Raw genomic sequence first — 115343 nt, 5'->3', positions numbered from 1 at the left:
GATTTAGCGCTAAACAGCTATGATCATATATATCGTGTTAGGTGCTTTTTATTTCCTTAACAATCATTCGGTATTTTTTTGTATTCCACTCGCGGGAAAGACCCTGAAGGAATATTAACTGACCATACTCATCCATATTATTCATTCTATCAGATTTAGTAATCCATAGTTCATAGAACTTATTAAATTCTGCTTCATTCAATTCAGGTAATTTTGCCGTTGATATATTCCAACATCTTTGAAATTCAGAATCTGGAATTTCTAATTCACGATAATCCTTAATTTCCAATAAATCTAATAAGTTCCTAAGTTCATTGTCGTTCTTTAGTGATACTGTTTGAAAGTCAGGAAATGAATCAACGAATTTGTCGATTTCTTTAAAATAATTTAGGTCAAAATTATCGGAAGCTATAAAGTTGTATTGCTCCATTAGTTTGTGTTTTCAAGCCTCATTAGAAATATGTTTGAGGGATTAAAATCTCGAAAAATTATGTAAAGAAGATCCCCTGAATAATTTTTCTTTACTTCATCAATGCTCTTGAAGGTCATTTGTTTGTATTTCGTATTTAGAAATTTAGTTATAGGTTCGGTTGCAGGATATTCGAATTTAAATGGATCAAATCTTAAAAGTTCATCACCAGAGTTTCGCGTGAAGTAGATGTAATTTACACTGTCGTTTTCAGAACCTATCCAGATATTTTCATTTTGTAGGAGTCTAAATTCTGAGTCTTTTTCTTCACTTTTAACTATAACTTTTTCATCAAGCAGATCGCTTACACTATCTCCAAGTTTAACAGGGGTATTATTGTCTTTATCATCCCAAACAAAAAATCTTCTTTCGGTCATCATAGTAATTGCACCTAACGTTTAATATATGTGTCGTAGCAGAGCAAAATGTTACCCTGTTTTTCGATCTTTCTTCGCATTGGTTGCTAACTTTTACCTTCTGCAAGCATTGCGCCTTACCAAATATACAAGAACCATTCGATTGATCACCTAACTGCTATGATCACATATATCGTGTTATCACCTTTTTTTCTATTTCAGTTTTCAGTTCACTAAGGAATGGAGTGCTTTTAGAGTTAATTACAATTCCGTTTGCTTTGTTACTTAAAAGCTCCGAAAAATAACTCTCATTAATATTTATTTCTACTACAGTTCCACTCTTAGCTAAGACATTTTTAGCAATTATTTGTGGAAGAGTAGTTTCTCCAGATGTTCCTAAAACAAATAATATTCCCGTTTTTTTTGAAATTCTTAGTACACTATCCTTTTTAAAAAACTTCTCATTGTAATATTCATCAAACCACAATACGTGAGGTCTTAAATCTTCATTGCATTTAGGACATTTTAAAAATTCAATTTCAGATTCGGTTAGTTGATCTTTTTGTCTACCTTTTAATTTAATTCCTTCTGGGAAAGGATATAATTCATTGGAACATTCATCTCCGCATCTCATAAAATCGTGATCGCCGTGAATTAGATATGTTCTTTTATCAGAATTACCTGCTTTTTTATGCAAGCTGTCTACATTTTGGGAAATCAAAGCAAAATTATCATTCAATAAAGATTCAATCTCTTTGAGCATTAAATGACTTTGATTAGGCTTAGCAAATTCAGTTATAGATTTCCTATATAAATAGAATTTCAATACTTCGTGAGAAGCTATATTAAAAAACCTTTTTGTTCCAATTTCTTGAGCTTTATAGTTTTTAGAACCAGATACCCAGTAACCGTCTTCACCGCGAAAAGTTGGAATTCCACTTTCTGCAGAAATTCCAGCTCCTACTAGAAAAGAAATTTTCTTACCCTTCTTTAAGCAGTATTCTATTCGATCTGAGATTCTTTTTTCTATCATTCAACTAATTGGTGATAACGTTTATTGTATGATGCGTTTATTCTTTCATTTCCAATAACTCCTTCATTAATTCAGGATAGAGTGTTGAGTATTCGGTTCCAAATTTAATCAGGTTATCATATCCGTTTTTAACCGCTTCCCAAAATAATTCCAGATTTTCAGTCGTCATTTTTTTTAGTTCTAATACTCTTGAAGTAGTTCCATCAATTCGTTCATCAATAAAACCCCATCCCATTTCTAATTCTTCATTAAAATTTTCAGGAGGAATTATAGATTCAAGATGTTTTATTAATTCAGAAGTGTTTTTATCAGAGTTATTATTTAATTCTCGTATTAAGATCTTTATGACTTCGTCAAAACCAGTCCATCTTGGAGCAAAGCTTTTCTTATCAGTGATTTCAATAAATCCACTAGCCATATTATTGTTTCATTTTTTTGAATTCGTCAAGTTTTTCAAAAAACAAGTCAAATGCTTTTTCTTCATTTTCATCGCATTTCTCCAACAAGAGTTTATAAAACCTTGGAGCTGTTGATAAAGGAATATTTGGTTGTTCGCTTAACCACCATTTGAACTCATTAAAATCTGGATCTCCTTCGTTATAAATTTGATCACTGTAGTTTTTTGTTCCATAAACCCAATAACCCCATAAATAATTTTCCAAAGCAGTTATAGATTTGGATGTCAGAACATTTAGAGGTCTAATTCTGATATAATCTAATATTTCGTATAGCTTGTAGCTATTTATTATTTTAATTTCGTCACTCATAGGCAATGAATGCTAACGGCTAGGCTATGAAGCGTTGGCTTGTGTTGCGCCTGCGGCAAGCCTATGCTTTATGAGCCATTGTTGTGCTTCGTTTATACTTCTTCTATTTCTACAGTGAAATTACCAATCTTAGGAGAATTTTTTCCGTCTATTGTCAAGATACCAGAGTCATTATCGTATGAAAATTTGGTATTATTTGAAAACCGAGGATTAAAATCCATGTGATATTTGTCTATGGTAATAATTTCTCCTAACTCATAAATATCTAGTTTTATCATAGGTTCAAATCCTCCAACAATTAAATAGACTTCTAATATTTCGGTGTCGGACTTACCCCTTACTGTGTAAGTTACTTTGCATCTTGCTTTATATCCATCGTCACCAAAATCTTCAATATTAGTAAGCTTGTTTCTTAATTGGTTTAAAGCAATGTTACTTTTTGTTTCCTGGTCCATAATCTATCTCTGAGTTTTTATTCGTAATAACTTTTCTTGATAATAATTTTCTTTATTTCTTTCTTAGACATTTTGGATTTCGTCTTCTCGACCTTTTCCTTTTTAACAATTGTAGTGCCTTCTATAATATCCTTAATCCCATTATCTAACCATTCACAGTTCCAGATTTTCTGATTTTCATTTATCACAGAATTGCAAAGAGGCTCATCATAAGTTTCGTCCTTTTCGATTTTCATATATAGTCTTTGAGACCAAACCTTTATGAATGAAGAATTAGGTATTTGATTAAACTTCATTTTTATCTTCTTGACAAGAAGAACCTTTTCATCATTAATCTTTATTCGATTCAAGAAAATACTGAGAATGGCCATTGATATAGGGACAACTCTTGGGTTTCGTATAGCTATTTCCGTTACTAAACTTATTAATGTTTCTAATTGAGAATCTTTTTTCTTTGACCCTTCTAATACTTTTAAAAATTCTCGCATCTGTGTATCCACGGTTCCAGAATTAGGATATAAATCAGATAATAGATAAATCTGAATTAACCACTTTTGCTTACTTTCTGCTATTCTTCGATTACTAATCCAATATCTCTTGTCAGGTTTGATTGAGCTTTTTATAATATCTTCGGATGCCTCTGTTTTATCTGCATTTAACTTTAGACCTAATCCTGTTAAGATTTCTGAAAGTTCTTTTGTTATTTGTTCGGATTCAAATGGATTGTTGGTGAATATTCTATAATCATCTCTATATCTCAAAATCCGATAATTTGTAATATTCACTTCAGCCAATTTATTAGCCAGTAATAGGTCAACATATCCTAAGACTATTTCAGCAATAAAGTCCATTGTCGTGCTCCCTTGAGGTATACCATTAGTTTGACCAAAGCTCATGTCCTGTAGGTGATTATCAATTGCCACTCCAATCAATGAATTCTTTGTTCTGTTCGCCTTTTTCTTGGCTTCTACTTTTTTATGAATTGCCCAAGGAATGGAATGTGTGTAGATAGAACTATAGCAATCAGAAATGTCTGTGTGCATTACATATTTATAATCTAACGATAAAACCAATGACCTTTGCTCAATCATTTCCCACCAAGTGAGAATTTGTGCCGTCTTATCAGTTTTTTTATCTGATTCGGAAAGAACAGGTAAACTGTGACATTCTATTTTTTTTTCGTTTTGAAACTTTTTGAATCTTTCTTGAATTAGTTTCCAGTTCTCTTCTTCTGTTATTTTATGAACTAATGAAATATAAATTGCTGGATTAATTAGTTGAAATGGTCTCCATGCATATTTACCATCTTTATTAGATAACAACTTATAATTAACATCATCAAAGTCCCTTGGATTATCACTTCTAAAGTCCTTTAGGTTTTTTCCATCTAATTTTTTAGATAGCTTTTTTAATATAGGATTAAATGAAAAATAATAGGGAAGGTCAATATTACTATAGCATTCTTCTTTTATTAAGAACGCTCGAGCATCATCATTATTTAGGTCAATTAGTCTTTTCATCAGCGGTTTTCAAAATGAAGCACAACATGCGAGTATAGTTATTACACATAGTACCGTTTGTAATTAATTACACGCATTTGTAATTATTTGTTTTCCGCTTTTAAAATAAAGTAAAAATTCCCCCAATTCAAAATTCTAATTCAGATAGTTTGTATAGCTTTTTTGCTGAGCCAAATTAAGAGATGCTATTAACAGTTCTAGTTCTTACCATAAACTACCTTTCTAAAACCTGATAAATGTCATTTTTTAAGAAAACATGCACTCATACTTTTGGAGCCTAATAAGAATCTTATGGGTGTTATTTATGTTTTATTAACCATTAGTATTGTCGTTGCCATCGTGTTTTTTGTGGCTTTTATTCTTTCTGTAAAAAAAGGACAATACGATGATACCTATACACCCGCGATCAGAATGCTGTTTGATGATGAGGTGATTACAGAATCCAAAGAAAAATCTTCAGTAACAACTAATAACAATCACGTATAATATGAACATAGAACAATTCTATTACGATAATAAAATCGTAAAAAAATTCTTATACGCCACCATGCTTTGGGGTATTGTAGGGATGTCGGTCGGATTGCTGCTGGCATTTCTGTTTTTATTTCCTAACCTTACCGATGGAATCCCTTGGTTAAGCTTTGGGCGTTTACGACCACTACATACCAATGCGGTGATTTTTGCCTTTGTGGGTAATGCCATCTTTGCCGGAGTGTATTATTCTACCCAGCGATTACTAAAAACCAGAATGTTTAATGATACGCTTAGTAACATTAATTTTTGGTGTTGGCAATTGATCATCGTCGGCGCTGCAATTACATTGCCGCTAGGATATACAACTTCTAAGGAATATGCAGAGCTAGAGTGGCCTTTTGATATTGCGATTGCAGTAATTTGGGTAGTTTTTGGGTGGAATCTGATTGGTACCATTCTAAAACGGAGACAACGCCATCTGTATGTAGCCATCTGGTTTTATCTGGCAACCGTAGTTACTGTGGCTGTACTTCATATTTTTAATAGTTTAGAATTACCCGTAAGTGCGCTAAAAAGTTATTCGGTCTATGCAGGTGTACAAGACGCACTGGTGCAATGGTGGTACGGACATAATGCCGTCGCCTTTTTTCTTACTACTCCTTTTTTAGGATTGATGTATTATTTTGTGCCAAAAGCGGCGAATAGGCCGGTATATTCCTATCGATTATCGATTGTACACTTTTGGTCATTGATTTTTATTTATATCTGGGCAGGACCTCATCATTTGCTATATTCTTCGCTACCAGATTGGGCACAGAACTTAGGAGTGGCATTTTCTATTATGCTAATCGCACCATCTTGGGGTGGTATGATCAATGGATTATTAACCTTGCGTGGTGCCTGGGATAAAGTACGTACAGATCCAGTATTAAAATTTATGGTGGTCGCAATCACAGGATATGGGATGGCAACGTTCGAGGGACCTATGCTTTCTTTAAAAAATGTAAACGCAATAGCACATTTTAGTGATTGGGTGATTGCGCACGTGCACGTAGGAGCATTAGCATGGAATGGTTTCTTCACCTTTGGGATGGCATATTGGCTAATCCCTAAAATATTTAAGACCAAATTGTGGTCTACAGCATTGGCTAATGCACATTTCTGGATTGGTACCTTAGGGATTATTATGTATGCATTGCCGATGTATGTGGCTGGATTTGTTCAGGCTTCTATGTGGAAACAGTTTAACCCAGACGGTAGTTTGGTATACGGTAATTTTTTAGAAACCGTAAACGAAATTATACCGATGTATTGGATGCGAGCAATTGGCGGTAGTATGTTCATCTTAGGGATGTTTATTATGCTATATAATGTAATCAAAACTATCAAAGCGGGTAATACGGTTACCGATGAATTGGCAGAAGCTGCTCCATTAACAAAAGTAACTAACAAAAGAACTGCAAAAGAAGGATATCATACTTGGTTAGAAAGAAGACCGGTAAAGCTTACGATTTTTGCTACAATTGCGATACTTATTGGAGGAGCCGTACAGATTGTACCAACGCTAATGATCGATTCCAATATCCCTACAATTACTAGTGTAAAACCTTATACACCGCTAGAATTAGAAGGTAGAGATCTATATATCAGAGAGAGTTGTGTGTCTTGTCATTCGCAAATGATTCGTCCTTTTCGTAGTGAGGTAGAACGATACGGAGAGTATTCTAAAGCTGGTGAATATGTCTATGATCACCCATTTCTTTGGGGAAGTAAACGAACTGGGCCTGATCTGATGCGTATCGGAGGTAAATACTCGGATAACTGGCACCTTAATCATTTCTATGATCCGCAAAGTACATCGTCGGGTTCTATTATGCCTAGTTATAAATGGTTGCTAAAAAATGAACTCGATCGATCGGATACAGAAACCAAAATGGAAGCTATGGTTACTCTTGGGGTTCCTTACACTCCAGAAGAGATTGCTAAAGCACAAAAATGGATGGATGAACAAGCAACACAGATCGAGAAAAACCTATACGATGATCCAGATTTTGCCAAAACCTATGAAGCAGATAAAAAATATGCCAAGGATAATGGATTGGATTTTATAGAAATGCGCGATAGAGAAGTCATCGCCTTAATTGCCTACATACAGCGATTAGGAACCGATATCAAAGTTAAAAACGAAACTGCAAGTTCAAACTAAAGAAATAAACCATGTTTAAATTTATAAAAGGACATATGGAAAGTATCGAAGGTGTAGAGATATATCCTATCATATCACTACTGATATTTTTCATCTTTTTTACTGCCTTATTCTGGTGGGTAATTTCAGCAAAAAAGGAACATATAAAAGAAGTAAGCGAGATTCCATTGGAATCTGAAAATGAAAACGAATTAATACTATGAGAAGTACAGTATCCTATATCAGAGTCATTGCATTACTATTGATCACTTATTTTTTAATAGAATGGGCAGTGGATTCTGGAGAAGAATCAGCATTTATTGCAGTACCAGTTAGTTGGGTAGTGTTAGGCATCGTATTGTTATTTGCGATCGCTATAGAGATTTGTGTAGAGGCACTACGAAGTGTGTTGTTTAAATCCCTGAAACCCGAAGCTCAAGAACGCTATGTACTAAGCCAGAAGATTAAAAAAGACAAACAGTTTCGATGGATCAAAGCTACCTATCTAAAATTAGTGGATAGTACACCAGTAGAAGAGGAAGATGAAATCATTTTGGATCATAATTATGATGGAATTAAGGAACTGGATAATAACCTTCCGCCTTGGTGGGTATATGGTTTTTATGCGACTATTTTGTTTGGAGTTATCTATTTAGTGCGGTTCCATGTATTTAATGATTACAATCAGACAGAAGAGTATGAAACAGAAGTTGCAGAGGCTTTGATCGCTATAGAAGCGTATAAAAAAACCGCAAAAGATCTTGTGGATATAAATACGGTAACATTGTTAACCGATGCCGCGGATATTAATGCTGGGAAAGCCATTTTTACTTCCAATTGTGTAGCCTGTCATAAAGCAGATGGAGGAGGGGGTATTGGCCCCAATCTAACGGATCCGAATTGGATTTTGGGCGGAGGTATTAAAAATGTATTCAAAACTATTTCTGAAGGTGGTCGTGATGGAAAAGGGATGGTTGCTTGGAAGCAAACTCTAAAACCGGCAGAAATGGCACAAGTGGCTAGTTATGTAATCACATTAGGCGGTACAACGCCTGCAGAACCTAAAGAGGCGCAAGGCGAGATCTGGATCGATCCAGATGCTGTAAAAGAAGAGGTTCTAGAAAAAGAAATTCCAGAAACTGTTCCCGTAACTATTGCAGACTCTACTTCTGTAGTAAGTAATTAGGATCAAAAAGGTTAGTAGTATAACATAAATCGTATAATCAATATTCATTGACCATTGGAAACACCAGAAAACGAAACATTTAGAGATTCTATCGGTACGATTAACGAAGAAGGAAAACGTGCTTGGTTGTATCCTAAAAAACCAAGTGGCGTATTTTATGAATACCGCAAATGGGTAAGTTATGGGTTATTGATTTTTTTATTTGCCGCTCCTTTTATCAAAATCAATGGCAATCAGTTTTTATTGTTTAATGTGTTAGAGCGACGTTTCAACATTTTCGGAGCTCCTTTCTGGCCACAGGATTTTCATCTGTTCGTAATATCAATGATTATTGGGGTAGTCTTTGTAATATTATTTACAGTAGCTTTTGGACGATTATTCTGTGGTTGGATATGCCCACAAACCATATTTATGGAAATGGTTTTTCGACGAATAGAATATTGGATCGAAGGAGATAGAGGAAAACAAATACGATTGGATAAACAACCTTGGAACGCCGAAAAAATCAAAAAACGCGTTCTTAAATGGGTGGTATTTTTTATCATTTCTTTTTTAATAGCGAATGTGTTTTTGGCTTACTTGATTAGTAGTGATGTGCTCATTCAATATATATTTATTGATGGCCCTTTTCAGCATGTGGGGACTTTAATTTCCTTATTAATATTTACCGCTGTATTTTATTTTGTGTTTGCCTGGTTTAGAGAACAGGTTTGTGTAATTGCTTGTCCATATGGTCGATTACAAGGGGTATTGTTAGATGCCAAATCAATTGTAGTTGCATACGATTATAAAAGAGGAGAAAAAGAAGCAGGACGCGCTAAGTTTAAGAAGAACGAGGACAGACCTACTAGCGGAAAAGGAGATTGTATTGATTGTTTTCAATGTGTACATGTGTGTCCAACAGGAATCGATATCCGCAATGGAACACAATTAGAATGTGTGAATTGTACTGCTTGTATTGATGCCTGTGATCATATGATGGAAAGTGTAAACCTTCCGAAAGGATTGATCCGATATGCTAGTGAAGATGATATCGCTAAAAAAGAGAAATTTAAGTTTACACCAAGGTTAAAAGGATATACAGCAGTATTAGTGATATTAATTGGTGTCTTTTTGGGAATGTCTTTTTTGAGAAATGATGTCGAAGCGAATATTTTAAGGTTACCAGGTCAATTGTATGAGCGAAAAGAGCATAATATGATTAGTAATGTATATACATTTAAACTAGTAAATAAAACGATTAATGATATCGAAAATGTTCATTTCGAATTGCTATCACATACGGGAACTATAGAAGTGGTAACGCATAAAAACTTTGTGGTGCCTAAGCAAGGATTAGCAGAGGGAACATTGTTCATAGAAATTAATGCATCTGCCTTAAGTGGTGATAAGGATAAAGTAAAAATTGGAGTATACGCTAATGATAATGAATTGATTGAAACAACAACCACAGCATTTTTAGGCCCAAGAAGTTATAGGTAACGAAGATGAGTCTATGATTTTATGAGTATTGGAGAAAAGAAAATTCTAAAAGATGTGAAGTAGATCACAGCCTGCGCTGGGATGACAAACAGGAACTAAAAATATGTAAAGTACGTGTCATTCCAGCATAGGCTGGAATCCAAATTAAAAAAATGAGTTATGAAAATAAACTGGGGTACAGCGATTGTATTGGTATTTATAGGATTTATAAGTTTTATACTTTTCTTTGTGATACGGATGAATACCGATAAAAAATATGAACATGATTTAGTAACAGAAGATTACTACAAACAAGAATTAGCTTTTCAGGAAGAAATCAATGCCGAAAAAAATGCAAAGGCACTAAAAAGTAATATTACGATTAAAAAGGTATCCGAAGGATTACTGATTAAATTTCCGGAGGATATAAACTCCGAAAAACTAAGCGGAACTATTTCGCTATACCGCCCATCTAACAAAAAGTTAGATTTCGAAGTTCCGATCTCACTTACAACTTCAGAAGTTATAATTCCAAAAAATAAATTGATACAAGGCAAATGGAAGATTAAAGTGAATTGGGAAAATGAAAACACATCATATCTCTTTAGAGAATCCTTTACGTATTAAATGTTAGTTTCTGCTTTTATATTAGGTCTTTTAGGAAGTTTTCACTGTGTTGGGATGTGTGGACCTATTGCGTTTATGCTGCCTTTGGATCATAAGAATCAGCTTAAGAAACTTTTTCAAATCTCTTTATATCATTTGGGCCGTTTGCTGGCTTATAGTATTATTGGTTTATTTTTTGGGATTATAGGAAAAAGTCTAAACATTTTTGGAATGCAGCAAGGACTTTCTATTAGCATTGGGATTGTAATGATCTTAGTGGTTTTGATACCTTCATCAATACTTATGAAATATAGTTTTTCTAAACCGATATATCGGATAATTTCTAAGATCAAGAGTGCATTAGGAAAAGAACTTAAAAAGAAAACACCAGATACATTTTTAATTATTGGTTTTTTAAACGGATTTCTTCCTTGTGGATTGGTATATATGGCAGTTTTTGCTGCTGTAGCTTTAGGTAATGTTATGAATAGCACACTGTATGTGCTTTTATTTGGTTTAGGTACGATTCCTTTAATGACCATGGTAGTATATGCAGGTCACTTTTTTAAAGCAAAGTGGATACGAAAACATGTTCAAAAAGTGATCCCCGTATTTATCGTAATGATTGGTTTGTTGTTTATTTTACGAGGAATGGGATTAGGAATTCCATATATATCACCTAAACAATCTACAGAATTGGTTTCTTCTAATTTTGAATGTCATTAGTATTAATTATATCGGATTAAAGATCTAAAAAACGAATGTTCTAAACTGTCATAGAGAATAGCTGTGTTTCTGGTTTATTATGCTGTAGTCTTAGATCAAAAGCCATGCAGATGTTACGTACAAAGGCTTTCCCTTTTTCGGTAACTTCAATACTATGATCGGTCATAATTACCAATCCGTCTTGTTCCATTTCTTTTAAGCGTATAGTTATGTCTATTAGTTCATCTAAATAAAGTTGTTTGCTACTCCAATCGGTTTTAAAATGACACATAAGGTTTAATATATGTTGTCTAATTATTTTATCCTTTTTGGTCAATATATGACCTCTATAAACTGGTATTATTCCTTGGTTGACTAAATTTTGATAGGATTCTATGCCTTTTACGTTTTGAGAAAACCCATACCAACTATCACTAATAGAAGATACTCCTAAACCGATCATCATTTTGGTTTTTGATACCGTGTACCCCATAAAATTACGATGTAGGTTTTGATCTTCCATAGCTAGGAATAATGTATCGCTTTTAAGTGCAAAATGATCCATTCCTATTTCTACATAACCGACTTTGGATAATAATTTTTTACCAACTTCATATTGTCGTCTTTTTTCTTCTCCAGTAGGAAGGTCTTCTTCATTAAATCCTCGTTGTCCATTTCCTTTTTGCCAAGGAATATGAGCATAACTATAAAAAGCCAATCGATCAGGTAATAATTCTTTTGTTTTTTGAATAGTATGAATTACAGCTTCTTCGGTCTGAAAAGGCAATCCAAAAATGATATCATGACCAATCGAAGTGTATCCTATTTCTCGTGCTATTTCGGTAACATATTTTACTTTTTCAAATGGTTGTACGCGATGAATTGCTTTTTGGACTTTTTCATTATAGTCTTGAACGCCAAAACTCACTCTTCTAAAACCTACATCATATAATGCTTGTAAATGTTCACGAGTTGTATTATTAGGGTGTCCTTCAAAACTAAATTCGCAAGCTTCAGCTGATTTCGCAGAAGAGAACAATCCTTTGATTAAGTATTCTAAATTTTCTGGCGAAAAGAATGTAGGGGTTCCTCCACCCAAATGCAATTCTTTGATCTTTGGTTTTGTTTCTAAAAGGTTTAGATATAACTGCCACTCTTTTAAAATTGAATTGATATATGGGATTTCTACAGTGTGTCTTTTAGTGATGCGTTTATTACATCCACAAAAAGTACACATACTTTCGCAAAAAGGTAAGTGGATATATATACTTATTCCTTGTGCATCATTGCTTTCTGCAAAAGATGTTATCACTGATTTTTTCCATTCATTTAATGAGAATGTTTCATGATTCCAATATGGAACGGTTGGATAACTGGTATATCTGGGTCCTGGAACATTGTATTTGTCCACTAATTTTGTATGCATTATTTAGTTTTTATATAATTTTTACTCGTGTAATACTAGAAATGGAATATTGATATGATAACTTATTTTTTCTACGGTTGGATGAAATAAAATTCTTTGAAAAAAATTGAGATTCTTAGCAACCATAGTGATCATATTGATGTCTCTACTTTCTACAAAGCACTGTACTGCTTGTTCGATACTCGGATTGGACAAAAAATGAAAACTGTGATCTATATCTTCTTCTAAAAAAACGTTGAGAATATTTTTATTCCTTTTTTGTAGTTCGGTAAGCTGTTTTTCCTTTTTTGCAATATGTAGTACTCGTAACGCCGCTTTATTGATAGTAAGAACTTCAGTTATGGTTCGTAATATTCTGTTTTTATATAGGATATTATAGTCCGTCGGAAATGCGATTTCGTTAATTTTAGAGTATTTAGCTTTTTCGGGAATTACGAGAATAGGGCATTTTACTTTGGTTATGACATCTCCGGTATTACTGCCTACTGTTTTTTCTTTTAATCCAGAAGCTCCTTTAGTCCCCATAACGATGAAATCAATATTCTTCTCTTCGACCTGTTTTCTGATAGTATCTATAAAAAAGATATATTCATGGATAGTAAAAAAATAGTGTTTAGGATTAAGAGGTAATTTTTGAATCCTCTTTAACAATAATTGCATTTGTTCCTGATCACTAAGAGTAATGTTATCTACAACTTGATCAGTTGACTCAAAAAATGATTCATTCCCAATGACTTGTTTATATGGGGAAATATGTAGAAAATAGAAATTACATTGTACTTTCTCAAAAAAAGATAAAGCATAAGTAATAGCATTCCACGAGTTTTCCGAAAAATCTGTTGGAATAAGAATATTCTTCATTTTTAATACGTTCTAATACAACAAATGTATTAGGATGTGTCAATGAAAAATATGACAAAAGTCAGCTTAGCTATTTTTTTACTCTATAAGTTGAAGTTTTGGTAGATCTAAGATTTTAATATTACGACCTTCAATTTCGATAAGCCCATCTTTTTTAAAGCTGGATAATGTGCGTATTAAACTTTCTGTGGCAATACCAGCCACACTAGCTAGATCGTTTCGGGATATTTTAATACTTTCTTCAGGTTTTTTATTTAACACTTGAGTGAATTGTAAAATGGTTTGAGCAGTTTTTTTACGAACCGAACTATATGCCATCTGTAATAATTGTTCTTTTATTTCAGAAAGATTATCACTAAGCAATTCCATTAATTCTAAAGAAATGTTTTTACTTTTTTCTAGTATATCTTTTAGATCTGTTTTGGATACACCGGCCAATTCAGCGTCTTCTACTGCTGTTGCTGATTCTTGATATGGAGTGTGATCTGTAAATGATGTAAAACCTAAAAAATCATCTTCTTTAAATAATGCCGTAATCAATTCTTTACCACTTTCATCCATTTTATGAGTTTTGACAACACCTTTCAGAATCAAGTATATTTTGTTAGAATGGTCTCCTTCTTTAAAAATAGCGCCTCCTTTGGTGTGACTTGAAATATCTCCGTGATCATCAAAAAAGTTTTTGAGTTCGTGTAAACTTCTCAACCCATCTTCTGAATCTTCTTCTGGCTTTAGAGATTGTTCTTTTAATCTTTTAGAAATAATATGGGCTTTTGCCAAACGACTCTCTATAGCACTTAATAAATCGTCTTCATCAAAAGGTTTTGTAAGATAATCATCCGCTCCTAAATCCATTCCTTTACGGATCTCTTTATGTTCTGTTTTAGCGGATAAAAAGATAAAAGGTATTTGATCAGTAATAGTATCGTGAGACAATGCTTCCAAAACACCATAACCATCGATCTCTGGCATCATAATATCACAAACAATGATATCAGGTTTTTCTTCTTTCGCTTTAGTAATACCTATTTTACCATTTGGAGATGTGATCACATTATAATCGGATAATTCTAAAAGTTCCGCAGTGTTTTCTCTTAAAGCAGTATCGTCCTCTATTAATAGAATTGTTTTCATGGTTATGATAATTTTGATATAGGTATGTTTACTGTAAAAGTAGATCCTTGATTTTCTTTGCTTTTAAAAGTAATGCTTCCTCCAAGGTTTTCTAAATGACTTTTTACGATGTTCAATCCGATTCCTGTTCCTTGATCCAATAGCGCATTTTCTGCTCTAAAATATCGATTAAAAATAAATTTTTGTTCTTTTTCAGGAATACCAATTCCCTGGTCTATTATATGAAAAGTAAGTAGATTATTCTCGAAAATAGCCTGTAAGTCGATAGTGGTGTTCTCTCCAGAATACTTTATGGCATTCCGTATTAGATTGGTTAGCACTAACTCCAATATTTTTTCATCGAACTCTAATGTAAAATCATCAATATCTTGAGGGTATTTTATTCTTTGTCCATCCTTAAGTAACATATTGGCATCATAGACGACTTCATTTATAACTTTACTTAATGGGAAAGAGGTAAACTTATAATTTACTTTACCACTTTCTAGACGTTCTACAGATAGAAAGTCATTAAGGATATTGTCGAGATATTTTACTTTGTTTTTTATGGTAGCAAGATGCTTATCTCTTTTTTCCTGCTGCTCCTCTTTTGTGTATTTTCCGATCAAGGTCGTAGAAGTAAGAATTCCACTTAACGGCGTTTTGAACTCATGAGAAACCAGTGAAAGAAATTTTGTTTTCAATTCATTAAGATCTTTTTCTTTAGCAAGAGCTTCGCTAAGTTGTTGTGTTCTTTCTGTAACCGTTTTTTCTAATTTTTCGGTATAATTTTTTCTATCAGTAATATCTAGAATAATAGCAACAAAAACAGGTTGATTTCCTAAAGTAGATAACTGTAAATGTACTTCTACAGGATACGTTGTACCATCTTTGCGTTTATGTATAGTTTCGAATTGTAGCTTTTTTTTACTTTTTTGAAGCAAAGGTTCTATTAGTTCTAAAAATTTTGATGTGGTATAATCTGGTTTAATATCAATTGCAGTAAGACTTTTAAGCTCATCTAAAGTATAGCCTATATTATTTAGTGCTCCCTGATTTACATCAATAAATTTTAGAGACTCGATATCAAAAATGAAGATTTCATTAAGTGACTCATCAAAAATGGTAGCCCAATGTTTTAGTTCTTGCTCAGCTTTCTTTCGAACGGTAATATCCATTACTAAAGCCATTACAAAGGTCTTACCATAGATTTCAAAAGGACTTAATCCTGCTTCTACAGGAAAAGAACTTCCACATTTACGAACTCCATAAATGTCTCTACCTCTTCCCATTTGTCGTTTTTCACTCTTTTTTAAAAAACTCTTGAAATGCCCTCCATGATTCCCACGATACTCTTGTGGAATTAAAATATTAAGTGGTTGTTGTTTTAGCTCTCCTTTTTTATAATTAAACATTTCTTCTGCAGCAGAGTTAGTTGCTACAATTGTCTGATTTTCATCAACAATAATTACACCTTCCGAGATTGCTTCAGAAAGAATGTCAAATGTGTTTTCACCGGTTTGTAACATGGAGTTTTGTGATATTACTTAAGTATGATGTTCTAATTTTATTATAAAAACACAAGATGATCGACTAAAGATAACTGGTTAACAAATATAGATAAAAAACCAGAAATTATGATATTGGTCATTTCTTATTAATCCTTGTCTAGATACTTTAACCAAAAATTATAAATTATGAAAGGATCACTTTTTCTTGGTAGAGTATTTAATGTAGCAATTAAAGTACATTGGACATTTTTGTTAATCATTGCCTGGGTATCATTTTTAGAACTTAAACGGGGAGGGAATGTGCAAAATGTACTAATGAGTATTTTTTTCGTTTTATTAGTTTTTATTTGTGTTGTTCTTCATGAATTTGGACATATACTTACCGCTAGAAAATTTGGAGTTAGTACTAAAAAAATCACTTTATTGCCTATTGGGGGAATCGCTTCCATGGATACCATTCCAGAAAACCCTAAAGAAGAATTATTGATTTCATTGGCAGGGCCTGCAGTAAATATAGTAATAGCATTACTTTTAGTTCTTTTTATTCCTTTTGAATTGTTGGTTGGTCAGGATTCTAGTTATATGGATTCTAATTTAAGTCATGTTACTATAGAAAATCTTGTCTTTTATCTGTTTTCAACCAATGTTATATTAGCACTATTTAATTTTATTCCAGCATTTCCGATGGATGGAGGTCGAATTTTTAGAGCGTTACTAGCTTTGAGAATGGATAGAGTAAAAGCGACAAGTATAGCAACTGGCCTAGGAGAAATTATTGCTTTTGTTTTTTTGCTTATTGGTGCGCTCTATAATCCTTTTTTAATACTAATCGCATTGTTTATATATTTTGGAGCAACTTCAGAAAATAAAATGGTTCGGCAGTTGGCACTAATAAAAGGGCACAGCGTAAAGGAAGCTATGTTAACTAAGATTACTGTTTTAAAACCAGATAATACTATCGGAGATGTTATTGATATATTACTTAAGAGTACTGAGAAAAATTTTATCGTCGTAGAAGATTCTAAGATTATAGGGATTCTTCATCACCAAGATATCCTTTCTAAATCCAAAAATAAGGATCTTAGAATAAAAGATATTATGGATATTTCTTTTGCATCAATTGATGCCGCAGAAGAGCTAAAAGAAGTTTTTGTATTGATGAATACAAAGAAAAAAGATTTTTTTGCTGTTACCAGTAATAATGAACTTGTTGGAGCAATTGACCTTCCAAATATAAGTGAATTTATATTGATTCAGTCCAATTTAATTACTAGATAGTATAACTGATTTTTATCATAGAAAAGGTGAATTTCATATATTAATTTTATGTTTTAAACCAATAATTTTAGAAAAATGAATACAACAGAAAATATAGGAATTACATTTTATCAAAGCTTAGGTAAATTATTTTATGCTATTGCTGCTTCGGACAAAGTAGTTCGTAAATCAGAGTATACTTCGTTGAGAAATTTAGTTAAATCAGAATGGTTGGCAGTTGATGATCTAGAAGATGAATTTGGCGTTGACGCTGCATTTCAAATAGAAATTGTTTTTGATTGGTTAGATTATGAATCATTAATTGCAGAAGATAGCTTTCTTGAATTTAAAGATTTTTATCACGAGAATAAATCACTTTTTACAGATAACATAAAGAAATTGATATGGAATACATCTAATAGTATTGCAGGAGCTTTTTCTGGTAAAAATAAATCAGAATTGATGATGCTCGGAAAACTTCAGTTAATTTTTGAGAACTGATCTTTATCATATTTTAACTAGTAAGAGCCTTGTAATTTTACACTGAATTTAAAAATTAAACGATCATGACATTATACGCAAAAATTAACGCTGATTTTTCTGAGAATTATATTGGATATTCTGCTTTAGCAATTATTGCATCTACTTGTTTAGGCTCAATTGCAATTATGACCACTTTATTAGGAGGTAATGGTTTTATACAAATGCTTCTAGTATTTTTAACGGTATCCGTTTGTAGTGCCCATAATGCTGCGATATTAACAGTTCAGAAGCCTAAATTAGTATTAGATCTATTGATCGTAAGTCTACTAGTTAATAGTTTACTTATTATTGGGAATAGTTTATTTTGATATTTTACATATAACACTTAATGAGAAACGAGTTTCATATGATGAGACTCGTTTTTTTATGTCCATATAACTGATGGATATCATATTTTTTAAGAAGTAGCCCTATTACATTTATATAAAATAAAAAGTATCCTATGAGAACGCTAATTACCAGTTTTGTGATGTTAAGCTTAATCGCTTGTAATAATAAAACTCAGATCAAAGAAAAACCTGAAACCTACACTACACAGATAGAAAAAGACAATACTCTAAGTGAAGATAGTATACAGTATTTATTAGAAGAGCAACAAGAACTACATCAGGAAAAAACAAAATCAACAAAAGTAGAGCGTCTTATCTCTACAAAAGATGACGAACATAAATTACAGGAACTAGTTATAGATAAGCAATTCTATAAAGCAGAAGATGTGTATGTTTTGGATTATAAGTATCCTTATCTAAATGAGAATATGGATGAAAATAATTCTGTGTTTAATGAATTTCTGTCTGAAAATTACTTAAATATTGAAGCTACTGAAAATGAAATTTTGGAAGATAAAGTCCTATTCTGTGATTCTCTAGCAATTGGCAGGTGCATGGATAAACGAATTATTGATTATAAAATATACACGGTAAAACAACAACTTATCAGTGTGCTACTTTATAAAGAAAATTATTATTCGGGGATGAAACATTCCACCTATATGTTCGAGTGCCTTAATTACGATTTAGAGAATCATGGATTTCTATATTATAACGATTTTTTTGTTGATAATTCAGAAAGTGAGTTGCTAACCACTATCAATACTGTGATATCTGACGGAATAAATTCTGGAGACTTATATTATGAATGTTGGCAATTGTCTGAGGAAGATTTTAAGGTTTATAAAAACAATTTTGTTATTACGGAAGATGTTATTAAATTTTATTTTGACGACTGTATTATCTGTCCTTCATATACAGGGACATATGCTATAGAGGTTCCCATAAATGATGTTATTCATCTTATAAAAAAGTATAATAATAAACCATTAATAGGATGAAAGGTTATAGAAAAAAGCAGTATAAGAATTACCTTTTTTTATGTGGGTTATATATTACCCTAATAGTAATAGCATTTATATTGCCTTTTTTTTCTGATCCACAATATTCGATATCAAAACACACTTTATATGAACTAGGAGCACAAAAAACTCCTTATAATTGGATCATGAACTTTGTTCTTATTTTACTTGGTTTGATAAGCTTTGTTAATGGTTTCAGAATATTACAAAAGCAACGTGTTCAGTTATTAATATTACTTGTTTTTTGTTTCTCTCTCGTATTATCTGCAATATATTTATCTGCTCCTATAGATCGAAAGCTCGTTTTTGATTCTTTTCAAAATGAAATGCATTCTGTATTTTCGATCATTACTGGTATTTCATTTTGTGCATATTCTTTAGTCATTAGTTTCGCTGCAAGATGGAAGAGTCAAAAGTTGATGGCGTTGTTTGTTGGGATAATTACTTTAATAGGATCTTTTTTGATGTTTATTCATTCTGATTATAGAGGGATATATCAACGAGGGATATTTATTATCACTTTTGGGTGGATATTATATTCTTTTAAATATTATGAATATGTTTATGCAAAAAAAGAATATTTTAAATTAATAAAAGAAAATCAAAAATGAAAGATAGCTTTAGTAATATTATAGATTCTAATACACCTGTACTGGTAGATTTTTATGCAGATTGGTGTGGTCCTTGTAAAACATTAGCTCCTATTTTAAAAGAGGTGAAAGAAGAATTAGGAACATCAATAAAAATTGTGAAAATTGATGTAGATAAAAATCAACCATTAGCAGCTAGATATCAAGTTAGAGGAGTACCCACAATGTTACTTTTTAAAGAAGGGAAACAACTTTGGCGACAATCAGGAGTTTTACAAAAAACGGAGATAATTAGTATTATAAATGCTAATAAATAGCCCATGAAACTTAATCAATATATAGATCATACCCTTTTAAAACCGACAGCTACTGTAGAGGATATTAAGAAATTATGTACGGAAGCTAAACGATATGGTTTTTATTCAGTATGTGTTAATGGTGCTTATGTAGGTTTAGCTTGTAGCGAATTAATGAAATCAGATATTAAAATTGCAGCTGTAGTTGGATTTCCCTTAGGAGCCATGACTACTAAAGTTAAGGTATTTGAAGCTAAACAGTGTATTGATGATGGAGCAAATGAAATAGATATGGTGCTAAATATAGGATTACTTAAATCCGGTTATCATAAAATTGTTCAGGATGAAATTGCTTTGATAAAAAAAGCCATTGGAGATAATGTGCTAAAAGTAATTTTGGAGAATAGTTATCTTACTGAAGAGGAAAAGAAAATCGCTTGCCAATTATCTATTGATGCAGGTGCGGATTTTATAAAAACATCTACCGGTTTTGGAGATGGAGGAGCAACATTAGGAGATATAAGGTTAATGAAGGAGATTGCGATGGATGCAATCCAGATAAAAGCTTCAGGTGGAATTAGAGATGCCAAAACCGCAGTGCAATATATCAATATGGGAGTTTCTCGATTAGGTACTTCTTCTAGTGTAGCTTTGGTAACTTCAAAATAATCGCTTATGAGTACACATATCGCAGCAAAGAGAGGTGAGGTAGCAGAAACTGTTTTGTTACCAGGAGATCCTATGAGGGCAAAATGGATTGCAGAAACATTTTTAGATAACCCGGTATGTTATAATGAAGTGCGTGGTATGTTTGGATATACAGGAACTTATAAAGGCAAAAAAGTCTCCGTACAAGGAACTGGAATGGGCATTCCATCTTCATTAATCTATTGTCATGAATTAATAAATGATTTTGGAGTAAAGAACTTAATTAGGGTAGGTTCTTCGGGATCTTATCAGAAGGAAGTTAAACTAAGAGATATCGTGATTGCCATGGCAGCTTCTTCTACCTCTGGAATTAATAATTCTCGGTTTATCAATTCGGATTACTCTCCAACAGCAAATTTTGATTTGTTAATGAAAGCTGTCAAGTATGCTAATGAACATAGTATTCCCATAAAAGCAGGAAATGTATTATCTGCAGATGAGTTCTATGAAGATGATTTTAATTCCTATAAAAAATGGGCAGAATATGGGGTGCTTTGTGTCGAAATGGAAGCGGCAGGTTTGTATACAATTGCAGCAAAATTTAATGTAAAAGCATTAGCAATTTTAACGATTTCTGATTCCTTAGTTACCGGAGAAAGAACTTCTTCTGAAGAAAGAGAAACTACTTTTAGCAAAATGGTTGAAATAGCCTTAGGTATTTTATAAGAAAAAATCAAGTCTTCTGAAAATACTTTTTTCAGAAGACTTGATAGAGTACTATAAAAACTTATATAATCCTAAATCTTAAACGTAATAACGGGTTCATTAGCATGATTTGCAATATCCTCTCCAATACTTCCATTAAAAAAGTGTGATATTCCTTGTCTTCCGTGAGTTGGTATTCCAATAATATCAGCATTTACTTTTTTACAGTAGTTAAAAATTCCACTTTCGACAGAATAATCATTTTGGACATATACATTTTCAAAATTCTCTAAATTTCCAGAATCCGCCTTAAAAAGAAAGTCTTTAATGCGTTTTTCAATTTGATTAGAATTCCTAAATCGATCACCTGGTAAGTTTACATAAACTAAGTGTAATGTAGCATCTAATAATTCAAACAATCTTTTTGCTTTATTATAAGCTTTGATGTTTTCTATTTTAAAGTCACAAGCAAAGACAGCTTCCTTAATTATAAATTCATCAATTTTATGTTTAATTACTAGCACAGGGACATCGGAAGTACGAACCACTTTTTCGGTATTCGATCCAACGAATACTTCACTTAATCCGCTGCTTCCATGGGAGCCCATAACGATAAGATCTACATTGTTTTCCTTTGCGACTTCATTTAGTTCGCTAAATATCTTATAGTTTTGTACTGTTTCTGTTACTTTAATTCCATTTAGGAAATCTTTATTTAAAAATGTACTAAATCTTTTTTCGGCAAGTTTTAAATAATAAATGGCCTCAGCAGTTTCTTGTGCTTCGTCTTTAGTTAAGATTGCTTCGGATAAACCAAGCATGTGTAGCACAATAATTTCTGCTTGTTGTTGCTTTGCAATTGAAGCTGCAACACGTAATGCATATTCTGAATTCTCAGAAAAGTCTATTGGAACAAGAATTTTTTTCATATCTAATTGTTTTACAAAATCAAAAGTAGAAGATGTTTAGATTAATTAATATGATAATTCTCATACTTACAATTCGTGATAGTTTTATTATCATGCATATTTATAAGAATAGTTAAATGTTTTATAGTTGTTTCGAACTTTAGGTATATTGTATAATATTGAAGTTTTAATGACAAAGTAATATGGTCAAACATTATAATATAGTTGTAAAAGGAAAAGTACAAGGAGTTTGGTACAGAAAAAGTACCTTAGAAAAAGCGTGGGAATTAGATGTAAGAGGAATTGTAAAGAATATGTCTGATGGTAATGTTTATATAGAGGTTGAAGGGAATAAGACACAACTAAAAACATTCTTAGATTGGTGTGGTAAAGGACCAGAATTGGCTGAAGTTACTGATGTTTCTATAGAAGAAGGTGATGTTTTACCTTATACAATGTTTGAAATTCGTTATTAGTTTTTATAAAGATGGTTTTTCTGTATTTATATATTGTAACATAAGTTACTGAAAGAAGTATTCACTTTTTATATTTTTAAGCTGTGAAATTATTTCGTTGATTAGATGAGGTAGGAAAAGAAATGTTTTAATGTTTTAGACGACAGAATAGTATCCGTTATTCTATAAAATTTTATGCTATGGAGAAGTATATCAATGCCTTTATTGATGCTTTTATCAATAATATCCAGTGGACCTGGAATTCAATACTATTAGAAGTGCCTTGGTATACAAATTATTTTTGGGGTCTGATAGTAATTTCATTGCTGGTTTGGAGTTTGGAAGTACTATTTCCTTGGAGAAAAGAACAGTCTGTTTTTAGAAAAGATTTTTGGTTAGATGGGTTTTATATGTTCTTCAATTTTTTCGTTTTTGCGATTGTAATTAGTGGGTTCTATCAACTTATTGCAGTGTTTTTCGCAGATGTTGGAATATCAGCTAAAAGTTTGACACTTTTAGACATTTCTGATTTACCAATGTGGGGACAATTAATTGTCTTTTTTATCATCTTGGATTTTGTTCAGTGGTTTACCCATGTGCTACTTCACAAATATCCCTTTCTTTGGAGATTTCATAAGATTCATCATTCAGTCAAGGAAATGGGTTTTGCAGCTCATCTTAGATATCATTGGATGGAAAATATATTTTATAAACCTTTGAAAACTATTGGAGTAATGATTCTAGGAGGTTTTGAACCGGAGCAAGCCTATATTGTACATTTCGTAGCTATTACTATAGGGCATTTTAATCACGCAAATATTAAAATTACTTGGGGACCTATGAAGTATATTTTAAATAATCCAGTTATGCATTTATACCATCACTCTTATGCACTACCAAAAGATTCCTATGGTGTTAACTTTGGAATTAGTTTGAGTGTATGGGATTATATTTTTAAAACGAATTACATACCGGAGAATAGTGGTACTATCGAAATCGGTTTTCCCGGAGATGAAAAAGTGCCTAAAAACTTTTTTGGACAACTTTTATATGGTTTTTGGAAATCAAAACCGAAGTAATGAAAGTGAAAAATACCATCGGTTTTTGAGTTTGAATTTATAATTTCTTTATCGTATCAAGATATAGAGAAGGGTATTAAGGCTCTCCTTAATACCCTCTATGAATTTCTAATAAATATTTAGATATATGGTTTCATCTCTTGCTTTCTCTTTTTGAGTTGTTTTTCTAGATCGCTAATTGTTTCTTTAACAGCTAATTCAAAATTCTTCTCGTTAGATGTAGCGAATATTTTTGGACCTGATAAACTTAATTCAACATCACATATTTTTCCATTTCCTTTGGGATCGTTTTCTTTTTTGAAAAATACATCTGATTTAATGATCCAATCATATTTTTTATATAATTTTTCTAATTTTTCTTGTACATAACCTTCCATATATTCACTTGTTGGCATTTGTACGAACTGAATGTTTGTTTTCATAAGTAAGTAATTTTAGTTTTTAATTTTTTTAGCAATTTCTTTTCCAAAAGTATTTGCCATTTCTACAGCAATCTTAATGTTAGATCTTTTCGATTTTGATTCGTTATTAGGTTTCATTAGCCAAAATTCTCTGGATCCCATTAATTTTGCTCCTCTTTTTTTTATTAATTCTTCGAGTATTCGTTGTGATCTTTTTGTTGCACCACTCCCTAAAGTAATTGCAACCACTTTTTTTTCTTTTAGATGATTACTGTTATTAATGTATTCTTTTATAGCCTTATCAGGAGCCCAGTTGTAAGTGTTTGAGCAAAATACGTAAAGATCAAATTGTTCTTTTTCCTTTATTTCTGATGTAGAAGTTACAGTTGATAATGTTGATAACCATCCATTTTCAGCTAGGCCTTTAGCAAAGGACCGACTAATCTTTTCGTCTAGGTTGTAAATTGGATCAGGATCATAAATGATTAGTGCTTTATATTCATTGGTAGATGAGCCTATAAATGATATTCTTTTTGCTCCTTTTTTTCTTACAACAATGGAAAGAGTCATCCAAATTGCTAATATCAATCCTATTACCAATAATAAGTTATTCATTTTTTTTCTTTTCATTAATAAGATGCTTTAGTTGGCACTCAAAGTATAAGATTTTTAGTAGGCTATAGTTTTTCTTTATCTTTTGATTTCTTCAGCTTTTTATGTGCGTACTTGCGTTTTTATACTATTAATATGGTACTAATTGATAGGATATGTTGAGTAAGAAAATTCCAATTAAGAATAATAAAACATATAATATTTGCACTAGCTTTATGTTAATGAATTCTAGCCACTTTGTAGTTCCTTCAGGAAAAATAAATAGTGCTAATCCTATCCCTAATGAAATCCAACCTATAGCGGTGATTATAAATTTCCAATTTGGTTCCCATATGTTATGAAAAAGAATATTGAGTAATCCAATAATGATAGCTATAAAAGAGGTAGTTATCAAGAATTTTTGATCTTTCAGATTTTCAAAAACTTGTTTTATACGAGTGGTATTAAAACTTAGTATAAGAAAGAATATGAGAAGATACCATCCCCAGAATTTAGCTAAAAAAATTGATACGTCCATAACTATAGTGATCTTTAAATTTATTTCAAAAATAATGGCTCTCTTTGTTTTTAAATATGATAAATGTCATTCCAAAACATTGTGTTTTCTATGAAATTTGGATAGTTGTAATTCGGATAATAAGTTTAATATTTTAAATAATTAAATGAGGAACAGTGATTATCCTTATTGGAAGTTATACTTGATTTAAATTTTACAAATCAGACAGGTCGAATCATAAAATAGACTGTGATAGTATTTAAAAAATAGGAAAAATGGTTTTATGGATAATAGGTGGATTCTTGATAATATTAATATTAGTAGGTGTAATTGGTTTTTTGTTATTTAATAATAATGTAGAACAAGAAAAAGCAGTTCTCCTTGGTCTTAATAATAAGTCTAATGTAAAGATTTCATTAGAGGATATGAATGGACTTCCTGATTTGGTAAAAAATTATTTGATTAAAGTAGGAGTGTTGGGAAAACCAAAATATTGCAATGTCGTATTCAATCAAGCTGGTAAAATCAGAGCCGGTATAGATAAGAAATGGAGAAGCTTTACAGCTGTTCAATATATGTCTTCAGTTAATTATGGGTTTATCTGGAAAGCAAAAAGTTTTCCAATACTTATCAGAGATAAGAGCATAAATAATAAGGGAGAAGTGAAAGTTAGTTTTTTTGGTTTTAAAAATATAGCTCGGTTCTTTGGTCGAGAAGTAGATCAGAGTTCTTTAGCGAGGTACTTAGGAGAATTGATATGGTTTCCTGTTGGATTTTTGGATTCTGATATTTCATGGGAAACTATAAGCACTAGGAGTGTAAAGGCTATTATGGTAAAAGGAAATCTTACTATTGAAGGGTTTTTCTTTTTTGCTGAGAACGGTTTAATAGATCATTTCGAAACTAAAAGATATAGAGATACTATTCTAGAAAATTTTATAGGAGAAATAGGAGCGTATAAAAGTTATGATGGGTTCTTACTTCCTAATTCGATGACAGGAATTTGGAATATTAATGGACAGAAGTTAGAATATTTTAAAGCAAAGATTTCAAGATATGAGATCTTAACATAAGATTAATTGGTAAATTGTTTTAACCCGCTTTATTTCATAGCTTTTACTGAATTATTATATCACCCTCTTTTTATAAGATATCAATAACCAACCTTGCTTTTAACAGAAGGTACTTCCCAACGTATCATTTCTTTCAGAAATTCATCGACCTTTTCGATAATCAATTTTTCGGATATTGTTTCTGGGGTATAGGTACCTAATTCTACTACATTGTTTTCTTTGGGTAGGTTTTCAATTTCAGGAAATAACATGAAAATATAAATATCGCCGTTATATGATTGAGAAAAAATCAATGCTCCACCTGGTAAGAATTGATATGCAGGAATCAAATTAGTACAATCTATTAATTCATTAGGGAAGGAGTCAAAAGTAATGTTGATAGCTTCATTATTATGAATCCAACTTAATTCTTGTACTTTCCATCCAATATCGTATAGTTTTACTATAGTTTTTAGTGTTTTGATGAGTAGACCTTTTGTCTTTGTTTTCCAAAGTAACCTTTTGTCTACAACAGTTTTAATTGAGGTTCTATAGTCATTTACGTGTTCTTCGAGATGTTCAATTTTCATAATACAAGTTTTTGATTTAATTGTCTTTTTTCTTTTCTTCCTTTTCGAGTTTTTTAAAATACCCTCTAAAAAAGAAATTGTGTTTTAGCGCCTCCATATTTTGGTTAAAAAGATCTGTTCCTTCTTTTATATTATTAATCGTTGTATCTATATTTTTAACTAAAGATTCGTCTTCTGTTAAATAATGCAGAGCTCCTTTTCCGGAAACTACATTCGTTAAGGCAGAATCAAGATTTTTAGTAACCTTATTAATGTCAAAACTTGATTGCTCTAAATTAGAAACAATCGTTTTCATTTTTTTTCCAGATATACTATCGGATAATAAAACACCGGCTACACTTTCATTTTTGTTGATAGAAGAAATTATTTGATTAAGCTCGCTAATTGCATTTGAAGCTCCAGAACTGGTTTTTTTTAATTGAAAAATTGTTTGTTTAAGGTCTTGAGCCATTGTCGAATCATTTATTAATAAGCCTAGTGTACCTTTACCATCGATAATCTCGGTGGTTATTTTTAATAAATCTGCGGTTAATAGGGCAGCATTTTCATTGGTAACATTTAATGTTGTAAGCATATCATCTGAACCAATTCTGCTATATGATTGTATTGTGTCTCCAGAAGTAATTGATGATAATTTACTTTCTCTTGGAATAATATTTATGATCATATTACCAACTAAACCGTCGGAACCAATAGTAGCTACAGCGTCTTTTTTAATATGTTTCTTAATATTCTCTTGTATCATCATCTCAACTATAATCTGATAATCACTTATTATTTCAATTTTACTTACGGTACCGACATTTATACCAGAATACCTAACATTATTCCCTATCTCTAAACCGTTAACATTGGCAAATTGGGATAGGACCTTAATATTGCTACTAAAGAGATGTTGTTTATTTCCTATAAAATAAAGTGCAGTTACCAGTAATAATGTACCTAGTACTATAAAAACACCTAGTTTTAATTTTTGTGAAACTGATTTTTGCATAACGTTTGGTTTGATTTGTACTTAATGTTTAAAAAAAGCTTTTACCTGAGGATCATTTGATTGTATTAATTCTTGATATGTTCCTTCTGCATAATTGATTCCATCTACTAATAGAATTATCCTGTTAGAAATTACCCTAGCGCAGTCTACATCATGTGTTATTATCAGAGATGATGTTTTATATTTCTTCTGAATGTTTCTCATTAATTGAATAATTTCTTTTGCCGTAATAGGATCTAATCCAGTTGTAGGTTCATCGTATAAAATGATTTTTGGTTTTAAAATTAGAGCTCTTGCCAAAGCAATACGTCTTTGCATACCACCAGAAAGTTCAGAAGGCATAAGATCTATAGCCTCTACTAAACCTACGTTTTCTAATGCTTCGATAATTAGATCTTCTGTGGTTTCTTTCATCTTTAATTTTTCTTTATGTCTACGTAATGGAAATTCCAAATTTTCTCTTACAGTCATTGAGTCATATAAGGCGCTTCCTTGGAATAAAAAACCTATTTCTGTTCGTAGTAGATCTAGTTCATTTTGACCCAAGACGGTGATATCCTGATTTTTAATTTTAATACTTCCTTTATCTGCCTGCATTAAACCGACCAGGCATTTAATCATTACAGACTTACCTGAACCCGATTTACCCATAACTACCAAATTCTCTTCTTCGAATAGCTGTAAGCTGAATCCGTTTAAAACATTATTGCTGCCAAAACTTTTCTGTAACTCTTTAAGTTCTAAAATCGGGAATTTATTTACTTGTTTTTTCATCATATTAGATTTCAAAAAATATATCAGATACAAATACCGCTATAAAGTCAATAATAAATAACAGCATGGAAGTGTATACCACTGCTGAGTTAGATGCCTCTCCAACACCAGCAGTTCCTTTTTTACAATGATACCCTTTATAGCACCCTACAAGTCCTATGACAAAACCGAAAAAGAAAGATTTTATCGTAGCAGGGATGATATCACTGAATTTTATCGCATCAAAAACTTGATTAAAATACAATTGATAAGAAACAGCACCTTTTATGTTTTCTATTATAGCTGATCCAAATAACGCAATAGCATCTCCAAAAATAATCAGTAACGGAAGCATTAAGGTTGTTGCGGTTATACGTGTTACTACTAAATATTTAAAAGGGTTTGTTCCAGATACTTCCATTGCATCGATTTGTTCAGTAACTTTCATGGATCCTATTTCCGCACCCATTCCGGAACCTATGCGTCCTGCGCATATCAGAGCTGTAATTACAGGACCAATTTCTCTAACGATTGATATTCCAACCATAGAAGGCATCCAAGATTCTGCCCCAAACTCCATTAGCGTAGGTCTAGATTGTAATGTAAAAACTAATCCTAGAATGAACCCTGTTACACCAACCAATAATAAAGACCGATTGCCTATATGATAACATTGACGCAGTAATTCTTGAAATTCAAACGGCTTACTGAATACTTCTTTAAAAAATCGAAATGAAAAATATGATAAGTCACCAATTTCTATAAAAAAAGCTTTTACTCTTCCTACTATTCTAAGGGATTTTGTCATAGAGTTAGTACTAAATTTTTTATAAAGATAGATTTGCAGTTTTTGATTAAAAATGATATTAATCAGATTTATCTACGTTAAAGACTGATAATTATCATAGTAAAAAAACACCTGTGTCTTTATTTTTATGTTTTTAAAATTTGATTATGAAAACAACAGTAAAAATTCAAAATTTGAAGTGTAGTGGTTGTGAGAGTACAATTGCAAAAAAACTACATACTCTAGAAGGAATTAAAGAGATATCTGTTAATACTGATACTTGTACAGTGTCTTTTAATTATGATACTGATGATGGTATAGAAACTGTACAGAAAGAACTAACTAAACTTGGATATCCACTGGTTAATGATAGCAACAATTTAGGTAGAAAAGCTAAATCTTATGTGAGTTGTGCTATTGGGAGAATGCAAAAAAGTTAAAATTATAAAACACATTATAATGAAAGAAAGAGTACAAAAAAATGCCTCATCTAATACTGTTTATGGTTTAGGAATTATTGGTGCATTAATATATTATGTAAGTCAGGCAACAAGCTTTTGGGTAGGTATAATAGGTGTTCTTAAAGCATTTGTTTGGCCAGCTTTTCTTGTTTATGAATTACTTTCATATGTAAATGCCTCTTAAGAAAAATTAATTATACAATATTTGGATATGAATACGCAAATCACCAAGAAAAGAAATACGACTTACTTCCAGAAACTCGGATCTATAGAAATTGATGGTCAAGTTTGGTTTGTTATGAAGGATGTTAGCATTCTTATGGGCATTTTTGATCCAATAGATACTTGGAATTCTTTGGATCCCGAAGATCGTTTTGCTACGGAGGTTTATAAAGATGGACAAATGCAAATGGTAAATTTGATATCAGAAAGTGCTTTATATGAGTTAATTTTTAGTAATGACTCTAAAAGTGCTAAAAAGTTTAAAAAATGGGTCACTAATGAGGTATTGCCACTTATTAGAGTTAGAGGTTACTATCATACTAAACGATTAGAAATCCCTAATTTTGTAATTAGATTCAATGACAATTGGGATCGAGTAGCACCTGGTCATTTTTCTGTTTTGAGTGAGCTTTTTATAAGATTGTATGGACGTTTTGAAAAAGAAGGGTATATTTTACCAAATTATGCTTTAGATGGAAAAGAGATACGACCAGATATTAGTGTGGCGATTCATTTCGATAAATATTTAGAAGAAAAGTTTCCACAATATAATCGCGAATATAAAATGTATATGCATAGACTGCCTAGTGGTTTGGAAGTAGAGGTGAAACAGTATAAGAATCATTTGTTGCCAATATTTATTAATTTTATTGATAATTATTGGTTAAAAGAATATGCTGAAGAGTATTTTGAAAAACGTGATAGTAAAGCTTTAGAGTATCTTCCTAAACTTTTAAAATCATAAATTAACAATGATACTTACTATTCCTATTGCCAATATCAGGAATAACACAAATTTTCGAAATTGTTCTTGGGAAATTTTATTTAATATTTTTTTTCCAATCCAAGTACCTAATATGCTCACTACTATCAGAAAGGGAGTTAAATATAAAACTTCTCTATTCATATAACCATTAAAATAATAGACTATAGTTCTACTAAAGTCTACTCCTAAGTCAATCATTGCGGAAGTGGCAATAAATTTATCTTTGTTCATTTTAAATGCCGCCATGGTAATACCTCTGATCGCTCCTCCTGTGCCTAAAAGCCCAGCACTTAATCCTGATAATGTCCCTCCAATTATAGCATTTTTTGTGGTAGATTTTACTTTAAGCTGTGTAAAAATCAAGAATAGTAAACTCAAACTAATTAAGAAGAAACCAAGAAACCAAGTCAAGATTTTTGGATCAACATATTTACTTAATAATGCACCAATAGAAACAAAAAGAACTGCCGGAATACCTAGTGATATAACTAGCTTTTTATCCAATCCTTTTTTAAATAAAGCAATCTTGGTTACATTACTTGATAGGTGGAATAAAGCAGTTAATCCAAGTACAGATTGAAAGTCTAAGAAGAAATTTGCTACCGGAACAAAAAAAACAGAGGAACCGAATCCGCCTACAGTGCCCAAAATTTCCGAAATGATGGCGAGTATAATAAAAATAGGTAAGTATCGATTGAGCATATAGGAGATAATAAATTTTAAATAAAAGTATGATGAATTATATTAGGTTTTTATGATAAATGTCATTAAGACCAAAATAGCACTGCTTAGAAAAATTCCAATTTGCCTATATAAATAAAAGACTATTATGCGGTATTTTTAATTAATCATACCTTTGAAAAATTATTTGATATTTTATTACTAGGAAAAATGAGAATTGAACAAATGTATACTGGTTGCCTTGCGCAAGGAGCATATTATATTGAGAGTAATGGCGAAGCAGCTATTATAGATCCAATAAGAGAGATAAAACCTTATATAGAGAAATCCAAAGAGGACAATGCGAACATAAAGTATATTTTCGAAACTCATTTTCATGCAGATTTTGTGAGTGGCCATGTCACACTTTCCAAAGAATCTGGAGCACCTATTGTGTATGGTCCTAAAGCTAAAACCTCTTTTGATTCAATTATAGCAACTGATGGACAGGAATTTAAAGTAGGAGACGTGACCATTATAGTATTACATACTCCAGGTCATACGCTAGAAAGCACAACATATTTACTAAAAGATGAAAAGGGAAAGGATCATGCTATTTTTAGTGGAGATACTTTGTTTTTAGGAGATGTAGGAAGACCAGATCTTGCTCAAAAAGGAGCGAATATGACTCAGGAACAATTGGCAGAGATGTTATTTGATAGTTTGCGAACTAAGATTATGCCTTTATCTGATGATGTCATTGTATATCCAGCTCACGGAGCGGGATCGGCTTGTGGAAAAAACATGAGTAAAGAGACAGTAGGGACTCTTGGTGTTCAAAAACAAACGAATTACGCTTTGAGATCTGATATGACTAAAGAAGAGTTTGTAAAAGAGGTTACGGATGGTTTACTTCCTCCACCTTCGTATTTTCCTTTAAATGTAAAAATGAATAAAGAAGGATATGAAGATATCCAGGAAGTTTTAGAGCGCGGTACACGTGAATTGACTTCTGAAAATTTCGAATTGTTAGCAAATGAGACAGGTGCGGTTATTCTAGATGTTCGTCATCAACATGATTATGTAAATGGTCACGTACCAAGATCTATTTTTATAGGTTTGGATGGAGGTTTTGCGCCTTGGGTCGGAGCTTTGATTGGAGATGTAAAGCAACCAATATTATTGATAACACCTAAAGGAAGAGAAGAGGAGACAGTAACCAGACTTTCTAGAGTAGGATTTGATAATACTTTAGGGTATTTAAAAGGAAGTTTTGAAGCTTGGCAAGAAGAAGGGAGAGAAATAGATACTTTAGATTCTATTCCTGCAGATGCTTTTAAGAACCTACTAACAGATACTACTCCTGTTTTTGATGTTAGAAAACAGAATGAATTTTCTGCCGCTCATATAGAGGGAGCTAACAATACTCCGCTTGATTTGATAAATAATCACTTTAATGAATTTCCAAGGGATACAACTTTTTATGTTCATTGTGCAGGAGGATATCGTTCTGTGATAGCCGCTTCTATTTTAAAGAGTAGAGGAATACACAATTTGGTGGATGTCGCTGGTGGTTTTAAATCAATTAAGGAAGCAGGAATACAAACTATCATATAGGGTTTTTCTTTGAATATATAATGATTGTTTCTTAGTAGGTTGTAATACTATGTAGGCTAGATTAACGTTTTAGTAGTTGATTTAACAGAGTTTTTATTTCAAAACCACTATTTTGTAACCTAATAAACCTACTTATCCTTTTTTTGAACTTTTACTTATTATATATAATATCCCCTCAGGAGGTGCCTCAACCAGGGATTCCAAAATTTTTGGGAGTCCTATTGACAATTGGTATTGTCTCCATATGTATTTATTATATCTCTCGATATTTGGAAACAGTTTATGCTAAGAGGTATAAGAAGCCTTTTTTTGTGCATTTTTATTTGAATTATAAAAAATTACCTCCAAATCTAGTATCTTTTTTAATTACTAATACGTTTTATGACCAATTAGATAAACGAAGAAAAAAGTATTTTGAGCATCGTGTAATGAGGTTTTTGGAAACAACGAAGTTTGTTGGAAGAGAGGGACTGATTGTCGATGATGATAAGCGTATGCAAATTGCGATAATGGTTATTCAATTAACCTTTGGGATGCGTAATTATTTATTAGAATATGTGGAGACCATTATCTTATATCCATCTAGTTATTATTCGATACTTAATAAAACAGAAAACAATGGTGAGTTTAATCCAAGATCTAAGGCATTGGCATTATCTTGGGAACATTTTACTATTGGAAACTTACATCAAGAAGATGGAATTAATCTTGGAATACACGAAATTACACATGCGATTCATTACTGTTCATTAAAGAGTAACAATATTAGCTCAGAGATATTTCATGATACTTTTTTAGAACTAGAAAAACACTTGTCTTCTGTAGAATTACGTAATAAAATTATTGATTCCAAGATATTAAGAGAGTATGCATTTACCGATAAATTCGAATTTATTGCAGTACTAGTAGAAGTTTTTATGGAATCTCCAGAAAAGCTAAAGAAGCAATTTCCTGATATTTATACGTATGTAAGTCGGATGCTAAATTTCAAATATTTTAAAGTTTAAATGCTGGTGTTTAATTAGTGTAATCACCTATAGATAGGTTTGTAATTATTTGTTTTTCAGGTATCTATTCGTTTTTATTGAAAAAACACAGAAAATGAAGGTAACATTTTACAACACTATGATACTTATATTAAATGATAAAACTATATTTATCTAACTAAACAGTTAAATCTAAAATGAATAATATGGAAGAGTTTCAGCAAGTAGCACCTGTAGTAAGTTCACTTACTGATGAAAAAAGAGTAGCTTTTTATAAAAAGACGTATACGCATTTGGCAATGGCAGTATTGTTATTTGTGATTGTAGAATGGGTGTTTTTTCAGATTGAACCTTTGGTAAATTTTGCATTTTCAATGACACAAGGATGGAGATGGATGATCATGTTAGGAGGTTTTATGTTGGCAACAAATTATGCCGAGAAAATGGCTCACAAAACACATGATATCAATAAGCAGTATTTAGGACTGCTTCTTTATGTAGTAGCAGAAGCTTTTATTTTTATTCCTTTAATAGGAATAGCAATGATGATTGCCGAGAATGGAGGAGCTAATATATTAAATCAAGCTGCGATATTAACGTTGGCATTGTTTACAGGACTATCAGGAGTGGTATTGTTAACTAAAAAAGATTTTTCTTTCTTAAAATCTATGTTGACAATTGGTTTCTTTATAGCATTAGGACTTATTATTGCTGGATTATTATTTGGATTTAATCTTGGATTATGGTTTAGTGTAGGGATGGTAGTATTGGCATCTGGTTCCATCTTGTATCAAACTTCTAATATGGTACATAAATACTCAGAAGATCAATATGTGGGTGCTTCTCTAGGATTGTTTGCTTCTCTAATGCTATTGTTTTGGTATATCTTAAGTATCCTATCAAACGATTAATTTATTATATAAATTAAAGTAATAACAAATAAAAAAGCTCTCTGATTTAGAGAGCTTTTTTATTTGTTATTACCTCTAATCGCTTCTTTTGGCGTTCATGATGTCTCATATGTATTTCTATAAGAGAAAACCATTCCGAAGCATTGATCATCCCAAAGAATGGGTGGTGATGTTTTAAAGATTTATCAGAATGTTTGATTAACGGTTCTTTAGATAACGTTTCTGCGATGAATTCTTTGAATTTATTTTCTAAAGCTTCTCTTTCTAAAACTTTAGGAGTGAAATCTGATACAATTTTGGCAGGAAAAGATTCCATTTTTATAGTGCGAGAAGGAACAATACTTAAATCAAATATTAGGTAGGCAATACTGTTTTTTCTTTTTCCTTTTTTAATATCACCCTCAATACATTTTTGAAAATTGGGGAGCTGATATGTTTTTGCTACGCGAATAATATGATCGTATAATTCTGCAAGGCACCATTGATTGGTTAATGGTTTGTGATACAATTTTTCAGTACTATAACTTTGAAGGTCACTATGCCATTTTTCAGACCTTCTTTTAAAAGTGATTATAGGATCTTTATGAAACACTTGATTGATTAGAAATGATATGTTTTATAATAGTTTTTGCATGTATTCTGGAGTTTTCTATAAACCAAACATGAGTATCCATTCCTCCACAGATAACACCAGCTAAATATAATCCACTAATGTTTGATTCCATAGTTTGGTCATCATATTTAGGATGTTTTTTCTCATCATCAGAAAGCTGGATTCCAATTTTCTGTAGAAAATCAAAATTTGGAGTATATCCTGTTAATGCTAAGACATAATCATTTGGGATACGAACTTTTTCTTCGGGTGTATTTATAATGATATGTTGAGGCAATATTTCGTTTACCGTACTATTAAAAAAGACATTAATACTCCCTTCGGAAATCCTATTTTCAATATCAGGTTTTACCCAGTATTTTACTCTATTTCCGATTTCTGGTGATCGTATAATCATGGTTACATCAGCACCTTTCCGATAGCACTCTAAAGCGGCATCCACTGCAGAATTACTAGCACCAACAACGACTAATTTTTGTTTTGCGAAAAAATGTGGGTCTTTATAATAGTGAGACACTTTTGGTAAATCTTCTCCCGGAACATTAATTGTATTAGGAATATCATAAAAACCAGTTGCAACAATAACTTGATTTGCTGTATAGTTCTGTTTTTCGGTGTCTATAAAAAACGTTTTATTCTCTTTCTTTACGGTATTTACTTTTTCAAAAAGATGAATATTTATATCATTAGAAGTTACAATTCTTCGATAATATTCTAAAGCTTCATTTCTTTTAGGTTTAGCTTCATTACTTATAAAAGGAATTCCATCGATCTCTAGTTTTTCTGAAGAAGAAAAAAACTGCATATTAATTGGGTAGTTAAAAAGAGAATTTACTATTGGCCCCTTTTCAATAATGAGATAATCTAACCCATTTTTTTTCGCTTCTAGTCCACAGGCAATACCTATTGGACCACCACCAATTACTATAAGATCATAATGTTTCATTAAGCAATCATTTCTTTCAATCCTGTAATGGTTTGGATTGGATCTTCACTTTTAAATACATAACTTCCAGCTACAAGAACATCAGCACCTGCTTCTATAAGTTGTTTAGCATTTTTGTTCGTCACACCTCCATCTATTTCGATCATTGTTTGTGCATTATTACGATCAATGATTTCTTTAAGTTGTTTTACTTTTTTGTAAGTATTTTCTATAAATGACTGTCCACCAAAACCAGGGTTTACGCTCATAATACATACTAAATCAATATCTTTGATAGTATCTTCTAGTAAGCTTACATTGGTATGTGGATTTATTGCGACACCGGCTTTCATTCCTTCAGCTTTTATAGCTTGTAACGTTCTGTGAAGGTGTGTGCAAGCTTCATAATGAACGGTAAGTATATTACTTCCTAAATCAGCAAAGGTTTTTATATACCTGTCTGGATCAACAATCATTAAATGTACATCAATAGTTTTTGTTGCATGTTTTGCAATATCTCTTAATACTGGCATCCCAAAAGAGATGTTCGGGACAAAAACTCCATCCATGATATCAATATGAAACCAATCGGCATCACTGTTGTTGATCATTTCTACATCACGCTGTAAATTAGCAAAATCGGCAGCTAGTACGGAAGGGGCAATTAATTTTGAAGACATAAAATTGTGTTGTTTTCCGCAAAAATACTATTAAAGTTTTGAAATCCAGACTAAGAAAGCTGCATAAATTTATTTGTTAAATAAGATATGCTTTTAAAAGTTTCGGGATTATTAGATTTTTCTTTTTCTAAGAACTGCTGTAATTCTGAATGTTCTGACCTTTTATTAATTGTCGAAAAGTTGGAGTTGTATTTTGAGAATGAAGGTTTAGTCATTTCATGATCAAAAATTTTGATGATATCATAATGTCGAGAATCGAGTAGTATTTTTTTAAACAAATCGTGTATAAGTTTTTTTTCGCCTTCAAGAATTTGAAAAAAATTACCATCAGAATACATCAGAATTCCAGTGATTTTTAAACGGTTATTATTAACCTTTACGTACTCGAATAGTTCATTAACATCAGAGTTGGTTAAGAATCGGCTAGCGGTACTAACATAACTTATGGTCTGCCACATAATTGAAATAGTGTTTATTAAATTTAACATTAATTATAGGGAGTTATCCCTAATCTTTAAAAAAAATATTTAATACTTCAATGGGGTGAAGTTGATTACCAGAGTATATTATCAGGTAAGCTTCATAAATTTATTGACTAGATATGATATATTTTTGAAGTTTTTGGGGTTGTAATTTTTTTCTATTTCTAAAAATTGCTGTAAATCCGAATAATCCTTTTCTCGATTTACTATAGTATATGTACTTTGAAAACTGGTAAATGATGGAATGTTAATGGATCTATCTAATATTCTAATTAGATTAAAGTGACGTATATCTTTTTCTATTTTTTGATAAAGACTTTTGATGACTTTTTTTTGCCCTTCAATAATTTGGAAAAAGTTTTGATCAGAGTACATTAAAATGCCAGTGATACCGAGGTCTTCATTTTTTAATTTTGTTATGTGCAATAGCTCATTGATTTGAAAATCGGAAAGTTCTGCAGATGTACTTACATAAGAAATGGTATACAACATAATGATTGGGTTATATCTTAAAGTTACATTTTTTAAAGGGAATTTTTCTGTTAAATTTATTTTTTAACTTTTGTTTATAAAACTTGTTATTTTTCTTATACGATCCTTAAGTAATAGAAATTGTTTAAGAAAGTTTCATAAATTTGTTAGCTAGATAAGAAATGCTTTTATAATTATCTGGGTTATAAGATTTCTCTACTCTTAGAAAAGTCTGAAGTTCACTGTGATCATAGGATTCCCCTACAACTGTGAAATTAGAATGATACTTAGAAAAACAAGGATTAACAATAGCTCGATCAAAGATTTTTATGATATTATAATGTCTAGAATCCTGTTTTATTTTATTGAATAAAGAGTCAATTACATCTTTCTTTCCTTCTAGAACTTGTAGAAAATTTCCATCAGAATACATTAGAATGCCAGTAATTTCGAGATCATTGTTTTTCAATTTAACAAACTCAAATAATTTTTCCATATCATCATCATTTAATGAAGGATCAACAGTACTTACATAACTAATAGTTTGCCACATTTGATACGAATCTTTCTTAAAGATACTCTTTTTTTAATTTTAAGAAAGTGGGGAAATATTTTTTTTAAAATTTTCAAGAAGATATTTATATGAAAAAACCTCCGGTAATCAGCCGGAGGTCATTCATCAATCAAAAAACGAACAGTTATGTTATAAACTGTTTGTAATCGCAATTTAGGAAATAAAAAGTTATCCTAAATAAGTTTTTAATATTTTACTACGAGATGTATGTTTTAATCTACGAATAGCTTTTTCTTTAATTTGACGAACACGCTCACGTGTTAGGTCAAAAGTTTCTCCAATTTCTTCTAGTGTCATAGGATGTTGATCTCCAAGACCGAAGTATAAACGGATTACATCAGCTTCCCTTGGTGTAAGTGTTTCTAGAGCTCTTTCAATCTCGGTACGAAGTGATTCGTGTAATAATGATCTATCAGGATTTGGAGATTCTCCAGAATTTAATACATCATAAAGATTAGAATCTTCTCCTTCTACTAAAGGAGCATCCATACTTACATGACGGCCAGAGTTTTTCATAGACTCTTTTACGTCATTAATAGTCATATCAAGTTCTTTCGCAATCTCTTCGGCACTTGGTGGACGTTCGTGAGATTGCTCTAGAAAAGCGTATGTTTTATTAATTTTGTTAATAGAACCAATCTTGTTCAATGGTAAACGAACAATACGAGACTGTTCGGCTAAAGCTTGTAAGATAGATTGACGAATCCACCATACTGCATACGAAATGAACTTAAAACCTCTTGTTTCATCAAAACGTTTAGCCGCTTTAATCAATCCTAAATTACCTTCATTTATTAAATCTGGTAAAGTAAGTCCTTGATTTTGATATTGTTTTGCAACAGATACAACAAATCGCAAATTCGCTTTGGTTAATTTTTCAAGGGCTCTCTCATCTCCAGCTTTTATTCGCTGAGCTAATTCTACCTCTTCATCTGCAGTAATAAGATCTACTTTTCCTATTTCTTGCAAATACTTGTCCAGCGATGCAGTCTCACGATTCGTTACCTGCTTCGTAATCTTAAGTTGTCTCATCTATGTTATCCTTGAAATTTTATTAGTGAATACTTTAGGGCTTTGCTTTTTATTTATTATACGTATGTTGTTACGAAAATGTTACAAAAAAGTAAAATTATTTTTTCAAAGCCTTATTGTATTATATAAAATGACTTTAATTTTTGGTCGCATGAGAACCTAAATATTTACATTTTTATTCGAATTCTAATACATTTTTAGCTGCTATAAGGGATCGGAGTGCATCTATTTTTTTATACATTTTATTAAAAAATAGATTTCTTTCCTTTTCGCCAGCCGTGCTTAAAAGTTTAGAACCATCCATTTGTATATTCAAAAAATGTTCTGCTTGATTACAGGTAATCACATCATTGGTTCTATAATATGAAAGGATAGTGAAAGGAACATATAATGATGTTTCGGTAGGTGTTTTTACTAATACACGATTGTTCATTAGTAATAACTCATTATAATAGAATTTAAAGTTATCTTTTTGATCAATTATTTTTTTAGAAATTCTTTGAATCAATTTCTGAAGGTCATCACATATTTCTAAGGCATCCTTAGAACTAAGTGAATTCGATTCAAAATAAAAGTGTATTTGTTTTAATGTACTATTTATAGTGGTAATATCCCATATCTCTACAGAGTTTAGGTCGTTGTACATATTACCTAAGCGTTTTGCAGCTTCTAAAAGTGATAAAGACGGATTAAACCCCGTAAATCTAACATCACCAAGATCAGAATCCATTATTTTTAACCAGACATACATTTTAAATTTAGAAAGCAAATTGTCGTCAGATGTATAAAAAATAGGCAAATCCTTAGCAGAATAAATCATTTCTACATCCTTATTGTTTATAAGAGGTGATAAGGAGTTATATGAATTTTCATAATAGGCAAGAAGACTTTCCATATCCTGAACGGGAGCTGTCTTTTTTACAGCCACTATATGTTCATCTTCACTAGAGAATAGCTGATCTATTGATAAACTGAAGTATTTAGCTAATGTAACTCCTTCTTCTAATGATAATTTACTTTTTTTACTGATTCTTCTGTGAGCGGCATCATAACTAATGTCCAATGCGGTAGCTACTTCATCAATAAGAGAATTTTTAGAATTGATTTGTTTTTTTATAAGTTCTAAGAAGTTTTCCTGTATCATTTTTTAATTTTAATAAGATTGATGATGTTCCGATGTGGAAAAGTAACGTAGAAAAATAAGTTAATTTTGCGTTTTTCGCAAATAATAAAACATCAGCTTGTGATTATCACTTTTTTCGCAAATAAGAAAATAAGCTCTTTATGTTTTGTGATAATCGCAAAAAAATAAATTTCTATTCGCATTTATCACTTTTGGTCTTGTAATTATCACAATAGTTTTGACTTGTTGAATTTTTAAAAACAAGAAAAATGAAGAATAGCATTGTAATAACATTAGTATTATTGATTTCTCTGTCTTCTTTTAGTCAGCAACGTAAGAAATATGTTGGAGCTTGGACCTATCATTCTAAAAACACAGATATAATAGGACTTTCACTAGGAGTTGCTCCAAAAGACTTGCTAGGAGATACTACCTTAACAAGAACATATGGTATGAAATTGGAAGCGCCGGGTTTAGGAATTCTTTATCCAATTGCACCAAAATCATATCTTTCTGGAGGACCTAATGATGACGATCTTTTAGAAAAGGTATATGGGATTAATTTTTCTGGAGGCAGTCTTGGAGAAATTACCGTTCATGGGATATCTGGTGCTTTTATAGGGCAATATTTACAGGTTATGAATGGAATAGCAATTGGTGGAATTGCAAATTCTATAGAAGAACAAAATGGGATATCGATTGCGTTATTAGGAAATGAAGTTTATCACGGATTAGGAGCATCGATAGCTTTATCAGGTAACTATGCTTATAGTTATTTAGGTGTTCAAATAGGAGCGTTTAATGATATTGAGCGTTTTGGTAGAGGAATGCAATTAGGCATATTTAATACTTCTAATGATTATAAGGGAATCCAGATTGGTTTATCAAATCATGATACTACTACTCATTCTAAATATGAAGGGATCCAGATCGGAATTTTAAATAAAGCAGACAATTTTAGAGGAATTCAAATAGGATTGTGGAACAAAAATGAAAGACGTTCTCTACCTTTTATCAACTGGCAATTTTCTAAGAAAAAAGTGAAAATAAAAACATCTTAATTATGAATATCACTAGCAACTTAAGCATCGAAGGGGATTATGGATTCGAAGCTTTTTATGTACTTACTGGAGACTTGGTTGGTCTTATTCCAGTAAAAGAAAAATTATATACACGCATTAGACTACTGGATGATAGAACCCTGAAGATTAGTTTAATGAAATCAGAAACTCAAAAGATTAATAAATATATAAAAGGTACGCTAAGAGATGGGATTTTTAGCGTTTCATCTTGTAATAGAGTTACTTCAATATTTTCGTTTATTAAGCATTGGCGGACTCAAAAAATAAATGTGCGTTCTAGTAAGCAACAATTATTAATTTTTTTGTCGAAAACAGGAAAAGTACAACTAGGAGTTTTTAAAGATCTTACTTCTAAAAAGAAAAAGTAAGATTTAAATTTATAATATGAGCACAGGACAAGTCTTTAGTTCTGTGTGAATTCTGAGTAATTAATATCATATCTACAATATAATCGAGATATCAAAGCGATAGCCTTTGATCATCACGCCACTATTGGTATGTCTAATTTTTAAAGAAATAATTATGAAAAAAATAAAGTTTTCTAAAGATGAGGGTTCTGATTTTTATAAGGAACTCAATGAACGAATTAGAAATTATTTTGAAAGTAACCAGATCGATAAAACAGGAAACAGAAAGATGGTTTTTAAGATAGTGATGTATTTTTCGCTAGTATTTTTGTTTTATTTTTTGATGCTCATTTCATCTGATTTAGGGGCATTCTTTGTGTTTTACATTGGTTTGGGAATATCAGTATTATTAAATGCATTTAATGTCTCTCATGATGCTGCGCACGGAGTAGCTGTAAAAAGTAAATTCTGGAATAAACTTCTATTTCAATTAAGTTTTAACCTGCAAGGGAACAATGCATATGTGTGGGGTAAAAACCATAATGAGTCTCATCATTTGTATACCAATATAGAAGGAAGCGACATTGATGTTCTCAATAACCCTTTAGTACGAATGACAACGGAGCAAAATTTACAATGGTATCATAGATTTCAGTATTTATATGTTCCTTTTTTGTATCTGTTTTATTCTTTGAATTGGTTTTTGTTTAGAGAATTCTTAATGATTTTTAATAGATCGAGTAGAACGATAAAGATCAAGATTCCTACTTGGGAGATTTTTAAACTTATTTTTTTTAAGATTGCTTATATCACGTATATGATTATCATTCCAGGGATTGTATTACCGTTTGCATGGGAATATATTTTTGTAGCTTTTTTATTAAATCATTTCTTAGTATCTATACTATTTACCGGAGTGTTAGGAGTATCGCATTTGTCGGATTATGTAGTACATCCACAACCTGATTCTAAAGGAAAGCTTGCTATGAGTTGGCCCAAGTTACAGATGTGTACTTCTGTTGATTATAATGTAAATAGTACTTTTTTAAATTGGACGTTAGGTGGTTTTAATGCACATGCATTACATCATCTATTGCCTAATATATGTCACATACATTACATAAAATTACTGCCAATATTTAGAGAGGTTGCAAAGAAGTATGGTATCGTATATATGGAAATGTCATATAGTCAAGCGTTGCGATCACATTTTAGATTCCTGAAGAAAATGGGAACACAATTAGAATTTAAAACTATGTCTTATGAAATCTAAACATGTATATAATCCGTCTCACAAAGAACTATTTCTCTTCATTCAGAAGGAGATTGATAGGAAATTAAATTTCTGTCCGAATCGATTTAAAAAAAGGATCATCTTTAAAGGTTTTGTTTATATGATTCTAACTATTATGGTATATATAAGTCTTTATGCTATAAGTAATCCATCTCTATTAATAGCGACTTATGTGTTATTTGGTTTAGTTGCATTGTTATTCGCTTTTAATTTTGCTCATGATTTTTCTCACAATACAATTTTTAAAAGTAAAAAACTAAATCATAGTTGTTTTGTATTACTTTATACAATGGTTGGTGCTCATGCAGAAGCTTGGAAAGATAGACATGTGCATTCGCATCATCATGCACCAAATGTAGAAGGGTATGATACAGATTTGGAGATAACTGATCTTATTAGGGTGGTTCCCGGAAGTTCTTTGAGATGGTTTCATAAGTATCAGCATTGGTATGCTCCAATTTTATATACTACCTATTCATTATTCTGGATATTTATAAAAGATTTTAAAATATTTTTTAGAAAAACTATCACAGGAAAGAGAAGAACTCAACGCTATAAAATTTCTTTTTGGTGTCAAAAGCTTTTTTATATATCGTACTTAATTGTACTACCATTGTTTTTGACTGACCACGAATGGTATGTGATTCTTTTGGGGTTTATGATGATGCATTTGATACAGTCTTTATTTTTATTATTTACCTTTTTTATGACACATCATATTAAAGGAGTGATGTATCCTAAAACGGATAACTTTGGTTTTATAAAAACATCTTGGTTAATGAATCAGATAAAAAGTTCTAACGACTTTTATCCTTTTAGTAAAATAGCGAATTTCATATTTGGAGGATTTAATAATCATATTGCACATCATCTATTTCCTCATATTCATCATGTCTATTATCCGGAACTAAATAAGGTTTTATATAATATTTTGATTACTAATAATATCATTCCTAATCAGACATCATATCTGGGAGGTGTAAAATCCCATTTGTCTCATTTAAAGTATTTGGGAAGTTTATAGGAACTGATAATTATAATAAAGAATAGGCACCTTCATACAGAAGGTGCTTGTTTTTATTTAGTGATGTATTATTGCGATTACCACAAAAATAGTAGTGTTTTTTAATGATCTAAGCCACTGGATATTGGTTGTAAAATGACTCACTTGAAATATTTGAAGTTATTTTGGATACAGAAATAATACAAATTGCTAGAATGAAATATAATTTTTAGTCACTTCCTCCTTATGGATTTGACTTGTATCCACAAAATAAGACTGTTTCCCCTCAAAAGCATGTTGCATTTGCATGCATAATTTTACTTAGTCCTGATGAGTGAATGACTCTTGCATTGTGATTATCGCAAAAACAAAATTTTTGGCTTGTGTTATTGACAATAGCAGTTGATTGATAAATAATATGTTTGAATCACTAAACAATAAAATTTTTATAATGAAAAGATTAATTAAATTATTCCTTTTGCTACTGTGTATCTCTAAATATTGTCATGGTCAAGATATAAGAACTGATAAAAAGCCGATTGCTTTCACAAATGGGTTCAGTACGATTGTAAGTGACGAGAGTAATGAATTAGATATTTATGCAGGTGTATTGTTTGAGCGGAAGAATGGATGGGGTTATGGCTTTGATTTTACAAGATCCGCTTATACAGCAGAAAGTACTAAAGGAATTCCCCCAGTTACAGAGATTGAAAATTTTGAAGGTACTGAATTACCCTCCGGAATTGAAAAAAGATTTACTTATAATAGTAAAAGAGATAATAGATTATATTCTTTATCACCTAACGTGTTTAAGTCTTTTGCCCTTAATAAAACGAGATCCCTTAGCATATTTGTAATGGGTGGTCCTTCTATTATATATAGTGAGGATTATGAATATACGGCTAAGTATTCTCCAGCGTCATCTTGTGGTTTTGGTTTTTGTTTTCCAGGTGATGGGTCAGGTCCATCACTGGATTATATGAGAAGTAAGGAGAATAAGAAAATAATTTTTGGAGGATTTTCTAAAATATCTTTAAGATATACCTTTACTAGGGTAGTAGGTGTAGAACTTTCTGCATATGGTAATCTAAATGGAGTAAAAAGTGTATATGGATTACAGTTTGGAGTTGTTTTGGGAAGACTCTTTTGAATTAATCTATTTAACTAGTATTAAAAGACCTTTTAATAATTTTTAGAAGGTTTTTTTATGATGTAATGTTTTGGTTGTGTTAATCACAAAGATATGTTTTTACCCTTGTGTTTTTGACAACTGTAGTAGATAAATAGCTTTTATGTTTGAATAACTAAACAATTTTAAACATTCTTATTATGAGAAGATTTTTTATCACTACGATAGCGATGTTATTGTCAATAATTACTTTGAGTCAACAAGGTAACACCTCTTTAGAAAACAATAAATTCAAATTTAGATCTATACAGTCAGGTTTTGGAATATATCATTCTAAACCCCAGAATAATGATTTATATGATCATAGCGGAATAACTGTTAATGGTCTTGTTTCTATGTCATATAAGAAAAATATTTTTTCTTTTCACCTAGAAACGGGAACTGAATTGGTAATTATAAACTTTGGAGATGATCCAGAGTTACAGGGTTTTTACGGAGTTAATTTATTATATGGAAGGGAGCTAGAATTAACAAGATGGCTCAAAATAGAGGGTAACATTGGGATAGGTCTATATCATCATAAAATTACAACAAAAAGTGGTACTACAGATCAAAAGAATGTTCTAGGAATTCCTATAAATACTAAATTATTGTTTTATCCGGCTAAAAGGTTTGCTTTTGGTTTAAGTCCCTTTGTAAATTTTAATTCTATAAACACAACCTATAGCGGAAATGTTGTTTTTCAGTATAAATTTAATTGAGTTAATTTTTCTTTATTAAAAACATAAACACCTTTAATTTCATGTATTAAAGGCGTTTATTTTGTTTGTTATTTATGATTATTGAATTATAAAACGACCATAAGCTCCTTGTATTTTAGCAATGTAAGTCCCTGTGCTAAGATTACTAATTTCTAATTGACCAATACTACTGTCAATTTCTTTTTTCAACATTAGCCTTCCGTGTAAGTCAAATACTTCTACTTTTCCAATTATCGTGTTGGATTCGATTACAATAGGTTGGTTTTTTGCAGGGATAGGATATAATAAAATACCTTTAGAAGAAAGAAGATTGTCATCTACTCCTAGTGTAGCATCACAGGTGGTATCACCATAGATGTTAACTTCTACAATACTTGCAAATCCAGAACCAGTGCTATTTCCGTTAGAAGTAAATTTTACATATCTCCCTGTTGCATTATTAAGGTTAAAAAATTGTTCTGTATTTTCCGCACCTGTTTCAATCATACTATCTTGACCCGTTAATATGCTGGCAAATGGACCTGTTTGGTCATCCGATACTGCAATGTCAAAATTAATAGTTCTTTCATCAGCTTTAAGTACATGAATTCCTATTTCACTTAAAACTCTGATACAAGATAGATCAAACGTTATAGAAACCTCTGGTTCAGTATTGGCATCTCCTGTCCAGTATTCTGCGTCGGTTACATTATCATCCCAAGCAAATTGAGGTCCTACATTTGGTTTTCCTGGTTCGGTTCCTATAGCAGTTGCATCAACAATTGTAATTTCTTCCGAAAATATATTAGATTGTGTTATGGTCAACATAGTAGTTAAATCACTTCCTCCAGTTACCTCACTAATAGTAATAGTAGCCGTACGTTGAGAGGATGAGGTGTTTTCTGTGAAATTAGCTGTAATTATTGCCGAGTTGCTTCCGGAGGTTATGTCAAGAGTTAACCAATCCGCATTATCGGTAATTGTCCAATCTACATTAGCATCAATATCAAACAAAGTATTTCCTGAACTTCTTGCTACATTTATAGATGTAGTATTTGTGGTTAATCTAGGAGTGTCAATACCGGTTCCACCAAAACCAATTGAAACACCTACATCGGCAGTGGTATATGGAATACGAGAACCACCTGAATTGAATTCTTCAGCACCTGCATCAAGATTTCCGGATCGATTTCCGCCTAAGATATCGGTAGTCACAAAAGGATAGCTTCCAACAGCAGCGTCAATAGCTGGACTATTACTTCCTAATTCATAATACAAAGTCCCATTTTCTAAAAGTCCATTAGTAACAACTTGATTGTTATTAGTTCCTGTAGTAAGATCCCAAGCTCCATTTTGAGTAATATTTCCTTGATAGATAGAAGTACCTATTGGGACTGTTTGTTCATCAACCGCACTTTCTTCTGTATTAATCATAATATTGTTAGCAATCACTAAATTTTCTGGTGCTAAGGTTAACACTGGATTGCTACTTACGCTAGTCCCAATTCTAAACCCATAATCACAATTAACAAAAGTATTATTTACTATAATTGCATCTTTAACTTGGAAATAACGATTAAGCGGTGAATTTTCTTGTCCATTACTGACATTAATAGCTCCTGCAGTTTTGGTATTCCCTCCGTCAGGTTTTTCAGAATTTACTCCTTCAATATAATTGTTGTATATTTTATGTCCTTCTCCGATTACACGAATACCACCTGAAAAAAGATTGTTTTCAGCAAAAAAGAAATTGTTATAAACTTCGCAATCATCGCCGTGTCGTAGTGTTAGAGTTCCCTGATAATCTCTAAAAGTATTGTTGTAGTACTTATTCTCACCACTTTTATTAGAAATGATTTCGACTTCTCCAGACCAATTGTAAAATAGATTGTCATATACTTCAGTATTTGAAGGATGTAATGAAGTACTACTATTTCCTATTCTAATAGCATCCTGATCATTTAGATCATTTACCACACCAACAGGCGTTCGATCAGCAAAGTAATTATGATGTATTTTTGTAAAATCTGGCTCCGCAAATTCGGTAGAAGTGGCATTTCTATTATCATTTATTATACTTCCTATACCATATTTTCCTTCGAATGAGCAAAAGCTTATTTCATTGTATTGCCCATAAACAATGATCCATTTAAACGTCAATAGTTCTTGAGCTGCAGTTCCATTGTAAGTGTCTATTTTAATGTTTGTAATTGTACAATGATCACATTCATTGTTGCTAGTATCTCGGAGCTCTATTACAGGCTCAATAATACTACCACTTACATCCAGGTTGGATGGGTTTTGAAAAACTACACCTTCCAAAATGATATATGAACCACCCATACTAACTCGTGAGTTGCCTTCAAAAAAAACTGATCCTGGAGTTTGTGCTTTGATGGTAACAGGATTTGTTTCGGTACCGTTTTTATTGATGTTGATTTGTACATCAGTCCAAGTACCATTTGCTAATGTGATAGTAGTTCCGGCATTAGCATTGGTAATAGCTGTTTGTAATTCTGAATTATTGTTTACAATCTGAGAGTAGGTATGACTGTAAGAAGTGACTAATACTAATAAGAAGGTAAACACCTTCAAATAATTGTTTTTCATAATTTAGGGCTTTACTTTTTTTGTTTAAAATTGGTCAACCAATTTGGTCAACCAATACAAATATACTGTTCATTTTCGTAAAATCAATATATTTTATAAGAAAACAAAAACGCCTTCAAAATATGAAGGCGTTTTTTAAGTATCATAAAGAGAGTATATTAATTCTCTTTTTGGTCATTATTTCTTGGTTTTCTATCACCTCTTGGTTTATCACCTTCTTTTCTAGGAGGTCTAGGTAATAGGGCTTTTCTAGAAACTTTTTCTTTACGCGTTCTGGAATCAATACCGAAGTATTTTACATCCATAACGTCCCCCATGTTTACTACATCACTTACATTTTCAGTTCGTTCCCAAGCTAATTCAGAAACATGAAGTAGTACTTCGTTACCAGGAGCTTCTGTATATTCTACAACAGCACCAAAATCTAGCATTTTAACTACTTTTACTTCGTATACACTTCCAACTTGTGGCTTAAAAGTAATAGAATCAATTTTAGCTAATACTGCTTCAATTCCTTCTTGTCCAGTTCCTAGAATTTCTACAATTCCTTCTTCTGTAACAGGATCTTCATTGATTACAATAGTAGTACCTGTAGTTTTTTGTAATTCTTGAATTACTTTTCCACCAGGTCCGATAAGTGCTCCAATGTATTCTCCAGGGATTGTTCTGGTAACCATTTTTGGTGCGTGTGCCTTAACATCGTTATTTGGTGTCTCGATCGTATCGGTAAGTTTTTCAAGTATATGAAGACGCCCATCACGTGCTTGATTTAAAGCATTTACTAAGATTTCATAACTTAAACCTTTAACTTTAATATCCATTTGACAAGCCGTAATACCATCAGCTGTTCCTGTAACTTTAAAGTCCATATCCCCTAAATGATCTTCATCACCTAAGATATCTGATAATACTGCGTAATTTCCAGAATCAGCGTCAGATATTAGTCCCATTGCAATACCAGAAACTGGTTTTTTAAGTTGTACACCAGCATCCATTAATGCCATTGTACCAGAACACACAGTTGCCATAGAAGAAGAACCGTTAGATTCTAATACTTCAGAAACAACTCGAACTGTATAAGGGCAATCATTAGGAATCATGCCTTTAAGAGCTCGTTGCGCTAAATTACCGTGTCCAACTTCTCTTCTAGAAGTACCTCGTATAGGTCTTGCCTCACCAGTTGAGAAAGGAGGAAAGTTATAATGAAGATAGAATGTTTCTTCTCCTTCGTACGATGGCATATCTATTTGATTAGCTTCTCTAGATGTTCCTAAAGTTACTGTTGCCAGTGCTTGAGTTTCTCCTCTTGTAAATATAGACGATCCATGTGTAGAAGGTAAATAATCTACCTCACACCAAATAGGTCTAATCTCAGTAGTTTTTCTACCATCAAGACGTAATCCTTCATTAAGTGTTAAATCACGAACAGCAGCTTTTTCTGCTTTCGAATAATATTTGGATACTAAATCTCCATAATCTTCTAACTCTTCTTCAGAGAAAGTTGCTTTTATCTCTTCTTTGATTTCAGCAAAAGCAGCTCCTCTTTCATGTTTAGAAGAACCTTGTTTTGCTACAGCATATACTTTATCATATGCCATATCATGAATTTTCTTAGCTAAATCTTCATCATTTCTTTCTGGCTCGTATTCGCGAACTTCTTTCTTTCCGAAAGCTTCTGCTAATCTTTCTTGAGCAGCACATTGAACTTTTATGGCTTCATGAGCAAATTTAATAGCCTCAGTCATTTCTTCTTCAGAGATTTCATCCATCTCTCCTTCAACCATCATTACAGAGTCAGCTGATGCACCGATCATCATATCAATATCGGATTCTTCTAATTGAGCTCTTGTTGGGTTGATAATAAACTCACCGTTAATACGTCCTACTCTTGCTTCAGAAATAGCACATTCAAAAGGAAAATCTGATAACTGTATTGCAGCAGAGGCTGCTAATCCTGCCATGGCATCTGGCATAACATCTTCGTCATGAGACATTAATTGGATCATTACCTGAGTTTCAGAATGATAATCTTTAGGGAATAAAGGGCGTAATACACGGTCAACTAATCTCATTGTTAACACTTCTCCGTCACTTGGTCTAGCTTCTCTTTTGAAAAAGCCACCTGGATAACGACCTGCAGCAGCAAATTTTTCTCTATAATCTACTGTTAAAGGAAGGAAATCTACATCTGCAGCTTTGTAGTTAGAAACTACAGTACACAATAACATACATTTTCCTGATTGAACAACTACAGATCCGTGCGCCTGTTTTGCTAATTTTCCGGTCTCTAGGCTAATTTCTCTTCCATCTCCTAGATCAATGACCTCTCTATAAACTTTTGGAATCATATTTTTTTTGATTCTAACCCTATATATCGTCAGTTAATTAGATACTTCAAATATCAAAGGTTTCATTAAACATTGGTTTCCGTCTTACTCGGACGGACAAGGTTGTGTTGTTGTTGTGTAGTTGCGCGACCAATGAAAAACTAAGGCATCGTTTTGATCATCTCTTGATCAAAACGTTTTTTAATTTAAACGTATTCTATTAGAAATGAATATAATTAAAAAGAGAGGCGTACTGCCTCTCTTTTTTGATTATTTTCTTAATCCTAATTCTTTTACAATTGCACGATATCTCATAATATCTTTCTTAACAAGATAGTCTAAAAGATCTCTACGCTTACCTACTAACTTTACTAACGAACGTTCAGTGTTAAAATCCTTACGGTTGTTTTTTAAGTGCTCAGTTAAATGAGTAATTCTGTGCGTAAATAATGCAATTTGTCCTTCTGCAGAACCGGTGTCATTTTTACCTTTTCCGTGTTTTGCGAAGATTTCTTCTTTTGTTTCTTTTGTTAAATACATTCCAATATTATTTTAAATGATTTTTATGTATAAATAGCATTCTGCTATCAGCGTGCAAATATAGTATTTTTTATATTAGAATTGCTTCTTATGAAAAAAAACATGTTTGATTAAACCTTTTGTAAATAATTAAGTCCTAGAGGGGTAACATTAAAAATTAAGATAATGAAGAACAACATTTTAAAATTTGGTTTTATTGCATTCTTTACGGTGGTTTTAGTAGGGTGTAATAATGAAGAAGCAACGGATCAATTATCTGTAGATGAAATCGATCGTGAAGAGGCTACATTAACAGCAACAATTGATGATGGTTCTGAGGTACTTAGTGATCTCACATTACAAGGTTTTGAAGATGAGGAGAGTTTAGCAAAAAGTAATATAAATCGTTTTTTACCTGATTGTGCTACGGTGACCATAGAATTAACGGATACTACAAAAAATGTGACAATAGATTTTGGAACGGAAGGATGTGAGGTAAGAAGTGGTCATATTGTAAAAGGAAAGATTTTGATGTCATATGAACTAGATACAGATGCCATGTCTTTATTGATTAATTACAGCTTGGAGGATTTCTTCATTGATAATGTGCAATTTGCAGGATCTAGAACAATTACTAGACTTAAATCTAATGAGAATGGTAATCCACAATATACAATGAGTTTTGATTTTACGGTAACTTTTGTGGATGGTACTCAGGCATCTAGGACCGGGTCGAAAACTCGTGAATGGATCGAAGGTGCTTTTAATGGTAACTGGGGAGATAACGTTTTCTTAATTACTGGTGATTGGCAAACTAATTTAGCAAATGGTAATGTTCATAGTACAACCATTTCTACTCCGTTAAGAAGAGAAGCTAGTTGTAGGTTTTTGGTAAGTGGAGTAGTGGAATTGGTAAGGACTACATATAATGGATCTTTGAATTACGGTGATGGATCTTGTGATAACGCTGCAGTATTTACAAATTCTGAAGGTGAAGAAAGGGAAATATTATTGTAAATATTTGTTTTAGGCAGTTAAAGAAGCGTTTTCTATTTAGAAGACGCTTTTTTTTGATGTTGTCTTATAATCTAAAAAAGTATTAAAAAACCCGGTATAACCGGGTTTTTTAATACTTTTTTTAAAAATCTGATATCTAATTAGAAGATAAAGGTCTATTTAGAATTAAATCTAGATATAAGTTGATTTTTTCTTTTAGATTTTGTCTAGGACTAATGAAATCTAGGAATCCGTGCTCTTTTAAGAACTCTGCAGTTTGGAAACCTTCAGGAAGTTCTTTTCCTGTAGTGTCTCTAACTACTCTTGGTCCTGCAAAACCAATCAATGCACCTGGTTCTGCAATGTTAATGTCACCAAGCATTGCAAAGGATGCGGTAGTACCTCCAGTTGTTGGGTCTGTACACAGTGATATGTATGGGATTCCTGCATCAGCTAATTGGGCAAGTCTAGCAGAAGTCTTTGCTAACTGCATTAATGATAATGCAGCTTCCATCATACGAGCTCCTCCAGATTTAGAAATAATCATAAACGGAATTTTATGCTTAAGTGCATAATCAGCGGCTCTTGCTATTTTTTCTCCAACTACACTACCCATAGAACCTCCGATGAATGAAAAATCCATACAAGCGATTACTAAATCATTACCATTTGATTTTCCAACGGCAGTTCTTACAGCATCTTTTAAACTTGTTTTTTCTTGAGCATCCTTAAGACGATCGGTGTATTTCTTTTTGTCTTCGAATTTAAGAGGGTCTTTAGAGGTTAGATTTTTGTCTAATTCTTTAAACTTGTTGTCGTCAAATAGAATTTCGAAATATTCTTTACTACCTATTCTTACGTGATATCCGTCTTCCGGACTTACATAAAAGTTTTTCTCTAGTTGTTCTGCATCTACTATTTTTCCTGTAGGAGATTTATACCAGAGTCCTTTTGGAACATCCTTTTTATCCTCAGTAGCAGTCTGTATACCTTTTTGAGTTCTCTTAAACCAAGCCATAAATTATTTGTATTAAAAAAGCTGAAACTCTTTTTTGTTTAGAGTTTCAGCTTGGTTTTCTATCTTAATTATAATGTGTTTACATTATTTAAATCTTCAAAAGCCTTTTTAAGTCGGTTTTTAAAAGTGATTTCTCCTTCTCTTAACCATTTTCTAGGATCATAATATTTCTTATTCGGCTCATCAGCTCCATCAGGATTACCAATCTGAGTCTTAAGATAATCGATCTTACCAGTCATATAATCTCTAATACCTTCGCAAAATGCAAATTGAAGATCAGTGTCAATATTCATTTTGATAACTCCATATCCTATAGATTCTCTAATTTCTTCTAGAGTAGAACCGCTTCCTCCGTGAAATACAAAGTCAATGTGGTTATGTTCTACACCATATTTTTCTGAAATAAACTCTTGAGAATTTTTAAGGATTTTTGGAGTTAATTTTACATTACCAGGTTTGTATACTCCGTGTACGTTACCAAAAGCTGCTGCCACTGTAAATTTATCACTTACTTTACTTAATTCTTCATAAGCATATGCAACTTCTTCTGGTTGTGTGTATAATTTAGAATCATCTACATCACTATTGTCAACACCATCTTCTTCTCCTCCTGTAATACCAAGTTCTATTTCTAGAGTCATACCTATTTTACTCATTCGAGCAAGGTATTCCTTACAGATTTCTATATTTTCTTCAATAGGTTCTTCTGATAAATCTATCATATGAGAACTATAAAGAGGTTTTCCTGTTTCTTTATAAAATGCTTCTCCGGCATCTAATAATCCGTCTATCCAAGGAAGTAGTTTTTTTGCACAGTGGTCAGTATGCAAAATAACAGGTACTCCATAAGCTTCTGCCATTAGGTGCACATGTCTGGCTCCTGCAGTTGCTCCTGCAATTGCAGCTTTTTGGTCTTCATTAGAAAGTCCTTTTCCTGCGTTAAATTGAGCTCCTCCATTGGAGAACTGAATAATTACAGGTGAGTTTAATTCTGCAGCAGTTTCTAATACTGCATTAATAGAATTGGATCCAATTACGTTTACTGCTGGTAAGGCAAATGCTTTTTCTTTGGCATAATTGAAAATAGCCTGTACTTCGTCTCCTGTTGCAACTCCTGGTTTGATGTTGTGACTCATAATTTACTTTTAGTTAATAAGCCTACAAAAATAGTAAAATAATACGGAATGAATTTTATATTTAAGAATGAAAAACGATGATTGTTTTTAGAAAGGATAATTGATTCCAACATTGTATACACCTTCCGAAAAATTATATCCTTTAAACCATCGTCGATCCTCTATTCTAGCAGGATTAAATGTTTTGAAACCTAAATCCAATCTAACTACAAAGAAGTCAAAATCATATCGAAGTCCTAAGCCACTACCCACAGAGATTTCTTGAATATCATCCCAACTAGAAAATACAGCATCTTCTTCTTCTACACTGTCTAAAACATTCCAGATATTACCAGCATCTACAAAAAATGCTCCGTTAAGAGAACCTAAAATATTATATCTGTATTCTAAATTTAACGCAATTTTCATGTTAGCTTCGTTAAACTCATTTCTGCCACCACTACTTCCTGGGCCTAGGTCATATGGAAGCCAAGCTCTATTATCATTAGGACCACCGCCAAAAAAACTTCGAGCAAAAGGGATGCTATTTGCATTTCCAAAGGGTAATGCAATTCCACCGAATGCTCTAAAAGCTAATACTCTTTTTCTTCCAAGATCCCAATGTTTGATATAATCTAGTTCTGTCTTAGCATACTGTGAAAATTCAACACCAAATACTTCAAAACGATCACGTGAATTTTCTTTTAGACCAGCTAGATTAGAAACAGTGTTTAGGACATTACCAGCGAATTCTATTTTTGCTCTGAATCTTGAAAAGTTTTCATCATAAAGATTTTCTCTGTTATTTTTTAAATATGTATAACTAGATGCAAAAATTAGGTTATCCTCGGTTAATCGCTCTTTTCGTTCATTAATATTACTAATTTCTTGTAATTGATCTGTAGTTAAATCACTATCAGGTGCTGTTCCTAGCGATTGTGCTATAAAACTATTTGCCCCAGATGGAATTGATAAGATGTTTTCACTTGTGTTATCTGGATCGAAGAAGGGTGAATTAGAATCTAATACTTCTGTTGCAATATTATTAAGTCTGTTAAAAGAATTAGAGTATACATTAAAATAATTACCCGTATTAAGGTTACGAACATATTGAACGTTTACTAAGTCAATTTGATTAGTAAGCTTGGTGCTAGGTTTCCATTGATAGTTAAATATACCAGAAGCATTTTGTTTGTCAAGTCCAATGTTTTGTTGTGAATTGATACCAAAAATCAAGTTCGTAGTCGGCGACATGTATTTTGGAATAATTTTTCTTGTTTGGATAGGAAAAATTATTTTAGGAAATGATAGTTTAAGATCTACTCCAATCTCCGATATATCAAAGAACTGTCCATTTGGATCTACTGGATCCTTAGAAGAACCGACACTACCTCTTGCAGAGATTTCAAAAATTTCTGCTCCTCCAAATACGTTTCGTATTAAGAAAGAACCGCTAAATCCAATTCCAAACACTTGGATATTAGAAGTAGATACATCAAATTCTACATTGGTACTATATTTTTTTCTTGGTGTAAGTAAAACACTTGCGATAAGGTCAGTTCCTTCGGGGTTATCGGGGTCAATACTGTATCTTATATTTGGGTATTTAAAAGTTTTAAGATTGTTGATCTGGTTATAAGTAAGAGTTCTGTCTTTATCTTTAAAAATCTCTCCAGGTGTAATTAAAATAGAATTTGTTATTGCTTTACGCGTATATCTAAGTTTGTCATAACTGTAAATATTATATCCGTTATAAGAAACACTGTCTTTAGGTATTGCGTTTCTGTTTTGATAAGAATAGTCTGTGAATACGTTTACTTTGCTTATTTTGTGAACTTTAAAAGGCAGCCTCTTAGTTTCTTCGCCTTCTTTAATTTGTCTGTTTTTGATCAGTAAATTAAGTTGTATTTTTTGGTCAGTATTGACAGTGTCTGCATCGAATTTGATGTATTCTTTTTCGAAATTATACAATCCAGAATTTCTATATAAATTAGTAAGTCTTTCTCTTTCTGATTCGATGTCTAAAGTTCTGTATTGTTTTCCGGTTACTATGTTAGATTTTTTTTGATGTAGTTTATATATAGAATCAGCAGCTTTAGACTCTATTTTAGTGTTTAGAGAATCAATAAAATAGGGCTTAGAAGGTTGGATGTAATATGATACAGAGGCTCTTTGATCTTCGTTCAAGTTTATTTTGTAGTCTGTTTTTACATTAAACCAACCATTATTCCAGTAATAAGATTGTAGTCTTTTTACAGATCGTTTTGCTTTAGATTCATCGATTATAGTTGGAGTCTCTCCTGCTTTTTTTAGCCAGTTATTAATTCCTGTATATGCTACACCCAGTCGATTAACTTGTTTTTTAGATAAAAAGTTATTTAATCTTCGTTCTCTATTTGGTTTATTATGTAACCAATTTTGATATGAAGAGTCAGGGTTTACTTTAGCAAGATTATAAAGATGAAGTCTAAAAGGAGTCCAAGCAAGTTTAGAATTAGGTTTTTGATAAAGCTGATTGTATAATTTAGAGTCGTTGGTTTTAGTGCTGTCAACAAAAATTTCATTTTTAGTCAACAGGTATTCTTCCTCTGGCACTCTTTTAATCGCATTACAAGAAATTAAAAAAATTGTAGATATTACAACAAATACTATTTTTGTGAGCAGGTGTTTCAATCGAGATTCATTATTGTGTCAAAAATACATTATTTGTATGGTTAGCAAAAACCAAAAGAAATTAATAAATAGTTTACATCAAAAAAAGTACCGAAAACAACATGGATTATTTGTTGCAGAAGGTAAAAAGGTAATTAATGAGTTGTTAGAAGCTGATTTAAAGCTTCATTCGCTTTTTGCTTTAGATGCTTCTTATTTTAAATTAAATTCAGAAAAAGTTTTCATAGTTACAGAAACTGAGCTTAAAAGCATCAGCTTTCTGACGACTCCGCAATTTGCAGTAGCTATATTTTATATTCCAGAAGCTCAATCGGTGACGAACAATGGGCTAGTTTTAGCATTAGATGATGTTAGAGATCCAGGAAATTTAGGAACAATTATAAGGCTGTGTGATTGGTTTGGTATAACAGATTTAGTTTGTTCAGAGCAAACAGTTGACTGTTTTAATCCAAAGGTCATTCAGGCAACAATGGGATCTGTAACAAGAGTTAATATTGTTTATACGAATCTGGAGCATTTTTTGATTTCTAGAAGAGGAGAAATACCAGTGTACGGTACTTTTATGGATGGCAATACGATTTATGGCGAACAATTACCTGAAAAAGGAATTATTGTTATGGGGAATGAAGCGAACGGTATTTCTTCTGATATAGAACATTTAGTGAACGAAAGGATTTCAATACCGAGATTTGGAACTACTCCAGTAACAGAAAGTCTTAATGTAGCTACTGCAACTGCAATTATTCTAAATGAATTTAGACGAATTTAAAAACTACTGGAAAGTGAAATTAATAAAAAGTCCTCTTGACGACATTTTATCAATAGCAGCAGTGTAAGGGCTATTAGGGTCGTTATCGGCTACTAACTCATCAGACATAGCGAATACTCCTCTAATAGAAGGTGTAAATTTGAAATAGAACATGTAAAAGTCTATTCCAAATCCAAGTTCGAAATAATTAGTATTCGTTTTAGTTCTAAATTGTCCTACACTATTATCGTCGGGGTTATCTTCATTACTAGATAAGTTTATAGAAGTAGATACTCCTCCAACAATAAAAGGTTTAAAATTATTAAGTCTTTTGGTAGATATTTTTAATAAAAGAGGAATGTGTACATAGGTTGATGTTACTTCTCTAAACCTTTGAGAATCTTCAAAATCTGGTCCGGTAAAGGTAAGGTCTCTTCGTACAAAAGATACCTGAGGTTCTAGTCTAAGATCTAGGTAATCATTGATTCTCATATTACCTAATAATCCTACATTAAAACCTATAGATTTTGCTACCTGAATATCACCATCCAATAAAGGTTCTTCTCCTTCTGGTGTAGCTTTATAATCAAAATTAAAATCATAACTATTAAACCCAAGGATATACCCCCAACTTAATCTAGGTTTATCATAATTTTGAAGATTTCTAACTCGTTCTTTAGAAAACAATTGTGCACTCACATTCTGAGTACAAACGATAACAGCTATTGCTATAAAAACTCTTTTCATATTATTTTGTGGCTGTATAAATTGTGGCAACACCAAAAGTTTGCGGATTATCCTCGACTTCTATAAACCCAATTTTTCTCAAAATATTGTTGAAAGCATCTCCATAAGGAAAAGCTGCCGCACTTTCGCTAAGATATGAATATGCAGATCTGTCTTTAGAAAAGATCTTCCCAATTAATGGTAAAATTAAAGAAGTATGTAGTTTATATCCTTGTTTATAAGGTGTTTTGGTGGGTACAGAGGTTTCTAAAACAACGAAAATTCCTCCAGGTTTTAAAACTCTGTATATCTCTGATAGACCTTGATCTAAATCTTCAAAATTTCTTACGCCAAAAGCTACAGTAATTGCATCGAAATAATCATTATCATACGGTAAGCTCTCTCCATCTCCTTTGACCATAGAGATTGTCTTATCTAATTTTTTTGCCTTTATTTTATCTTTTCCAACTTCCAGCATTCCTGCGGAGATGTCTAATCCGATAATTTCTGAAGCACCTGTTTTAGCTAAGTTTATAGCTAAATCTCCGGTTCCGGTCGCAACATCTAGAATGCTATTCGGTTTTGTGTCTGCAACTATTTTTACAACCTTTTTACGCCACTTTACATCAATTCCAAAAGAAATCACTCTATTAAGACCATCATAATTACCAGAAATAGTATCAAACATTTCTGTAACCTGTTGTTTTTTGGTCGTGTTTTTATCTTTGTATGGCGTTATTTTTTCTGACATTCAAAAAAATTTAGGCAAATATACATTTTTGATATGGATCGTAGGAAAAGAATGTCATTAAGTTGTTATTAGCTTATTGTTTTACTTCTATTTATCAATTTTGTAATTAATGTTTGTTTATAAAATTTATTCTATCATTTCATTGATTTTTTGTAGTATTTGTTCCTTTTTGTATTTAAGTGCGTGTAGGTGTTCTCCTTTAAATTCTAGAAACTCTTTTGGCTCCGATGCATTGTTGTATACGGTTTCGCCTTGTGTAAATGGTACATCTTTATCTTCTTTGCTATGCAAGAAGAGTTTAGAAATTTTATTAATTGTTTTTATATCTTCTTTTGCCGCGTAGGGAGAGATATAGTTTTTTTCTAAAAAATCTTTGTACTCAGGTACATGATACATAGCGATATCTGTAAAGGATGCTATAGTTCCTTCTAGCACTAATCCTTCAATTTTATCTTGATGATTTTTGGCTAGTAAAGTAGCGATTTGAGTTCCAATAGAGACTCCATATATTATTTTTGGAGTTTCTTTTATTCCTTTTTTCTTAAGAAGGGTTTCGAAGAATAATTCACCGTCTTTAGCTATGTTATTGTGTGTAGGAGTTCCTGTTGATTTTCCGTACCCTCGAAAATCAATCATAACTACCTGAAAGTTGTTTTCTGCTAATATTTGTGTTAAGGGGAGGTAGTATGTTATATTCCCCCCAGCTCCGTGAAAATAAAATATAGTTGCTTTTGGTGTTTCTTTTGGTTTTAGAATTAAAACAGAAATTGTATCAGTTTCTGTCTTGATCATTAATTCTTCATGATTTTTCCATGTTATCTGGCTTAAATCTTTTTTTGGGAAATAGAATTTATCGTCCATTTGTGCTTGGACAAAAATAAATTTAGTAATAAATAATGCGAGTAATATAAGTTTCGTTTTCATAAATAAAAAGTTAGTATTTATACTGCTAAGATGTTGCTATTGCAGAAATCTTAAAAAGAATAATTACTGAGTTGTAGTTTTTAGCTTATGAATTGTGTTTAGAAATATTTCTTTTAAAAAAAAGGAGATTACGAAATTGTTATTTTACTTCGTTATTAGTTTTTATTAATTCAATAATAGTATTTCTTAAAGCGTGAATGTTTCCACTTTTGTTGTTTGTTAAAATAATAATGGTAGTACTGTTTAGTTTATTTTTACTTATGATAGATTCATAGTTACCACTAGTTCCATGATGTGTGTGTTCTATTATTTTTTCTTTTTCATAGGTGATATTTCCTAACGCGGATTGCATGTTATTCCTATCTAAATTTGCAGTTTTGCTAATCTTGAGTAATGAATTTTTATTGATGATATTACCAGAATGCAGGTTTTTTATAAGTTGAAAAAGGTCATTAGTTGTAGTGGAAAATAGAAATATAGGAGATTTTATAATGAATGGAAGTTTGTCTTCTTCAAATTTGTTGTTAAATGGAAGGGCCATGGAATCCCTATTCTTGTATGGAAATGAGGTGTTAAATGTACTTTGTTCTAAATGTAGAGGTTTTATTATGTTTTGGTTTACATAAGAAGAGAAGGTTGTATCTGTGATACTTTCTATTATTTTAGAAAGTAAGAAAGGGCTGAAATTTGTGTATATGTAATCTTCTCCAGGTGTAAATTCTAAATTAGATATTTCTGATAAATCATTTATTAGGTTTTGATCATTTATTATTTTATGTTTTCTCCAATCAATTTTAGGTAATCCGCTTGTGTATTGTAAAAGATTAATAATCTTAATATTGTTAGACCAATCCGGTAAGTAACTAAGGTGTTTTTTAATGGGGTCGTTTAATTGTAAAAGACCTTTTTCTTCTAATTGCATAATTGCAATTGCGGGAATTTCCTTGTAAATAGAACCAATATTAAATCTGTCAGTCTCTTTAAGAATGTTTTTTTTGTAGCCATCAGAAAAGCCAAATTCGTTTTTGTATATGATTTGGTCATTTTTAGCTATTAAAATATTTCCATTAAATTTTCTGTTTTGATGCAATGATTTTAATAATGAATCTATTTTATTTTCTATAATATGATCACTTTTGTTTTCCGTTGAAGAGGTGTTGTTGTTTGTTGTGTTACAACTAACAGTGAATAGAATTGAAGAAATTATAAATATTGAAATACTTAATGCAGAATGTTTCATGATTGTTTTTTGATTGATGATGTTCTTTTAAGACGGTTAAAGTATGTTTTTTGTTACAGATGTGTTTAAGTATTATTAATGATTCTGTAGTTTAATGATTAGTTGTCTATGAATGCTGGTACAGCGGATTTTTGGTAAGCTCTATGTTCTTGTTAATTTAAATGGAATAGTAGATATAAAATAAGTGACTAGTTATTAATTGTTTTATGAATTAATGAAATTCCACTATCTTTGTAGGCTTTTATTTTTCAGCAAGAAATTTTCACTTTGTTATTAAGGGGATTTTGCTGAAGTTTAATTTTATCTTTTGATGATAAATAACAGAAAACACAGATGAAAATTATTATTGCCGGTGCTGGTGAAGTAGGATTTCATTTGGCAAAATTACTTTCATTTGAATCTCAGGATATTACCCTGATTGATCCTGATAAGGAATGCTTAAATTATGCTGATAGCCATCTGGATATTAGAGTGATTAAGGGAGATGCTACCTCAATAAGTATTTTAAAAGATGCCAGAGTACAGAATGTTGATATGGTGATTAGTGTTACCTCTAGTGAGACTACCAATATTACCGTATGTGTTTTAGCAAAACAATTAGGTGCTAAGCGAACAATTGCCAGAATTTCCAATACAGAATTTATAGAGAATAAAGAAGAAGTTGGTTTTATCAAGTTTGGAATTGCTGAATTGATTTCTCCAGAAGCACTAGCGGCAAGTGAGATAGAATTATTATTAAATCAATCGGCTTTTAGTGATAGTTATGAGTTTGAGGATGGTGCACTAACCATGGTAGGAACGACTCTTTCTAGCAGCGCATTGTTTGTGGATAAAACTGTTAGAGAGGCTGCCGAGATTTTTCCGGAACTTCATTTTATGCCAATAGCCATTCAAAGATCGGGAACGCAATACACAATAATTCCTAGAGGAGATACAAAATTTAAGGAAGGAGATCAGGTTTATTTTGTTACTTCTAAAGGAGGAGTAGATGAGCTTTACAAGTTAACGGGTAAAGTAAAAGAACAAATTAAAAAAGTGATGATCTTGGGAGGTAGTAAAATTGGACATAAAACTACCTGTGATCTATGTGATCATAAATTTAGAGTAAAGCTGATCGAAAGTGATAAAGACAAAGCATTTGACTTAGCGGACGATTTACCAAATGCATTGATTATTAATGGGGATGGACGAAATGTAGAATTGCTTGAAGAAGAGAATATAGATGATATGGATGCGTTTATTGCAGTAACAGGTAACTCTGAAACCAACATCATGTCTTGTTTAGTAGCTAAATCTAAAGGAGTGCGTAAAACAATTGCCTTGGTAGAGAATATGGATTATTTCCAGCTTTCTCATTCTATAGGTATTGATACATTAATCAATAAAAAACTATTAGCAGCTAATAATATTTTTAGATTTATCCGAAAAGGAGAGGTAGTTGCTATGACGAAGCTTAATAATATGAATGCCGAGTTGTTGGAGTTTATTGTAAAACCAACTTCCGAAGTAAGTGATAACCTAATTAGAGATCTTGATTTTCCTCGTTCCGCTATTATAGCTGGAGTTATAAGAGATGGAGTTGGGATGATTCCTTTAGGAGGTTTTTATATTAAAGCAGGAGATCGAGTAGTGGTATGTTGTCTACCTAAATCTATTAAGAAAATAGAAAACCTTTTCTTGTAACATGTCCAAACTAAACTTTAAAATTATTACTCATATTATGGGGCTTCTATTGCTCTGTAATGGAGGTTTTATGCTAATAGCAACCATTGTAAGTTTTATTTATAAAGACGGTGTTACAATGCAGATAATGTTAGCAGCATTATCGACTATGTTTGTGGGTATAATTTTAATGTTTCTTACTAAGGAACATCAAAAATCAATAAATAAACGAGAAGGGTATATCGTTGTTACATTTGGATGGATATTCATGTCTTTAAGTGGAACGCTACCGTATATATTTTCTGAAGCAATTCCATCATTTACCAATGCTTTCTTTGAGACAATGTCTGGTTATACTACAACCGGAGCCTCTATCCTTAATGAAATAGAAATTGTTCCTAAAGGTGTTCTCTTTTGGCGTAGTCTTACACATTGGATCGGTGGAATGGGGATTATTGTTCTTGCTGTAGCTATTCTTCCGTTGTTGGGAATAGGAGGGATGCAGTTATTTGCAGCAGAAGCTCCTGGTCCAAGCGCTGATAAGTTACATCCAAGGATCACTGATACTGCAAAAAGGTTATGGCTAATATATTTTGGGTATACAGCGGCAGAGACAATCTTATTGAAACTTGCCGGGATGGATTTCTTTGATGCGATAAATCATGCACTTAGTACATTGTCTACAGGAGGGTTTTCTACAAAAAATGCAAGTGTCGCTTATTGGAATGATCAACCCTTAATACAGTATATCATTATTTTGTTTATGTTCCTTGCAGGAATGAATTTTATCTTGAGTTACTTTGGTTTTAAAGGAAAATTCGGAAAATTTCTTAAAGACGAAGAGTTTAAATGGTACGGAATTTCTATAGTGGCTTTTACCGCTATAGCCGCATTAATTATTTATTTAAAAGCAGATCCAGCGAATTCTGTTATAGATCATCCTATGGTTTTTGGAGAGGCAGAAAGCGCTTTTAGGCATTCTTTGTTTCAGGTGTTGGCTGTTATTACTACTACAGGTTTTGTTTCTGCTGATTTTACGGTTTGGACTCCTTTTTTGAAGATAGTATTCTTTGGATTAATGTTTTTAGGAGGTTCGGCGGGATCCACAGCAGGTGGGATGAAAATAGTAAGGCATCTTATTACAATTCGTAATGGTATTTTAGAATTTAAAAGGACATTACATCCTAGAGCTGTGTTGCCTGTGCGTTATAATCAAAGAGCGGTTTCTAAAGAGATTGTGTTTAATATATTAGCATTTTTTATATTGTATATGTTATCCTTTATAATAGGGTCTTTAGTGTTAGGAATGTTAGGACTGGATTTTGAAACTGCTATAGGTGGAGCTGCCTCGTCTTTAGGGAACGTTGGACCTGCTTTAGGTAAGCTAAGTCCTGTAAATAATTTTGATGTACTGCCAGCCTTTGGTAAATGGTGGTGTTCTTTTCTAATGCTTATAGGAAGATTAGAGCTGTTCACAGTTCTTATTTTGCTTACTCCTTTCTTCTGGAGGAACAGATAGTATTTTATCGTAGTTGAATAATTAATAAGATTCTTCCCAAGGGCCAAAAGCATATGGGTTGATATGCCAAAGCTCTGCGACTTTTTTAATAGTATCCTTTACACAGCCTTTTACACTTTGTAGGTATTCTGGTTCGATAAAAAAGATATCAAGAATTGACTCATAATATGAAACAGTATCCTCTACATCAGAAGGAGTATAGTTTAGAATTTCATCTTCGGAATAAGGGCTATTAAAATTTTCTTTAAAAATTTCAAGCACATTTTTTTGAACAATACGTTCTTTTTCAAGAATGTCCATAAATACAAAAGTAGGTTTTAAGATTGTTATTTATGTTCAAACTACAATTATCTCTTCTTAAGTGTTTTCCCCAAAACATTTAATATAGCAATCTAATAACTCAAAAAACAGTAATTTATTTTTAGGAAAATAAAAAGCCGATAATTTTTATTGAATCATCGGCTTTTTAATAAAAGTTATACAGTATTGCTAATTTAGCTTAATGCTTTTTTAATTCTATTGATTGCTTCTTTGATTTGCTCTGTACTTGCGGCATAAGAAATTCTAATACAATTTCCATTCCCAAAAGCATCTCCAGTTACCGTAGCAACATTCGCTTGTTCTAATAAAAACATAGAGAAATCAGAAGCGTTTTTTATTATATTTCCATTAATAGTTTTACCAAAGTAGTAAGAAACATCGGGGAAGACGTAGAATGCTCCTTCTGGTTCATTGCATTCAAATCCCGGGATTTCGGCTAACAAATCTAAAATTAATTTTCTACGGTTTTTAAATTCATCAACCATGTATTGGATTTTACTAACCGGAGCTTCTAAGGCTGTAATTACTGCCCTTTGCGCAATACAATTAGCGCCACTAGTTACTTGTCCTTGCATTTTATTACAAGCTCTAGCAATCGCTTTTGGAGCTCCTATATATCCAATTCTCCATCCAGTCATGGCAAAAGCTTTAGCAACTCCATTAACAGTTACCGTTCTCTCGTACATATCGTCAAATTGAGCCATTGAAGCATGATCACCAACATAATTAATATGTTCATAGATTTCATCACTAACGACAATAATATCTGGGTATTTTTGAAGAACATCTGCTAATGCTCTTAATTCATCTTTGCTATATATAGATCCACTTGGGTTACAAGGAGAGCTATACCAAATCATTTTAGTCTTAGGAGTTATGGCTTTTTCTAATTGATCAGCAGTCATTTTAAAGTCATTTTCTATCGAAGTTTTAACTTCTACAGGAACACCTTCTGCTAGTTTTACAATGTCACTATAACTTACCCAATAAGGGCATGGGAGTATAACTTCATCTCCTGGATTTAAATATACCTGAGCTACATTGTAAAGAGATTGTTTTGCACCAGTCGATACAACAATCTGGGAGTGATCATAACTTAAATTATTGTCTCTTTTAAACTTTGTTATAATCGCGTCCTTTAATTCTACATATCCATCTACTGGAGTATAAGAATTATAATTGTCATTAACAGCCTTAATTGCGGCGTCTTTAATAAAATCTGGAGTATTAAAGTCAGGTTCTCCTAAACTTAAACCGATAATATCCTTTCCTTCTGCTCTTAATTCTCTTGCTTTTGCAGCCATTGCTAAAGTTGCAGAGGCTTTAAGCTTGTTGATTTTGTCTGATAATTGAATGCTCATTTCCGATACTTGTGTGCTCATTTTGGTAATTGGTAAATAAAAGTTATGACTGCATCGCGGGTTTAATCCCCATTTCTTTTAAGTGTTTGAAATGGGCGACAATCGCTTTGCGAGTGGTTTTGTATTCATTATACGGTAAATTAAATTCTTGCGCAGTTTGCTTAACAATTTTAGAAATTTTAGTATAATGGATGTGACTAATATGTGGAAAAATGTGGTGCTCCACTTGATGATTTAACCCCCCGGTAAACCAGTTGATCAATCTGTTTTTTGTCGAAAAATTTACAGTAGTAAATAACTGGTGTATTGCCCAAGTATTTTTCATAGTTCCTGTAGTATCAGGAAGCGGCATTTGTGCTTCTTCTACCATATGCGCTAATTGAAAAACAATACTTAAAATAAGTCCTGCTACATAGTGCATCACGAAAAAACCTATTAGGATTTTCCACCAAGAAACAGACATGATAATCATTGGGATAACAATCCAGATCAATACGTAAATAATTTTTGTAATTACAATAGTGCTCCATTGCTTTAAAGGACTTGGTAGCTTCCCATATGCTAGTTTACGTGCTAAATACCTCTTAGTTTGTTTGAAATCTGTAGTTAAGGCCCAATTAAAAGTTAATAAACCATATAGAAACACTGAGTAATAGTGCTGAAATTTATGGAACTTCATCCACTTTGCATGTTTGGTAAAACGTATAACTCTACCAGCATCCATATCTTCGTCATGTCCATGAATGTTAGTATATGTGTGATGAAGTACATTGTGTTGTACTTGCCAGTTATATACATTTCCGGCTAGTACATACATGCTGCTACCCATTAATTTGTTGATCCATTTTTTAGAAGAATATGACCCATGATTTCCATCATGCATTACATTCATTCCTACTCCAGCCATACCAATACCCATTACAACTGTAAGTAATAACATCCACCATTGAGATATATTTAGAGTAAGTATTAAGAAATATGGCGTAAGAAATATTGAAAACATAATAATAGTTTTCAAATGAAGTTTCCAGTTTCCTGTACGTTTAATGTTATTTTCTTTGAAATATTGATTCACACGTTTGTTCAGTGTTCTGAAAAATTTTGCGGAATCTACTCTACTAAATTTCACGGTAGGTGTAGTCATGGGCTTTGTGTTTATGACTTAACGTTATTCGTCATAATTTATTCGGTAAAGTTAGGTATTTAAATTTTTTTAACTTCTTAAAAAGTAGTAAAATATATTAAGTTAACATGTATTTTTGCTGTTTAAAATTTACTGTATGAATATTCTACTTACATATTTCCCCGATTTAACAGATGATCAAATACAAAAGTTTACGCAACTGGGTGAATTATATAAAGATTGGAATGCTAAAATTAATGTGATTTCTAGAAAGGATATTGATCTATTATATGAAAGACATGTATTGCATTCTTTGGGGATTGCTAAAATTCAAGGATTTAAAGAAGGTACAAGTGTGTTGGATGTTGGAACAGGTGGTGGATTTCCTGGGATACCGTTAGCTATATTATTCCCAGAAACTCAGTTTTACTTGGTAGATGTAATTGCTAAAAAAATACGTGTTGTAAATGAGGTTTCTAGTGCTTTAGGCTTGGAAAATGTAAAAGCAGAACAACGCAGGGCAGGAACATTCGACGAGCGCTTTGATTTTATTGTAAGTAGAGCAGTTACTAATATGCCCGATTTTGTAAAATGGGTTAGAAAGAATGTAGCTAAAAAATCAATACATGAATTATCTAATGGTATTTTGTATCTAAAAGGAGGGGATTTAACAGAGGAACTAACCTCATTCCCCAAAGCAACACAGTATAATTTACAAGACTATTTCGAAGAAGATTTTTTTGAAACAAAAAAAGTAGTACACCTCCCAATAAAATATAAGGTATAGCTGATATACTATCAGTGAAAAAAACACTTTAGAATTGGTGTTTTAGGTTGTTTTCTTTTTGTATAATTTATGGTAATACCAAGCAGCAATACCTCCTGTACAAGAAAATATAGCCAGCATCCAGAATACATGTTGGTGCCCAGTAATACCTGGAGAATTGTCTAAAAGATATCCATAAGCAAGTCCTGCGAAGATATCTGGAGTATATCCTATCAGTGATATAAGACCTACAGCGGTTCCTGTGAGAACTAGTGGGATTTTACCCCTCTGCATTACTGCGAAATACAAAGAACGTGCTGAGTATACTCCAGTTGCTACCACTAATATCGAAATAAAGAATAATAGCGTTTCAGAATCCGAAATGATATCAAGCGCAAATAATAAAGCTCCGATAAAGGAGACTACAAAACTAATCACCAGCCAAAAAGTGGTTTGCGTGCGATCCGCCAATACTCCAATTAACACTCCGATAATCGGGCGAACAAATAGTAAAAAAGTACCTACCTGAGCGGATTCTACTTGGTCATATAGCATCACATCCTTAGCGTAGAGCGAAAATACATCCGTGATTTTGTAACCTACGTATGCACATAGGATAATGATCATTAATAGCCATACTGAGGGTAGTTTTAATACTTCTAAAATTTGCGATGTTGTTATTTTTTCAAGGATAATTTCTTGTTCTGTTTCGTGGTCAAGTTTCATAAAAAACCACGCCGCTAAGCCTATGAGAGCTACAATACCAGCAGACACCAGTATTACTTGCTTAAATGCTACTCTACTTTCAAGAACAGTGACTTGTGATGCATCTGAGGTTATGAACAAAGAGAATATAAAGACACCCATGGCTCCAAACAGTGCTCCTACTAATCCGCGTCCACCATCTAAAAAACCAAAAGCCTTACCCTGAGAAGTAGATCCACCCCAAACCCGTGTAGCTTTGATCATTGGTGCCCAGAATAAAAAAATGGTAGTAAATCCCCAGTAACCATATAATATTTTTAATGTTGTATAATCAGGAAAAGTAGCGTAGACCAAGCCTCCTAAAGCGGTCATCCATAGTGCGACGGCGATCAGTTTTCTTGGGGGAAATTTATCCGCTATAGGCCCTCCAAAAAGATAAGATAATAGGGCCACAATACCATATACAAAAAAACATTCTCCTAATTGAAAGTTGTTCAAGTTAAACGCTTCCAGTACTGTAGGTCTAAATACACGTGAAAGAACAAACGGAAGGATAAATACTGACTCGCCCGCTAGAATAAGTAGTAAAAGAAAATACCAAGGTGCTTTTTTTTGATTCATACGGTAAAAGAATTAGGCTTATAGGAATAATCGTGTAAATGCTTGCTAAAGATAACGTTTGTAATTGTTTTTGGTGTCAAACAAGAATTTTCGTTAATAATGAAGATGCGTTCTAACCTCGGTTGGAATGATAGAAGAGCTAAAAAATGAAATCTTGTTATTAAGACTTATCTCCTGAATTAATTCGCATACGAACCAGATATTTTTCAAAACCAGCTTTTTCATAGGCTCTTATGGCACTTGGATTTTGGTCATAAACATCCAACTGTATTTCTGTAATATCTTTAGTCGAGAACCAGTTTGATAGATACTGAATTATATTTTGACTGATTCCTTGTCCACGAAACTCATCTTTTACAAACATAAAACCAATATATCCCATTGTATCCTGTTTGAAGAATTCTTTTCGCTCTCTGATCTGTCCGTAACCACTGCCCACTACTTCTCCATCAATCTCGGCAACAACTACTTCTGTGTGATTAGATTTTATGTACTCGCTAATGTTATAATAACTTATTTTTTCTTCGGTTTTAAGCGTAATATCCATTGGACGTTCTGCTTCAATGATGCCTTGCTCAAATTCAAGTAGGGTTGGAAGGTCTTCAATATGCGCTGGACGTATTATCATTTTTTATTTTTTTTGAAAAATACTAATAATTGAATATAAGAAAAGTATCGGTTGTGCTACTACTATAGTAACAAGAGAAATAAGACGGACAATTAATACAACTTCTTCTATGCCCTCAGTAGATTTAGAAATAGAAAGTAAGAAGGTAAAAATAAATATCAATGTAGCGGTAATTGTGGAGATCACATGGATATTAGATAGTAATGATGTTCTTTTTTTATTTAATTTATGAACGGTAAAATAAAGTAGTCCAATACCTAAGAATAAAATAGATAAAAATGTAAAAAAATGAGACTAATAAATCACAAAATAAGTGTCGTGAACATTAATGTCTAATGTTTCTTCGTCAAAAGAAAAACCGTATATCAATAAAATTGGAGTCAAACTCCAAAAAATGATATACGGTTTATGTGTTATGTACTTCACTAGAGACTATTCTCCTAAGAAAGGGTATCTATAATCTGCTGGAGTTACAAAAGTTTCTTTGATTGTGCGAGGCGATACCCAACGTAATAGGTTTAGGTAAGATCCGGCTTTATCATTTGTTCCAGATGCTCTTGCACCACCAAAAGGTTGTTGCCCTACAACTGCACCAGTTGGTTTGTCATTGATGTAGAAATTACCAGCGGCATTTTGTAATGCCTTTGTAGCTTCTGCAGCAGCGTATCTGTCAGTTGAGAAGATTGCCCCAGTTAATGCATATTCACTAGTCTGATCTACTAAGGTTAATGTTTCTTCCCATTTACTATCGTCATATACATAGATGGTGATTACTGGTCCGAAAAGCTCAGTGCACATAGTTGTGTACTTAGGATCTTCTGCAAGAATAACCGTTGGCTCGATAAAGTATCCTTTAGATTTATCATATCCACCACCAGCAATTATCGTTGCTCCATTGTCTTCCTTAGCTTGATCAATAAATTTAGCAAGTTTATCAAAAGAACCTTCATGAATAACAGCAGTAATAAAGTTGCTCATATCCTCTGGTGATCCCATTTTGAATGACTTGATATCTGCTTTTAAGAACTTTTCTACATCTGCCCATAAACTTTTAGGGATGTAAGCTCTGGAAGCAGCACTACATTTTTGCCCTTGGAATTCAAAAGCTCCACGAGAGATTCCTGTAGCTACTTGCTTAGCATTTGCACTAGGATGCGCAACGATAAAATCTTTTCCACCTGTTTCACCTACAATTCTTGGGTAGGTTTTATAATTATGGATGTTCGTTCCAATTTTAGCCCAAATATCTTTAAATACATGGGTACTACCGGTAAAGTGAATACCAGCAAAATCAGGACTTGCTAATACTGTGTCGGTAATCATAACAGGATCTCCATATACTACATTAATAACTCCATCAGGAACTCCTGCTTCTTTAAAAATATCTATAATTACTTTTGCAGAATAAATTTGACTATCACTTGGTTTCCAAACAACAGTGTTTCCCATTAATGCAGCACTAGCTGGTAAATTCCCTGCTATTGCAGTAAAGTTAAATGGAGTGATTGCATATACAAAACCTTCTAAAGGTCTGTACTCTAGTCTGTTCCAAGCGCCAGAAGTAGAATCTGGTTGATCTTCATAGATCTGAGTCATAAACTCTACATTAAAACGTAGGAAGTCAATGAATTCGCAAGCAGCATCAATTTCTGCTTGGAAAATATTCTTAGACTGCGCTAACATAGTCGCTGCATTAATTTTTGCTCTATAAGGACCAGCTATTAATTCTGCTGCTCTCAAAAATATAGCTGCACGTTGTTCCCAAGCTAGGTCAGCCCATTTTTTACGAGCTTCTATTGCAGTATCTATTGCTTTTTGAATGTGTTGCTTTTCGGCTTTGTGATACGTTCCCAATAAATGTTTATGGTCATGTGGTGGTGACATGGTTCCTGTGTCACCAGTTCTGATCTCTTCACCATTTATGTATAATGGGACATCTATAGATGAATTATACATTGATTTATATGTTGCCAAAACTTCTTCTCTCTCGGGAGTCCCTGGAGCATATGACTTTACAGGCTCATTTATTGCTGTTGGAACTTGAAAAAAACCTTTTCCCATAGTTACGTGTATTTTAGTTTAATTTGTAAGATGTGTTAGAATACTTCAAGCGGCAAAGATAGGAAATTATGTAGGGTAATGTTTATTTTAACCTTTTATAAACATGTATAGTGTGTATTTTTTTTTGTAAGTTGTGCAAAATTTATGCGACCCAAAAATCTATGTGTACAGTAACGTTGATTCCCACTCAAGAAAACGGTTTTATATTAACCTCTAATCGAGATGAAGCATTAAACAGAAAAACTTTAGCTCCTGAGTTTTATCAAGTTGATAAAACCAGAATGTTATTTCCAAAAGATGCGGTAGCTGGAGGAACTTGGATTGGAATTAGTGATAAAAATACAATGATCTGTCTTCTTAATGGAGGCTTTAAAATTCATGAAAGATTAGCTTCTTACAGGCAAAGTAGAGGAGTAGTAGTTAAAGATTTGTTAGGTGCTAGTAATTTGCAAGATGCAATTATGAACTATGATTATAAAGGCATTGAACCGTTTACTATAGTTGCTGCAAATTGGCAATCAGAATTAGAATTTTTTGAATTAGTTTGGGATGGTAGGCAAAAACATTTTAGAGTACTAGATAAAGAAATTTATATTTGGTCATCTTCAACTTTATATACTTCCGAAATGAAGGGTAAGAGAGAAGATTGGTTTGAAGTGTTTGAAAAAGAAAATGTATTAACACCAGAAACTCTTCTAGATTTTCATAAGAATGCAGGGGTAGGAAATAAGGATATAGATTTACAGATTGATAGAGGTTTTTTAAAGACTAGAAGTGTGACTCAGGTTGTTAAAAATAACGAAGAAGAACTTACAATGCGTTATGAGGATCTTCAGAATTCTGAAGTAAATATTGTTACTTTTGAAGCAATAACGGCTTGAAAGTAAATTATGAATGCAATCTTACATTTGAAAATACGTATAATATTAAAATTTTAAGCGTGTGATGAATTACACGGGTAAAATAATTTCCCTAGCTTTTCCAGATACTTTTGTTCGTTTTTCTGACGAGGAAAAAAAATCTACCAGTTTGTTGCAATTCTTTGGATTGGGAAAAGGAGGAGTTATTAAGGCTGGTCATGCTGCTTTTGTTTTAATTGAGAATAAAACAGGAATAGCAGAGTACTATGATTTTGGGCGTTATATAACTCCACCCGGAAAAGGAAGAGTAAGAAGCGCTGAGACTGATGTGGAGCTTGAAATTCCTTTTAAAGCGACTTTTACTTCAGAAGGTAAATTGTCTAATGTTGATCAATTTCTGTTATGGTTGGAAGCAAATCCCGAAAAAACGCATGGTAGTGGGCGATTAGTTGCATCTGTATGTGATTATATATATTATGATAAGGCAAAAGAATATGTGTTGGAAGTCCAAAATAAAGGAAGTATCCCATATTCTACGTTTAGAAAAGAAGGTAGTAATTGTTCTAGGATAGTCACAGATACGATCTTAAAAAGCACTGATAAATCCAAAATAAGAACCCCGTTATTGCGAAATAAATTGTTTACTCCAAGTCCTTTGGGGAATGTAGAAAAAGGGTCTATGGAAAATAAAATTTATCAGGTAGAAAGTGGTAGTCTAATTGAATATCCAAATTCTGTTTTTATAGAGAATCTTACCAATTATTTTGACAAGAAAACACCGAATTTTGTTCAAAAGAAAAAAAATGTATTACCTGTTTTTTTAGAACAAGCTTGTTTTCTTACAGGAATCGGTAGTGGAGCATATTTCGTTATGAAAGAATCTTCTGAAAGTTTATTATTTGAAATAAGACGATATACCGAGTATGGACAAGAGGATTTTAGAGGGTTGTTTGAACCTAAATCAATGTTTGTTTATAGTAAAAGCTATAAATTCGTTTTTGATTCACATTGCAAATACTGCCATATCGAACAGGATGGGAAAGTTATAAGATTTGATTTGATAAAGAGGCTTAATTTAGCGCAAAAGGAGAGCTGAGTTTAAAACTGGGGATGATTACCTTAAATTTTCTTGTAGAAGTAAAATTAACCATGTTGTAATGTCCTTTCATTGCGCCAAATGGAGAACTTAAAAGACATCCGCTATTGTAAGTGTGAGATTCTCCTGGTTTTAAAACGGGTTTTTTGCCAATAACACCTTCTCCTTCTACAATTTCAGTGTTACTTAACGCATCTTTTATTTCCCAAAAGCGAGAAGTAAGTTGTACTGAATCTTTACTTTGATTTTCTATGGTGATACGATATCCAAAGGCAAAGTGCATCTTATAGTTCTTAAAGAACGTACCTTCAAAGGTGGTGTCCACCGAAATTTTTATACCTCTGGTTACTTGTTCAACCATATTAAAAAATAAACATTGATCCAATGATCGTAATTAAAGATCCTATACTTGCTAAGATAAAAAATAATACGTTCACTAACAGAAATTTAACAATAGTTTTAGCTCTTTTTTGTTGGTAAAAATTACGCATTGCCTTATATAGATAAAATAGAAAAATGAACATCGCAATGCTAGATGCAACTTCACTTTTGGTGATTTGATCAATTAAAATAGCAATTCCCATAAGGATGAAAAACATGGTTTGAGTATGAAAAATGAATACAAGATGCTCCATGTAGTTAAAAGGTCTTCTTATGTATATAATCCATATTGTTAACGCAAAAAAAGGAAGAAAGAAAAAGATGATGAAGGGTAGTTTGTTAAAGACAAACTTAAGAAGTTCCATCGGGTTTTCGTTTAGGTTTTTTGTCCTAATACTTCTTTTGTATAAGTATTTGGTATATCCATTTTTAGAGTGCTTTAAACTGTCTAAAGCAATACTTGCAGATAATTGCTCAGTTTTTTTATAATGTGATTTATATGTTTTCCAACGTTTGTTTAAAGCAGTAAACATATCCATGGTGTCTAGCTGTTTCTCACTAAAATATACATAATCATTATCGTCTTTATTGTCAGAAGTTGATGTAGTGTCATTAGTTGTTGTATCGTTTTGTTGATCCTTATCTTGATCAGATAAATTTATCTCTAATACTTCTTTGTCTTGATCATTATTCTTAGTAATTATAGTGTCAAAATCAATAAATAAACCACTTATAATAAAAAATAGTATTGATACACTAAGGTAAAATCTAAAAGGGTTGGCATATTTTATTCTTCTTCCTTCGATATAATCTTTAGAAATCATTCCTGGTCGAAATAACAAGCCAACTACAGTGTGTCTTAATCTGGAGTCATATGAAAATATACTCGCAAAAAACTCATTAAAGAAATCCTTAAACGATAGTTTTTTGGTAGTGTTTATTTGACCACAGTTATGACAATATCGATCAATAACATCTAGAGGTACGTGGCAGTTTAAACACTCGTTTCCTCTATATTTTTTAAGAAATCTCCCCTTTTCTTTCATGTATAGTTCATGGTTTGCGTAATGGGACTAAAATAACAGTATTTCGTTACAAAACATAAAAATTCTGAATGTCTTTAAAATAGAATAAAATCGGTATTAGTTAATGCGGGTAATACTAGTAACAGTAGTATAGCGAAAAGAAGTATTGTTATCGTGTTTAATGTCGAAAAAAGTTGGTGGTAGTTAAATGAAGCAACTTATAATCAGAGTGTATTGTTAATTTAGTGTTTGTAATTAATAATAATTCAAACACTTCTTGTGATCAAGGATGAAATGTAGGTTTTAAATTTCTTAGTTTGTTATATTTCTAGAATTGCCAATACCTTTGCCAATTGCTCTGTCATATCTTGCTCCTGGTGCTCGATAATAAGGGATGATCATATATTCGTTCTCGGTTTCATCAAAGTTTCCGCTGATAAATCCAGGATCAATAGTGCCGTCTGGATTTACTAAGACATATTTGTAATTATTAAATCCTTGTTTAAATAATTTTTTCCCGAAGTAAATACCATTTTCTTTATCATAAGTCAATCTTGTAGAGTCGTCTATAACGTAGTTGTTGAAATTTCCATATAGATGAATTTCTCCTCCATTAAGAGGTTCGTAGCATTCTAGAGAAAAATGCATCCAGACATAATCAGCTTCAGTGTTGTTATTTTCGGCTCTCAAATTTCTTACTACAAAACTACCATTAATGTCCGGGTAGTAGGTGTATATTCTATTGGCTCTAACAATATCTGTATATAAATAATTGTGGTATATTTTCTGAAGATCGATACTTCTTATGTTGGCAGTTGGAGATCTTACTTCTTTGCTGTCAAAGAAAAGATATTCATTGCCACCCCAAAAACTTGATTCTACATCGTATTTATATACTAAACTGTTCGCAATTGTAAATTGTGGTACGAGATCCGTAATAGCATTTTTTAAATCATTGTTTTGAATAACTAATGTTTTTAAATTTCGTTTTGGGTTTTTTAGAATCTCATTAGGAGAGCTTATTTCGAACTGTACTGATTGTCTGGTGTCAATATATTTTAAGTTTCTTGATCTCTTTGTGTATGCTTTTATACTTGTTACACTTTCGTATACTATAAATTTCCGGGAAAATACGATTTCATCATCCTCGTCATAAATTTCTATCATATAGTTACCGCTTACTTTTAATCCTTTTGTGTCTTCGTTTGGGATTCTCAAAGTGTAGTTGCTATACATCTGTAGGGTGTTAAAAGAATTCTCGTAGTTTACGATTCTGATATCGTCAAAGCCATTTAAGTATTCGTTTTTGTACAAAACAGAAGGAGTCCAGTCAAAATTATAGTGAGTGATTTTGTAGTAGTAATCTACTTCGTCACCATTGATATCATCAAATCTAATATGAAGAGGTTCTCCGAGTTTTAGAATAGGTGTTCCAGAAAATTCTTCGCTACCAAATAGCTGAATGGTTTTGATGTGATCAGGAGGGTTTACTTCATTTGTAACTTGCTGAGCTGTAATAAAAAATGAAGAACTACTAAATATTCCTAGAATTAGTAAGAATTGTTTAAGATTTTGTGACATTAAATGAATTTTTAGCTGTGTAAAGATAAACAAAATGTATGCCTAAAAATGAGTTGATGATTTTAAAGCCTAAAACTTGTTATTTAGAAACATTATAAATAAAATCTTATAAGAGTGCTAGCTTTCACTTACGTGTTTTAATTATTAAATTTGCACGATTTTTTTAGTTAATTAACATAGACTACAAATATGTCAAAAGACATTCGTATCAGAAAGGGCTTGGACATTAAGCTTGTTGGCGAAGCAGAGAAAGTTACTGCAGAAGCTACCAAAAGTAATGTTTACGCAATTAAGCCTGACGATTTTCACGGTATTGTGCCAAAAGTTATTGCCAAACAGGGTACAGAAGTTAAAGCCGGCGAACCCTTATTCCATTCTAAATCTAATGAAAATATGCTTTTCCCTTCGCCAGTAAGCGGGGAGGTTGTGGAAATTGTTCGCGGTGCTAAACGAAAAATATTAGCATTTAAAATTTTAGCAGATAAAGAGCAACAATTTACAGACTTTGGAACAAAGGATGTAAAGTCAATGAGTGGAGATGAGATCAAATCTCACTTGCTGTCTTCAGGTTGTTGGCCTTTTATCAAACAACGTCCATATGACGTTATAGCTAATCCTGATGTTGCTCCCAAAGCAATTTTTATATCTGCGTATGCAACAGCTCCTTTAGCAGCTGATCTAGCTCACGTATTAGCAGGTAAAGATAAAGAGCTTCAAGCAGCAGTAACTGCGTTAAGTAAGTTAACAGAAGGAGATGTTCACGTGTCTGTGGGGAAAAAGGATAATTCACCTTTTAACGGGTTGGATAATATTACCTTACACAATGTAAGTGGCCCTCATCCTGCTGGAAATGTTGGAGTACAAATAGCAAAAGTAGATCCGATAAATAAAGGAGAAGTTGTATGGGTAGTCAATCCACAAGATCTTGTTGTTATTGGTGAATTGTTACTAACTGGTAAGTTTAACGCTGAACGTATCATTGCGTTGGCTGGATCTTCAATAAAAAATCCAAAATATTTTAAAACTAAAATCGGTGCAGAAGTTTCTTCTGTTATTTATGATTCTGGTGTGAAAGATAATAATATTAGGGTTATAAGCGGAAATGTTCTTACAGGTGATAATGTAAAGCCTGATGGTCATTTAGGATTTTATCACGATATGATTACTGTGATTCCAGAAGGTGATGATTATGAGTTGTTTGGATGGAATAAACCAATTTTTAATAAGATATCTCCGTCTAGAGCGTTGACTTTTTCTTGGTTATTTCCGAATAAAAAATATGATTTAAATACCAATACAAACGGTGAACATAGAGCTTTTGTAGTTACCGGTAATTATGAAACTGTTTTTCCTTTAGATATTTATCCATTGCAGATCTTAAAAGCTTGTGCGGTTAACGATCTAGATGCTATGGAACAATTAGGAATGTATGAAGTAGCTCCTGAGGATTTTGCATTGACTGAGTTTATATGTGTTTCTAAGCAACCACATCAGCAGATCATTAGAGAAGGACTAGATTTAATGTTAAAAGAAATAGGATAAGGTCATGGGTTTAAAGAGTAAATTACATAACTTAAAACTTAAGTATAAAGATAAAAAGATGGCGCCTGCATTTAATGCACTCCATACTTTTTTATATCTGCCAAATGAGATTACGCATTCTGGATCTCATGTTCGTGCAGCAGATGATTTAAAACGTACCATGAACACTGTAATCATGTCGTTAGTACCATGTTTAATTTTTGGTATGTTTAACGCAGGTTATCAGCATTATTTAGCGTTGGGTGAAATAGAAGCGGCTGCTAATGGTTTTTTTAGTGCTGCATTTTGGTCACTTGATAATTTGATAATCGGATTATGGAAAGTGTTACCGTTAGTGGTAGTTTCTTACGGAGTGGGGTTAGCTGTAGAATTTTTATTTGCAGTTATTAAAGGACACGAAGTAGAAGAAGGCTATTTGGTTACCGGGATGTTAGTTCCATTAATCGTTCCTGTTGATACCCCATTATGGATGTTGGCTGTAGCAGTTATTTTTGGAGTAGTGATTGGTAAAGAAGTATTTGGAGGAACTGGAATGAATATTTTAAATCCAGCATTAACTATAAGAGCCTTTTTGTTCTTTGCATATCCAACTTGGATGTCTGGGGATAAAGTATGGGTGCATGGAGCAGTTGATAGAGCAAATGAAATTGCCGGAGGTGCTCAGTTAGATGCGATCTCTGGGGAGACTGTTTTGGGAGGATTAGCACAAGGAAAAAATATTTTAGGTTCTGGAGATGCTACATATTCTGTTATGGATGCATTTTTTGGATTTATTCCTGGTTCTGTAGGAGAGACTTCGGCATTATTGATATTGTTAGGAGCTGCTTTCTTAATCTTTACAAAAATTGGAAGCTGGAGAATTATGGTGAGTGCTGTGTTAGGAACATTGGTTATGGGACTAATTTTTAATGGAGTTACCAATGCTGGTTGGATAGCAGAATCTAGTAAGTTTTATGCATTAATGAATCTAGAGTTCTGGAAACACTTAATAGTAGGAGGTATTGCTTTTGGTATTGTCTTTATGGCTACAGATCCTGTAACAGCTTCTCAAACCAATAAAGGAAAATGGATTTACGGATTCTTGATTGGATTTATTTCAATATTAATTAGAGTGTTTAATCCGGCATATCCAGAAGGTGTGTTTTTAGCAATTTTATTGATGAATGTATTTGCACCTACAATTGACCATTACGTGGTTCAAGGAAATGTTAAGAAAAGAATGAAACGTCTAAAATTAAAAACTGCTTAGTTATGGCGATTAATACAGATAAAAATTCATATACAATTATCTTTGCAGTTGCAATGGTAGTTGTGGTAGGTTCTATATTAGCAGGTATATCTTCGGTACTTAAACCGAATATAACAGCTAATAAAATCACAGAAAAGCAGCAGAATATATTATTCGCAATGGGGATTTCGGATACGGAAGATCCTAACGAATTTGTACCTGCAGAAAAAGCACAAGAATTGTTTGATAAATATGTAGGAGATGAGCAATATATCATTACTGGAAATTCTGCTAAGAAAACAACTGATGCTTTTAATATAGAAGTGAAGAAGGAGAATGATAAGGTAAAGCAGGATCCAAATTATGAGAGAAAAATGCCATTGTTTATTGGTAAAAAAGACGGTCAGGAGTTTTATGTTGTGCCTATGAGAGGAAATGGTCTATGGGATGCGATCTGGGGATATGTTTCTTTAGATAAACAATTTAAAACTGTGAAAGGTGCCTTTTTTGATCATAAAGGAGAGACTCCTGGTTTAGGAGCTAATATCAAAGAAGCTTATTTTAGAGATGACTTTATTGGAGAGAGTATTTTAGATGCTTCTGGAAATTATAAAGGAATTACAGTAAAGAAAGGTAATGGAGATCCTAAAAACGTAAGAAAAGATGATAATGCAGTAGATGCTATGGCGGGAGCTACAATTACCGGAGATGGTGTAACTGCAATGGTGAAGAAAGGAATTAAGATGTATCAACCTTATTTCGAAACTTTAAAAAAATAACAAATGGCTGAAGTAACAGAAGAAAAAGTTGAAGTTAAAGTAAAAGAGCCTAAAGAGCCATTGTTTTCGAAGAAAAACAAGAAATTATTAACAGATCCTCTAGCGGATAATAACCCTATTACTATCCAGGTATTAGGTATTTGTTCTGCACTTGCAATTACTGCCCAGTTAAAGCCTTCAATAGTAATGGCTATCTCGGTAATCTTTGTACTTGGTATTGGTAATGTTGTGATCTCATTAATGAGAAATATTATCCCGTCAAAAATTAGAATTATTGTACAGTTAGTAGTAGTAGCTGCTTTGGTAATTGTAGTTGATCAAGTATTAAAAGCTTTTGCTTATACATTGAGTAAGGAGCTTTCGGTATTTATTGGTCTGATTATTACCAACTGTATTATTATGGGACGTTTTGAGGCTTTTGCTTTAGGAAATGGACCATGGAAATCTTTTCTAGATGGTATAGGTAATGCGGCTGGATATGGAGTTTTATTGATAATTGTAGCATTTTTCAGAGAGCTATTAGGATCAGGAACATTGTTCGGTGCTAAAGTATTGGGAGATCCAATAGAGAAAACTGGATTGTATGCTTTTGGTTATGAAAATAACGGTTTTATGGTATTAGCCCCAATGGCTTTGATAACTGTAGGGATCATTATTTGGATTCAGAGAAGTAGAAATAAAGCACTAATCGAAGATCACTAGAAAGTTCACAATTGTTGGTGGTATGAAGCTACCACTGGCAATTTAAAAATTATAAAAAATGGAATATTTAGAATTATTTTTAAAAGCGATCTTTATAGATAACATGGTATTCGCATTCTTCTTAGGAATGTGTTCTTACCTTGCGGTATCTAAAAAGGTATCTACTGCTGTGGGTCTAGGAGCTGCAGTTATATTCGTTTTAGCAATTACAGTACCTTTAAACTTTTTATTAGATAAGTATATACTTAGAGAAGGTGCTTTAATATGGTTAGGTCCTGAGTACGCAGATTATGATTTAAGTTTCTTAACATTTATCCTTTTTATTGCTACGATTGCTACGATGGTACAATTAGTAGAAATTATTGTTGAGAAGTTTTCACCGTCTTTATATAACTCATTAGGTATATTCTTACCATTAATAGCAGTAAACTGTGCAATCCTTGGTGGATCATTGTTTATGCAACAAAAAGAATTCCCAGCGATCTCTCATGCTGCGGTATATGGAATTGGATCAGGAATTGGTTGGTTCTTAGCAATTCTTGCTATTGCTGCGATTAGAGAAAAGATTAGATACTCTAATGTTCCTGCTCCATTAAGAGGATTAGGAATCACTTTTATTCTAACTGGACTTATGGCAATTGGATTTATGAGTTTCGGAGGAATGCTTACAGGAGGAGATGAAGAGGAATCAAAGAAACAGGAAACTGTTCAGATAGAAGAGAAAGCTGCTAAAGAAGTAGCAGAAAACACTAACGTTTCAACACTTAAATAATATGATATTTTTAGCGTCAACACTTGGAACAATCGCTATCACCATTATTTCGTTTTTGGTACTTACTTTGGTATTGGTAGGGATTTTATTATTTGCAAAAGATAAATTATTACCATCAGGACCTGTAAAAATTACTATTAATGGTGAAAAGGAGATTGAAGTTGCTTCTGGAGGAACTTTATTATCTACTTTAGGAAATGAAAAAATATTTTTACCATCTGCATGTGGTGGAGGTGGAACTTGTATTCAATGTGAGTGCCACGTATTAGAAGGTGGAGGAGAAGCATTGCCTACAGAAACGCCACATTTTTCTCGTAAGGAATTACAACACGGAGCACGTTTAGCTTGTCAGGTGAAGGTAAAACAGGATATGAATATCGAGGTTCCAGAAGAAGTATTTGGAATTAAAAAATGGGAAGCTACTGTTGTACGTAATTATAATGTAGCATCTTTTATCAAGGAATTCGTTGTAGAGATTCCTGAAGATATGGGATATAAAGCTGGTGGATATATTCAGATTGAAATTCCTCAATGCGAGATTAAATATTCTGATATTGATATTACTGCACACCCAGAAGAACATGAAACACCGGATAAGTTTCAGGCAGAATGGGATAAGTTTGGTTTATGGCCATTAGTAATGAAAAATAATGAAACTGTAGAAAGAGCTTATTCTATGGCTTCTTACCCAGCAGAAGGAAGAGAGATTATGCTTAATGTGCGTATTGCTACTCCACCTTGGGATAGAAGTAAAAATGGATGGATGGATGTAAATCCTGGTGTGGCATCTTCATATATTTTTGCTCAAAAACCAGGAGATAAAGTAACTATCTCTGGACCTTATGGAGAATTTTTTATCAATGAGTCCGAAGCTGAGATGTTATATGTAGGTGGTGGTGCAGGTATGGCACCAATGCGTTCTCATTTATATCACTTATTTAGAACATTACAAACAGGACGTAAAGTTACGTATTGGTATGGTGGACGTTCTAAACGTGAGTTATTCTACTTAGATCATTTCTATGATTTAGAGAAAAACTTCCCTAATTTTAAATTCTACTTAGCACTTTCTGAGCCTTTAGAAGAAGATAACTGGAAGGTGAAAAGTGATATAGATGCCGAAGGAGATGGATTTGTTGGATTCATACATAATTGTGTAATCGATAATTATTTGAATCATCATGAATCTCCAGAAGATATTGAATTATATTTCTGTGGGCCTCCATTAATGAACAAAGCTGTTCAGAAAATGGGAGAAGATTTTGGTATTCCTGATGAGAATATCAGATTTGATGACTTTGGAGGATAAAACAGGCATAATGTCTTTTAAATAATAAAAACCGATACTTGTTGTATCGGTTTTTTTGTGAATTATTGCTTCTAGCTTATATTCTATAGAGTACTCCAAAATAGAAGTTATTTAAAGAAATACTAGCATCAATACTGTCTCTTTTATTCGTTCCCGTATCTCCATTAGAGTTACTAAAATTGTCTTTAATATTCGAATATCCGATACGACCAATTCTAGAAGTTAAAGAAAGATCTTTGTTAATAAATACATTTATTCCAGGAGCTGCTGTTACACTATAATTTTGAACTTTATTAGTATACGATGTTAGATCATTAACCTGAAATACTCTATCAGAATCTATTGTGTTTTTTGTGTAACCGGCTTCTAACTCTATAAATAATGAAACTCTTTTTTGAGGAGTGAAATAGTATCTTCCAAAAAGACTAGTGCTATATCCTCTTCCTTTAGATGTGTAATCATAAAGGTCATTATCAAAGCTTTCTGTTTTAGAACTAATATATCCAAATTTTAAACCGGTCATAAAATGCGATGATACGAAGTAACCTATTTCGGGGATGATGCTAAAATTATGTCCTTTCGTTTCGAATCGATATGCATTACCATCTATATCATTTCTAAAAGAATCAGAGTTTTGATAAGAATAACTCATAGTTCCAGAGATGGTAATATCTCCCTTTTTAAATCCAAATGAAGAATTTTCTTGGGCATAAGTTGTTGATAATGTTAGTGCTGCGATTAGAAGTAAAAATGTTGTTTTCATATTGTCTTGTTTAAATTATGTTGTGAATTACTTTAAAGACAAAGGGAAAAAATAGATTGTTTATTAATATTTTGTTAATTTATACTTGTATATTTTATTAAATAAAAAAAGTATAATCAATGCGATTATACTTTTAATTTATTACGGTATATATGTGTTATTATCTTTTCATAAAAGACTTAAAATCTTAATAATACGTTGCATTTGATCTTGTTAAATGTTTTTAATCTCTTAATAACACGTTACATCACCTAGATAATATCTGCCTCCATCAAGAAATGTTTTGTCGTCTTTATAGCGCACAAGAAGATTTTCTTTACTACCATTTCTGTAATTTAAGTTTAGATATACGCTCCCGTTTTGATCTATAAATTTCCAGGTGCCGTGACTTTGGCCATTTTTTCTATAAGGATCAAAATTGGGATCTGTAAAATTTAGATAGCTGCTACCGTAATACGTAAATGCGCCATTAGGACATAGATTAATTTCTTTGCTTCGTTCATAACCACCTCCACCAGGAGTATTAGAATAATAACTTTCTGAGTAAATTAGTTTATTGCCTCCTAAATCTTTGGTTACTTGAGCTGCATTTAAACCATTAGAAGAGTTGTTAGATGGTTGAGGAGTATTAAAACGTACACTATTAGCTACTTCTCTACCTATTTGTAAAGTTCGATTAGAAAATAAATCTGGACTTATTAAAGAAAATATGACGATACCTTCTCCATAAGAATTTAATAGCCCAATAGCATTTCCTTGTACCTTTTGATTGTCTATAACACCTTCATAAATACCTTCTACTGATGTGTCGGATAATTTTTTGAGGTTGTTTTTTAGACGAAGTGTAACTCCTCCTTCTTGTAAGCCTAATTTCATGTTATCTTGTAGCTCTTTTAAGTTCCTAGTGGGATGCGTAGTAATTGCTACTAAGCCGGCTTCTTCCTGAGATCCCATAATAAAAACTTCTTCTACTTCTTGTCCAACCCAGTTTGTAGGGATGTCAAAAGTTACTCCTTCTTCTTTGTATTCCACACGACCTGTTAATTGACCGTATATGCTGCTAGAAATTATCATGATGATATATATAAGTTTTTTCATGTTTATTTTTTTATAGTTTACATCCTTCTCTAGTAGCGATCATCGCTGTAGTTGGGTTGTACAGATTTCCTTGAGTAATGATTTCTTTTTGTTCCTCTAGAGCTTTAACTGCATAGCTCGCTAGACTGCAGTAATCTTCAAGAATTTCATTATTTAGAATGCTAAAACTAGTAGTTACATTTTCCAAATTATTGAGTTGGATGGTTGCTAGTTTTTCATTTTGTTCTATTAAAATTTTGTCAATAGTATGAATACTCGGGAGCGTAATATTCTCTAATTTTCGATTTCCATTGATTTCCAGAGAAAAATTAGCGCTATTCCCTATTAAATTACGAAAGTCATTAATTGTAGTTAAATTTCCGTTACTAGAAATTAAGAGTTCGTTTTCAATGGTAGCTATACTATTCATTGTAACTTCTGTAAGAAGAATATTAGATCGTATTTCTATTCTTGAAGCTTTTGTCAAAGCTGGCATTTGTATTTTTTTTAGCTTACCATTAATGACTATTTTTATTCCGATTTGATGATAGACATTATTGAAAACCTCTCCGTTTACTTCTTCTAAATTAGGGAACTCAATGTTGGTTATTTGATTACCTTGAATCCATAAGTAACCATTTATCGTACGTATTTTTTCAAGAATTGACATATTGCTTAATGAACTATTTTCAATAATACTGACATATCCATCTATAGTAAGACCAATATTTTCAATTCCTTGAAGGTCAGAAAGCAGTTCATTGCGGAGAATGAAAAGCCCCTTGTCAATTTTTTTAATCCTCTCAAGACCTTCTAAATTTGATATAAAGTTATTCTTCGAAATTAAAAGATGACCTTCCATAATTTCTAAGTTTTTAAAACCTTTTAAATCCGGTAAATTGGTTCTGCGTATGATAAGGTTTCCACCAATTTTGTTAAGTGATTGTAATCCATCGCTATTAGTATTAGCGTAATCTATGAGAGAAAAATCGCCTGTAATTTGTGTATAGCCTTCATTAGCAAATGTTTCCATTTCTTGAGGATTATTAATTTCATAGTCTCCTTCAAAAACTTTTTCATATACCTTAAAGCCTTTAATCTCTGAATCGGTTCTAACCAAACCATCAAATACGCTTATCTGCCAATAATAGGTTTCTCCAGTAGTTAGATAATCTATAGTATAGTTTTCTTCTGTATAATTAAATGCCATTTGCTGTAGACTACCAGGACTTGGCCCAATTCTTACAGTATATATTAATGGATCATTTTCTTGATCCATTCCTTTCCAGGTTAGGGTAATATCTGTGAATTGTTGTATTACTTCACCATTATCTATGCCTAAAAGCTCAACAGTAGGAGGAGTATTATTTTTTTCGCCAATGCTAAAGCTAAAATCACTAGTCGTGGTTAATCCATCAACATCTCTAGCTATTATACTTCCCTCGTAAGTAGTGTCATAGGATAAATCATTTATTTGATACGATGTACTTTCCTGATCAATGCTGATGCTTTCAGAGTCTAATATAACTTCATAAGTAACTTGTTCTCCTTCTGGATCTGTTGCTTCAGTCCAAGAAATAGTAACATCATTATTTATTATTTCTGTAGTAACCGTAAAATTAGCTGGCGCTTGATTCGTTGTGGTAGAATCGTCATTGCTACAACTAATTAAATAGCTAGCAATAAGTAATAGAAGTGTTTTTTTCATTTTTAACATGGCTTATAATTATATAGCTAAGGTCTAAAATGAAGTGATGCTGCGAATCAGTAATATGTTGTAAATGTGAATGCTAGGGTAAACCCTGAGTTTTTTAATTGGTTAAGAAATAAAACCCATATTCATAGCATTTTTTATAAGTCCAGCTGCATTTTTAACTCCAAATTTTTGGAGGAGATTATTTCGATGACTTTCTACTGTTTTAATGCTTAGGATTAGTTTTTTCGCAATTTCAGTATTTGTCATTTCATCACTGATGAGCTGTAATATTTCTTTTTCGCGCCTAGTTAATTTTGGAATACTTTTTTTTGATTGAGGCGAACCAATACTATCATTTAATAAAATAGTTTCTACGGAGCGAGGTAAAAATGTTTCATCTTTTATTACAGTTTTAATGGCATGTACCAGTTCTTCTTGTGTAGTGTTTTTTAGAAGATATCCTTTGGCTCCGCTTCTTAGCATGTTTTTTATAAAACCAGGTTCTGTGTAATTACTAACACCAATAATTTTAATAGTGGGATATGTTTTAGAGAGCTCACCACATATTGCTATCCCATTATCATTTTTAAGATTAATGTCTAGAAGTAATACATCAGGAGTTTCTTTTTCAAAAAAATCATAACAGTTTGCTTTATGCGTAAAACTGTTAATTACAGAGATTTCAGTTTCTAATTTTAACATGGATTCTAATCCTTCTATGATCATTTGATGATCGTCTAAAATGCATATTTTAATCATGAGATTTTCGTACTAGTTAGGTAAGGAATAGTAATGATAAAAGCACTACCATCATTTCCTGAGTTTATATGTAGATTACCTTTTAAGAAAGAAACCCGTGACGCAATATTTTGCAAACCGATTCCATTCTTCACATTTTGGGTATCAAATCCTTGACCATCATCTTCGACAGTTATTTCTAAGGATTCTTCGGTATTGTTTAGCTGAACTAAAACTTCGGTAGCTTTAGCATGTTTAACGATATTATTTAATAGTTCCTGAATGATTCGGTATATAGCAGTTTCTTTCTCACTATCAAAAGAAGAAGGGTTTCCGAAATCTTGAAAATCAATAGTAAAAGGATTTGTTTGTTGTATTTTATTACAATACTGTTTGATCGCTTCTAACAAGCTGAAATTATGCAAGGATGGAGGTGCTAGATTATGTGAAATTCTACGAACCTGATCAATTGCATTATCTAGCATGCCTATGGCCTGGATATGCGTATTTGTTTCGGTCTCTGAAAATGCTTTTTTGTTTAAAGAATTCATTTTAAATTTTATGACCGATAAATCACCATTAATACCATCGTGTAAGTCTTGAGCCAATCGTACTCGTTCTTTTTCTTCACCTGAGACCAAAGCTTCTAGTTTTATAATTTCTTGCTGTTTCTGAAGGTTCTCAATTTCTTGTTGTTTTCTCTTTTGTCTTTCTTTGTTGAACCAAAAGGTAATGCCTAATACTAATGCTAAAATACCTCCAGTAATTGACCATAAAGTGACTTGTCGCTGTTTTTTAATTAAATCTAATTCTTGATCTTGAATCTGAATTTTCTGTTCTGCAATTTCTCTTTCTTTTTTCTCGGTTTCGTATTTGATTTCTAATTGATTAACATTATTTAGTACACTTTCATTAATTATACTATCATTTAAGATGTTGAATTGTTCAAGGTTTTTTAAGGCATTTTTGTAATTAGAATTTCTTTTATATAGCAGATATCCTGACTTATACATCTCTCTTTTTGATTTTTTGGATGCAGATTTAATAGAAATACCTTTTTTAAATAAAGTTTCAGCTCTATTAAAATTATTGTTGTCAATTTCTAACAATACTAGGCTAGCAATAGTTAAAATTAAATTTGAATTAAAATTGTTTTCGATTTGAAGTTCATAAGATTTGTTTAAATAATAGATACTACTATCTATCTTTTTTTCTTCTCTATAAATATTTCCAATTTCAGTAAAGTTAAGAGCTAATCCCCATTTCTTATCAATCATTTTATTTAATTTAATTGATTTTCGATAGTATTTTAAAGCGCTATCTATTGCTTTTTTTTCACTAAAAATTGAACCTAGACCATAATATACATCACTTAAACGATTAGGATTTTTTTCTCCTTTATGAATTTTTATTGCTTTCCTATAAGTTTGTATCGCTTTGTTATATTGTTTTGTGTTTTTATAGATTATTCCTATTGAATTTAAGACAAAACCTATGCTATCAATATTGTCATTTTTTTCATAAATAGTGATTGCTTTTTGGTATTGTTCTAAAGCCTTAGGGTAATCTCCCATCTCACTGTAAATAACACCCAACTGGAAGGCAGCGTTTGCTATATTCTTTTCGTTGTTTTCTTTCTCCGCAAATACTTTAAATGAATTCATTTGGCTAAGCGCTAATTCTAAATTCCCTATCGTTCTGTTTATAACAGCTTTTCGATAAGAAGTGTATACTAAGCCTCTCTCATCATTAAGTTTTTTGTAAATGGCATGAGATGAATCTAGATGTTGTAGCGCTTTTTTAGAGTCAGTATACATTGTAAGCCAACCTATTCTTCCGTGAGCTTTGGCAATAATTGAATCATTTTTTTTAGTATTCAGGATATTGTATAAACTATCAAGTTCTTGTGCAGGAGTAGAAAAAGAAGATAATAATAAGAATACGATTAAATAATGTTTTATTATTTTTAATAAATGGATCATACTCAAAAATATCGAATTTAAATCATATGGTTATCAGGGGATTAATTGCTTGTTAAAAACTAGGGTTTACCCTGGTTTTTTCTTTTTTAAGTATCTTGCTTAGTATATGTTGTTTTTATGAAGAAATATTTTTTAATTGGATTAGGTGTTATTGCTTTAATAGTCATTCTTAGAATGAATTCTAAAGGAAAACAATTAACTAACCATGTCAAAGGAATCATAGAAAACACAATCTCAATACCTAGTTATATTAATGAATTAGGAGATTCTATTAGTACCAGAGTTGAACTTCCGAAAGGATATAAAAGAAAAGCATATCCAAAAGGTTCTTTTCAAGAATATCTTCGTCATTATCAATTGAAAAAACACGGTTCTCCTATTATAAATTATGATAATACTAGATACTTTGCACAGAATTGGCATGATGCCATTTTAGAAATTCCTGTTCCTGCTAATGGATTGCAACAATGTGCGGATGCTTTAATGAGAATGAGAGCAGAATATCTCTGGGATACAAATAGAAAAGATGAAATAGGGTTTAATTTTACTTCGGGACATTATTGTTCTTGGGAAAAGTATGCAGAAGGTTTTAGACCTAAGATCCGAGGTAATAAAGTAACCTTTCATAAGACAGCTACCCCGAATTCTTCCAAATCAAATTTTTATAAATATTTGAATCTTGTCTATACGTATGCGGGCACGTTATCTTTGCATACAGAATTACCAAAAGTAAAAATAAAGGATTTGACTATTGGTGATATGCTAGTAAACCCGGGAACTCCTGGTCATATAGAAATAATAGTAGATGAAATAGTAAATGATCAAGGAGATAAACTTTTTTTGTTAGCACAAGGAAATACACCAGCACAGAATGTATGCTTGCTTAAGAATTTTGAAGATACTGATATTTCTCCTTGGTATCGATTTGAAGAAAATACTACTATTTATACCCCAAGTTATTATTTTGAAAAAGGTGTGTTTATACGATTTAAATAGTTAATTGTTGTATTTGTGATTTCTGCGAAACTAAATTCATATCTACTTATTTATTACAAATAATAAGTAGATATATATACTACGTTTGCATTGATCTAATAAATATTAAATATGAAGAAGTTTGTTTTAAAAAGTTTAACTATTATTATAGTTCAATTGTTAATTTCTTGTGGGTCTGATGATGATCAAACTTCAGTTTTAACAACTCTAAAAGGGCGGGTGTATGATGTAGAAAGAAAGGTTGATGTTAAGGATTTTAAGATAGTTTTAGGAACAATAGATTGTAGGTTCTCTAATTCTCTAAACGGCTGCTTTACCGACCCAGTTGACTCTGTTTGGACAGATGAAAAAGGTAATTATTCTATAACTTATAACCATGTTTTAGGGAAAAAATATAATCTTCTAAAACAATATTACGGGACATCATATTATACTGAAATAATTCAAAAAGATAGTATTATTCCTGGTAAGGAAAATATAAAAGATGTTGATGCGTGGTATCCGGTTATTTTAGCATTGAATTTGAAAATTAGAAATAATAATAATGAACCTTTGACAGTTGGTAATGGTATTGTTGATAATGATAATATCTCTTATTCGTTTGGGACACAAAATATATTTGAACAAGAAAAGGATACTCTGATTTATTTGAGAACAAAACCTAATTCAGATATTGAGGTGAGATTTACATATTCTACTGGAAATTTTAATGAAGATTTTCATCATTATCGTGAAATTGCTCAAACGAACTTAGCAGATACACTTAGATTATCTTATACAATAGATTGCTCAACTTTTTAGTTTATGTATTTAGTTTTTGTAGAGAGTAGTATCTTTGCCTGCTATGAGTAGGATTTTAACCAAACAAGAACTTCATAATCTAGCAATGAATATTGTTGGAAAAGAATTGGAAAAAAAGGGTTTCGAGTTTATTGCTATTAATAGTAAGTTAGGGAAACATCCACAGTTTGTATGTATTGATACATCGAATCAACGATATTTTGTAATTGTAAAGGCTATATCTTATCCAGATAATCCGCATAATTATGATATGGTTTGGATGGAAGCGTTTAAAAAGCACGCCAGAGAACAAGAAGCGAAGGTTTTTTATGCAGGTGTAGGACTACAAAATTCTGAAAACCCAAATAAGCCGGTTTTTTTAAATGAAGCATATGCAATGGAGTATGCTGGATTACAAGTAATAGAAACTCATCTCAATTAAATAATATGATTCGTAATTTCCTTTTTTTACTTTTGGTGATATACTTGTTTTCATGCAATAAGGAGCCAGAACAGCATTTGAATTATACAAACGGAAATGCATTTGGAACTACCTTTTCGGTTCAGTTTATTGATTCAAAAAAAATAGATCTATCAAAATCATATGATAGTATAGTAACGGTTATTAATACCTCTATGTCTACCTATCAAAATGATTCTGATATTTCTAAAATTAATCAAGGAGATGCTACAGTTACTATTGATGATCATTTCCAAACTGTATTTAAAGCATCTAAAAGAATTCATAAAGAAACAAATGGAGTTTTTGATCCTACCGTTGGAGTTTTAGTAAATGCGTGGGATTTTGGACCAGAAGGTAAAATAGTAGCATTAGATAGCATTAAAATAGATAGTTTATTGGTTTCTGTTGGACTCGATAAGGTTACTTTACAAAAGGATAAGGTTATAAAACAGCATAAGAATACTTTTATTGATTTTAATGCATTAGCAAAAGGATACGCTGTAGATGTATTTGCAGATTTTCTAGAATCAAAAAAAATAGAAAACTATTTGGTTGAAATAGGAGGAGAGATCAGAGGAAAAGGCAGTAATTTAATCAAAGAGCAATCTTGGAGAATAGGAGTAGAAGATCCTAATTTTGATCAAACACAATCTTATAGCAAAGTTATTTATTTAGAAGATCAAGCCATGGCAACTTCTGGTAGTTATCGCAAATTTAAGGTTGATGAACATGGAAACAGATATGCACATATTATCGATACAAAAACAGGATATCCTCATAAATCTAATCTATTAAGTGTTTCTGTATTGACAGAAAAATGTATGGATGCCGATGCGTATGCTACAGCATTGATGTCTATGGGCTTAGAAAAATCTATAACGTTTTTAAAAACTCACCCTAAGCTAGAAGTGTATTTTATTTATGAAGATGATCATAAAGAATTGAAAACACTTAACCTGAATGGTTTTCCTGAAAACTAAATTCAACTATTTAACCAGTTTTTAAAATCACTAGTTTTTTGTCTGCTAACAATAAAATCCTGATCTCTGGGATTTAGAATGCCTAATTTAACCCGATGGTTGAAATAGGAGTCTATCTTCTGAATTGAATTTTTAGAAATGATTTGACCACGATTAATTCTATAGAATTGATTGGTGTCTAATGATTCAAATAGCTGATCCATAGTCTCATCAATAATAAACCTTTTATCCAGAGTGACACCAAAAGTGATACTCTCCTGAGAATAAAAATATAATAGATCGGCTATTTTAATTTGTGTAAAACCATTTCCTTCTTTAACTAATATACCTTCTCTTTTATTAGTAGTTTGTATACTGCCAAGAAGTTTTTTTAAGATCAATGGATCAACTATAGGTTGCTTGTTAGATTTTTTAAACTTATCCAATGCGTGATTTAATTCTTCTTGTTGGATCGGTTTTAACAGGTAATCTATGCTGTTAACCTTAAATGCTTGGATAGCATATTGATCAAAGGCTGTAGTAAATATGATAGGTGCATCAATATCTATTTTTTGGAAAATTTCAAAACTTAATCCATCAGCTAACTGAATATCCATAAATACTAAGTCGGGTGATTTATTTTTATGAAACCATAGTACTGTATCTTCTATAGTATCAATGATGTCTAATAATTCATAATTAAATTTTTCAGCTTTCAACTTATTTTGAAGTTGGTTGGCTGCTCGTGGTTCATCTTCAATAATCAGTATCTGCATAATTGTTTTTTTGATCAGATGATTTTAATAATGGAAGGGAAACAATAAAATGGTTTCCATCGTTTCTTATTTCAATAGGTTCATTAGAGATTAATCCATATCGTTTTTCAATGTTTTTTAACCCAACTTTGGTGGATGGTACTTTAGTAGATTTTGGTTGAATCTTATTTGTTATATATAAAGAGTTGTTCTCAACTTTTACTGATATGATGAGTGGCTTTGATTTAGAAATTACATTATGCTTTATTGCGTTTTCTAATAAAAGTTGAAGGCTCATCGGAACTATCATCATATTTAATGAGGCTTCAGGAATATCCCAATGCACTGTTAGGTTTTTCCCAAACCTTTCTGACTGTATGTGGATATATGATCTGGCGAATTTTAATTCATTTCTTAGTGATGTCAAATTTGCATTCCCAGATTCTAATATAAATCTATAGACATCAGATAATTTATCTACAAATTCCTTAGCATCTTCTTTAGAGTTTTGATCAATGATATCTCTAAGTGTATTTAAAGTGTTAAATAAGAAATGTGGTTGTGCTTGATTTCTAAGTGTATCCAACTGTGCCTGTACAATCATTTGTTTTGCTTGTTCCTCATCTCTTATAGATTTCTTTAGCCGGACATAAAAATAAATAGCCTCATATATCGCCATAGTCATAGTGCTAATCAAAATTACAGGGACTAATACTTTAGCTCTTGATAAAGGATTGTAGTTTAATCCCCAAATAAAAGATAATATCATATTGCCGAATACATCAACTAAAAAAACAGTGCTAACAATAGAAATAAAGAACAAAAAAATACGCTTCGAATTATCTTTAAAATCGGGGAGTCTTTTTCGTAAAAAAATCATGATGGCACGAATAATAAACCAATCACAGGTAGAAAAGAAAAGGGATACACTCCAACTAATAATAGCTTCACCAAAAGGAAGTCGAACGAATGAATTACTAAATAGGTAATCTGTAATGAAACTAAGGATTAAAATTCCGATGATAATAAACCAAAAGTCATCAAAACCTAAGTATTTTATGCGCTTCTTTTTATTAATTAGCATATTGGTTTAGTTATAGTTTAAGTAATGGGATACCTTGCTTGGCTTGATAAAAAGTAAACCCAATCCATCCAGCATATAGCAATCCAAAAACAAGTACTGTGATGATTTGTTTTTTATTAGAAACAGTCCATTTTTTAGACAGCCATAATGCGAATAACGGAATTATTTGTATACCGTGCAATCCAAAAAAATGCGCTACTCTAAGATCTCCACTAATAGTACTCCAATTGACTAATGGAAGACCAGCGCCACCATCTGCTGTACCAACATTATGAGCCATCTGCGAAATCATTTGACCACCTATCCAGCTTCCGAAAAATACAATTAACCAACCCATCAGAATAGCATACTGAATAGATCTGGGAGTATTTAACTTTAATCGTAAAGTATCAATAATGAACAATATCATCAGTAATATATTGATTCCAATTAATAATCCCATAGCTAGGAATAACATTCCATCAAATAGCGTTTCTTCGTTATAATGGGATCGTACTCCTCTTGATCCCTGATATACAATGATTGCTAGTTCAATTAATAGTGTCCAAACAACTAGATTGTTTATAATATTTTTTTTCCTTTTAGAATATGGATATAGTGTTATCAAATATCCAACTGTTAAGGTATAGATACCAATGGAGATGGAAAATTTTAAAGGTTTGATCCACACATTCACTCCCATTAGGGTTCTGTCATCAATTAAAACTCCGGATAGACAAAAAATTGCGGTTATAAAGTATATGATGACTGCCCAAAATAATATGAGGTTTTCTTTTTTTACTTCTTTGAATATTTGATTTAGATGTTTCATGATTTATTTTGTTTGATTGATTTGATGATTAAGAAGAGTAGAAGTCCAATTGGTCCTAACATAAATGTTCCAAAAAGACAAGGTGCTATTAGCAGTTGATGTATTCCAATCTTTTTATTTTGATCTAGTATCCACATACCTACCATTAGATCAAAAGCTAGATAATGTACCCAACCAGCAAGTACTGCGTTTTCTTCAGTAAATAAGGCCATCACGGAAGCTAAACTTCCGAAATCCATACCTCCACCAATTTGTATTGCCTGAAAAATATAAAAGGCGTAAATCAAGGAGAGTACTATGGGAATTATTTTGAAGTCAATTAAGAATCTGGTTATTTTCCATTTAGGTAGTAGTATCATTAGTACCCACATTGGCATAGCAATCATATTAGCTATAGAAAAAGTATCTGCGGTAGTCATATCTGTTTAGTTTTAGTTAATAGCCTGATTAAATGATGACTCGAATATCTAGAAATTAAGAAGGAAATGAAATGATTTAATTTTCAATCGTCGTCATTTTATGTTGAATTGTAACATAAGTCGTTAATTCATAACCTAACATTGGGAAGTATGAAAGAAATTAAATTGCTACTATAACAATCAAAATGTTACATAGAGAAAATGAATAGGCACTTTTACTCATTGAGAACGGGTGTTCTCTCATTTAGACTTTTGATTTTTTCAGATCCTAGTTAATTTCAATTTTGATAAGTAATATCTGCCTTTTTAGAACAGTATGAAGTTTCTAGAACATTATACTTCTGATATAAAAATGGAACAAAAGTTGTTACAGGTATTATCTATAAAAAACTAACTAAACTTATATCATCAATATGGGGTACAATGATGAGATTAAAATTTTCAACGGTATATTACATGGTAATAATGAAATTTTAAAAGATTTTTATAAAAGGAATTTTATCATAATTAAAAGTTTTATTATCAAAAATTCTGGAACAGAAAAAGACGCTGAAGATATATTTCAGGATGCTCTTGTTATTCTGTATCAAAAAATAAAAAATGATTCTTTAGTGCTCGACTATTCTATACATACATATTTTTATGGGATTTCTAAAAATATTTGGATGAGAAGGTTAAGTAAGTTGAAAAAAGTTTCTTGTTGTGGACGGATAAATGACCTTGTGTCGGATACAAACTTTTCTATAATAGATAATATAGAACAAAGAGATCGTGAATCGTTATATAGAAAATATCTCTTAAATCTTAATTGTAAATGTAAAGATCTATTGTTTTTATTTTTTGATGGAAAGAGTATGAAAGAAATTGCTCAATTAACGAATTATACCGAAGGATATGTGAGAAAGCGAAAATTTGAATGCAAAAAACACTTAATGGAGTTGATAGCTAAAGATCCATTATATTCTGAACTTGGTAGTGATAAAAAATCTGATATAAAAAAAGATGTTTCTTGATAGATATTTCTTTAAGCCTTATAACAAACGGGAAGTATTTCTCCAGGAGCTAGGCAGTATTTGATTACTTCTTCTTTAGATAATTCATTGGTATAATCAACCTCATTAACTTTAAAACCAATAGAACGTAGTTTGTCAAAATAATCTCTTCCGTAGACTCTTACATGATCATATTGACCAAAAATTTGAGCACGTTCTTTGGGGTCCGTAATAGTGTTATCTTCAAAAGTAATTGTTCTATTAAGATCTTGCGGGATTTGAAGGATAGCCATACCTCCAGGTTTTAGAACTCTTAGTAATTCTTGCATCGCCTTAGTGTCATCAGGAATGTGTTCTAAAACGTGATTACAAAATATGATATCATATTGATTACTATCAAATGGGAGGTCACAAATATCTGCTTTTACATCTGCTAATGGAGAGTTAAGATCTGTAGTAGTATACTCTAAGTTTTTTAAATGTCTAAATTTTTTATAAAAAGCCTGTTCAGGAGCAAAATGTAATACTTTAGCTTTAGCAGTGAAAAAATCAGTTTCATTTTTTAAATACAACCAAAGTAATCGATGACGTTCTAGAGAAAGGGTAGAAGGTGAAAGAACATTGTCTCTTTGATTTCCATATCCATATGGTAAAAACTTAGAAAAACTTTTTCCATCGATAGGATCCGTAAAAGTATTTCCTTTAAGGAATATAGAGATTATAGGTCTTACAGCATAACTCAAACGAATTAATAAAGGCCTAGGAATTGTATTTAATATAAACTTGAAGAGTTTTTTCATGTTTGGAAAAAAACTAAACTGCTAATAATTCTTGTCTAAATGCATCTTCTTCATCAGATTCTATACCTAATGCCTGATAAATATATTTAAACGTAGAAAGGATTTCGGGCTTACCATCTATAATAGCTACATCGTGTTCAAAATGAGCACTTGGTTTACCATCTGCAGTAAGTATTGTCCAGCCATCTCTTAATTGCTTTATACGGTGTGTGCCCATATTAGTCATAGGCTCTATTGCTACTACCATTCCTTCTACAAGTTTTTTACCTCTTCCACGGCGACCATAATTAGGCATTTCTGGGTCTTCATGCATTTTACGCCCTAATCCGTGCCCTACTAATTCTCTTACCACACCATATCCTGCTTCTTCGGTAAACTTCTGAATTGCATATCCAACATCACCTACACGTTTTCCAACTTTTAATTCGGCAATACCTTTATATAGTGACTCTTTGGTAATCTTGAGTAAGTGTGCAACTTCTGGAGTTATTTCTCCTACAGGAAAAGTATATGCATGATCACCATAAAATTCATTTTTAATGGCTCCACAATCTATGGAGATGATATCTCCTTCTTCTAATGGAGTATTATTAGGAATACCATGTACTACTTGAGCATTCGGACTCATACATAAAGTGTTAGGAAAATCATATAATCCTAAAAACCCAGGAATAGCTCCATGATCTCTAATAAACTCTTCTGCTAGTTTATCTAATTGAAGTGTAGTTACTCCTGGTTTAACTTCCGGAGCAAGCATTCCAAGTGTTTTAGAGACAATCAGGGCACTCTCGCGCATTAATTCAATTTCTTCACGTGTTTTAGTAATGATCATAATATCCTCATTAAGGATGGCAAATTTACAAAGAATATTAGGATTCAGTCAATTGATCAAGTTTTAATCTCTGATAAGAATTCTCATTTTAGTGCTCTTAGGATGATAGTTTTATAGGATTTTTAAATCAACATAGGATTAATTTTATATAAAATATGCTCTTATTATAAAAAAATGTTGCGCTGTAAAACCCTGTTTTACTTAAGTTTTTTGCGAAAAAATCAGAAGCACTTTAAAAAAAAATAAAAAAATACGCAGCGTTTTTATTTTTTCAGGTTTAATAGATAGAAAACACATTATAATATTCATTTAAAAAAGTAAACCATGAAAAAATTATTGATTTGTATAGTAGGATTAGGATTAATGGTAAGTTGTGCCGTAGAGGATATGGATGATAACGTATCGATCCAGAATAGCGATAAAGAAAATTTTGAAATGTATCATAGTTTGGATGGAGCGATGGATAGTTTTGATCTAATTTCTGAGTCGGCTTTTAATGAGGTGCAAAGTTCTTCTAAGAGTTCTAAAAGTAGTTGTGTATCTATAGAATTGTTGGTGTCTAATGAAGAGACTCCATTATCAGGTTTCGAGGAGTATGATTATTATAGTAAAATGATTTTGGATTATAGAGAAGAACAATGTCAATTTGATGATTGGAGTGGTAAACTAGAATACTATGTGGCTGGAGTGTTCAACGAGCAATGGAAGGATTCTACTGTGTTTAAAAATGTTAGGGGAGATGAAGGTTATACATTTGATGGTTATAGAGTTGCTGAACAAAATTCAGCATTGAGTACAGAAACAACGAAGGTTTTTGATGTTGTTATTGATGGGGTAATTACTGAACCTAATGGTGATTCGTATCGTTATACGACAAATAGGAATTTTACATTTGAAAATAGATTCTCGACGGATGAGGTTGTTATTTTAGAAGAATCTTCTTTAGTAGAAGGTATAACACAAACATATTTTATGAAATCAGAATCTATAGAAAATGAACCGTTAGTATATAAAGTGGCTTGTTTTAATAGATTGAATTTCTTGAGATATCCAGTTCAAGGATCTTTAGATTTCACTAGTAGTTTTGGGGTTAATTTTAATATTGATTTCGGAGATGGAGCTTGCGATAAAGAGGTTGTACTAACCGGAGATAATGGAGAGTCTATTGTTTTTGATTTATAATAGATAGTTTAGTTAAATTCTAAAAGCCGTCTGCAAAATATTTGCAGGCGGTTTTTTTATGTCTTTTGATTTAGTTTTAAAAGAAATATAAGGTTACTTATTGATTAGATTAGAAAGAGTATATCCTATCAAAGTTTTATGGTAAAGTTGTTATATCTCCTTAGTAAGTGTCTTACAGGTGCGTTGAATATTTTTTTAGAACCTTGTAAAAGAGGTTCGTATTTTCTATTAAATATGGTCTTATAGTTTATTTGGTTTGTGCATTAGAAAGTCTATTCTATCTTTCAAGTTCTAATACATAGATAGGGTTTACTCAGTAGTTCTGTAAAGTTGAGTAGAGGTGTTTTTTATATTAGAGTACTTTTATGAAGATCCGGTTTTTTGATATTGAAAATTTTATTCCAATTAGATGATTGAGAGATTATCAATCTCTTTATTTAGTACATCCTTTTCCTGTAATTATATATACATCATCTTCTTTAATTAATTTAAGATTTAAAGATGTTGTTAGCTTTTTTAATATTTGTGAGATCTTATCATTATTAAAGGATCCAGAATAATTACAGTCTAATATATTACGATTTTTTAATAGGATTTTGGCATCGTAATTATTTCCAAGGTCATTAATGATTTCGTTTACGGTAGTATTTTGATAAAATAATTTGCCAGTTTTCCACGCAAATCGATTCGGAGATTTTTCTAATACCGAAATTCCTCTATCATCTATTCGTAAACTCTCCCCAGGAGCTAATATTTTCACTTCTTTTGTTTTATTATGAACTACTTTTGCAGATCCTTGGATTAAAGTCATTAAATCCGCTTCCGGGGCAGAATGCATAGCAAAAGAATTACCAGTAATTTGTACTTTACCGTGTTTTCCAAAAAGAATGAATGGTTTGTGTTCATCTTTTCGAATGTTTAAAAATACGGTACCCATAATATCAGCTCTGCGATACCCTTGTTTTGTTGCTGTAAAGTTTATCTTACTGTTTTTTCGTACTACAATCGTACTAGAATCTGGTAGTGTATTGTATTTTGTTCTTTCTGTAAATGCATACTTGTCAGAAGCAGTATATGTTACTGTAATAACACCTTTTTCGATAATTTCGTCTTCTGGCTCCAAGTTAGTTACATCTATCTGTCTATTTTTAGGTTTCTTAGAAGATTGATCTGGATCTTCAGTTGGTTCATCTTTTGTAATGAGCGTAATATTAGTTTCTTTTTTTTCCGAGATAGAATCAAGAACTATAGTCGTAAGATTACTATTTTTATTTTTAGTAGTAGTTTCTGTATTGGTTGTTTCTATGTTAATGTCTGAAGTACTATCATTTTTAAAATAGTATATAGTAAACACGCCAATAATCATTAGAATTATGAAACCAGCGGTATACCAATAAAACAAATTTTTGTCATCGGATTTTTCTTGTACAGCATCAAAAATGAGATCAAAGCCATCTCCAGACGATTCCATAATGTCGTCTTTAAATTTTGTCTGCAAAAACTCTTTTAAAAGGTCTTTATCCTCTTTCATCAGTTTCTCATTTAGAGATTTATTGATATTTTTCTATTCCGATAGCTCTCATATTTTCTAAAAGCTTTTTCCTCGCTCTCGTATAGTTAGATCTAGATGTACTTTCTTTAATCTTCAATATTTTTCCTATTTCTTTATGCGAATATCCTTCAATGGCATATAAGTTTAATACATATCTATATTGTTCAGGAAGTTCATTTATTAGTGCTCTTAATTTATCTGCAGAAAGTTTTTTAGAAAAGTGATCTTTTTCAAAATCATCTAATTCTTGTACTTCACTTTCTTCTATGGACTCTGAATTATCTATTAAAACTGTTTTTTTTCTCTCATGCCAATCATCAATAGCACAATTAACTACAATTCTTTCGATCCAACTTCCTAATGTACCATTATGTTTATATTTTTTTATGTTTTTAAAAACCTTGATAAATGCTTCTTGTACAATATCTTTTGCATCTGATTGATTTTTACAATAGCGAAAACTTACCGCAAGCATCCTGGGCATAAAAGTATTATATATTTTTTCCATAGCATTCCGGTCATTCTTTTTACAAGCTTTAACCAGTCTGTCTTGTTCTTCTTTATTCATGAATAAGGGTTAGTGCTTACTCTCATAAAACTTAACTGAGGATGTAGGATTTCGCTGCGTGTAATTATTATAAAATTTATAATAATATATTAAAGATACTAAAATGAAATATTAGATAATTAGAATTTGAATTTCTTTCGTCTTATATAAGTGACGTTTTAGCTATGTTTTAGACTTACTAAGCGAAAATTGCTATTTAGAAGATAATTAATGAATAAATTTAGGGTATAATTTAAAAATCAGATAGTTATGAAGTATTTAAACCCTTTTTTTCAGATGAACTTTAACATATGTATTAGCTTTTTAAAAGATCTTGCACAAGGTTCGGCGTATGCATTAAAAAGATAAATTCAATATTAATTTTATTTTAAAATATTTAATTTATGTATTTAATGTTAAAAAATAACGCAAAAAAAATATAAAGATGAGTATAAGAATTGCTAAACTCATCTTTATATTTTTATGTATTTACTATCTATTTCTTCAATAAAGATTTTTGTGTCATCGCTTTTGGTTGTTCTAGACCAATAAGGTCCAATATAGTTGGCGCAATGTCCCCTAAGACTCCATCTTCTATTTCAATTCCATCAGTATCAATTAATATAACAGGAACAGGATTTGTTGTATGTGCTGTATGAGGAGATCCATCTGGATTAATCATTGTCTCACAATTACCGTGATCCGCAATTAGTATAGTAGTATATCCATTTTCTAATCCACTTGTCACAACATCCTTTACGCATTGATCGACGGCTTCACAAGCTTTTATTGCTGCTTCCATAACTCCTGTATGACCTACCATATCCCCATTAGCAAAATTTAAACATATAAAATCTGTCTCACCTTTTTCTAATTCAGGAACTAATGCATCCTTTAGTTCATATGCACTCATTTCGGGTTTAAGATCATAAGTAGCAACTTTTGGAGAATTTCTAAGAATTCTGGACTCACCTTCAAATGGTTCCTCTTGTCCTCCAGAAAAGAAAAATGTAACATGAGGATATTTTTCTGTCTCTGCTATACGAATCTGTTTTTTGCCAGCTTTGGATAATACTTCGCCTAAGGTTTCTGTGATGTTGTCTTTATCATAAATTACATGAGTGTTTTTAAAGTTTTCATCATAATTAGTCATCGTAACATAATATAGAGAAAGCTTATGAGTATTATATTCATGCATGTCGGATTGAGAAAGCATTTCTGTGAGTTCACGACCACGATCTGTCCTAAAGTTAAAGAATATTACAACATCATCTGTTTTAATCGTGGCTACAGGAGCCCCTTTTTCTTCTATTACTATTGGTTTAATAAATTCATCAGTGATATCGTTATCATAGTTTTTTCGAATACTTTCAATAACATTATCAGTGGGTGTTCCTGTTCCATTAACAAGAAGGTCATATGCTAGTTTAACACGTTCCCACCTTTTATCGCGGTCCATAGCATAGTATCGTCCAATGACAGAAGCTAATTTTCCGGTAGATGTATCCATATAATCTTTAATTTCCTTGATATGATTTATTCCAGATTTTGGATCTACATCGCGGCCATCAGTAAATGCGTGTAAAAAAACATTTTCTAATCCTTCAGAATTGGCTACATCTAATAGTCCCTTGATGTGATTAATATGAGAATGAACGCCTCCGTCACTAACCAATCCTAATAGATGAACATTTCTATTATTCTCTTTAGCATACTTAAGGGCATCAATCAGGGTTTGCTCATTTTTTAATGTATCATCTTTGATAGCCATATTAATTTTGGCTAAATCTTGATATACTATTCTTCCTGCTCCAAGATTCATATGACCTACTTCACTGTTTCCCATTTGGCCATCAGGAAGTCCAACGTGTAAACCGTCCGTTCTTAAGGAAGCGTTAGGGTATTTTGTGTATAAATTATCAATAAATGGAGTCTTGGCATGATCGATTGCAGAAACTTTAGGATCTGGCGATGTTCCCCATCCATCCAGAATCATTAAGATTACTTTTTTGTTCATTTCTTTTTCTATATACGATTTGATGTTTTTCAATCACTTATTTAACTGATTGCTGACAATTTTGATTAGAGGCTAAATTACAATATAGAATAGAAGCAGACAAAAACCTGTTGATACTGATTTCTGATTTTTGAAGGTTTAGATTGTTTTGTTTAGATGTTTTTTTGAGGAACTATTAATAGATCTTAGTGAACAAGGTATAAAATAGTTAATTCTTAGGATTGATAGGGTTTTAATGACGATAATTGAATTTTTGGTGTATGTAAAATAAACAATAATATTTTTAACTCACATGCATAAATAATTGACAGATTATGGAATTACAAACTTAAATATTCGTGATTAAAATGTTAATTTTTTAAAATATTATCAAATTTTTAAGTTGATTATTGGTTAAAAATCTGTAAATTAGGTAAGTGCATAAAAAACAATTATCTCTTTTATTTTATTAAAAAATTAATAAATCAATATACTAACTTCAATAATTCACAACATTATGAGAAAAACAATTATGGCAGTATTAATGATTCTATTCATTATACCTGTAAACTTTGCTTCAGAAAAAGTAAAGGTAAGTGATAGTAAGGATTATGAATTAACTATTAATAAAGTGGATCCTTTTTTTATGGCGGTTATTAAAGGAGATCTTGATACTGTGGCAAAAATGATAGATGGTGGGAGTGATGTAAATCTAAGATTGGATGGAAAAACACCTTTAATGTATGCAGCTAGGTATAATCGAGTTGATATTATAAGGTTATTAGTTGGAAAAGGAGCTTATCTTGAGGCTAAAGACAGTCAAGGTAATACTGCGTTGAAATTTGCAGAATTAGCTAATGCTAAGGAAGCAATGGATCTTCTTAAAGAAATGTCCTAAAAATTTAATTGTAAAACTCCTAAAAACTTCGATTCGTAATTTACTAATCGAAGTTTTTATTGTACACTATATTCTTTAATGGCTTCTTGAATTTTTTCAATACGATTATCAGGGTCAGGATGCGTACTTTGAAATTCTGGAGTACGGTTAGGTCCAGCGGCTTTTTTTAGAATTTCCATTACTCCAATCATTTCTTGAGGATTATAACCAGAATTTATCATAAATAAAACCCCTAATTTATCACTCTCTAATTCATCGTCTCTACCGTTTCCCAAAAGAACATTTTGTCCTATACCATTTACAAGTCCACCAGCATCAGCACCTACAGAGGCTCCTGTTGATATTGTTTTCCAAAACTCGTGTTCTGCTATACGTTCTGCAGAATGTCGTCCCAAAACATGTCCAATTTCATGACCTAGTACACCAGCTAGTTGATCTTCATTTTGTAATTTAGAGTAAAGTGCATAGGTTATAAATATTTGACCACCTGGCAATGCAAAAGCATTAATAGTATTTGGGTCAGCTAGAAGATGAAATTCATATCGGTAATCAGATTCTCTAGCCATCGTATTGTTGACAAGTTTGTTTCCAACATTATCGACATAATTTTGAAGCCTTTGATCTGGATATAGTCCTCCGTGTTGTCTAGTCATTTCAGGTTCACTTTGGAGACCAATAGCGATTTCCTGTTCCGTAGTCATATTAATATTCTGAACTCTATCTGTATATTCATTATGGGTTTTGTTATTACATTTCTTGATAAAAGCAAAAGCCACAATAGCAAGACCTATTAATATTCTTATTTTTAATCCACCGCGTCTCATCAATTATTTTTTGGTTAGAGTAAAAGTTTTTGAGTTATAAAGTTACTAAATATAAAAGTTGCTTACCAAATAAATGTAAAAGAGGTCATTTTTTGGTAAGCGACTACTAGGGGATTCAAATTCGTATTTTTAAATACGAATTGTGCTAATTAGCATAATTGATGCTTGGTTAACGATAAAAAAGTTGAGTATAATAATATCTACCATTCTCGTCTTTAATTGCGGAGATACCAGTATACATATAATTACCTTCTATATTTTCTCGATGTCCTGTACTATTTAACCAACCGTCAACAACACTCTGAGCATCAGAATAAAATCTAGCGACGTTTTCGGCAGTTCCAGTAGCATTCTCTTCATCTCCTAATATATTTCCTCGCTGATTAAAATTATCGTGATTGATTTCTTCAATAGATATCATATATTTTGTATGATCAATAGCGAGTTGCTCTGCAGTGTTGTTTTTGGATAATGTTGATAATCCAAGACTTTGTCTATGTTGATTTACTAATGCAAGTATATCATCAGAAATGTTTGTTTCATTGGTAAGTTCATCTGTATTTATATTTGAGTTTATAGAATCGTCCTCAGATGAACAAGAAACTATAATTGTCGCGATACATACCGTAAAGAAAAATTTACAAAATACTTTCATAAAATATTAAAGGGCTTTTTTAGTATAACTGAAAGAAATATGTTTTAGTATGTTTTACAGTAATTTAGGATTGATATCTAATACATTTTCAGTAATATATTGTTGTATAAAATCGATTGTAAAATGATTACTACCTAATAGATTAGCATTTTGTAATTCGTTTTTTATATCCAGTTTTTTATAAGATTTGAGCATGGGTATAGATAAAGGTGCATAGGAATAATGCCAAGGTTCATATTTAAAACCTTTTCTATCTTTTTTGTTTGTATAAACTAGATAAAATCCAAAACTATTGGCGTGAATATCCATCCATTCCTTGAATTTACAAAATGGACCTTCTTCATGAAAGTTTTCTTCTAGAAGAAGGCCTTTTGGTTGTTTAGGTGTTCCGTCTACGATATCTATATCTGTACCCCAATGATGACGTGAAGTCCCGGGAATAGTAGAATATTCTATTATTTTTTTTATGGTATTAATAGGGGATAAGCCCTCTTTAGTAAATTTTTTATATTTACGTTCCCAGATTCTGTTTTGATGTGCATAGTTTCGATAACTCGAAACAGTTTTTATGCTAATACCACTTTCCGAAGCTTTATTTTTCATTTTTAAAAATGCTTCGTGAGCTTCTTTTTTCAGTTTATAAGTATCTCCATAAAAAACAGGATTACTTTTTCCCATTAAATCATCTTTGGTAAATTCTAATTGAATCATATTCAGTGAAGATAATGAGAGTGCAGTAATGCCTAATCCACTAATTTTTATGAAATCCCTTCTTAACATATGGATATAGACTTGATTTTGTAAAGTGTTTTTAATTTATACTATTCTAGTATTCCATCAACAATACCATATTCAATAGATTCTTGTGCATCCATCCAATAATCTCGATTAAAATCTTTTAGTACTTTTTCAATCTCTTGCCCGCAGTTGTCTCCAAGAATTTGAGCACTTAACTCTTTAGTTTTAAGAATCTCGGTAGCTTGAATTTCTATATTAGAGGCTTGTCCTCTCGCTCCACCACTTGGTTGATGAATCATTACCTTAGCATGAGGTTGAATAAACCTGCGTCCTTTTTCTCCTACACTTAATAAAATAGAACCCATGGATGCTGCTAGTCCTGTACAGATTGTAGATACAGGGCTTTTCAATGCTTTTATAGTATCATACATTGCAAATCCAGATGTAACATAACCACCAGGACTATTTATATATAATTTTATTTCATCATTACTAATCATATCTAGATACATAAGCCTGTCAATGACGTGTTTAGCAGATTTGTCATCTACTTGACCCCATAGAAAAACACTACGCTCTTCTAAAAATTTTTTATCGATTATATCTTGGATTTTTCCAGCTTTTTCTTTCATCAGTAATTAGTTTACAATTGTTTTTCTAAAATTGAGTGTATACAGTATAGATAATACACACACCAATAGCTAAAAGTATAATTATTTTAGAAATTATTACGATTTATGAGATAACAAATTTGATACTTTTATTAGAGAGTCTAATATTTAACATGATTTTAGAAGTCTATTTTGTTATTAGCTAAATCATTAACTAATATTAATGAGTTTATGGTTTCAAAAAAATAGTGTATGTTATGAGGTTTTGAGGAATTGTGGTAGTCTGATTCCGTATATACTCAAATGTGAAGTGTTATTTAGAAGTTCTGATTAAAAAAATATGCTTTTACCTCAGTTATTTAAGTAATAATTGAGATTAGAATCTATCTATTTACGTAAAGGTAACCAGCTCTATCCTTTGTTCCTTCTATGTTTAAAACATAATAATAAGTTCCAGCAGGCAATTCTTCTCCTTTAGCAATAGTAGCTCTACCTTCAGAAATTCCATTAAAGCCTTCTGAAGTTTGCTGTACTTCATGATAAGCTTTTTTATTGTATACTAAAACTCCCCAACGATTATATACGAATAGCTCATTATCAGGGTATTGAACTAATCCTTGTATTACAAAAGTATCATTAAATCCATCACCATTAGGAGAAACAGCGGTAAAGATTTCTAAGTCTCCATCAAGTATAAGACCAGATGTTCCAAAAGTTAAAGCTACAAAATTATCAGGAACGATTAATTCAGAAGTAATTTCTCCGCTATCAAGATCTCCCGTAACAAAAGTATTTCCTAGATTAATCCATTGTTCTAAATTAGGATCCCATCCTACAACTCTAAGATCAGATAAATCATTTACTAAAGTAGGAATATTACTATTAGTGTCCCAAGTTAAGGTAACTCTTGTCTCTTGGTCTCCGTCTACATCCCAAAATTCGAAAATACTAATTCCATATAATAAATCTCCAAAACTGTTAGTATCAAAATTTCCAGGAAAGAAATTAGGGAAATTAGGATTTTCAAAGAAATAAGCTGCTTTTGCGGTATTAGTTGCAGCTTGACTTTCAATACGTGCTGGTCTATGACGGAAATCATCACCAATAGGAAAAGAAAAATCTAATTGACCAGTTATTGAAGCATAACCATCAACATAACGATCATCATTTTCTCCTAAGTATGGTGCATCATTTATGTAATCTAATGAAATCTGTTTTTGATCTCTGGGAGTAAAAACTCTTCCATTTGTAAATTCTTGAAAATTATTAACCCCTACAGGAACTTCTAAAAACAAATCATCAATTACATCGATTTCCATATCGTGAAAAATAGGACGATTACTTCCCGAAATTGTTAAATTGTTCTGATTGTAAAAACCAGCGAACCCACGATTTTGATCAAAGGTTCCATCATTAATTACATCTAGATGAAATCCTACTTGACCTTCATCATGTATTTGTAAATTTCCGAAATTATGAAAAGACAACTGAGCATTGGAAATAAAACCAGCTAGTATGAATAACGTTATGTAGAGTTTATTTTGGGGCATATCTTTTAAAATTTGATTTTACGGTTAAACCATAAATCAATTACTGCGAATATATAAAAATTATTCATACATCCTACTTTTTTTTAAAAAAAAATTCACAAAAGTATCGTTGAAATGCATTTTTTTGTCGACGAATTACATATATTTCACGATAAGACATATTTTTACTTATTAATTTGTAAGACATTTTCTTTTGCAAGAATAATTTTGTCTTGCTACATTTTAGAATGAAGAAGAAATATGTTTTTAATAAAATAAGGGGATAAACTATTCAGTGATCGAGTAGCTAAACCTTGAAAAGATTCTTTTTCGTGAATATTTTACAATGATGACGATGTTTATGCATAATGTTTGGGTGATACTGTGTTTTTTTAAGTTATAAGTTTTAAATTTTTTACGTTAAGCGTTTTTATTATATTTATATTAATTGGGTTTTACTCTATATGTAATTTTTCGATTAGTAATAACCGTTGCTGCTCCAACAATAGTTCTATTTCCAAATTCAGAAGTAGTGTTTGATATTGTTGCAGTACTAGTAACTAAACTGCCAACAGGAATTGTTGTACCTAATGGTATACTAATGTTAAATCTATTGGTGTTATCTGTATTTCCATCGGCATTAGTATATAATGAGATAGTATTGTCAAGATCCGCACCGCTTCCTTCCGTGCCAGAACCTAAATACGTTTGACCTTCACCATAATCCAGACTAAGACCTAATTGATTATCTCCAACAGTAGCGGTTCCTTGGTTTATATCTGTTAAGAAAACTTCTATTATTGCTCCTGGACGAGACCATCCTATTATTTTTAAATTTGTTCCTGAAATGGTTACGGATTCCAAAAGAGGAAAATTCAAACTTCCATTGGGACCTGTATCTGCATCTCCAACATCATTAATCGTAACTCCATCACTTGCAATATCTATACCGAGTGCATCGGCAACAGTACCATTAGCAAAAATAGAGTTTTGAGATATCAGATTCCCAGAAGTAGTTCCACCAGTTAATACAATACCAGCTCCTCCATTATTATCAATAATATTATTAGTAATAGAAGAATTACTTTGCGCTAAATTGATACCACTAAGTTCAGTACATCCAGCACCACTATTACTTCCAGCTGTTGTAATTGTGTTTTCTGTAATAGTTACGTTACCTTGGTTGTCAAAAATGCCGGTAGCAGCGGAGTTATCTATAAGATTGTTTTGGATTACTACACCGCTTCCGTTAGCAATTCTAATGTTATACTCACAATTTCTAAAACCATTATTGGTTATGTGATTATTTTGTATTAGCGTTGATGTACCTCCATTTACAGAAATTCCAAAGTCAGTATTAGAGGAAATATAGTTACCATCAAGAGTTACTTGTCCTCCATTAATTTCAAAACCGTCATCTACATAACTTCCAACACCAACAGTTCCAGTAACTCCTAGGGCGTTGACACCTAGAAGATTTGCTGTTACTAGATTTCCTGTTCCAGAATCTTGTCGTATTGCTCTTCTGTTTCCGCCATATACTGCCAAGTTTCTTATAACAAGATTTGATGCTTGTAATTGAATGACATCACCAAAATCACTACGTACTTGTATTTCTGGTAAATTATAATTTGGTAATGTAATCCCCGAAATACCAACAATGGTTCCTCCGGATCCGATTGTACCAGTATTTGTGTCACCAGAATAAGCGGTTTGGGTTCTACCATCTATATGAGTTGAATCGTCTGTGATATCATCCAGTGGATCTACGTTTGGTAAATTGATATCAAAAAAACCAGTAACAAAGTTTGGGTCCGCAGCTCTTCCCAACGGATCCCCAGTAGGAGGTATCATAAAAATAGAAGTGTCTTGACCAGCTGCTGGATCAAAAATACCATTAGCTTCAATGTTTAATCCGGTTTCGTCGAGATTATTAGAGTTAATTATAAACTGACCAAGAGAGCCTTGGCCACTAGAGTTAGTATTTACTATGGTGTTAAAATTAAAACCAAAATCAATGCCAACGGCTCCTTCGTTTAGAATTGTTATAGTTGAAATTGTTTGCGCGTTTGTATTTGTCCCAGCTACAACATCTTCATTAAGAGGGTTAGTACCACCAATCTCATCTGTTACTGATCCTATAGTGCTAGCAGCAAATATCGATCTGAATGTTTGAACAGGTATACAAGTTGTGCAAGTAGTACCGCCACCTCTAGTCGAACGTACGGTATTATTTACAACACGCAGCGTGTAGGTTCCATTAGCCATACCGCCTATATTATAGTCTCCGTTTGAATCGGTAATATCCGAATCGATAAAAGTATCTGTATTATCATATAGTTCTACAAGAGCTCCTTCTATTCCTACTCCAGATGAAGTGGTAAGATCTCTTCCTGTTCCTCCTGGATAATTCATGTCTTCAAAAACAGTACCTGTCATTAAGTTACTAGGTACTTTAAGTAATACAGAATTAAGTAATACGATATCTCCTCCTACATTAACATTAGTTGTAGCAGAGTTGGCTCCTTGAGATATAAGTGAAGAAATATCATAAGTATCTAAATCTACACCAAACTGTGAAGAATCATTGATTATAGGGGCTGTCGTGTCGTCATAAATAGTTGAGTTAAAAACATTTTGAGTTCCTCCTGTATTATCGCCATCTCCGTTTAAGGTTGTTGTATTTACTCCAGAGGTCAAAGTAATGGTTTCTCCTCCTGTAAAATTAACATCTCCTTCCCATGCAAGTACGGATGTTTTAGAACCAGAACTACCAATTGCAAAAAAACCATCAAGGGTATAGCTAGATGATGAATTTTGTTCTGAATTAAACCCATCATAAAAATTAATACTTACGGCTGGTAAAGAAGGATTTGTATAAAAAATCATTAAAGACCAGCCTCCTAATACTATTGTTCCGCAATATCCATTGACCGTGATGCTAAGGTCGGTAATTTCAAATGTCTCATTACTTGGATCCGCTATTCCATTAATAATAGAAGTAACATCACTTTTCATACTATAGTATTGTGCCAATTGATTAGCCGAGTATATTACATCAGCAACAACGGTTTGACCTTCAAAAGTTACGACATCATCTGGTGAAGGACCTGAATGTGCCCAGGTTAAATATGCCTTTTCTATAGTAGAACCAGCGGGAATTGAGGTGGTAAGCGTATTTGAGGATGCTGCTCCTATGGCACAGGGATCTACATTATTATCTGAAGTTCTAAAAGATCCTGCAGTTACTGCATAATCGTAATATCCATTGAATTCATCAAAAAGTGTTAAAGGTACTTCATTAGGTATTGTTGGATCTCCATCATCATTAATTGTTATTGTACCATTACCCATTCTTACAGAAGCATTACTTATATTACTAAGATTTATAAAAAAGGTTTCATCGTTTTCTCCAAAAGCATTATTTACGATAGGCACTGTAAAGGTTTGCGTTTCATTAAGATTTCCAGCAAAATTTAATGTGCCAGAAGAAGTAATGTAATCAGAGTCTGCAAAAGCGGTATTATCTATGGTGTTGTAATCTACGGAAAAACCTCCAGGTATATTACCACCGGTAAGCCTTGCGGTAATAGTTGCTGTTCCTACGTTCTCATTAACTGTCAAGTCAATTACGGAAACAATTGGACCGAAAACTGCAGATATTTCTAGGTTGTCAATTAAAGCAAATTCTCCATTTTCCCAATTACAAAAACCACAACCTCCATTATTAATAAATCTAATTGTTGTATTAGCAGAAATAAATCCGGTTATATCTTGATTAAAACTTCCGGTCTGGCTTCCTGTAAATGATCCAATATCAGTAAAATTCGTGCCATCTGAGGATATTTGAATGTTTAATTCTTCTCCATTGACTCCGCCATCTAAACCACTGGTTTCCCAATCAAATGATAAAGTTGCAGATGAAGCTCCAGTAAGATTAGCGGTTCTTCTTATGTTTTCAGCATTTACAAATAACCAATCAAGTCTAAGATCTCCTCCTGTTATCCTAATAAATCCATTATTAGGACTGTTGTTGTCATTGGTTTCAATCCAGTTTCCTGCCCAATTTTGAGTTCCATTATTGTTCGCGTAGGATACGGTACTAAAATTGTCTCTATATGTTTCTTGAGAAAAGAAAGTATAAGGGAACAAAAACATAGTAATAACACTAATAATTAGATGTTTAGATGCTATTTTATATAATTTGACGAGTTTCATATAAAAATTATCGTACTACGAATACTACATTAATTAATGTGTTATAGTCAGCAGGAGTACCTATTATATCATAGGTCATAACTCCGTTCGCATCAATAGCAACGTTTGCAAAAACTGTAGGGTCAAAATATGTTACATAGTAATATAATTCATTGGCCGCATATGTTGGGATAGCCGCAGGAGCGCCAGTACTTGATTGTGATGTAGCTGCATTTGCTAATGTAAATTGATCGATATATTGTTGATAAAGATCTACGCTTTCATCACCTGGAGCTGCCGTATTTGCTGAAATAGTGCTCGCATCAATAGCAATTGATGGAGGATAGAATATCCTAGCAGCCTTAGATGTAATCGGTGCAATATCCTGAATTACATCTTCTACTGTTGCTTCGGTATTTCCATCACCATCTACATCTACAGGAGTATCAGAATCTACTTCAGAAGCAGTTTGGTCATCACTTCCTATAGAAGCTGGATCTACAGTTACTACATCGCCATCCGCTTCAATTCCTAAGAATCGAGTAGGGGTATTATCAAATTGATAGGTGTCTATAGTTCCATATCGGCTAAATCTAATTTGATTATTATTTCTCAGACTTAATGTTTCTTGAATATCTGCTGGATCACCTTGATTACCACCGGCATAGAAATTTAGTCCATTGTTATTACCATTAGCCGTTGTTCCAAATCCAATTGCCGCAGCATAAGCATTACCAGAGTTTCTAAATGAAATACCGAGCTCTCTTGCGTTGTTAGTTCTTCGAAGAGTTAAGGTATTTCTATTATCTAAGTCTGAATCAAACTGTAGATTGAAATTACCCATTGTCATCACCCTATTGCCAGTTAAAGTGCCATCGGTATTATATATGGTATCATCTGGTACTGTCACGGTTCCACCACCATCTGATAATGTGATGTCATGATCACTAATCGATATAGTTTGGGGAATTCCAACACCAGTAGGTCCTTGAATACCTTGTGGTCCCTGTGCTCC

At 32.0% G+C, this 115343-nt stretch carries 117 protein-coding genes and 1 pseudogene; 50 read left to right on the top strand and 68 right to left on the bottom strand.

From position 1 onward, the window contains the following. Positions 1–37: 37 nt before the first annotated feature. The 7 genes from H526_RS0127045 to H526_RS0127015 all read right to left on the bottom strand — a co-directional run bounded on the left by H526_RS0127045 (position 38) and on the right by H526_RS0127015 (position 4600). Positions 38–430: a hypothetical protein gene (locus H526_RS0127045; protein WP_027395795.1), complete on the bottom strand. Its 393-nt coding sequence runs from the start codon at positions 428–430 to the stop codon at positions 38–40. After that, positions 430–849 (bottom strand): hypothetical protein, encoded by a 420-nt coding sequence (locus H526_RS0127040; protein ID WP_155839792.1) that lies wholly within the window; start codon positions 847–849, stop codon positions 430–432. Before H526_RS0127040 ends, H526_RS0127045 begins: the two co-directional genes overlap by 1 nt. Positions 850–1009: 160 nt before the next feature. After that, entirely contained in the window at positions 1010–1858 is an 849-nt protein-coding gene (locus H526_RS0127035; RefSeq protein ID WP_035086847.1) for an SIR2 family NAD-dependent protein deacylase, read from the bottom strand. Between the two features lie 37 nt (positions 1859–1895). Then, the gene (locus H526_RS0127030) at positions 1896–2276 is read right to left on the bottom strand and encodes a hypothetical protein (protein WP_027395792.1); all 381 of its coding nucleotides are present in this window, start codon (positions 2274–2276) and stop codon (positions 1896–1898) included. A gap of 1 nt (position 2277) precedes the next feature. Then, positions 2278–2625 (bottom strand): hypothetical protein, encoded by a 348-nt coding sequence (locus tag H526_RS0127025; RefSeq protein ID WP_027395791.1) that lies wholly within the window; start codon positions 2623–2625, stop codon positions 2278–2280. 92 nt (positions 2626–2717) lie between these two features. Next, positions 2718–3080 carry a hypothetical protein gene (locus tag H526_RS0127020; protein WP_027395790.1) on the bottom strand — a complete coding sequence of 121 codons (363 nt, stop codon included), beginning with the start codon at positions 3078–3080 and terminating at the stop codon, positions 2718–2720. A gap of 17 nt (positions 3081–3097) precedes the next feature. Then, the gene (locus tag H526_RS0127015) at positions 3098–4600 is read right to left on the bottom strand and encodes an RNA-directed DNA polymerase (protein ID WP_027395789.1); all 1503 of its coding nucleotides are present in this window, start codon (positions 4598–4600) and stop codon (positions 3098–3100) included. 291 nt (positions 4601–4891) lie between these two features. Between H526_RS0127015 and ccoS the strand changes: the two genes are divergently transcribed. The 7 genes from ccoS to H526_RS0126980 all read left to right on the top strand — a co-directional run bounded on the left by ccoS (position 4892) and on the right by H526_RS0126980 (position 11238). After that, positions 4892–5086, top strand: a complete 195-nt coding sequence (gene ccoS, locus H526_RS0127010; RefSeq protein ID WP_027395788.1) for a cbb3-type cytochrome oxidase assembly protein CcoS — start codon at positions 4892–4894, stop codon at positions 5084–5086. A gap of 1 nt (position 5087) precedes the next feature. Further along, positions 5088–7280 (top strand): cytochrome-c oxidase, cbb3-type subunit I, encoded by a 2193-nt coding sequence (ccoN, locus tag H526_RS0127005; protein ID WP_027395787.1) that lies wholly within the window; start codon positions 5088–5090, stop codon positions 7278–7280. 11 nt (positions 7281–7291) lie between these two features. Then, positions 7292–7483, top strand: coding sequence for a cytochrome c oxidase subunit IV (locus H526_RS0127000; protein ID WP_027395786.1), 192 nt, complete (start codon positions 7292–7294; stop codon positions 7481–7483). Continuing rightward, positions 7480–8445: a cbb3-type cytochrome c oxidase N-terminal domain-containing protein gene (locus H526_RS0126995; protein ID WP_027395785.1), complete on the top strand. Its 966-nt coding sequence runs from the start codon at positions 7480–7482 to the stop codon at positions 8443–8445. Before H526_RS0127000 ends, H526_RS0126995 begins: the two co-directional genes overlap by 4 nt. Before the next feature lie 54 nt (positions 8446–8499). Continuing rightward, positions 8500–9927, top strand: coding sequence for a cytochrome c oxidase accessory protein CcoG (ccoG, locus tag H526_RS0126990; protein WP_027395784.1), 1428 nt, complete (start codon positions 8500–8502; stop codon positions 9925–9927). Positions 9928–10086: 159 nt separating this feature from the next. Beyond that, entirely contained in the window at positions 10087–10533 is a 447-nt protein-coding gene (locus tag H526_RS0126985; RefSeq protein ID WP_027395783.1) for a FixH family protein, read from the top strand. Then, the gene (locus H526_RS0126980; protein WP_027395782.1) at positions 10534–11238 is read left to right on the top strand and encodes a sulfite exporter TauE/SafE family protein; all 705 of its coding nucleotides are present in this window, start codon (positions 10534–10536) and stop codon (positions 11236–11238) included. A 40-nt stretch (positions 11239–11278) separates the two neighbouring features. Here H526_RS0126980 and hemN read toward each other — a convergent pair whose 3' ends face one another. The 4 genes from hemN to H526_RS0126960 all read right to left on the bottom strand — a co-directional run bounded on the left by hemN (position 11279) and on the right by H526_RS0126960 (position 16146). Beyond that, positions 11279–12643, bottom strand: coding sequence for an oxygen-independent coproporphyrinogen III oxidase (gene hemN / locus H526_RS0126975; protein ID WP_027395781.1), 1365 nt, complete (start codon positions 12641–12643; stop codon positions 11279–11281). Positions 12644–12664: 21 nt separating this feature from the next. Further along, entirely contained in the window at positions 12665–13504 is an 840-nt protein-coding gene (locus tag H526_RS0126970) for a universal stress protein (protein ID WP_027395780.1), read from the bottom strand. 78 nt (positions 13505–13582) lie between these two features. Further along, positions 13583–14638, bottom strand: coding sequence for a response regulator (locus H526_RS0126965; RefSeq protein ID WP_027395779.1), 1056 nt, complete (start codon positions 14636–14638; stop codon positions 13583–13585). 2 nt (positions 14639–14640) lie between these two features. Further along, on the bottom strand, positions 14641–16146 hold the full coding sequence (locus H526_RS0126960; RefSeq protein WP_027395778.1) for a sensor histidine kinase: 1506 nt from the start codon (positions 16144–16146) through the stop codon (positions 14641–14643). A 168-nt stretch (positions 16147–16314) separates the two neighbouring features. Here H526_RS0126960 and H526_RS0126955 point away from each other — a divergent pair, with 168 nt between their 5' ends. The 8 genes from H526_RS0126955 to deoD all read left to right on the top strand — a co-directional run bounded on the left by H526_RS0126955 (position 16315) and on the right by deoD (position 21539). Beyond that, positions 16315–17406 carry a site-2 protease family protein gene (locus tag H526_RS0126955; RefSeq protein WP_027395777.1) on the top strand — a complete coding sequence of 364 codons (1092 nt, stop codon included), beginning with the start codon at positions 16315–16317 and terminating at the stop codon, positions 17404–17406. A gap of 75 nt (positions 17407–17481) precedes the next feature. Continuing rightward, positions 17482–17886, top strand: coding sequence for a hypothetical protein (locus H526_RS0126950; protein ID WP_027395776.1), 405 nt, complete (start codon positions 17482–17484; stop codon positions 17884–17886). A gap of 65 nt (positions 17887–17951) precedes the next feature. Further along, entirely contained in the window at positions 17952–18236 is a 285-nt protein-coding gene (locus H526_RS0126945) for a hypothetical protein (RefSeq protein ID WP_027395775.1), read from the top strand. 134 nt (positions 18237–18370) lie between these two features. Then, positions 18371–19258, top strand: a complete 888-nt coding sequence (locus tag H526_RS0126940; RefSeq protein WP_035086843.1) for an RsiV family protein — start codon at positions 18371–18373, stop codon at positions 19256–19258. Then, positions 19255–19890 carry a DUF998 domain-containing protein gene (locus tag H526_RS0126935; RefSeq protein WP_027395773.1) on the top strand — a complete coding sequence of 212 codons (636 nt, stop codon included), beginning with the start codon at positions 19255–19257 and terminating at the stop codon, positions 19888–19890. Before H526_RS0126940 ends, H526_RS0126935 begins: the two co-directional genes overlap by 4 nt. Continuing rightward, positions 19887–20186 (top strand): thioredoxin, encoded by a 300-nt coding sequence (gene trxA / locus H526_RS0126930; protein ID WP_027395772.1) that lies wholly within the window; start codon positions 19887–19889, stop codon positions 20184–20186. Before H526_RS0126935 ends, trxA begins: the two co-directional genes overlap by 4 nt. Positions 20187–20189: 3 nt before the next feature. Beyond that, positions 20190–20834 (top strand): deoxyribose-phosphate aldolase, encoded by a 645-nt coding sequence (gene deoC, locus H526_RS0126925; RefSeq protein WP_027395771.1) that lies wholly within the window; start codon positions 20190–20192, stop codon positions 20832–20834. A 6-nt stretch (positions 20835–20840) separates the two neighbouring features. Further along, positions 20841–21539 (top strand): purine-nucleoside phosphorylase, encoded by a 699-nt coding sequence (deoD, locus tag H526_RS0126920; RefSeq protein WP_027395770.1) that lies wholly within the window; start codon positions 20841–20843, stop codon positions 21537–21539. Positions 21540–21610: 71 nt separating this feature from the next. Here the strand turns inward: deoD and H526_RS0126915 are convergent, their stop codons facing one another. Next, positions 21611–22447 (bottom strand): universal stress protein, encoded by an 837-nt coding sequence (locus tag H526_RS0126915; protein WP_027395769.1) that lies wholly within the window; start codon positions 22445–22447, stop codon positions 21611–21613. Positions 22448–22629: 182 nt separating this feature from the next. Here H526_RS0126915 and H526_RS0126910 point away from each other — a divergent pair, with 182 nt between their 5' ends. Beyond that, a complete protein-coding gene (locus tag H526_RS0126910; RefSeq protein ID WP_027395768.1) occupies positions 22630–22902 on the top strand; it encodes an acylphosphatase in 273 nt (90 codons plus the stop codon). 179 nt (positions 22903–23081) lie between these two features. After that, complete coding sequence (locus H526_RS0126905; protein ID WP_027395767.1) at positions 23082–23960, top strand: sterol desaturase family protein; 879 nt, start codon at positions 23082–23084, stop codon at positions 23958–23960. A 119-nt stretch (positions 23961–24079) separates the two neighbouring features. Here the strand turns inward: H526_RS0126905 and hpf are convergent, their stop codons facing one another. The 3 genes from hpf to H526_RS0126890 all read right to left on the bottom strand — a co-directional run bounded on the left by hpf (position 24080) and on the right by H526_RS0126890 (position 25490). Then, positions 24080–24382, bottom strand: a complete 303-nt coding sequence (gene hpf, locus H526_RS0126900) for a ribosome hibernation-promoting factor, HPF/YfiA family (RefSeq protein ID WP_027395766.1) — start codon at positions 24380–24382, stop codon at positions 24080–24082. A 12-nt stretch (positions 24383–24394) separates the two neighbouring features. Beyond that, on the bottom strand, positions 24395–24991 hold the full coding sequence (locus tag H526_RS0126895) for a flavodoxin family protein (protein WP_027395765.1): 597 nt from the start codon (positions 24989–24991) through the stop codon (positions 24395–24397). A 112-nt stretch (positions 24992–25103) separates the two neighbouring features. Continuing rightward, entirely contained in the window at positions 25104–25490 is a 387-nt protein-coding gene (locus H526_RS0126890; protein ID WP_027395764.1) for a hypothetical protein, read from the bottom strand. A gap of 254 nt (positions 25491–25744) precedes the next feature. Here H526_RS0126890 and H526_RS0126885 point away from each other — a divergent pair, with 254 nt between their 5' ends. After that, the gene (locus H526_RS0126885; RefSeq protein WP_027395763.1) at positions 25745–26542 is read left to right on the top strand and encodes a DUF6544 family protein; all 798 of its coding nucleotides are present in this window, start codon (positions 25745–25747) and stop codon (positions 26540–26542) included. Between the two features lie 80 nt (positions 26543–26622). Here the strand turns inward: H526_RS0126885 and H526_RS0126880 are convergent, their stop codons facing one another. From H526_RS0126880 to H526_RS0126865, 4 genes are read right to left on the bottom strand one after another with little or no spacing between them, the layout of a single operon-like run. Further along, positions 26623–27111: a hypothetical protein gene (locus H526_RS0126880; protein ID WP_027395762.1), complete on the bottom strand. Its 489-nt coding sequence runs from the start codon at positions 27109–27111 to the stop codon at positions 26623–26625. 16 nt (positions 27112–27127) lie between these two features. Beyond that, positions 27128–28105 (bottom strand): MlaD family protein, encoded by a 978-nt coding sequence (locus H526_RS0126875; RefSeq protein ID WP_027395761.1) that lies wholly within the window; start codon positions 28103–28105, stop codon positions 27128–27130. A gap of 21 nt (positions 28106–28126) precedes the next feature. Beyond that, on the bottom strand, positions 28127–28879 hold the full coding sequence (locus H526_RS0126870) for an ABC transporter ATP-binding protein (RefSeq protein ID WP_027395760.1): 753 nt from the start codon (positions 28877–28879) through the stop codon (positions 28127–28129). A 4-nt stretch (positions 28880–28883) separates the two neighbouring features. Next, entirely contained in the window at positions 28884–29666 is a 783-nt protein-coding gene (locus H526_RS0126865) for an MlaE family ABC transporter permease (protein WP_027395759.1), read from the bottom strand. A gap of 146 nt (positions 29667–29812) precedes the next feature. Between H526_RS0126865 and H526_RS0126860 the strand changes: the two genes are divergently transcribed. Genes H526_RS0126860 through H526_RS30315 form a run of 3 tightly spaced genes read left to right on the top strand, consistent with a single transcriptional unit; the run spans position 29813 to position 31073 of the window. Beyond that, the gene (locus H526_RS0126860) at positions 29813–30085 is read left to right on the top strand and encodes a heavy-metal-associated domain-containing protein (protein WP_027395758.1); all 273 of its coding nucleotides are present in this window, start codon (positions 29813–29815) and stop codon (positions 30083–30085) included. Between the two features lie 19 nt (positions 30086–30104). After that, on the top strand, positions 30105–30290 hold the full coding sequence (locus H526_RS0126855; protein ID WP_027395757.1) for a hypothetical protein: 186 nt from the start codon (positions 30105–30107) through the stop codon (positions 30288–30290). Between the two features lie 27 nt (positions 30291–30317). Then, complete coding sequence (locus tag H526_RS30315; RefSeq protein WP_027395756.1) at positions 30318–31073, top strand: BRO-N domain-containing protein; 756 nt, start codon at positions 30318–30320, stop codon at positions 31071–31073. On the opposite strand, the gene H526_RS0126845 is transcribed toward H526_RS30315, so the two are convergent. Further along, positions 31068–31796 carry a sulfite exporter TauE/SafE family protein gene (locus H526_RS0126845; protein ID WP_027395755.1) on the bottom strand — a complete coding sequence of 243 codons (729 nt, stop codon included), beginning with the start codon at positions 31794–31796 and terminating at the stop codon, positions 31068–31070. The two genes, H526_RS30315 and H526_RS0126845, sit on opposite strands and share 6 nt — an antisense overlap. A gap of 189 nt (positions 31797–31985) precedes the next feature. On the opposite strand from H526_RS0126845, the gene H526_RS0126840 reads away from it, so the two are divergent. From H526_RS0126840 to H526_RS0126830, 3 genes are all read left to right on the top strand, one after another. Next, positions 31986–33371, top strand: coding sequence for an MBL fold metallo-hydrolase (locus H526_RS0126840; RefSeq protein WP_027395754.1), 1386 nt, complete (start codon positions 31986–31988; stop codon positions 33369–33371). Between the two features lie 269 nt (positions 33372–33640). After that, a complete protein-coding gene (locus tag H526_RS0126835) occupies positions 33641–34378 on the top strand; it encodes a zinc-dependent peptidase (RefSeq protein WP_162144516.1) in 738 nt (245 codons plus the stop codon). A gap of 185 nt (positions 34379–34563) precedes the next feature. Next, positions 34564–35268 (top strand): Bax inhibitor-1/YccA family protein, encoded by a 705-nt coding sequence (locus H526_RS0126830; RefSeq protein WP_027395752.1) that lies wholly within the window; start codon positions 34564–34566, stop codon positions 35266–35268. A gap of 46 nt (positions 35269–35314) precedes the next feature. On the opposite strand, the gene H526_RS0126825 is transcribed toward H526_RS0126830, so the two are convergent. The 8 genes from H526_RS0126825 to H526_RS0126790 form a co-directional block, all read right to left on the bottom strand. Continuing rightward, complete coding sequence (locus H526_RS0126825; protein WP_027395751.1) at positions 35315–35860, bottom strand: hypothetical protein; 546 nt, start codon at positions 35858–35860, stop codon at positions 35315–35317. After that, the gene (locus H526_RS0126820; protein WP_027395750.1) at positions 35850–36827 is read right to left on the bottom strand and encodes a YpdA family putative bacillithiol disulfide reductase; all 978 of its coding nucleotides are present in this window, start codon (positions 36825–36827) and stop codon (positions 35850–35852) included. Before H526_RS0126820 ends, H526_RS0126825 begins: the two co-directional genes overlap by 11 nt. Continuing rightward, complete coding sequence (rpe, locus tag H526_RS0126815) at positions 36827–37486, bottom strand: ribulose-phosphate 3-epimerase (protein WP_027395749.1); 660 nt, start codon at positions 37484–37486, stop codon at positions 36827–36829. The genes H526_RS0126820 and rpe overlap by 1 nt, the downstream gene beginning before the upstream one ends. Positions 37487–37536: 50 nt before the next feature. Next, positions 37537–37974, bottom strand: a complete 438-nt coding sequence (locus H526_RS30310; protein WP_081415714.1) for a BLUF domain-containing protein — start codon at positions 37972–37974, stop codon at positions 37537–37539. Positions 37975–38055: 81 nt separating this feature from the next. Continuing rightward, positions 38056–38460 (bottom strand): BLUF domain-containing protein, encoded by a 405-nt coding sequence (locus H526_RS31340; RefSeq protein ID WP_051336382.1) that lies wholly within the window; start codon positions 38458–38460, stop codon positions 38056–38058. Between the two features lie 124 nt (positions 38461–38584). After that, positions 38585–38992 (bottom strand): BLUF domain-containing protein, encoded by a 408-nt coding sequence (locus tag H526_RS30300; RefSeq protein WP_051336381.1) that lies wholly within the window; start codon positions 38990–38992, stop codon positions 38585–38587. Between the two features lie 189 nt (positions 38993–39181). Further along, complete coding sequence (locus H526_RS0126795) at positions 39182–40045, bottom strand: sigma-70 family RNA polymerase sigma factor (RefSeq protein ID WP_027395748.1); 864 nt, start codon at positions 40043–40045, stop codon at positions 39182–39184. Positions 40046–40220: 175 nt separating this feature from the next. After that, entirely contained in the window at positions 40221–41189 is a 969-nt protein-coding gene (locus H526_RS0126790) for a hypothetical protein (RefSeq protein ID WP_027395747.1), read from the bottom strand. A 248-nt stretch (positions 41190–41437) separates the two neighbouring features. On the opposite strand from H526_RS0126790, the gene H526_RS0126785 reads away from it, so the two are divergent. From H526_RS0126785 to H526_RS0126760, 6 genes are all read left to right on the top strand, one after another. Next, the gene (locus H526_RS0126785; RefSeq protein ID WP_027395746.1) at positions 41438–42229 is read left to right on the top strand and encodes an LA_2272 family surface repeat-containing protein; all 792 of its coding nucleotides are present in this window, start codon (positions 41438–41440) and stop codon (positions 42227–42229) included. A 2-nt stretch (positions 42230–42231) separates the two neighbouring features. Beyond that, positions 42232–42618, top strand: a complete 387-nt coding sequence (locus H526_RS0126780; protein ID WP_027395745.1) for a hypothetical protein — start codon at positions 42232–42234, stop codon at positions 42616–42618. A 154-nt stretch (positions 42619–42772) separates the two neighbouring features. Next, positions 42773–43870 (top strand): fatty acid desaturase family protein, encoded by a 1098-nt coding sequence (locus tag H526_RS0126775; protein WP_027395744.1) that lies wholly within the window; start codon positions 42773–42775, stop codon positions 43868–43870. Further along, positions 43860–44915 carry a fatty acid desaturase family protein gene (locus H526_RS0126770; protein WP_027395743.1) on the top strand — a complete coding sequence of 352 codons (1056 nt, stop codon included), beginning with the start codon at positions 43860–43862 and terminating at the stop codon, positions 44913–44915. The genes H526_RS0126775 and H526_RS0126770 overlap by 11 nt, the downstream gene beginning before the upstream one ends. 430 nt (positions 44916–45345) lie before the next feature. Beyond that, a complete protein-coding gene (locus H526_RS0126765) occupies positions 45346–46044 on the top strand; it encodes a hypothetical protein (protein ID WP_035086834.1) in 699 nt (232 codons plus the stop codon). Positions 46045–46223: 179 nt separating this feature from the next. After that, on the top strand, positions 46224–46784 hold the full coding sequence (locus H526_RS0126760; RefSeq protein ID WP_027395741.1) for a hypothetical protein: 561 nt from the start codon (positions 46224–46226) through the stop codon (positions 46782–46784). 78 nt (positions 46785–46862) lie between these two features. Here the strand turns inward: H526_RS0126760 and H526_RS0126755 are convergent, their stop codons facing one another. The 3 genes from H526_RS0126755 to rpsO form a co-directional block, all read right to left on the bottom strand. Next, positions 46863–49373, bottom strand: coding sequence for a chondroitinase-B domain-containing protein (locus H526_RS0126755; protein WP_027395740.1), 2511 nt, complete (start codon positions 49371–49373; stop codon positions 46863–46865). A 158-nt stretch (positions 49374–49531) separates the two neighbouring features. Continuing rightward, positions 49532–51721 carry a polyribonucleotide nucleotidyltransferase gene (locus H526_RS0126750; protein ID WP_027395739.1) on the bottom strand — a complete coding sequence of 730 codons (2190 nt, stop codon included), beginning with the start codon at positions 51719–51721 and terminating at the stop codon, positions 49532–49534. A gap of 249 nt (positions 51722–51970) precedes the next feature. Further along, on the bottom strand, positions 51971–52240 hold the full coding sequence (gene rpsO / locus H526_RS0126745; RefSeq protein ID WP_027395738.1) for a 30S ribosomal protein S15: 270 nt from the start codon (positions 52238–52240) through the stop codon (positions 51971–51973). A 165-nt stretch (positions 52241–52405) separates the two neighbouring features. On the opposite strand from rpsO, the gene H526_RS0126740 reads away from it, so the two are divergent. Then, on the top strand, positions 52406–53236 hold the full coding sequence (locus H526_RS0126740; protein ID WP_051336380.1) for a hypothetical protein: 831 nt from the start codon (positions 52406–52408) through the stop codon (positions 53234–53236). Between the two features lie 136 nt (positions 53237–53372). On the opposite strand, the gene accD is transcribed toward H526_RS0126740, so the two are convergent. The 3 genes from accD to tamL all read right to left on the bottom strand — a co-directional run bounded on the left by accD (position 53373) and on the right by tamL (position 58021). Continuing rightward, entirely contained in the window at positions 53373–54233 is an 861-nt protein-coding gene (gene accD / locus H526_RS0126735; RefSeq protein WP_027395736.1) for an acetyl-CoA carboxylase, carboxyltransferase subunit beta, read from the bottom strand. Between the two features lie 68 nt (positions 54234–54301). Then, complete coding sequence (gene fbaA, locus H526_RS0126730) at positions 54302–55369, bottom strand: class II fructose-bisphosphate aldolase (protein WP_027395735.1); 1068 nt, start codon at positions 55367–55369, stop codon at positions 54302–54304. 87 nt (positions 55370–55456) lie between these two features. After that, positions 55457–58021: a translocation and assembly module lipoprotein TamL gene (tamL, locus tag H526_RS0126725; protein WP_027395734.1), complete on the bottom strand. Its 2565-nt coding sequence runs from the start codon at positions 58019–58021 to the stop codon at positions 55457–55459. A 37-nt stretch (positions 58022–58058) separates the two neighbouring features. On the opposite strand from tamL, the gene H526_RS0126720 reads away from it, so the two are divergent. Next, complete coding sequence (locus H526_RS0126720; RefSeq protein WP_027395733.1) at positions 58059–58790, top strand: TrmH family RNA methyltransferase; 732 nt, start codon at positions 58059–58061, stop codon at positions 58788–58790. A gap of 3 nt (positions 58791–58793) precedes the next feature. Here the strand turns inward: H526_RS0126720 and porT are convergent, their stop codons facing one another. The 4 genes from porT to H526_RS0126700 form a co-directional block, all read right to left on the bottom strand. After that, a complete protein-coding gene (porT, locus tag H526_RS0126715; protein WP_027395732.1) occupies positions 58794–59516 on the bottom strand; it encodes a type IX secretion/gliding motility protein PorT/SprT in 723 nt (240 codons plus the stop codon). A 1-nt stretch (position 59517) separates the two neighbouring features. Beyond that, a complete protein-coding gene (gene ubiE, locus H526_RS0126710) occupies positions 59518–60246 on the bottom strand; it encodes a bifunctional demethylmenaquinone methyltransferase/2-methoxy-6-polyprenyl-1,4-benzoquinol methylase UbiE (protein ID WP_027395731.1) in 729 nt (242 codons plus the stop codon). A 126-nt stretch (positions 60247–60372) separates the two neighbouring features. Beyond that, positions 60373–61170, bottom strand: a complete 798-nt coding sequence (locus tag H526_RS0126705; RefSeq protein ID WP_027395730.1) for an alpha/beta hydrolase — start codon at positions 61168–61170, stop codon at positions 60373–60375. Positions 61171–61309: 139 nt separating this feature from the next. Beyond that, positions 61310–62410 carry a serine hydrolase domain-containing protein gene (locus H526_RS0126700; RefSeq protein WP_051336379.1) on the bottom strand — a complete coding sequence of 367 codons (1101 nt, stop codon included), beginning with the start codon at positions 62408–62410 and terminating at the stop codon, positions 61310–61312. A 333-nt stretch (positions 62411–62743) separates the two neighbouring features. Between H526_RS0126700 and trkA the strand changes: the two genes are divergently transcribed. Beyond that, the gene (gene trkA / locus H526_RS0126695) at positions 62744–64093 is read left to right on the top strand and encodes a Trk system potassium transporter TrkA (RefSeq protein ID WP_027395728.1); all 1350 of its coding nucleotides are present in this window, start codon (positions 62744–62746) and stop codon (positions 64091–64093) included. A gap of 1 nt (position 64094) precedes the next feature. After that, the gene (locus H526_RS0126690) at positions 64095–65591 is read left to right on the top strand and encodes a TrkH family potassium uptake protein (RefSeq protein WP_027395727.1); all 1497 of its coding nucleotides are present in this window, start codon (positions 64095–64097) and stop codon (positions 65589–65591) included. A 21-nt stretch (positions 65592–65612) separates the two neighbouring features. Here H526_RS0126690 and H526_RS0126685 read toward each other — a convergent pair whose 3' ends face one another. From H526_RS0126685 to H526_RS0126675, 3 genes are all read right to left on the bottom strand, one after another. Then, positions 65613–65891, bottom strand: coding sequence for a hypothetical protein (locus tag H526_RS0126685; protein WP_027395726.1), 279 nt, complete (start codon positions 65889–65891; stop codon positions 65613–65615). Between the two features lie 194 nt (positions 65892–66085). Continuing rightward, complete coding sequence (locus H526_RS0126680; protein WP_027395725.1) at positions 66086–67273, bottom strand: pyridoxal phosphate-dependent aminotransferase; 1188 nt, start codon at positions 67271–67273, stop codon at positions 66086–66088. 43 nt (positions 67274–67316) lie between these two features. Then, positions 67317–68417 (bottom strand): fatty acid desaturase family protein, encoded by a 1101-nt coding sequence (locus H526_RS0126675; RefSeq protein WP_027395724.1) that lies wholly within the window; start codon positions 68415–68417, stop codon positions 67317–67319. Between the two features lie 136 nt (positions 68418–68553). Between H526_RS0126675 and rsmG the strand changes: the two genes are divergently transcribed. After that, entirely contained in the window at positions 68554–69183 is a 630-nt protein-coding gene (gene rsmG / locus H526_RS0126670; protein ID WP_027395723.1) for a 16S rRNA (guanine(527)-N(7))-methyltransferase RsmG, read from the top strand. 42 nt (positions 69184–69225) lie between these two features. On the opposite strand, the gene H526_RS0126665 is transcribed toward rsmG, so the two are convergent. The 3 genes from H526_RS0126665 to pruA form a co-directional block, all read right to left on the bottom strand. Beyond that, on the bottom strand, positions 69226–70488 hold the full coding sequence (locus H526_RS0126665; protein WP_027395722.1) for an MFS transporter: 1263 nt from the start codon (positions 70486–70488) through the stop codon (positions 69226–69228). Between the two features lie 160 nt (positions 70489–70648). Next, a complete protein-coding gene (locus tag H526_RS0126660; RefSeq protein ID WP_027395721.1) occupies positions 70649–71116 on the bottom strand; it encodes a GNAT family N-acetyltransferase in 468 nt (155 codons plus the stop codon). A gap of 432 nt (positions 71117–71548) precedes the next feature. Beyond that, positions 71549–73177 (bottom strand): L-glutamate gamma-semialdehyde dehydrogenase, encoded by a 1629-nt coding sequence (gene pruA, locus H526_RS0126655; protein ID WP_027395720.1) that lies wholly within the window; start codon positions 73175–73177, stop codon positions 71549–71551. Positions 73178–73338: 161 nt separating this feature from the next. On the opposite strand from pruA, the gene H526_RS0126650 reads away from it, so the two are divergent. Beyond that, on the top strand, positions 73339–74058 hold the full coding sequence (locus H526_RS0126650; RefSeq protein WP_027395719.1) for an NRDE family protein: 720 nt from the start codon (positions 73339–73341) through the stop codon (positions 74056–74058). Positions 74059–74122: 64 nt separating this feature from the next. After that, on the top strand, positions 74123–75133 hold the full coding sequence (locus tag H526_RS0126645; protein WP_027395718.1) for a DUF6695 family protein: 1011 nt from the start codon (positions 74123–74125) through the stop codon (positions 75131–75133). Here H526_RS0126645 and apaG read toward each other — a convergent pair. From apaG to H526_RS0126630, 3 genes are all read right to left on the bottom strand, one after another. Further along, positions 75108–75494, bottom strand: coding sequence for a Co2+/Mg2+ efflux protein ApaG (gene apaG, locus H526_RS0126640; protein ID WP_027395717.1), 387 nt, complete (start codon positions 75492–75494; stop codon positions 75108–75110). The genes H526_RS0126645 and apaG overlap by 26 nt on opposite strands. 1 nt (position 75495) lies before the next feature. Next, positions 75496–76560, bottom strand: a complete 1065-nt coding sequence (locus tag H526_RS0126635; protein ID WP_027395716.1) for a DUF3667 domain-containing protein — start codon at positions 76558–76560, stop codon at positions 75496–75498. A gap of 291 nt (positions 76561–76851) precedes the next feature. After that, positions 76852–78120: a type IX secretion system plug protein gene (locus H526_RS0126630; RefSeq protein WP_035086827.1), complete on the bottom strand. Its 1269-nt coding sequence runs from the start codon at positions 78118–78120 to the stop codon at positions 76852–76854. A gap of 189 nt (positions 78121–78309) precedes the next feature. Between H526_RS0126630 and H526_RS0126625 the strand changes: the two genes are divergently transcribed. Genes H526_RS0126625 through nqrF form a run of 6 tightly spaced genes read left to right on the top strand, consistent with a single transcriptional unit; the run spans position 78310 to position 84452 of the window. Continuing rightward, positions 78310–79662, top strand: coding sequence for a Na(+)-translocating NADH-quinone reductase subunit A (locus H526_RS0126625; RefSeq protein WP_027395714.1), 1353 nt, complete (start codon positions 78310–78312; stop codon positions 79660–79662). Between the two features lie 4 nt (positions 79663–79666). After that, entirely contained in the window at positions 79667–80911 is a 1245-nt protein-coding gene (locus H526_RS0126620; protein WP_027395713.1) for an NADH:ubiquinone reductase (Na(+)-transporting) subunit B, read from the top strand. A 2-nt stretch (positions 80912–80913) separates the two neighbouring features. After that, positions 80914–81669, top strand: coding sequence for a Na(+)-translocating NADH-quinone reductase subunit C (locus H526_RS0126615; protein ID WP_027395712.1), 756 nt, complete (start codon positions 80914–80916; stop codon positions 81667–81669). A 3-nt stretch (positions 81670–81672) separates the two neighbouring features. Then, positions 81673–82371, top strand: a complete 699-nt coding sequence (locus H526_RS0126610; RefSeq protein ID WP_051336378.1) for an NADH:ubiquinone reductase (Na(+)-transporting) subunit D — start codon at positions 81673–81675, stop codon at positions 82369–82371. Between the two features lie 58 nt (positions 82372–82429). After that, complete coding sequence (gene nqrE, locus H526_RS0126605; RefSeq protein WP_027395710.1) at positions 82430–83143, top strand: NADH:ubiquinone reductase (Na(+)-transporting) subunit E; 714 nt, start codon at positions 82430–82432, stop codon at positions 83141–83143. Position 83144: 1 nt separating this feature from the next. Next, entirely contained in the window at positions 83145–84452 is a 1308-nt protein-coding gene (nqrF, locus tag H526_RS0126600; protein WP_027395709.1) for an NADH:ubiquinone reductase (Na(+)-transporting) subunit F, read from the top strand. 76 nt (positions 84453–84528) lie between these two features. Here the strand turns inward: nqrF and H526_RS31335 are convergent, their stop codons facing one another. The 5 genes from H526_RS31335 to H526_RS0126575 form a co-directional block, all read right to left on the bottom strand. Further along, positions 84529–85215, bottom strand: coding sequence for an outer membrane beta-barrel protein (locus H526_RS31335; RefSeq protein WP_027395708.1), 687 nt, complete (start codon positions 85213–85215; stop codon positions 84529–84531). 231 nt (positions 85216–85446) lie between these two features. Continuing rightward, positions 85447–86313, bottom strand: coding sequence for a hypothetical protein (locus H526_RS0126590; RefSeq protein WP_035086817.1), 867 nt, complete (start codon positions 86311–86313; stop codon positions 85447–85449). Positions 86314–86323: 10 nt separating this feature from the next. Further along, positions 86324–88000 (bottom strand): fibronectin type III domain-containing protein, encoded by a 1677-nt coding sequence (locus H526_RS0126585; protein ID WP_027395706.1) that lies wholly within the window; start codon positions 87998–88000, stop codon positions 86324–86326. 111 nt (positions 88001–88111) lie between these two features. Continuing rightward, positions 88112–88747 (bottom strand): response regulator, encoded by a 636-nt coding sequence (locus tag H526_RS0126580; RefSeq protein ID WP_027395705.1) that lies wholly within the window; start codon positions 88745–88747, stop codon positions 88112–88114. Further along, positions 88744–90708: an ATP-binding protein gene (locus H526_RS0126575; RefSeq protein ID WP_027395704.1), complete on the bottom strand. Its 1965-nt coding sequence runs from the start codon at positions 90706–90708 to the stop codon at positions 88744–88746. Before H526_RS0126575 ends, H526_RS0126580 begins: the two co-directional genes overlap by 4 nt. Before the next feature lie 117 nt (positions 90709–90825). Between H526_RS0126575 and H526_RS0126570 the strand changes: the two genes are divergently transcribed. The 4 genes from H526_RS0126570 (at position 90826) to H526_RS0126555 (ending at position 93927) form a co-directional block, all read left to right on the top strand. Beyond that, positions 90826–91704 (top strand): DUF4846 domain-containing protein, encoded by an 879-nt coding sequence (locus H526_RS0126570; RefSeq protein WP_027395703.1) that lies wholly within the window; start codon positions 90826–90828, stop codon positions 91702–91704. Positions 91705–91815: 111 nt separating this feature from the next. After that, the gene (locus H526_RS0126565; protein ID WP_027395702.1) at positions 91816–92505 is read left to right on the top strand and encodes a hypothetical protein; all 690 of its coding nucleotides are present in this window, start codon (positions 91816–91818) and stop codon (positions 92503–92505) included. Positions 92506–92548: 43 nt separating this feature from the next. Beyond that, a complete protein-coding gene (locus H526_RS0126560) occupies positions 92549–92926 on the top strand; it encodes a hypothetical protein (RefSeq protein ID WP_027395701.1) in 378 nt (125 codons plus the stop codon). A 77-nt stretch (positions 92927–93003) separates the two neighbouring features. Next, positions 93004–93927, top strand: coding sequence for an FAD:protein FMN transferase (locus H526_RS0126555; protein ID WP_245591242.1), 924 nt, complete (start codon positions 93004–93006; stop codon positions 93925–93927). 2 nt (positions 93928–93929) lie between these two features. On the opposite strand, the gene H526_RS0126550 is transcribed toward H526_RS0126555, so the two are convergent. From H526_RS0126550 to H526_RS0126535, 4 genes are read right to left on the bottom strand one after another with little or no spacing between them, the layout of a single operon-like run. Next, positions 93930–94682 (bottom strand): LytR/AlgR family response regulator transcription factor, encoded by a 753-nt coding sequence (locus tag H526_RS0126550; protein ID WP_027395699.1) that lies wholly within the window; start codon positions 94680–94682, stop codon positions 93930–93932. Next, complete coding sequence (locus H526_RS0126545; protein ID WP_027395698.1) at positions 94663–95745, bottom strand: sensor histidine kinase; 1083 nt, start codon at positions 95743–95745, stop codon at positions 94663–94665. The genes H526_RS0126550 and H526_RS0126545 overlap by 20 nt, the downstream gene beginning before the upstream one ends. A gap of 10 nt (positions 95746–95755) precedes the next feature. After that, positions 95756–96556, bottom strand: a complete 801-nt coding sequence (locus H526_RS0126540; protein ID WP_027395697.1) for a hypothetical protein — start codon at positions 96554–96556, stop codon at positions 95756–95758. Next, positions 96553–96975, bottom strand: a complete 423-nt coding sequence (locus tag H526_RS0126535; RefSeq protein ID WP_027395696.1) for an ABA4-like family protein — start codon at positions 96973–96975, stop codon at positions 96553–96555. The genes H526_RS0126540 and H526_RS0126535 overlap by 4 nt, the downstream gene beginning before the upstream one ends. Before the next feature lie 413 nt (positions 96976–97388). On the opposite strand from H526_RS0126535, the gene H526_RS0126530 reads away from it, so the two are divergent. After that, the gene (locus H526_RS0126530) at positions 97389–97988 is read left to right on the top strand and encodes an RNA polymerase sigma factor (protein WP_027395695.1); all 600 of its coding nucleotides are present in this window, start codon (positions 97389–97391) and stop codon (positions 97986–97988) included. Between the two features lie 11 nt (positions 97989–97999). Here the strand turns inward: H526_RS0126530 and H526_RS0126525 are convergent, their stop codons facing one another. Beyond that, the gene (locus H526_RS0126525; RefSeq protein ID WP_027395694.1) at positions 98000–98767 is read right to left on the bottom strand and encodes a class I SAM-dependent methyltransferase; all 768 of its coding nucleotides are present in this window, start codon (positions 98765–98767) and stop codon (positions 98000–98002) included. Between the two features lie 13 nt (positions 98768–98780). Continuing rightward, entirely contained in the window at positions 98781–99599 is an 819-nt protein-coding gene (gene map, locus H526_RS0126520) for a type I methionyl aminopeptidase (protein WP_027395693.1), read from the bottom strand. A 324-nt stretch (positions 99600–99923) separates the two neighbouring features. On the opposite strand from map, the gene H526_RS0126515 reads away from it, so the two are divergent. After that, positions 99924–100781: a hypothetical protein gene (locus H526_RS0126515; RefSeq protein WP_027395692.1), complete on the top strand. Its 858-nt coding sequence runs from the start codon at positions 99924–99926 to the stop codon at positions 100779–100781. Positions 100782–101214: 433 nt separating this feature from the next. On the opposite strand, the gene H526_RS0126510 is transcribed toward H526_RS0126515, so the two are convergent. From H526_RS0126510 to gpmI, 3 genes are all read right to left on the bottom strand, one after another. Continuing rightward, a complete protein-coding gene (locus tag H526_RS0126510) occupies positions 101215–102312 on the bottom strand; it encodes a FecR family protein (protein ID WP_027395691.1) in 1098 nt (365 codons plus the stop codon). Positions 102313–102331: 19 nt separating this feature from the next. Beyond that, positions 102332–102901: an RNA polymerase sigma factor gene (locus H526_RS0126505; RefSeq protein ID WP_027395690.1), complete on the bottom strand. Its 570-nt coding sequence runs from the start codon at positions 102899–102901 to the stop codon at positions 102332–102334. Between the two features lie 475 nt (positions 102902–103376). After that, positions 103377–104897, bottom strand: coding sequence for a 2,3-bisphosphoglycerate-independent phosphoglycerate mutase (gene gpmI, locus H526_RS0126500; protein ID WP_027395689.1), 1521 nt, complete (start codon positions 104895–104897; stop codon positions 103377–103379). A 496-nt stretch (positions 104898–105393) separates the two neighbouring features. On the opposite strand from gpmI, the gene H526_RS0126495 reads away from it, so the two are divergent. Continuing rightward, complete coding sequence (locus tag H526_RS0126495; RefSeq protein WP_027395688.1) at positions 105394–105774, top strand: ankyrin repeat domain-containing protein; 381 nt, start codon at positions 105394–105396, stop codon at positions 105772–105774. Positions 105775–105830: 56 nt separating this feature from the next. Here the strand turns inward: H526_RS0126495 and H526_RS0126490 are convergent, their stop codons facing one another. The 7 genes and pseudogenes from H526_RS0126490 to H526_RS32145 form a co-directional block, all read right to left on the bottom strand. Continuing rightward, complete coding sequence (locus H526_RS0126490) at positions 105831–106598, bottom strand: M48 family metalloprotease (protein WP_027395687.1); 768 nt, start codon at positions 106596–106598, stop codon at positions 105831–105833. A 169-nt stretch (positions 106599–106767) separates the two neighbouring features. Continuing rightward, a complete protein-coding gene (locus H526_RS30290) occupies positions 106768–107253 on the bottom strand; it encodes a CAP domain-containing protein (protein WP_051336376.1) in 486 nt (161 codons plus the stop codon). A 54-nt stretch (positions 107254–107307) separates the two neighbouring features. Further along, on the bottom strand, positions 107308–108033 hold the full coding sequence (locus H526_RS0126480) for a M15 family metallopeptidase (protein WP_027395686.1): 726 nt from the start codon (positions 108031–108033) through the stop codon (positions 107308–107310). Positions 108034–108074: 41 nt separating this feature from the next. Further along, on the bottom strand, positions 108075–108623 hold the full coding sequence (locus H526_RS0126475) for a ClpP family protease (RefSeq protein ID WP_027395685.1): 549 nt from the start codon (positions 108621–108623) through the stop codon (positions 108075–108077). A 362-nt stretch (positions 108624–108985) separates the two neighbouring features. Continuing rightward, positions 108986–110152 carry a T9SS type B sorting domain-containing protein gene (locus H526_RS0126470; RefSeq protein WP_035086810.1) on the bottom strand — a complete coding sequence of 389 codons (1167 nt, stop codon included), beginning with the start codon at positions 110150–110152 and terminating at the stop codon, positions 108986–108988. A 423-nt stretch (positions 110153–110575) separates the two neighbouring features. After that, complete coding sequence (locus tag H526_RS0126465) at positions 110576–114349, bottom strand: beta strand repeat-containing protein (RefSeq protein ID WP_027395683.1); 3774 nt, start codon at positions 114347–114349, stop codon at positions 110576–110578. A 7-nt stretch (positions 114350–114356) separates the two neighbouring features. Continuing rightward, positions 114357–115343, bottom strand: a pseudogene (locus H526_RS32145) (hypothetical protein); the annotation flags it as partial.

Source organism: Aquimarina latercula DSM 2041, assembly GCF_000430645.1.
Classification (GTDB): Bacteria; Bacteroidota; Bacteroidia; order Flavobacteriales; family Flavobacteriaceae; genus Aquimarina; species Aquimarina latercula.
This window is presented reverse-complemented; position numbering and strand designations above follow the sequence as displayed.

Coding starts and splice junctions, on each gene's coding strand:
- H526_RS0126720 (WP_027395733.1), top strand. CDS start 58,059: ATGGTTAGCAAAAACCAAAAGAAATTAATAAATAGTTTACATCAAAAA.
- H526_RS0126665 (WP_027395722.1), bottom strand. CDS start 70,488: ATGAATCAAAAAAAAGCACCTTGGTATTTTCTTTTACTACTTATTCTA.
- H526_RS0126935 (WP_027395773.1), top strand. CDS start 19,255: ATGAAAGGTTATAGAAAAAAGCAGTATAAGAATTACCTTTTTTTATGT.
- H526_RS0127020 (WP_027395790.1), bottom strand. CDS start 3,080: ATGGACCAGGAAACAAAAAGTAACATTGCTTTAAACCAATTAAGAAAC.
- H526_RS0126510 (WP_027395691.1), bottom strand. CDS start 102,312: ATGAAAGAGGATAAAGACCTTTTAAAAGAGTTTTTGCAGACAAAATTT.
- H526_RS0126465 (WP_027395683.1), bottom strand. CDS start 114,349: ATGAAACTCGTCAAATTATATAAAATAGCATCTAAACATCTAATTATT.
- H526_RS0126690 (WP_027395727.1), top strand. CDS start 64,095: ATGTCCAAACTAAACTTTAAAATTATTACTCATATTATGGGGCTTCTA.
- H526_RS0126480 (WP_027395686.1), bottom strand. CDS start 108,033: ATGTTAAGAAGGGATTTCATAAAAATTAGTGGATTAGGCATTACTGCA.
- H526_RS0126525 (WP_027395694.1), bottom strand. CDS start 98,767: ATGAAAAAACTCTTCAAGTTTATATTAAATACAATTCCTAGGCCTTTA.
- H526_RS0127035 (WP_035086847.1), bottom strand. CDS start 1,858: ATGATAGAAAAAAGAATCTCAGATCGAATAGAATACTGCTTAAAGAAG.
- H526_RS0126910 (WP_027395768.1), top strand. CDS start 22,630: ATGGTCAAACATTATAATATAGTTGTAAAAGGAAAAGTACAAGGAGTT.
- H526_RS0126830 (WP_027395752.1), top strand. CDS start 34,564: ATGGAAGAGTTTCAGCAAGTAGCACCTGTAGTAAGTTCACTTACTGAT.
- H526_RS0126650 (WP_027395719.1), top strand. CDS start 73,339: ATGTGTACAGTAACGTTGATTCCCACTCAAGAAAACGGTTTTATATTA.
- ccoS (WP_027395788.1), top strand. CDS start 4,892: ATGGGTGTTATTTATGTTTTATTAACCATTAGTATTGTCGTTGCCATC.
- trkA (WP_027395728.1), top strand. CDS start 62,744: ATGAAAATTATTATTGCCGGTGCTGGTGAAGTAGGATTTCATTTGGCA.
- H526_RS0126970 (WP_027395780.1), bottom strand. CDS start 13,504: ATGAAGAATATTCTTATTCCAACAGATTTTTCGGAAAACTCGTGGAAT.
- H526_RS0126470 (WP_035086810.1), bottom strand. CDS start 110,152: ATGCCCCAAAATAAACTCTACATAACGTTATTCATACTAGCTGGTTTT.
- H526_RS0126620 (WP_027395713.1), top strand. CDS start 79,667: ATGGGTTTAAAGAGTAAATTACATAACTTAAAACTTAAGTATAAAGAT.
- hemN (WP_027395781.1), bottom strand. CDS start 12,643: ATGCATACAAAATTAGTGGACAAATACAATGTTCCAGGACCCAGATAT.
- H526_RS0127000 (WP_027395786.1), top strand. CDS start 7,292: ATGTTTAAATTTATAAAAGGACATATGGAAAGTATCGAAGGTGTAGAG.
- H526_RS0126795 (WP_027395748.1), bottom strand. CDS start 40,045: ATGAGACAACTTAAGATTACGAAGCAGGTAACGAATCGTGAGACTGCA.
- H526_RS0126545 (WP_027395698.1), bottom strand. CDS start 95,745: ATGCTAATTAATAAAAAGAAGCGCATAAAATACTTAGGTTTTGATGAC.
- H526_RS0127015 (WP_027395789.1), bottom strand. CDS start 4,600: ATGAAAAGACTAATTGACCTAAATAATGATGATGCTCGAGCGTTCTTA.
- H526_RS0126760 (WP_027395741.1), top strand. CDS start 46,224: ATGAGAAGATTTTTTATCACTACGATAGCGATGTTATTGTCAATAATT.
- H526_RS30315 (WP_027395756.1), top strand. CDS start 30,318: ATGAATACGCAAATCACCAAGAAAAGAAATACGACTTACTTCCAGAAA.
- H526_RS0126740 (WP_051336380.1), top strand. CDS start 52,406: ATGAAGAACAACATTTTAAAATTTGGTTTTATTGCATTCTTTACGGTG.
- H526_RS30300 (WP_051336381.1), bottom strand. CDS start 38,992: ATGTGGCAAACTATTAGTTATGTAAGTACTGTTGATCCTTCATTAAAT.
- H526_RS0126575 (WP_027395704.1), bottom strand. CDS start 90,708: ATGATCCATTTATTAAAAATAATAAAACATTATTTAATCGTATTCTTA.
- map (WP_027395693.1), bottom strand. CDS start 99,599: ATGATCATTACTAAAACACGTGAAGAAATTGAATTAATGCGCGAGAGT.
- H526_RS0126560 (WP_027395701.1), top strand. CDS start 92,549: ATGAGTAGGATTTTAACCAAACAAGAACTTCATAATCTAGCAATGAAT.
- H526_RS0126680 (WP_027395725.1), bottom strand. CDS start 67,273: ATGAGCATTCAATTATCAGACAAAATCAACAAGCTTAAAGCCTCTGCA.
- H526_RS0126645 (WP_027395718.1), top strand. CDS start 74,123: ATGAATTACACGGGTAAAATAATTTCCCTAGCTTTTCCAGATACTTTT.
- H526_RS0126505 (WP_027395690.1), bottom strand. CDS start 102,901: ATGAATAAAGAAGAACAAGACAGACTGGTTAAAGCTTGTAAAAAGAAT.
- H526_RS0126955 (WP_027395777.1), top strand. CDS start 16,315: ATGAAAGGATCACTTTTTCTTGGTAGAGTATTTAATGTAGCAATTAAA.
- H526_RS0126875 (WP_027395761.1), bottom strand. CDS start 28,105: ATGCAAAAATCAGTTTCACAAAAATTAAAACTAGGTGTTTTTATAGTA.
- H526_RS0126755 (WP_027395740.1), bottom strand. CDS start 49,373: ATGAAAAACAATTATTTGAAGGTGTTTACCTTCTTATTAGTATTAGTC.
- H526_RS0126630 (WP_035086827.1), bottom strand. CDS start 78,120: ATGTCACAAAATCTTAAACAATTCTTACTAATTCTAGGAATATTTAGT.
- H526_RS0126840 (WP_027395754.1), top strand. CDS start 31,986: ATGAGAATTGAACAAATGTATACTGGTTGCCTTGCGCAAGGAGCATAT.
- hpf (WP_027395766.1), bottom strand. CDS start 24,382: ATGAAAACAAACATTCAGTTCGTACAAATGCCAACAAGTGAATATATG.
- H526_RS0126765 (WP_035086834.1), top strand. CDS start 45,346: ATGAAAAGATTAATTAAATTATTCCTTTTGCTACTGTGTATCTCTAAA.
- H526_RS0126855 (WP_027395757.1), top strand. CDS start 30,105: ATGAAAGAAAGAGTACAAAAAAATGCCTCATCTAATACTGTTTATGGT.
- trxA (WP_027395772.1), top strand. CDS start 19,887: ATGAAAGATAGCTTTAGTAATATTATAGATTCTAATACACCTGTACTG.
- H526_RS0126550 (WP_027395699.1), bottom strand. CDS start 94,682: ATGCAGATACTGATTATTGAAGATGAACCACGAGCAGCCAACCAACTT.
- H526_RS31335 (WP_027395708.1), bottom strand. CDS start 85,215: ATGAAAACAACATTTTTACTTCTAATCGCAGCACTAACATTATCAACA.
- nqrE (WP_027395710.1), top strand. CDS start 82,430: ATGGAATATTTAGAATTATTTTTAAAAGCGATCTTTATAGATAACATG.
- H526_RS0126685 (WP_027395726.1), bottom strand. CDS start 65,891: ATGGACATTCTTGAAAAAGAACGTATTGTTCAAAAAAATGTGCTTGAA.
- H526_RS0126675 (WP_027395724.1), bottom strand. CDS start 68,417: ATGACTACACCTACCGTGAAATTTAGTAGAGTAGATTCCGCAAAATTT.
- H526_RS0126845 (WP_027395755.1), bottom strand. CDS start 31,796: ATGCTCAATCGATACTTACCTATTTTTATTATACTCGCCATCATTTCG.
- H526_RS0126945 (WP_027395775.1), top strand. CDS start 17,952: ATGACATTATACGCAAAAATTAACGCTGATTTTTCTGAGAATTATATT.
- H526_RS0126905 (WP_027395767.1), top strand. CDS start 23,082: ATGGAGAAGTATATCAATGCCTTTATTGATGCTTTTATCAATAATATC.
- gpmI (WP_027395689.1), bottom strand. CDS start 104,897: ATGAACAAAAAAGTAATCTTAATGATTCTGGATGGATGGGGAACATCG.
- deoD (WP_027395770.1), top strand. CDS start 20,841: ATGAGTACACATATCGCAGCAAAGAGAGGTGAGGTAGCAGAAACTGTT.
- H526_RS0127030 (WP_027395792.1), bottom strand. CDS start 2,276: ATGGCTAGTGGATTTATTGAAATCACTGATAAGAAAAGCTTTGCTCCA.
- H526_RS30290 (WP_051336376.1), bottom strand. CDS start 107,253: ATGAAAGTATTTTGTAAATTTTTCTTTACGGTATGTATCGCGACAATT.
- nqrF (WP_027395709.1), top strand. CDS start 83,145: ATGATATTTTTAGCGTCAACACTTGGAACAATCGCTATCACCATTATT.
- rpsO (WP_027395738.1), bottom strand. CDS start 52,240: ATGTATTTAACAAAAGAAACAAAAGAAGAAATCTTCGCAAAACACGGA.
- H526_RS0126915 (WP_027395769.1), bottom strand. CDS start 22,447: ATGAAAAAAATTCTTGTTCCAATAGACTTTTCTGAGAATTCAGAATAT.
- H526_RS0126880 (WP_027395762.1), bottom strand. CDS start 27,111: ATGAAAATTGAACATCTCGAAGAACACGTAAATGACTATAGAACCTCA.
- H526_RS0126940 (WP_035086843.1), top strand. CDS start 18,371: ATGAGAACGCTAATTACCAGTTTTGTGATGTTAAGCTTAATCGCTTGT.
- H526_RS0126565 (WP_027395702.1), top strand. CDS start 91,816: ATGAAGAAGTTTGTTTTAAAAAGTTTAACTATTATTATAGTTCAATTG.
- H526_RS0126700 (WP_051336379.1), bottom strand. CDS start 62,410: ATGAAACATTCTGCATTAAGTATTTCAATATTTATAATTTCTTCAATT.
- H526_RS0126585 (WP_027395706.1), bottom strand. CDS start 88,000: ATGAAAAAAACACTTCTATTACTTATTGCTAGCTATTTAATTAGTTGT.
- H526_RS0126610 (WP_051336378.1), top strand. CDS start 81,673: ATGGCTGAAGTAACAGAAGAAAAAGTTGAAGTTAAAGTAAAAGAGCCT.
- H526_RS0126860 (WP_027395758.1), top strand. CDS start 29,813: ATGAAAACAACAGTAAAAATTCAAAATTTGAAGTGTAGTGGTTGTGAG.
- ubiE (WP_027395731.1), bottom strand. CDS start 60,246: ATGTCAGAAAAAATAACGCCATACAAAGATAAAAACACGACCAAAAAA.
- H526_RS0126495 (WP_027395688.1), top strand. CDS start 105,394: ATGAGAAAAACAATTATGGCAGTATTAATGATTCTATTCATTATACCT.
- H526_RS0126625 (WP_027395714.1), top strand. CDS start 78,310: ATGTCAAAAGACATTCGTATCAGAAAGGGCTTGGACATTAAGCTTGTT.
- fbaA (WP_027395735.1), bottom strand. CDS start 55,369: ATGAGTCACAACATCAAACCAGGAGTTGCAACAGGAGACGAAGTACAG.
- H526_RS0126790 (WP_027395747.1), bottom strand. CDS start 41,189: ATGATACAGGAAAACTTCTTAGAACTTATAAAAAAACAAATCAATTCT.
- H526_RS0126535 (WP_027395696.1), bottom strand. CDS start 96,975: ATGACTACCGCAGATACTTTTTCTATAGCTAATATGATTGCTATGCCA.
- H526_RS0126660 (WP_027395721.1), bottom strand. CDS start 71,116: ATGATAATACGTCCAGCGCATATTGAAGACCTTCCAACCCTACTTGAA.
- H526_RS0126950 (WP_027395776.1), top strand. CDS start 17,482: ATGAATACAACAGAAAATATAGGAATTACATTTTATCAAAGCTTAGGT.
- porT (WP_027395732.1), bottom strand. CDS start 59,516: ATGAAAAGAGTTTTTATAGCAATAGCTGTTATCGTTTGTACTCAGAAT.
- H526_RS0126820 (WP_027395750.1), bottom strand. CDS start 36,827: ATGAAACATTATGATCTTATAGTAATTGGTGGTGGTCCAATAGGTATT.
- H526_RS0126870 (WP_027395760.1), bottom strand. CDS start 28,879: ATGAAAAAACAAGTAAATAAATTCCCGATTTTAGAACTTAAAGAGTTA.
- H526_RS30310 (WP_081415714.1), bottom strand. CDS start 37,974: ATGTTAAATTTAATAAACACTATTTCAATTATGTGGCAGACCATAAGT.
- H526_RS0126515 (WP_027395692.1), top strand. CDS start 99,924: ATGAAAAAATTATTGATTTGTATAGTAGGATTAGGATTAATGGTAAGT.
- H526_RS0126590 (WP_035086817.1), bottom strand. CDS start 86,313: ATGAAAAAACTTATATATATCATCATGATAATTTCTAGCAGCATATAC.
- H526_RS0126865 (WP_027395759.1), bottom strand. CDS start 29,666: ATGACAAAATCCCTTAGAATAGTAGGAAGAGTAAAAGCTTTTTTTATA.
- rpe (WP_027395749.1), bottom strand. CDS start 37,486: ATGTCTTCAAAATTAATTGCCCCTTCCGTACTAGCTGCCGATTTTGCT.
- H526_RS0126965 (WP_027395779.1), bottom strand. CDS start 14,638: ATGAAAACAATTCTATTAATAGAGGACGATACTGCTTTAAGAGAAAAC.
- H526_RS0126635 (WP_027395716.1), bottom strand. CDS start 76,560: ATGAAAGAAAAGGGGAGATTTCTTAAAAAATATAGAGGAAACGAGTGT.
- H526_RS0126895 (WP_027395765.1), bottom strand. CDS start 24,991: ATGAAAAGAAAAAAAATGAATAACTTATTATTGGTAATAGGATTGATA.
- accD (WP_027395736.1), bottom strand. CDS start 54,233: ATGGCTTGGTTTAAGAGAACTCAAAAAGGTATACAGACTGCTACTGAG.
- H526_RS0126775 (WP_027395744.1), top strand. CDS start 42,773: ATGAAAAAAATAAAGTTTTCTAAAGATGAGGGTTCTGATTTTTATAAG.
- H526_RS0126780 (WP_027395745.1), top strand. CDS start 42,232: ATGAATATCACTAGCAACTTAAGCATCGAAGGGGATTATGGATTCGAA.
- H526_RS0127025 (WP_027395791.1), bottom strand. CDS start 2,625: ATGAGTGACGAAATTAAAATAATAAATAGCTACAAGCTATACGAAATA.
- H526_RS0126770 (WP_027395743.1), top strand. CDS start 43,860: ATGAAATCTAAACATGTATATAATCCGTCTCACAAAGAACTATTTCTC.
- H526_RS0126995 (WP_027395785.1), top strand. CDS start 7,480: ATGAGAAGTACAGTATCCTATATCAGAGTCATTGCATTACTATTGATC.
- H526_RS0126960 (WP_027395778.1), bottom strand. CDS start 16,146: ATGTTACAAACCGGTGAAAACACATTTGACATTCTTTCTGAAGCAATC.
- H526_RS0126475 (WP_027395685.1), bottom strand. CDS start 108,623: ATGAAAGAAAAAGCTGGAAAAATCCAAGATATAATCGATAAAAAATTT.
- H526_RS0126570 (WP_027395703.1), top strand. CDS start 90,826: ATGAAGAAATATTTTTTAATTGGATTAGGTGTTATTGCTTTAATAGTC.
- H526_RS0126705 (WP_027395730.1), bottom strand. CDS start 61,170: ATGAAAACGAAACTTATATTACTCGCATTATTTATTACTAAATTTATT.
- rsmG (WP_027395723.1), top strand. CDS start 68,554: ATGAATATTCTACTTACATATTTCCCCGATTTAACAGATGATCAAATA.
- H526_RS0127040 (WP_155839792.1), bottom strand. CDS start 849: ATGATGACCGAAAGAAGATTTTTTGTTTGGGATGATAAAGACAATAAT.
- H526_RS0126580 (WP_027395705.1), bottom strand. CDS start 88,747: ATGATTAAAATATGCATTTTAGACGATCATCAAATGATCATAGAAGGA.
- H526_RS0126985 (WP_027395783.1), top strand. CDS start 10,087: ATGAAAATAAACTGGGGTACAGCGATTGTATTGGTATTTATAGGATTT.
- H526_RS0126885 (WP_027395763.1), top strand. CDS start 25,745: ATGGTTTTATGGATAATAGGTGGATTCTTGATAATATTAATATTAGTA.
- H526_RS0126890 (WP_027395764.1), bottom strand. CDS start 25,490: ATGGACGTATCAATTTTTTTAGCTAAATTCTGGGGATGGTATCTTCTC.
- H526_RS0126980 (WP_027395782.1), top strand. CDS start 10,534: ATGTTAGTTTCTGCTTTTATATTAGGTCTTTTAGGAAGTTTTCACTGT.
- H526_RS0127045 (WP_027395795.1), bottom strand. CDS start 430: ATGGAGCAATACAACTTTATAGCTTCCGATAATTTTGACCTAAATTAT.
- H526_RS31340 (WP_051336382.1), bottom strand. CDS start 38,460: ATGTTGTATACCATTTCTTATGTAAGTACATCTGCAGAACTTTCCGAT.
- H526_RS0126785 (WP_027395746.1), top strand. CDS start 41,438: ATGAAGAATAGCATTGTAATAACATTAGTATTATTGATTTCTCTGTCT.
- pruA (WP_027395720.1), bottom strand. CDS start 73,177: ATGGGAAAAGGTTTTTTTCAAGTTCCAACAGCAATAAATGAGCCTGTA.
- H526_RS0126615 (WP_027395712.1), top strand. CDS start 80,914: ATGGCGATTAATACAGATAAAAATTCATATACAATTATCTTTGCAGTT.
- H526_RS0126540 (WP_027395697.1), bottom strand. CDS start 96,556: ATGAAACATCTAAATCAAATATTCAAAGAAGTAAAAAAAGAAAACCTC.
- ccoN (WP_027395787.1), top strand. CDS start 5,088: ATGAACATAGAACAATTCTATTACGATAATAAAATCGTAAAAAAATTC.
- H526_RS0126750 (WP_027395739.1), bottom strand. CDS start 51,721: ATGATTCCAAAAGTTTATAGAGAGGTCATTGATCTAGGAGATGGAAGA.
- H526_RS0126490 (WP_027395687.1), bottom strand. CDS start 106,598: ATGAGACGCGGTGGATTAAAAATAAGAATATTAATAGGTCTTGCTATT.
- H526_RS0126530 (WP_027395695.1), top strand. CDS start 97,389: ATGGGGTACAATGATGAGATTAAAATTTTCAACGGTATATTACATGGT.
- apaG (WP_027395717.1), bottom strand. CDS start 75,494: ATGGTTGAACAAGTAACCAGAGGTATAAAAATTTCGGTGGACACCACC.
- deoC (WP_027395771.1), top strand. CDS start 20,190: ATGAAACTTAATCAATATATAGATCATACCCTTTTAAAACCGACAGCT.